Here is a 114,184-nt window from a genome sequence, read left to right on the forward strand (position 1 = left end):
TACCCGACGTTCGTCTCGCTGTTCACGGCGGTGTTGCTCATCTCCAACATCTGCGCCACGAAGGGCGTCGCGTTCTTCCCCGACCTCGACGTCAGCGTCGGCCCGCTGCAGATCCTGCCGATCATCACCGACGGCGGGTTCTTCCTGTTCCCGCTCGCGTACGTCCTCGGTGACGTCCTCAGCGAGGTGTACGGCTTCAAGGCAACCCGCCGTGCGATCTACCTGGGCTTCGGTGCACTGATCCTGGCCGCGGGCTGCTTCTGGGTCCTGCTGGAGCTGCCGTCTGCGGAGTTCTACGAGAACCAGGAGGCGCTGCACGCGGTCGTCGGGGTGTACCCGCGACTGCTGCTGGCAGGGCTCGCCGGCTACCTCGTCGGGCAGATGCTGAACTCCCTGGTCATGGTGACGATCAAGGAGCGCACCAAGGAGAAGTACCTGTGGGCGCGCCTGATCGGCTCGACCGTCGTCGGCGAGTTCGCGGACACCCTGATCTTCTGCGCGATCGCCGCCGGAGCCATCGGCATCAGCACCTGGGACGACTTCTTCAACTACCTGATCGTCGGGTTCCTGTGGAAGACCCTCGTCGAGGTACTGGTCATGCCGATCACCTACCGCGTCATCGCGTACGTCAAGAAGCACGAGCCGACGTACGTCGTCGCCTCCTGACACCACCCACTCCGCACGCCAACCACCCACGGCTGAACGTGGCGTTCACTCGATCCAACGAGATGAACGCCACCTTCAGCCAGGCAGCCGGTCGCACGCGCACCCACAGCCGGTCGCACTCCCTACCCACGGCTGAAAGTGGCATCCACCCGATCTGACGAGATGAACGCCACCTTCAGCCAGACGCGCGGGATCACCCCGGACGTCGGGGCCGTCGGGGTGTCGGTCAGGCGCGGGCGGTGGCGTAGAAGCTGCTGAGCGTCTGGGCGCGCAGGTCGTCGAAGTATCCGCCGTCGATGCTGTCCCGGATCCGGTCGACCAACCGGATCGTGAACCGCTCGTTGTGGATCGTCGCGAGCGTCGAAGCGAGCATCTCCTTCGCCTTGAACAGGTGGTGGATGTACGCGCGCGAGTAGTTCCGGCAGGTGTAGCAGTCGCAGTTCTCGTCGATCGGGTCGAAGTCACGCCTGAACCGGCTGGTGTTGATGTTGAACCGGCCGTTCTCCGTGTAGATCGCCGCATTGCGCGCCACCCGGGACGGGTTCACGCAGTCGAAGGTGTCGGCACCGTTCTCGATCGCGGTGAACAGGTCGTCCGGTTCGCTGATCCCGAGCAGATGCCGCGGCTTGTGCTCCGGCAGTTCCTCGTTGCACCAGCGGACGATGGTGCCCAGGTTCGCCTTCTCCAGCGCACCACCGATGCCGTAGCCGTCGAAGCCGCGGCCGGTCTCCCCGACGATCGACTCCAGTCCGCGGCACGCCTGACGCCGCAGGTCCTCGTACTGCGCGCCCTGCACGACGCCGAACAGCGCCTGGTACGGACGATGACGGCGCTCTGCTGTCAGGCGCTCGTGCTCGGCGATGCACCGCACCGCCCACGCCTGCGTCCGCTCCACCGACTGCTCCTGGTAGGCGCGCGTGTTGAACAACGTGGTGAGCTCGTCGAACGCGAAGATGATGTCGGCGCCGAGCTGGTGCTGGATGCCCATCGACACCTCCGGCGTGAACCGGTGGCGGGACCCGTCACGGTGCGACTTGAACGTCACCCCGTCGTCGTCGACGTGCGCGAGCCGTTCCTTGCCCTGCGCGATGACGTCGTCGGACTGCACACCGACGGCCTCCATCGCGAGCACCTTCTTGAAGCCGACGCCCAGCGACATCACCTGGAACCCGCCGCTGTCCGTGAACGTGGGGCCGGACCAGTTCATGAACCGGCCCAGCCCGCCCGCCTCGTCGACGACGTCCGGTCCCGGCTGCAGGTACAGGTGGTAGGCGTTGGCGAGGACGGCCTGCGCCCCCGCCTCCCGGATCGTCTCCGGAAGCACCGCCTTCACGGTCGCGTTGGTGCCGACCGCGATGAAGGCGGGCGTCGCGATGTCACCGTGCGGGGTGTGGATGGTGCCGGTGCGTCCGAGCTGCCCGGGAATCCCGGTCCCGACCGTGAAGAAGGGGTCGTTCGGCGAAGGCACCGGTGCGTCGTCGTTGCTGCTCACGCCGTCCATCCAAGCAGGCTCGGTCACGTCTGCACCTGCGCCGGTCCGGCGAACTGGCTGTGGTACAGCTCCGCGTAGGCGCCGTCCATCTCCAGCAGCCTGCTGTGCGAACCCTGCTCGACGATCGACCCGTCCTTCATCACCAGGATCACGTCGGCGTCCCGGACGGTGGAGAGTCGGTGCGCGATGACGAAGCTGGTCCGGTCGCTGCGCAGCGCCGCCGTCGCGTGCTGGACGAGCACCTCGGTGCGGGTGTCGACGGAGCTGGTCGCCTCGTCGAGGATGAGGATCGACGGATCGGACAGGAACGCACGCGCGATGGTGATGAGCTGCTTCTCACCGGCGCTGATGTTGTTGCCCTCCTCGTCGATGACGGTGTCGTAGCCCTTGGGGAGGGTGCGCACGAATCGGTCGACGTGGCTGACCCGCGCGGCGGCGACGATCTCGTCCTCGGTGGCGCCGGGGCGGCCGTAGGCGATGTTGTCGCGGATGGTGCCGCCGAACAGCCAGGTGTCCTGCAGCACCATGCCCATCCGGGAGCGCAGGTCGTCGCGGGTCATCTTCGAGATGTCGACGCCGTCGAGGAGGATGCGGCCTGCGTCCACCTCGTAGAACCGCATGATCAGGTTCACCAGTGTGGTCTTGCCCGCGCCCGTGGGGCCGACGATGGCGATCATCTGGCCCGGCCGCACGATGAGGTTCATGTCGTCGATCAGCGGCGTGTCCTCCTTGTACCGGAAGGACACGTCCTGGAACTCGACCAGACCGCGGTTCGTCATCGGCGTCGCCGCGGGCTCCGGATCGGGGGCCTGCTCGTCCTCGTCGAGGAGTTCGAAGACTCGCTCGGCGGACGCGACACCCGACTGCATCAGGTTCATCATCGAGCTGACCTGCGTGATCGGCTGCGTGAACTGGCGCGAGTACTGGATGAACGCCTGCACGTCGCCGAGGCTCATCGTTCCGGACGCGACCCGCATGCCGCCGACGACCGCGATGGCCACGTAGTTCAGGTTGCCGAGGAACATGACGGCCGGCTGGATGAGACCCGAGATGAACTGCGCCTTGAAGCCCGAGTCGTAGAGGCGGCCGTTGCGCTCGTCGAACGTGGCCCGCACGGCGTCCTGCCTGCCGAACGCCTGCACGATGTCGTGACCGGTGTAGCTCTCCTCGATGTGTGCGTTGAGCAGGCCCGTCGACTGCCACTGCGCGACGAAGTGCTTCTGGGAACGCTTCGCGACGAACGTCGTCACCGCGATCGACGCGGGCACCGTCAGGATCGCGATGAGCGAGAGCAGCGGCGAGATCCACAGCATCATGCCGAGGATGCCGATCACCGTCAGCACGGCGGTGAGCAGCTGGTTCACCGTCTGACTGACGGTTTGCGAGACGTTGTCGATGTCGTTGGTGACCCGCGACAGCACCTCGCCGCGCTGGGTGGTGTCGAAGTAGCGCAGCGGCAGTCGGTGCAGCTTCGCCTCCACGTCGGCGCGGAGCTGTCGGACGGTGCCCTGCACGATGTTGTTCAGCAGGTACGCCTGCAGCCACGCGAATCCCGATGCGAGCAGGAACAACACGAGCACGAGGACGAGGACCTGCCCGAGTGCCGTCCAGTCGATGCCGCTACCGGGCACGACGTTCATGCCGGACACCATGTCCGCGAACGTGTTCTGCCCCTCGGCCCGCAGCGCCTCGACGGCCTGGTCCTTGGTCAGGCCCTCCGGCAGCTGCCGGCCGATCATGCCGTCGAAGATGATGTTCGTCGCGTGGCCCATGATCTTCGGGCTGGCGACGCTGAACACGACGCTGAGCGTCGCGAGCAGCATGACGACGCCCACCTGGAACCGGTGCGGCCGAAGACGCCTCAACAGTCGGCGCAGCGACGGAAGGAAGTTGATGGCCTTCTTGCCCGGGATTGCGGTTGCACCGCCCGGCGTGGTCACGACGCCTCCTCGACGGTGAACTGGGATGCGACGATCTCGGAATAGGTCGGGCAGGTCTCGAGCAACCGGTCGTGCGTACCGACACCGACGAGCCGGCCGTCCTCGAGGACGAGGATCTGATCGGCGTCCATGATGCTCGACACCCGCTGCGCGACGACGATGACACAGGCGTCACGGGTGACGGGCCGCAGCGCGGCACGCAGCCGGGCGTCGGTGCCGAGGTCGAGCGCGGAGAACGAGTCGTCGAACAGGTAGATCTCCGCGTTGCGGACGAGGGCGCGAGCGATCGCGATGCGCTGACGCTGGCCGCCCGACAGGTTCGCACCACCCTGCGCGACGGGTGTGTCGAGTCCGGCGGGGGCCGACTTGACGAAGTCGGCGGCCTGCGCGACCTCCAGCGCCCGCCACAGCTGCGCATCGGTGGCCTCGGGATTGCCGTACCGGAGGTTCGTGGCGATGGTGCCGGAGAACAGGAACGCCTTCTGCGGGACGAGACCGATGGAGTTGCGCAGTCGGGTCGAGTCGACGTACCGGACGTCGGCGGCGCCGACCTGCACCTGACCTTCGGTGGCGTCGATCAGCCGCGGGATCAGATTGAGCAGCGTGGACTTTCCGGAGCCGGTTCCGCCGATGATCGCGGTCGTCATGCCGGGCTCGGCGAGGAAGCTGATGTCGCGCAGCACCGGTTCGTCGGCGCCGGGGAAGGAGAAGGACACGTCGCGCATCTCGACGATGCCGCGCGCGCGCCACGACTCGAGGTCCCGGGCCGGTTCGGACACCGACGGCTCGGTGTCGAGGACCTCGGTGAGCCGCTCCGCGCAGACCGACGCGCGCGGCAGCAGCACCGTCATCACCGTGACCATCATCACCGACATCAGGATCTGCATGATGTAGGTCAGGACCGCGGTGAGCGCGCCGATCTCCATCGTTCCCTGGTCGATGAGATGGGCACCGAGCCACAGCACGGAGATGCTGGTCAGGTTGGCGATCATCAGGACGGCGGGACTCATGACCGCCATCAGCCTGCCGACACGCAGCGCAACGGACACCAGCTGGTCGTTCGTGTCGGCGAACCGCGCCACCTCGTCGCGTTCGCGGACGAACGCGCGGACCACGCGGATGCCGGTGATCTGCTCGCGCAGAACCCGGTTGATCGCGTCGATCCGTACCTGCATGGACCGGAACTGGGGAACCATCTTCCGGACGATCAGGAACATGGTCAGTGCCAGCACCGGAACGGCGATGGCCAGCACCCATGCCAGTCCGTGCGACTGCTGGATGGACATGACGACGCCGCCGATGCACATGATGGGCGCAGCGACGAGGATCGTGCAGGAGATGACGACGACCATCTGGATCTGCTGGACGTCGTTGGTGTTCCGGGTGATCAGCGACGGGGCGCCGAAGAGCCCGACCTCCCGGGACGAGAAGTCGCCGACTCGGTACATCACGGCGGCGCGCAGGTCGCGGCCGAGACCCATTGCCGCGCGGGCGCCGAAGTACACGGCACCGATGCTGCAGGCGATCTGCAGGCCGGTGATGAGCAGCATGACGCCGCCGGTGGACAGGACGACACTCGTGTCACCCTTGGTGACACCGTCGTCGATGATCCTGGCGTTGAGGGTCGGCAGATACAGCGACGCCATCGTGGAAATCAACTGCAGTGCGATCACACCAGTGATGTCAGCCCGATACGGCCGCAGGTATGTCCGCAGCAGTGAGTACAGCATAGTGACCGAGGCTACCAACCAGCCTGTTTGCCGACCTGTTGCCGGTAGTGACTTCGGCTCACGACCTCGCGGCGGATGGCGTCAGCGTCGTTGCCAGGCCTCCGGGTCGGCGGTGAGCCGGCCGACGAAATCGGGCAGCGCGCCCGACGCGATGTCGGCGACCGTCACCTCTTCGAGCACCGCGCGCAGGTTCACGCGCACGGCGATCCACACGTCCCGCAGCGGCTTCGCGGGTCCGTCGTACTCGACCTCCTCCGGGCGCTCCCCGCGCACCGAGGCGAGCGGACCCTCCACCGAGCGGATGACGTCGGCGACGGCGATCTCCGCCGCGGGCCGGGCGAGCCAGTAGCCGCCGTCCGGCCCGCGGCGGCTCTGCACCAGACCGGCACGCCGCAGGTCTCCGAGGACGGCTTCGAGGAACTTGTGCGGAATCGTCTGGGCGGTGGCGAGGTACTCGGCCTTGACGGGCGTGCTCTCCGCTCCCGCGATCTCGACGAGGGTGCGCACGGCGTAGTCGACCTTCGCGCTGATGTGCACCGATCACTCCCTCGCCGGGCCCCGGGCGGGCCTCCGCGCCAATTCCTATCACGGTGGTATGGAATCGCCAAGGTTTACGTGCCGACCGGATTGACAGCGTCCGCCCGGCACTGACAACCTGAACGCATGTCCGGTCTGCCCACGCTCACGGTTCGACGCCACGTCGACCTCCTGCGTGTGGCCGGTGCGCTCTGTCGGTAGCGGCCCACCCCGCCTCCCTTCCGCATCCGCGGCACACCGCACCCTCATTCCGGAGACCCCATGAGCGTCGATCTGCACTGGTTCCTGCCCACAGCCGGCGACGGCCGCGGCATCGTGGACAACTCGAACTCCTCGAACGCCGACCCGCGCACCGCCGGCGAACGCGCCCCCACCCTCGACTACCTGACGCAGGTCGCGCGGGCCGCCGAAGCCGCCGGGTTCACCGGTGTGCTCACCCCGACCGGCACCCACTGCGAGGACGCCTGGCTGACCACCGCTGCCCTGATTCCGCTGACGACACGGCTCAAGTTCCTGGTCGCGTTCCGGCCCGGCGCCATCTCCCCGACCCTGGCGGCGCAGATGGCGTCGAGCTTCCAGCGCCTGTCGGGCGGGCGCCTCCTGCTCAACGTCGTCACCGGCGGCGACTCGATCGAGCAGCAGCAGTTCGGCGACTGGCTGAACAAGGACCAGCGCTACGCGCGGACCGCCGAGTTCATGCAGGCGCTGCGCGGAACGTGGGCCGACGAACCGTTCGACTTCACCGGCGAGCACTACACACTCGCGGGCGCCACCACCTCAGCGCCGCCGAATCCCGTGCCGCCGTTGTACTTCGGCGGATCGTCGGCGGCCGCGCTCCCCGTCGCGGGCGCGCACGCGGACGTCTACCTCACCTGGGGTGAACCGCCCGCCGCCGTCGCCGCGAAGATCGCCGCGGTGCGCGAACACGCCGAGCGCGCCGGCCGCACCGTCCGCTTCGGCATCCGCCTGCACGTCATCACCCGCGACACGTCCGCGGAAGCATGGGCGGTGACCGAGAAGATGCTCGCCGGCCTCGATCCCGACGCCGTCGCCGCCACCGCCGCCCGATTCGCGAACGCGGAGTCCGAGGGGCAGCGCCGGATGACCGCACTGCACGCGGGCAGCACCGCGAACCTGGAGATCGCCCCGAACCTGTGGGCCGGTGTCGGCCTGGTCCGGGGCGGCGCCGGGACCGCGCTCGTCGGCAGCCACACCGAGGTTGCGGACCGCATCGCGGAGTACCACGCCGCCGGTATCGACGAGTTCGTTCTGTCCGGGTATCCGCACGTCGAGGAGGCGTACTGGTTCGGTGAGGGCGTTCGCCCGATCCTCACCCGCCGCGGACTGCTGTCCGACAGCCCCGCCCTGGTTTCCGCCTAGTATTCCCCGGATCCCCGGATCGGCGGCGGCAGTCGGGTCCACACTGCATACATGCCCGCTCTGCCCGACCTGTGGAACTCCCTGCCGCCGCCGCTGCGCGACCCCGTAGCCCTCGCGATCCCGTTCTTCGTCCTGTTCCTCGTGATCGAGTGGGTCGCCGCGCGGCACCTCGGCGGCCCGGAGATCGACGGCGACGGGCGCGCGCACCCGCCCGAGGGCGGCTACGAGCAGCGGGACGCGCGGGCGAGCATCTCGATGGGTCTGGTGTCCGCCGCGACCAGCGCCGCGTGGAAGGCTCTCGCGCTGGTCGCGTACGCGGCGATCTACGCATATCTCGCGCCGTGGCACCTGCCGGCGGACGCCTGGTACACGTGGGTGATCCTGATCGTCGGCGTCGACTTCCTCTTCTACTGGTATCACCGGATCGCGCACCGGGTGCGGGTCGTGTGGGCCACCCACCAGGCCCACCACTCCAGCGAGTACTTCAACTTCGCGACGGCGCTCCGACAGAAGTGGAACAACAGCGGCGAGATCGTCATGTGGATTCCGTTGCCGCTGATCGGCATTCCGCCGTGGATGGTGTTCGTCGGGTTCTCCATGAACCTCGTCTACCAGTTCTTCGTGCACACCGAGCACGTCGACAAGCTGCCCCGGCCGATCGAGTTCGTCTTCAACACACCGTCACACCACCGGGTGCACCACGGCTGCGACCCCGAGTACCTCGACCGGAACTACGCGGGGATCTTCGTCGTCTGGGACCGGATGTTCGGCACCTACCAGGAGGAGACGCACCGACCCACCTACGGGCTGACGAAACCGGTCGGTACCTACGACATCCTCACCCTGCAGAGCCACGAGTACGCCGCCATCGGCCGCGACGTCGCCGCGGCCGACACCTGGCGGGACAAGTTCGGGTACGTGTTCGGCCCACCGGGTTGGACGCCACAGCGGGGTGACTAGCTCTTCTGGAGGCTCACGAGGAAGTCGACGGTGCCGGTGGGATCGACGGTGACGAAGCCCAGCGACGGCGGCGTCACGCCATAGTCCGTCCAGGTGACGGGGATGGCGCCGGAGGCGATGAGGTCGCTGCCGGAACGCAGTACCTCGACGTCCACGGTGACCGGCTGCGACGCGCCCTTCAGCGTGAGGGTGCCGGTCGCCGTGACGGTGCCCGTGGTGCCGTCGGTCGGCACCGCGGACAGGTCCACCGGGGTGTCGATGGTGAACGTCGCGGTCGGGAACTCGGCGGTGTTCATCACGTTGCCGGTGAACTGGCCGTCCCGTCGCCCGTTGTCCGTCTTGATCGTCGCGACCTGCACGGTGACCTCACCCGCGGTGAGCTTGCCGTCCTGCACGGTGGCCGCGCCGTCGACGTCGCCCGTCGTGCCGACGACGGTCACGCTGGCGCCGTTGAGGATCTCGTGCACCGTGTAGCCGGCGGCGGTGGCGTTGGGGGCGGTCCCCGGCGCCACCGACCACTGGCCGTCGATGTCACCCTCGGCGGCCTGCGCGCCCTCCGTGGAGACGGTCGCGGCGGGCGCGTCGTCCTCGGCGATCCAGTTCCCGTACACCCACGGCCCGGCGACGACCGCCAGCACCACGAGCGCGACGATTCCCCCGACGATCCACCATCGCTTGGTCATGACCGCCACGATAGTTGACAGTTCAAGGTCGTGTGCGGCTCAGCATCCGCGGCGAACGGATCAGCAGTTGTCGAACTTCCATTCGCCGTCGACGTAGCGCCACGTCATCGGCGCCTTGTTGCCCTTGCCGTCGAAGGACGTCGCGACGACCGTGGCGGAGTCGCCGTCCAGGGTGATGGCGAGTTCCTGCGGACCGGAGAAGTCCCGGCCCGCATACGCCAGGGACGCGGCGTCCGCGTAGTCGTCGCGGCTGAACATGTCCTGGCACCGCTGCGAGAGAGTGTCGTAGTCCTCCGCGAACTCCGACTTCTGCAACCGCCCGTACTGGGCGTCCAGAGTGGCGCGCAGACTCTCCTCGGTCGGCGGCGCCGACGAGTCGTCCGAAGAGCACCCGGCCAATGCCAACACCGCCGCGCCGGCGAGCGAAATCACGATCGAAGCCTTCATCACCGGCACATGGTTACCAGATCGGCGCGTTCCCCGTCCCCGGACCGGAGAAATCGGTCCGAACGACGGACACACAGAAAAAAGCTCCCCACCTGCGTACACAGGTGGGGAGCTTCTGGCGGTGGCGGAGGGATTTGAACCCTCGGACGGGGGTTACCCGTCACACGCTTTCGAGGCGTGCTCCTTAGGCCGCTCGGACACGCCACCGCTGGTGACTTTACCCGACCCGCCCGCACGACACTAAATCCGCTGGTCAATCCGCCGAACTTACAGCGCTCCGGACCGCGGCTCACGGCTGAAGGTGGCTTTCATCTCGATCAGCCGCACGAAGGGGCCGTTCAGCCGAGACGGTGGGTGCGGAAGAAGTCGTCGAGCAGGGCCGCGCAGTCCGCTTCGAGGACGCCGCCGCGGACCTGCGGGCGGTGCGTGAGCCGCCGGTCCCGGACCACGTCCCACAGCGAGCCCACCGCCCCGGTCTTCGGCTCCCACGCCCCGAACACCACCCGGGACACCCGCGCCAGCACCAGGGCACCCGCGCACATCGTGCACGGCTCCAGGGTCACCGCCAGCGTCGCGCCCTCCAGCCGCCAGCCGTCGCCGTGCACGGCGGCCGCCTGCCGCAGCGCCAGCACCTCGGCGTGTGCGGTGGGATCCCCGGACGCCTCGCGCGCGTTCGCGGCGCGTGCCAGCTCCCGCCCCTCGGCGTCGAAGACGACCGCGCCGACGGGAACGTCGGCCGGGTCGGCGGCGCGCGCCGCGTCGAGGGCGGCACGCACCATCGCCTCGTCGCGGGCGAGCGGTGGGGTCACCGCAACGGAGCGTCGAGCACTGCCGACAGCTCGGAACCGAACCCGAGACGCTGCGCAATCATGGTCAACTGCTCGTCGGGGTACAGATCGGTCTCCGCGAGGATCACGCCGAGCACCGGCTCGGGCAGCCCGAGATCCGACAGCACCGAGAGGTCACCCTCTTCCCAGGGCTCGATGTCGTCGAGCTCGTCCGCGTCGATGTCAGGCGTCTCGATGTTCAGCGCCTCCAGGACGTCGGCGGCGATGTCGTACTCCAGCGCCATCGTCGCGTCCGACAGCAGCAGCCGCGTCCCCGCCGGGGCGGGACGCAGGATGACGAAGAACTCCTCGTCGATGTCGAGGAGGCCGAACACGGCACCCGATGCCCGCATCTCGCGAAGTTCCTTCTCGGCCTGTTCGAGGCTGGTCAGAGCCTCCGCGCTCAGCGCGGTGCACTTCCATTTCCCGTCGTCGAGAACCACTGCAACACCTACGCCGTCGAGGGCGTCGATCTGGTCGGACGAGGCATTGTTCCCCGCGCGTTGAGCAGCCATGCGGCAACCGTAGTCCGCGGGTGCCCCCGACATGAAGTTCAGCGGCGCAAATGTGCCAACCTATCGGGGTGTCGGCTGAATCGAGTGCTCCTCCGGTATGCGTCCTCGGGCTCGGCCTGATCGGCGGTTCCCTCCTGCGAGCCGCGGCCGCATCCGGCCGCCAGGTGTGGGGCTGGAACCGCTCACCGGAGTCCGCCGACCAGGCGCGTGGCGACGGGTACGACGCGGGCACCGACCTGCGCGCTGCACTCGAACGGGCCCGCGAACAGAACGCGATCGTGGTGATCGCCGTTCCCGAACCCGCCCTCGACCCGGTCCTGGCACAGATCGGCGAGCACGCCCCCGACTGCACTCTCACCGACGTGGTCAGCGTCAAGGGCTCGGTCCTCGCCGCGGTCCGCAGGCACGGGCTGGCCGGCCGGTTCGTCGGCGGTCACCCGATGGCGGGCACCGCGGAGTCGGGCTGGCCCGCAGGCGACGTCGACCTGTTCCGCGGGGCGGTGTGGGTGGTCGCCGCGGAGGACGACACCGCCCCGGACGACTGGACGCGAGTCGCGCGTCTCGCCCTCGACTGCGGCTCCGTCGTGGTCCCCGCCGGAGCCGACGAGCACGACTCCGCGGTCGCCCGGATCTCGCACCTGCCGCACCTGCTGGCCGAGGCGCTGGCGGTGACCGCGGCGGCGGGCGGTGACCTCTCGCTCGCGTTGGCTGCCGGCTCCTACCGCGACGGCACCCGAGTAGCCGGTACGGCGCCGGCGCTGGTCCGGGCTATGTGCGAGGCGAACGCGCAGGCGTTGACCACGGCCCTGGACGAGGCTCTGGCCCTGCTCACCGAGGCGCGCCGCGTCCTGTCCGAGACGGGCAGCACCGAGGCGCTCGTCGACGCGGGGCACACCGCGCGCGGCCGCTACGACGACCTCGACCGCTGGGAAGTCACCGACCCCGCGATCGGTACCGAGGGCTGGCAGCAGGCGTTGCGGGACGCGGGTCGTCGCGGCGGTGTGATCCGCGCGCTCTGAGCCGCCGGGGCGTCAGATCCGTTCGGCGAGACCGGGATAGTCGAGGAGGAATCCCTGACCGTCGACGGAGATCGTCGAACTCGACACCGGGGACAGCACGTGGATGCCGTCGGGTCCGGAGCTGTAGGTCAGTTCCGCCGGCCGGACGCTGAGGTCGGGCAGGTACACGTACACGACCGGCACCTGGTGGTTCTCGGCGTTGTGCTGCAACCCGAGCCGACGGATCGGCAGGGTGTTGAAGAACGGGCTGAGCACGACGTCGACGTCGAGCGCCCCACCGAACCCGGACCGGTGGTGGTTCGTGCCGTCCTCGACCATCCAGTAGCCCTCGAGGTCCCGGCTGATCGAGACGTGCCGCTCGCCGGAGGCGAGGCTCGTCCGCAACGACAGTCGGCGCGTCACGCCTGCCTCGTCGGTGACGAGATCGTAGGACGCGCTGAAGGCGGGATGATCGGCGCAGTCGCCGCCGATGATGCGCCCGGCCGCTCTGATCCGGTTGCCCACCAATTGCACTCGCACGGACTCCATTCGGGGGGCGTTGTGCGCCCGCCACGTGAGAACCGCCGGCCACACGGTGTCGTCGCGCTGTGCTGGATTGGTCACCTGTCTACGGTAAGCGACGCCGCCCCGATCAGCAGCCGAGGTGCCGTGCCACGCCGGACGCGTCGCCCGCGCACCGCCGCATTCTGAACCATCGCCGCCGTCTTCGGCCGGGAATGACGAAACCACTCCATGGGATAACGCCTTGGTCACAGAATGGCACTGATCGGATGACAGCACCAGGAGGAATTCGATGGCCGACAATCAGGAGATCTGGTCAGCCGAAGCCCGCCGAGTCCTGATCGAGGTGGCAGGCACCTATCAGCGCACCGTCACCTATCAGGAACTCGCGGACGAGATCCAGGAACGTTCCGGTGTCCGTACCCGAAACCTCCTGCAGAACTGGATCGGCAAGACGCTCAGCCGCGTCGGCGCGGAATGCGCGTCCCGAGGCGAGCCGCTGCTGTCGTCGCTGTGCATCAGCGTGAACGGCACCGTCGGCGAGGGCTACGCGAAGTCGGTCGCCGCGACCTACGGCTTCGCCCCCGACGACCTCGAACAACACGCCGCAGAGGAACGTCTGAGCTGCTATCGGCACTTCGGCGCCGTCGACCTCCCCGCCGACGGCGGCATCGCGACGCTCGCGCCGAGCGTGGTGCTCGCGCGGGCGAAGGCGCAGAAACGTGACCGCAGCAGGCGGCGCGAACTCGTCACCACCTGCGGCGACTGCTTCCAGGTGCAATCGCTGACCGGGACGTGCGGCTGCAGCTGGTGACCGCAGCAGGCCCGCTCGCGTTGTAGTCGCCATCGGCGCGGGATAGCGTCCGAGGCGTACCCAGCAGCGGCCTCGCAACCCCCGGCCGACCTCCGGCCCGGCGCGACCGCGGGAAGGTGCGTCGCATGAAGGCCATCCAGTACACCACCATCGGCGCCGAGCCCGAGGTGACGGAGATCGAGAAGCCGTCACCGGGTCCCGGCGAGGTCCTCCTGAAGGTCACCGCCGCGGGCGTCTGCCACTCCGACGACTTCATCATGAATCTGCCCGAGGATCAGTATGTCTACGGGCTGCCACTGACCCTGGGCCACGAGGGTGCGGGCACCGTCGTAGAGGTCGGTGCCGGGGTGTCCGGCATCGACATCGGCACCAATGTCGTGGTGTACGGGCCATGGGGATGCGGCACCTGCTGGCACTGCTCGCGCGGTGAGGAGAACTACTGCTCCCGCGCCTCGGAGCTCGGCATCACCCCTCCGGGCCTGGGTTCGCCTGGTGCGCTCGCCGAGTACATGATCGTCGACTCGCCGCGTCACCTCGTGCCCATCGGTGACCTCGACCCGGTCGCGACGGTGCCGCTCACGGACGCCGGACTCACGCCCTACCACGCGATCAAGCGGTCCCTGCACAAGCTGCGGGGCGGCTCCACCGCGGTCGTGATCGGCACGGGAGGTCTCGGTCACGTCGCCATCCAGCTCCTGCGTCACCTGTCCCCGGCCCGCGTCGTCGCGCTCGACGTCAACGACGAGAAGCTGCAGTTCGCCCGCGAGGTCGGCGCACACGAGGCCGTACTGTCCGACAAGTCCGCGGTCGAGAACGTCCGCGCGATCACCGGGTCGGAGGGCGCGGCGCTGGTCCTCGACTTCGTCGGATACCAGCCGACCATCGACATCGCGATGGGCGTCGCGGGCGTCGCGTCGGACGTGACCATCGTCGGGATCGGCGACTTCATCGCACACGCGAAGGTCGGATTCGGGCAGAGCCCCTACGAGGCCGCCGTCACGTCGCCGTACTGGGGGTCGCGGAGTGAACTGATCGAGCTGATCGATCTCGCACACCAGGGCGTATTCGACATCGCGGTCGAGCGGTTCACCCTCGACGACGGCGTCGAGGCGTATCGCCGACTCGCCGCGGGTACCCTGCGCGGCCGGGCGGTGATCGTGCCCTGAGTCCGCCACGGTCGCCCGCATTCGCGCAGGTGACCGCGGGCTTGTAGTCTTCGCGGCGTGAAATCTCGGGGCCCGGCCTTCGCGCGGATGCGCGGCGGCTTCGTCGGCTCCCTGTCCGGCGCCGTGACGGTCGCCGCGCACGCCGCGGGCGGCGGCATGGCTCCGTCGCAGAGTTCCGTCGTGCTGCTCGTGCTGGCGTGCTCCGCCGTCGGTGCGCTGGTCTCCTCGATCCGCGTGCGCCGCCACGACCTGGTGTTCCTGGTCGGGGCCCTGACCGTAGGCCAGGCACTCGGGCACGCGACGCTGTCGGTCGGTGCCGGCGCGCACCACGGTCTACAGCTGGGCCCGGCGATGCTGACCGCGCACGCCGTCGCCGCCGTCGCCGCCGCGGTCCTCATCCGCGCGGGCGGACGCGGCTGCGAGATCGCCGTCGCTTCCCTGCGCTCGATCCTTCCGGCGCCGTTCACCCCGGTCCCGGCACCTGCTCTTCCCACTCGGCCCCTTCCGGTCCTTCACCGGCAACTCCGACGCTGGCACCTCGTCGGGGCACGTCTCGGCACCCGCGGTCCTCCGGTTCTCGCCTGACGCACCCACACCCACCACCACCGGCGTGATCCGTGGTGGTGACGTCGGTGTGCGCATTCCACCTCACCCCGGCGGCTTCGCCACCCGTGCGCACTTCTGGTAGCCGGAGCTACCAAAAACGCGCACAGGTGCGGAGCGCCTTCCTCGCCGCAGCGCGACACTCCCCGACCCCGGTTGCTGATGTCGCTGCGCGCGCCCGCACTTCGAGAATCGAGAACAGACATGTCCGCACCCGACATCGAACGGGCGACCGGCCCGTCACCCGACCCCGCACCGCCAGGTAGGCGGCGCACCGTCCGCCCGCTGATGATGCGTCTGCACTTCTATGCAGGGATCCTCGTCGCTCCCTTCATCCTGATCGCAGTCGTCACCGGCGGCCTGTACGCCGTCGCCCCGGCGCTCGAGGGGCTCGTCTACCGCGACCAGTTGCACGTCGAGTACACCGGCCCCACGCAGCCGGTGGCCGACCAGATCCGCGCCGCCCAGGCGGTGCGACCCGACCTGACCGTCTCCGCGGTCCGGCCCGCGCCGAACGAAGGCGACACCACCCGCGTCCTGTTCACCGACCCGAGCCTCGGCGAATCGGAGCGGCTCGCGGTGTTCGTCGACCCGTCCACCGCGCAGCCCGTCGGTGAACTCGTCGTCTACGGCAGCAGCAGCGCGCTGCCGATGCGCACCTGGATCTCCCAGCTGCACCGGCACCTGCACCTGGGCGAACCCGGCCGCATCTACAGCGAACTCGCCGCGAGCTGGCTGTGGGTGGTCGCCCTTGGCGGCGTCTACCTGTGGTGGGACCGCTACCGGAAGGCACGCGCCCGTGACAACGGCAAGGCGCGACTGCTCACCGTCGACCGCACCTCGAAGGGCCGGAACCGCACCCTGAACTGGCACGGCGTCGTCGGCATCTGGATCGCGGTCGGGCTGGTGTTCCTGTCCGCGACCGGATTGACCTGGTCGAAGTACGCCGGCGAGAACGTCTCCGACCTGCGCACCGCCCTGTCGTGGACCACCCCGGCACTGGACAAGACGATCGGGGACACCGCGCCGGCGTCCGGCGGTGGTCACGACGGACACGGCGGCGGTCACGAAGGCCACACCGACACGACCGTCGTCGACACCAACATCGACGAGATCGACGACGTGCTCGCGATCGCCGCCGAGAACGGCGCGAGCGAGGCCGTCGAGGCGTCGATCCCCGCGGACACGGCAACGGCGTTCACCGTGGCCGAGACCCGGCAGCCGTGGGCGCTCGAGCAGGACTCCGTGTCCGTGGACGGCGCCACCGGCCGGGTCGTCGACGTGCTCGACTTCTCGACGTTCCCACTGATCGCGAAGCTGACGACATGGGGCATCGCACTGCACATGGGTCTGCTGTTCGGGCTGCTGAACCAGCTGGCGCTGCTCGCGCTGTCCATCGCGCTGGTCACGGTGATCGTGCGCGGCTACGTCATGTGGTGGCGCCGCCGCCCGACCCGCGGATCCGACTGGGCGGTGGGCCGTCCGCCGCTGCGCGGTGCGCTGCGGCAGGTGCATCCGGTCGCGGCGGTCGCAATCGTGGCCGCCGCGGTCGCGGTCGGCTGGTTCGTACCGCTGCTGGGGTGGACGCTGCTCGGGTTCCTCGTGATCGACCTCGCGGTCGGCGCCGCCAAGCGCGCCCGCACCTGACGATCCCGGGGGTGCTTCTCGTCACAGGAGGCACCCCCGGCTCGTCCGTCCGAGACGCCGACCGCCGAATGCACGAGATCCCCGCCACCTTGCGGTGACGGGGATCTCGGTGGTGCGCCCGAAGGGATTCGAACCCCTAACCTCTTGATCCGTAGTCAAGTGCTCTATCCGTTGAGCTACGGGCGCATGTTCTTCAATTGTGCCGGACAACCGGCTGTGCCGGAAATCCGGCACTGTCAGCAAGCTGACATGGCGGAAGCGAGAGGATTTGAACCTCCGGTCCCCTTTGAGGAGGACAACTCATTAGCAGTGAGTCCCATTCGGCCGCTCTGGCACGCTTCCTAGGCTCAGGTCCTTTCGAACCGCCGGGACGAAAGATTACACATGGACCGCCATGATCTGCAAAACGCCTGGTCATCCACCCGTTTACGCAGGTCGACCGTCGAGGCGACACCGCGGGGCTACTGTGACCTGGTGACCGCACGCATCCGCCCCGATCTCGACACCTTCCCCTCCTACGTTCCGGGCAGGAGCTTCCCCGGCGCCCACAAGCTGGCGAGCAACGAGACGACGGCCGGGCCGCTGCCCTCGGTGGCGTCGGCGATCGCGACTGCCGCGGCGGGCGTCAACCGCTACCCCGACAACACGAACACCGCGCTGCGCGAGTCGCTGGCCGAGCGGCTCCGGGTCGGTGTCGAGCGGATCGCGATCGGTTGCGGTTCGGTGAGCCTGTGCCAGGAGCTGGTACAGATCGCCGCGGGCCCCGGCGACGAGGTGATCTTCCCGTGGCGTTCCTTCGAGGCGTACCCGGTGGTGACGCAGGTGGCGGGGGCGACGCCGGTGCCGGTGCCGCTCACGGCCGATCACGCGCACGACCTGGACGCGATGGCCGCGGCGGTGACCGACCGGACGCGCCTGGTCTTCGTCTGCAACCCGAACAACCCGACCGGCCGGACGCTGTCGGCCGCCGAGATCACGTCCTTCCTCGACGCCGTGCCGTCACACGTCCTCGTCGCGCTCGACGAGGCGTACTTCGAGTACGTCCGACCGGGCACCGATGCAGGCGACACGATCCCGGACGGCGTGGTGCTCGCCGAGGGCCGCCCGAACGTCGTTGTGCTGCGCACCTTCTCGAAGGCATACGGACTGGCGGGCCTGAGGGTCGGCTATGCCGTCGCGGCCCCGGAGATCGTCGTGGCACTGAGCAAGGTGCACACCCCCTTCGCGGTGAACTCGGTCGCCCAGTCCGCAGCGATCGCATCGGTCGCGGCCGCCGACGAACTCCTCGCGCGCACCGATCAGGTGGCGGCCGAGCGGACGCGGATGCGGGACGCACTGGTCACCGCCGGCTACGAGGTCCCCGAGTCCGGCGGCAACTTCGTGTGGCTGCCGCTGGGTGGAAAGTCGCAGGCGTACGGCGACGCCAGCGCGGAGGCAGGAGTCGTGGTGCGGGCATACGGGACCGACGGTGTGCGGATCACGATCGGCGATCCGCACGAGAACGACGCGTTCCTCGCGTTCGCCACTAGCACCGGCCTCGAACTGTTGAAGTCCTGACGCCGGGTCAGACCCGCAGGGCACGGGCCAGTGTCGGCCATGCGTCGTGCAGGTCCTGCTCCCAGTACGGCCAGGAGTGGGTGCCGGTGTCCCGGTAGCGGAACATCGCCGGGATGCCGAGCTCACGCAGTCGCGCTTCGAACAGTCGGGTGCACGTGAGCGCGGCCGACTCGAGAGCCGCGCCCAGCGTCATCGCACTGAGTCCGTCCACGGTGGTCGGATCGTCGAGCGCACCCGCGACACCGTTTCCGGTCGACACGTAGATCTGTTTGCCGCGCAACGCTTCGGCGTTCCGCATCGGATCGTTCGCTGCCCACGTCGGGTCGCCGTCCGGGCCCCACATGTTGTCGGCGTCGCCGCCCTTCCACGCCACGGTGGCCCGCACCGACAGCCGCGAGTCCGCCTGGCTGTTGTCCGCGCAGCCGCTGAACGCCGCCACACCGGCGTACATGTCGGGATGCCGTGCGGTGAGGTTCAGTGCGGCGTGGGCGCCCATCGACAGGCCCGCGATGGCGTCGATCCCGTTGCCGTCGAACCGGGCGTCGACGATCGGCGGCAGTTCCTCCGTCAGGAACGTCTCCCACTCGTCGACGCCGAGCCTCGGGTCGGGCCGCAGCCAGTCGGTGTAGTAGCTGCCGGTGCCGCCGACCGGCAGCACCACGTTGACGGGCTTGTCGGAGAAGAATCGGACGGCGTCGGTGCGCTGCGTCCAGGTGCTCTCCCGATAGTTCGACTCCTCGCCGCCGCCCGCACCGTCGAGAAGGTAGAGGGTCGCCCGGGGACCGGTACCCGGGGGCGGCAGCAGCACCTGGACCTGCACGATCTCCCGCATGGACGGCGAATGAACGAACAGCGCGACCCGACGGTCGCCGAGCACGGTGACGTGGTCGACGGTCGCGGTCTGCCGACCGGACGGAATCCGGGCCCCGGCGGGGGTGGCCATCAGGCCGCAGAGGACCACGGACAGAGCCAACGTCACGAGTAGCTTCACGGGCCCACCTCGTGCGGCACACCGCCGGGTTGCGGACGAGCCGCCGGAGGTAACGCTATCGGATCACCGGACCAGCCGCAGAGCGAGCCGAATCTCGTTGCCATTCCTCACGGTTGCCCGTCCTGCTACACACTCATCGCGTGCGACAGGCTCGGCCAGGAGGAGCGCAGTGCGTCCTGCCAGTACGGCCAGGTGTGGGTGCCGCCGCGTGTGTAGTCGAAGGTGGCGGGGATGCCCAGGTCCTCGAGTCGCTGTTCGAACCCGAGCGTGCAGTGGTAGGCCGCGGCTTCCAGCGAACCGCCGAGCAGCATGATCACCGGCAGGTCGGGGTCGTCGAAGCGCTCGTGCTCACCCATCGCTCCGCTGCCGACGGAGGAGTAGACGACCTTGCCGCGCAACGCTTCCGCGTTCGCCATCGGGTCGTGTGCCGTCCAGTCCGGGTCGTCGTCGGTGCCCCACATGTTGTCGGCGTCGCCGTCGACGTATCCGACGGATCGGCGCACCATGAAGCGCGCTTCGGGGCTCGTGGTGTCAGCGCATCCGCTGTACGAGGCGACGCCGGTGTACAGCTCGGGCTTGCGGGTGATGAGGTTGAGCGCGGCCGCGCCGCCCATCGACAATCCCGCAACCGCGTTGACGCCGTTGCCGTCGAACTCGTCGTCGATCAACGGAGGCAGTTCCTCGGTGAGGAAGGTCTCCCACTGGTTGACGCCCAGGACGGGGTCGGTCTTCTGCCAGTCGGTGTAGTAGCTGCCGGTGCCGCCGACCGGGAGCACGACGTTGACCGGCTTGTCCGCGAAGAAGTCCACGACGTCCGTCTGCGTGGTCCAGTCGCTCTCCTGGCCGTCCGACTCCGTGCCGCCACCGACACCGTCGAGGAGGTACAGCGTCGGGCGGGAGGCGTCGACGTCGGCGGGCAACAGCACCTGAACCTGCACGATGCGGCCCATCGCAGGTGAGTCCACGAACACCGCCGCCCGGCGGTCGGTCAGCATCGTGACGTGGTCGACGGTCGCCGTCTCCGTGTGGGTACCGCCCGCGACCGCGTGCGGCGCGGCGAGTGCCGTCGTCGCCACCGCCAGGGCCGTTGCCATCAGGATCTTCATCTGTCCGCCTTCGAAATGCAGCGCGGGCCCCCACCCCGGGCGTGATGGTCGTTCGGCACACTCTGGCAGCCGACAACCATGATCAGCAAAAGTTGCGCGAACCGATCACTGCTACTGTGATGCCAATCACACCATCGGACGAGGTGAATCATGCGCATTCACTACCGGGTTCGGGTCACCGCCGCGGCACTCGCCGTCACTGGTTGTGCCGCGCTGGTCGCCGGGTGCGTCGAGCCGTCGGAGGCGGCTCCGGCCGACCACGTCCTCACGGGTCCGAGCGTCCCGATCGGTGAGGGCAGCGGACACACGTACGTCACCGTCGCCGACGACGGAACTCCCGCCGCCGTCGGCATCCGGCTGGCCGCGGCGGCACTCGACGGCCTCGGCACGGACATGCACTCTCCGATGGAGGTTTTCGACCTCGACCTGCCGCCGGACGCCCCGCCGACGGTGTTCGAGTCGGTGACCGTCGACTGGAACCCGCACGGGCACGAACCCGCGGGCGTCTTCACCGCGCCGCACTTCGACATGCACTTCTATCTGCTGAACCGGGACGAGGTCGACGCCATCGAGCCGACGACGTTCGACTTCGTCCGGCAGGCGTCGACGCTCCCGCCGGGCCGGTACATGCCCGTCGACTACGTCCCGCCGCCGGGACCGCCGCTCCTGCACACCGTCAGCAGGATGGGCCTGCACTGGACCGACGCGGCGGATGGCGTCGGCGCGCCCGGATACGTCTTCGACCAGGTGCTGCAGGCCGGATCGTGGGACGGCGCGTTCACCTTCCTGGAGCCGATGATGACCCGCGACTGGATGCTCACCAGGCAGAGCGTCGCGGAATCGGTCAACCAGCCCGAGGCGTACGCGGAGGCCGGCTACTACCCGACCACCTACACCGTGAACTACGACGACGACACCTCCGAGTACGTGATCGAACTCGGCGGGATGACGCTACGCGAGGCGTCGTGAACGGACCGCCGGCGGCGAACAGGTAACGGTGTCGCCGTTCGGAACCGGCCGCCCGGCACCGCGCCTACAGTCGGTCCGGGTCGTACTTCGTCCGCAAGGAGAGGACCACGATGAAACCGATCGCCACACTCGCGGCATCCGCGCTCGTCGCCGCCGCCGTGTTCACCGGCACCGGGACCGCACTCGCCGATCCGGCCCCTCCCCCGCCGCCCCCGACGAAGCAGCAGGCCCTCGACACCATGCTCGCCGAACTCGGCGTCGCCTGGGCTCAGGGCGGCGCCGCCGGAACCGCGATAGGAGCGGTCGTCGGCCTCGGCATCGGCTGCGTGTCGATGTTCCCGGGAAGCCTCGCCGGATGCATCATCGGCGCTCCGACGGGCGCCACGATCGGCGGCCTGATCGGCATGGGCAACGGGAACCCGAAGGTGCAGCAGTCGATCGAGACGTACCTGAACACTCCGTAGGACTCAGCCCGCGAGGTCGTCCGGTTCGATCGGGTCGCGGGCCCAGTCCTGGGCCGTCACGGCCGAACCTGCCCGGATCCACCGGATCGCCAGTGCGCCCGCGAGCGCGACCGCTGCCGCCACGAGAATCCTCATGGCGTACAGCATCACACGCGGCATCCGCCTCACCGGGTGAGTCGGCCGGCGACTGTGTCGGGATTCAGACGCGGCCGCGTGCGGCGAGGGTGTTGAGCACCGCCGCGGCCTGGTCGGCCCCGTCGACCGTGACGGTGAATCGCGACCCGTCGCCTCGGGTGACCTCCAGCGCGGGGCCCGGCCGGGCGATCAGCCCGACACCCCGGGGACCGACCCTGTAGCCGTAGCCGCCGAACCCGTTGAGCACCTTGACCGTGACCGCGCGCGCCTCGGCGACCTCGTCGAGCGGGATGTGGACGGGCCGGACCGGCACGACTCCGCGCGCGGACAGCCCGCGCCGATCGACGAGGACCCGGACCGGGGCGAGGACGAGTGCCGTGACGGCGCCCGAGATCGCGGCGACCACGAGCAGCAGGATCGCCGAGCCCGCCCCGACCGCCGTCAGTGCGACGACGACCGCGATCGGGAGGACACCCAGGAGAACGCCGAACCACCGCGGCATCGCCGCCGATCCCGACCATGCGACCCGCTCCCCGTCCGCGAGGGGGATGCGTGGGGCGTCCACGCCGGGTGCGGCGCCGGCCCGGGCCGATCCGGGCGAGGGCATGCTCAGGTGTGCGAGCACGGCCGCAACGGCCGCGATGGCCGCGCCGACGACGATCCACCAGCCGGGCACGGTGACGGACGATGCGTCGGCGACGCCTCGCTGCGGGATCGCCAGCAGGACCGGTAGCACCGCCAGGAACGAGCCGATGCCGGAGGCGAGGGTGACGCCCATCCCGGCGGTCCGCAGATCACGTCGCGTGATCAGCACCAGGACGATCACCAGCAGCGCGGCGGTCGCGGGGCCGAGAAGCACGGTCGCGCGCGCCGCGGCCTGCGACGCGAAGCCGTCGGCGCTGCCGCCGAGCGTGAAGTGCACCGCCATCGGATCGGGCAGGTCGGCGGCCCACGCGGCGAACAGCACCAGCGCGATCGCGGCGAGCGCCACCGGCGCCGCCAGCGCCGTGACCAGCGCACGCACCCACGGCACCTGCGGCCACACGATCGGTTCGGTCATGTCATCTCCTTCTTGACGAGGGTCACCAGTTCCGACGCACTCAGTCCGAGGCGACGCGCCTCCGCGACGACGTCGAGGACCGCTTCCTGGAGCCGGCTGCGTCCGCCCGCGTCGGCCGCGACCACCGCGCCGCGCCCGCGTCGTAGTTCGATCAGCCCCTCGTCGCGTAACTGCTGATAGCCACGCAGCACGGTGTGGACGTTCAGGTCGAGGGATTCGGCCAGCTCGCGGGCGACGGGCAGTCGGTCCCCGGAGCCGACACTGCCGTCTGCGATAGCGCGCCGAACGCTCGCCGCGACCTGCTCGAAGAGCGGCGTCGGCGATGCGGGGTCGATTCGGATGAGCACGAACATATTCTATTGTTCTAGTTACATTAGAACAACTTCACCGCGTGGACACCCGCTCCGGGAGAGTTCGAACGGTGCGCGACGCCGGGATCCCGCGTCCAGGTTCCGAATGTCGCGACCCGACCCGGGACTCGAGATTCGTGCTCCGAACTGCGATCGACAGGTCGAGGGGACTCGGCATGAAAAATGGCCCCTCACCTGCGATCGCAAGTGAGGGGCCAGTGGCGGAAGCGGAGGGATTTGAACCCCCGTTGGTGTTACCCAAGCTCGCTTTCAAGGCGAGTGCATTCGGCCGCTCTGCCACGCTTCCGTGGCGAATCCTAGCCGCCCGGGGTGAGACCGGCCCAATTCGGCGTGCGCGTCAGATGGTCGGGCGGGCGTCGAGCGCGGCGTCGACCTTCTCGAACACCGACGCGACGGCGGCGAGCTCGTTGTCGTCGAGCTGGTCGATCAGATAGCTGCGCACCCCGCGGACGTGCGTCGGTGCCGCCTCCGCGAGCTTCTGCCTGCCGAAGGGCGTGATGAACGCGAGAACGCCGCGGCCGTCCTCCACGCAGGTGCTGCGGGAGACCAGGTCCTCGGACTCCATGCGCCGCACCTGGTGGGTCAGCCGGCTGCGGGACGAGAGGATGCCGTCGGCGAGTTCACTCATTCGCACCGACCCGTCGGGCGACTCGGACAGCATGACGAGGATGCGGTAGTCGGCGAGCGAGATGCCGTGCAGGGACTGCAACTCCCGGTTCAGCACCTCCATCAGGCGCTGACTGCCCTCGATGAATCCGCGCCAGGCCCGCATCTCCGCGTCGTCGAGCCACCGCGGAGCCGTTCCCGTCACCTGTGCGATCTCTGATTCCACGCCGTCAGTCTAGAGACCCGGGCCTGCCAGAGTGCTCCTCAGAACCCGGCGGTCGAGTTCGGCGACCGAGGCGAAACCGGCGAGGCCGAGGGTTACGTCGAGATCCGCGAGCAGCATTCGCAGTGCGTGCCGGACACCGTCGGCGCCCGCCAGTCCCAGTCCGTACACCCACGGACGCCCGTACAGCACCGCGTCGGCACCGAGCGCGAGGGCCTTCACCACGTCGGCGCCGCTGCGGATCCCGGAGTCGAGGAGGACCGTGGCCCGGTCCCCGACCGCCGCCGCGACGTCGGGCAGCGCGTCCAGCGCCGCGACGGCACCGTCCACCTGACGGCCACCGTGGTTGCTGACCACGACGCCCGCCGCGCCCGCGTCGACGACGGCGCGCGCGTCGTCGGAGTGCACGATCCCCTTGACCACGATCGGCAGATCCGTCCACCGGGCCAGGCGCGCAACGTCACCCAGCCGAATCGCATGGTTGCCGAACATCGACACCCACGTGAGTACAGCCATCTGCATGGCTTCGGTGCTCTCCTCCGGCGGGTTCGCGAGCCGGGACCGGAACACCGGATCGGACAGGTAGTTCGCGATTCCCTTCGCCTGCAGGAACGGCAGGTGCCCGAGTTCGAGGTCGCGGGGTCGCCACCCCATTCCGGGCGTGTCCGCGGTGAGGACGATCGCCTTCGCGCCCGCGGCCGTCGCGCGCTTCACCAGTGACTCGGCGACCTCGTCGTCCGACGGCCAGTACAGCTGGTACCACCAGTTCTCGCCGGACACCGCCGCCACGTCCTCGATCGCGCTGGACGCCGCCGTCGAGAGAACCGATCCGACACCGAGTTCCGCGGCGACAGCGCCCACGGCCCGTTCGGCATCCGGGTGCACGAGTTCGAGGACTCCGATCGGCGCCGTCAACACCGGCGCTGCGAGCCGCGTGCCGAGCACGTCCACGCTGAGGTCACGGGCGTCGGCGGCCGCGGTGCCGCGCAACATCCTCGGCACGATCGCGTACCGGTCGAACGCGGCCAGGTTCGCCGCCGCGGTCCGCTCGGTGGACGCGCTTCCGGCGATGTACCCGAACGCCTCCGGCGACAACCGTTCCCGCGCGAGCACCTCCAGTCCCGCCGCGGTCATCGGCAGGTCCGGCACGGTTCCACCGAGGCCGGCGAAGTAGATCTCGTTCTGCATGCTCCCGAAATTGGTCACGCCGTGACCGTAGCCGCTGCGCGCGCCGGACACGGGTGGATCCCGAGCCGCGCCGGAACCCGATAGCGTCGACCCCATGCATGCGATCACCGTGACGGCGCCCGGCGGACCCGAAGTCCTCACCTGGAGCGAGGTTCCCGACCCCGAGCCCGGACCCGGTCAGGTCCTGATCGACGTCGCGGCCACCGCCGTCAATCGCGCCGACGTCCTGCAGCGCCGGGGCCTCTACCCACCACCGCCCGGCGCCAGCGACATCCTCGGCCTCGAGTGCTCCGGCACGATCGCGGCGGTCGGGGACGGGGTGCGGGACCGGCAGGTCGGCGACCGGGTCTGCGCGCTCCTCGCCGGCGGCGGCTACGCGGAGAAGGTCGTCGTCACCGCCAACCAGCTGCTGCCGATCCCCGACGGACTCGACCTGGTCGCCGCGGCGGCGCTTCCCGAGGTCGCCTGCACGGTGTGGTCGAACCTGGTGATGATCGGCGGCATGCGCAGCGGGCAGCTGGTGCTGGTGCACGGCGGTGGTGGCGGCATCGGCACCCACGCCATCCAGGTCGCCGTCGCGCTCGGCGCCACCGTCGCGGTGACCGCCGGCTCCGAGCACAAGCTCGCCGCCTGCCGCGACCTCGGCGCAAGCATCACCGTCAACTACCACGAGGACGACTTCGTCACCGCGGTCCGCGACGCGGGCGGCGCCGATCTGATCCTCGACAACATGGGCGCGAAGTACCTGGGCCGGAACGTCGACGCCCTCGCCCCCGACGGACAGCTGTGCGTGATCGGCATGCAGGGCGGCGCGGTCGGCGAGCTCAACCTCGGGAAGCTGATCGCCAAGCGGGGCCGGGTGTTCGCCACGGGCCTGCGCGGACGTCCCGAGGCCGGGCGCTCCAGCAAGGCGGAGATCGTGTCGGAGGTGACGCGGCGCCTGTGGCCGCTGGTGGCGGACGGCACCGTCCGGCCCGTGGTGCACACAGAGCTCCCGATCACTGAGGCGGCGCGGGGCCACGAGCTGCTCGACTCGGCGGACACCGTCGGCAAGGTGGTCCTCACCGTCGCCTGACCGGCTGAACGGCCCCTTCATGCGGCTGGTCGAGATGAACGTGACTTTCAGCCGATCCGTCCCGGTCACCCCCATTCATGGCTGAACGTGGCGTTCAGGCGTGTGATCGAGATGAACGCCACGTTCAGCCAACGACGGGGACAGCGGCCGGGGGCCGTGCGGCGATGGGCGGGTGCGGCCGGGGGCGGTGCGGCGGGGTCAGCCGAGGGCTGCGACCGCGCGGACGAGCTGGTCGATCTCGTTGCGTGTCGTGTACGGCGCGAGGCCGACGGTGATCGCGCCGCCCTCCTCGTTGACGCCGAGCGAGTCGAGCAGTCGACTGCCCCGCCCGCCGACGACGGTGCCGATGCGGCGCTCCGCGAAGTGCTCGGCCGCCTTCTCCGCGCTGACGCCGGAGACGGTGAAGCTGATCGCGGGGACGCGGCTGTGCGACGTGCCGATCAGCGTCACCTGCGGCAACCGTCGCAGCGACGCGAGGAGCCGCTCGAACAGGCGGTCGTGGTAGTCCTGCAGCGAACTGATCGACGTCTCCAGCCGCTCCCGGCGGGACCCGGTCGCGGATTCGTCGAGGTTGGCGAGGTAGTCGATGGACGCAGTCAGGCCGGCGAGCAGGGCGTACTGGTGACCGCCCATCTCGAGCCGTTCGGGGCCGTGTGCGTGCGGGTTCAGCGAGATCGACGGGATCCGGTCGATCAGACCCGGGTCGCGGAACACCAGCGCCCCGATCTGGGGGCCACCCCAGCTGGGGCCGCTGACGGCGAGGACGTCGGCGCCGAGCTCGTGGATGTCGACGTGCGCGTACGGGGCGGCGGCAATGGCGTCGCACACCATCAGCCCGCCCATCTCGTGGATCCGGTCGGACGCGACGCGGACGTCGGGTGCGGACCCGACGATCGGGGACGCGGCAGTGAGGGCGACCAGGCGGGTCGTCGGGCCGATCAGTTCCGCGAACTGCCAGCTCGGCAGGTCACAGGTGTCGATCTCGACCTCGGCCCAGCGCACCTGCGCGCCGTAGCGGTTCGCGACGCGCAACCAGGGAGCGACGTTGGCCTCCTCGTCGAGCCGCGACAGCACGACGCCGGTGCCGAGCCCGAGACGGGAACTGAGCGCCTCGGCGAGCCACGCGAGCAGCGTTGCGCGGTCCGGTCCGAGCACGACGCCCGCCGGGTCGCCTCCGACGAGATCGGCGACCGCCTCACGGGCGGCGTCCAGGGTCGCGGCGGCGCGCCGCGCGCTGATGTGCCTGCCAACGTGCGAGGATCCGGATCCGCGGAACCCCTTCGACACCGCGGTCGACACGGAATCCGGGTGCAGCATTCCGGCCTGGGGGTCGAGATGGATCCATCCGTCTCCCAGGGTCGGGATCAGTCCCCGTACCCGGGCGACGTCGTAAGCCATGACCGACAGCCTAAGACCTGTTTTCGAGGCGATGCGATCGGGATGGCGGATTCCGCACCACGACAGTGGATCTGAGCAGGCGCGACGCCGAACCCCGATCGGCCCTTTAGCGATTCACGGCCGATACCGACAAGATGGAGGCATGACGCATCCGGAGAATGAGCACGTCGTCGTGATCGGACCCGACGGTCAGCCCGTGGCGTCGGGGTCGCCCGACTCCGCTCAGGACACGTCCGCGCAGCCGTCGGGCAACGGTGCCGGCGCCCCCGAGGACGCGGGTGAGCCCGCCGAGGAGCGGGAGGAGACCCTCGCGGACATGGTCGAACAGCCCGCGAAGGTGATGCGGATCGGCACCATGATCAAGCAGCTCCTCGAGGAGGTGCGGGCGGCGCCGCTCGACGACGCGAGCCGGACCCGGCTCAAGGAGATCCACAAGTCGTCGATCAAGGAACTCGAACAGGGCCTCGCTCCCGAGCTGCGGGACGAGCTCGAACGCCTCGCGTTGCCGTTCACCGACGACAGCGTCCCGTCGGACGCGGAACTACGGATCGCGCAGGCGCAGCTCGTCGGCTGGCTGGAGGGTCTGTTCCACGGCATCCAGACGGCGTTGTTCGCACAGCAGATGGCGGCCCGCGCCCAGTTGGAGCAGATGCGGCAGGGCGCGTTGCCGCCCGGGCTCGGCGCGGCGGTCCACCAGCAGGGCCAGCAGCCACCCGGAACCGGTCAGTACCTGTAGAGGCCCCTGTGCGCGCTTCTGGTGGCCTGGACCACCAGAAGCGCGCACAGGGCGCGCAGGTGCCACGGGTAGGGTGGACCACCGTGCCAGCCGCCGTCAGCTCGATGAAGGCCGGCTGACGTCGCTTGAAAGGCGCCCATGACTGACCACGTGAGCATCGAGACCACCAACGCATACGTCGACTTCCCGATCTTCGACGCGAAGACGCGTTCGTTGAAGAAGGCGTTCCTCGGCAAGGCCGGCGGCGCGATCGGCCGGAACGATTCCGACGTCGTGGTCGTCGAGGCGCTCAAGGACATCACCCTGTCCCTCAAGCAGGGTGACCGGGTCGGCCTCGTCGGTCACAACGGTGCCGGCAAGTCCACCCTGCTTCGCCTGCTGTCGGGGATCTACGAGCCGACGCGGGGCAGCGCCCGTGTCCGGGGCCGCGTCGCGCCCGTTTTCGACCTGGGCGTCGGCATGGACCCGGAGATCTCCGGCTACGAGAACATCATCATCCGCGGCATGTTCATGGGCATGACCCGCAAGCAGATGCTGGCGAAGGTCGACGAGATCGCCGACTTCACCGAGCTGGGCGAGTACCTGAACATGCCGTTGCGCACCTACTCGACCGGTATGCGGGTTCGCGTCGCGCTCGGCGTCGTGACCAGCATCGACCCCGAGATCCTGCTGCTCGACGAGGGCATCGGCGCGGTCGACGCGGATTTCATGAAGAAGGCCCGCACCCGACTGCAGGCGTTGGTCGAGCGGTCCGGCATCCTCGTGTTCGCGTCCCATTCCAACGAGTTCCTCGCGCAGCTGTGCGACCGGGCCATGTGGATCGACCACGGCCAGATCCGCATGAGCGGCGGCATCGAGGATGTCGTGCGCGCCTACGAGGGTGACGAGGCAGGTGACCACGTCGCGCACGTCATCCAGGAGCTCGAGCGCGAGAAGTCCGCGGCGTCCGCGAACGGCACCGCGTGACCACGATCGTCGGCGTCGTCGTCACCCATCGGCGACGCGAACTGCTCGCCGAGTCACTGAAGGTCCTCACCGCCCAGACCCGACCGCTGGACCACCTGATCGTCGTCGACAACGCCGACGAGAGCGCGGTGCACGAGCTGGTCGAGTCCGCGGACATCCCGACCACCTACATCGGTTCGAAGCACAATCTGGGCGGCGCTGGCGGTTTCGCGCTCGGGATGCTGCACGCACTGGCGCTGGGCGCCGACTGGTTGTGGCTCGCCGACGACGACGGCCGGCCCGAGGGCCCCGACGTGCTGGCGACGCTCCTGGCATGCGCCGAACGCAACGCTCTGGCCGAGGTGTCCCCGGTCGTGTGCAACATCGACGAACCCGAGAAGCTGGCGTTTCCGCTGCGCCGCGGCCTGGAGTGGCGCCGGAGCCGGTCCGAGCTGGGCGACGGCGACCTGCTGCCCGGCATCGCGTCACTGTTCAACGGTGCCCTGTTCTCCGCGGCGGCCGTCGACGCGGTCGGGGTGCCGGACCTGCGACTGTTCGTGCGCGGTGACGAGGTGGAGGTGCACCGCCGGCTGGTCCGGTCCGGGCTGCCGTTCGGTACCTGTCTGACTACCGCCTATCTGCATCCGTGCGGCACCGACGAGTTCAAGCCGATCCTCGGTGGCCGCATGCACACGCAGTACCCGGACAACGACACGAAGCGGTTCTTCACCTACCGCAACCGCGGCTACCTGCTCTCGCAGCCGGGCATGCGGCGGCTGCTGCCGCAGGAGTGGCTGCGCTTCGGCTGGTACTTCCTGATCACCCGCCGCGACCTCGCCGGCCTGCGGGAATGGGTACGTCTTCGCAAACTCGGCCGAGAGGAACGCTTTGAGCGGCAGTGACGTCACCGTCGACGACGGTCCGGCGACCACGGAAAACGGGCGGGTAGTGTCGTCCCCTGTGTCTGCGCCACCCACCGAACCCTCGACGACGTCGGCTCCCGACTCCCGGACCTTCCGACGAGCGTTCCAGGACCTGCGGGAAGGGTTCGGTCACCGCGAGCTGTGGCTGCACCTGGGCTGGCAGGACATCAAGCAGCGGTACAAGCGGTCCGTCCTCGGCCCCTTCTGGATCACCATCGCCACCGGCGTCTCCGCGGTCGCGATGGGGCTCCTCTACGGCACGTTGTTCGACATGGACATCGCCTCGTTCCTGCCGTACGTCACCCTCGGCTTCATCATCTGGAACCTGATCAGCGGGTCCATCCTCGAGGGTGCGGACGTGTTCATGTCCAACGAGGGCCTGATCAAACAGCTGCCGACGCCGCTGAGTGTGCACGTTTACCGCCTGGTCTGGCGGCAGATGATCCTGTTCGCGCACAACATCGTCATCTACGTCGTCATCTTCGCGATCTTCCCGCAGCCGATCAGCTGGACGGCGATCGCCGCGATCCCGGCGTTGTTCCTCATCGCGATCAACGCGGTCTGGGTGTCGCTGCTGTTCGGCATCCTCTCCACCCGGTACCGCGACATCGCGCCGCTCCTCGGCAGCATCGTGCAGTTGTTGTTCTTCATGACGCCGATCATCTGGACCGAGAAGACGCTCGAGGGCACCGGCAACGCCGACCGCGCCAAGATCGCCGAGATCAACCCGCTGTACCACTTCCTCGACATCATGCGGGCGCCGCTGCTCGGCGAGGACCAGCAGCTATACCACTGGGTGATCGTCCTTGCGGTGACCGTGGTCGGCTGGGCCGTTGCCCTGGTCGCGATGCGCAACTACCGCTCCCGCGTCTCCTACTGGGTCTGAGTCACGACGGCGGTACCGTCACCTCGCGGTCTGTTGCAGCCGGACGAGCTGGCTGTGGTTGGCGGGCATGCGGTCGCTGACGACGAACCCGTCCGCGGCGAGGGCCCGGTACAGGTCCGAGTCGACGAAGTGGAACGGTGCGAACTGCCACCGCACGTTGGCCGGGTGCAGATACTCGCTCGCGTCGTCGCGCTCACCGTCCGTGACCACCCACACGACGTCGCAGTCTCGGGCGCGCGCGGCCACCTGGTCGGGCGTCGCGTCGGAATCCCAGAGGCTGACGAGATCGACCGCGGATTCGCCGAATCCGATGTCGACGAGGTCGGCGAATGCATCGGGACGGGCCTGCTCCACCGAGCGCAGTGACGTCGGCTGCCACGACACCGACGGCTGGAACGTGACACAGTCGCCGGGCGCGGCGCGTGCGGCCACGTCGTCGGCGACGGTGCTGTAGTCCATGCCGCCCGGTTTCCCCCACGGCTGCCGCTGCGCGACGTAGGCGGGCAGCGCCGCCGCAGCGAGCGCGAGCACTGCGACGACGACCGCGACGCGGGAGCGCAGCAGCAGCACGACGGCGAGCGCGACGAGCAACGCCACGGCCGGGGTGGTGAAGATCAGGTACCGACCGATGTAGATGTTGCTCGCGAACGCCGAGTAGCCGAGGAACGCAGCGATCGGCACCAGCAGCCACGGCACCGCGACGGCCGACACCGCGACCGTGGTGGCGTCACCACGCCACGCCGACGCGATCGCACCCGCGACGACGAGCACCAGACAACACAGCGCGAACGGCACGGCCCCGGGGAACCACTGCTCGACGAGAATCGTCCGTACGACCGTCGAGTCCAGCGGCGGCACCCATCCGACCTGACGGGACTGCGAGACGGCGAGGACGGCGAACGGCGCGGCGAGGAGCCCGGCACCGGCTGCGGCGACCAGGAACCACCAGCGTCGCCGTGCGGGGGTGACGGCGACGGTCACCGCGTGCGCGGCGACGAGGACCGCGCTGTAGAGGAACAGGACCGTCGAGAGCGCCATCAGCAGCGCGTACAGCAGCCACCAGAGGCGCCGCGTGGATCGGAGCGCGACGACGAGCACCAGGCCGGTGACGGCGGCGGCCGCAGCGACCATCGCGTACGAGCGGGCCTCCGTGCCCGCCCAGGTGGTCCGCGGCAGGATCATGAACACCGCACCGGCGACCAGCGCGAAGCGGGTGCCGGCAAGGATGCGTGCCAGTTGGACGAGGGCGGCCGCGGCGACTCCGATCGCGACAGCGCTGGGCAGCCGCGCGGTCAGTTCGCTGATGCCGACGAGGTCGAACCAGTAGTGCATCAGCGCGTAATAGGCGCCGTGAACGGCGTCGATCTTCCCGAGCAGCTCACCCAGCTCCGGGAGTGTGCGGTCGGCTGCGCTGATCGTCGCCGCCTCGTCCCACCAGAACGACGGGATCCAGGCCCCCGCGAGCGCGATCAGGGTCGCGAGAACACCCGCGCCGAGCGGCAACACCGTCCGGGCCGCCCGCGACGGGTGCCGTCTCGGCGGCACCGTCGCGGTGTCAACGGTCCGGTGCACCCAGTCAGGCCCCGGTGCCGTAGAGGCGCGTCCAGTTCTCCCGGCTGGTGATCCGAGGCAAGGCCTCGGTGTAGGTGGCCTTCATCTGTGGGGCCTCCTTGCGGAGCCGCCAGCACACCTTCGCCGCCTGTCGGGTCAGGTCGAGTGCGGTCTGCTTGTCGCGCCGGCGCACCCGGACCGCGTTCTGGGATGCGTCGGTGACCGTGGCCTGGGAGAACAGCGACACGTGCCACCAGCTCGCGTAGTGCGCAGGGATGGTGACGGGGCGTCCGTCGACCTTGCCCAGGAACTGCTGGACTGCGCGCTTGGCGAGCACCAGGCCCTCGCGGCTCTCGTCGGGCTCGAACTTCCACACGTCCATCTGGGTGTGCGGGTCGGCCTCTGCGCCGACCTCGACGGCGGGCCGCGCGACGGTCTCGGGGTAGCGGGCCCGCAGCTCGCGGATCTCGCCGAGCACCGACTGGCCGCCGTCGTCGAGGAAGTCCGGCCCGGCGAGGAAGTCCTCGGCGGCCTTGATGAACGTCGCGGCCAGCCCGTACTGCATGGACACGATCAGCTCGCTGATCTTGCGGAACAGGTACTTGGCGATGGTCGTGCCGTCGAAGCGGCCATAGATCGAGGACACGATCAGACCATTGCGAATGCTGAAGTAGCGGGCCCAGTCGTCGTAGTCCTTGAGATGGAAGTCCGCGTGCCACACCCCGGCGTTGGGCAGGGTGACGGTCGGGTGCCCGGCGAATCGCGCGCGGATGCCGTACTCGATGTCGTCCCACTGGAAGAACAGCGGCAGCGGCAGCCCACAATCGGCGATGACCTCGGCGGGGAGCAGACAGGTCCACCAGCCGTTCCAGCCGGCGTCGAAGCGTCGTTCCTGGTTCTTCTTGCCCAGGTCGACACCCATCATCGCGCCGGGGGTGAGGGCGCCCGCCTTGATCTCGTCGAGCACCTCTCGCTCCGCGCTGACGTGCAGGATCTGCGGGTTGCTGAGGGACAGCATCTGCGCGCCGACGATGGCCGGCTTGAGCGTCATGTTCGCGAACGCGTTCATCCGGAGCACCGTTTCCGGCTCGCAGAGGATGTCGTCGTCCATGAGGATGACGTTCGCGTGCGCGGACCCGGGCGCCGAGGTGATCTCGTGCATGCCGCGGGAGAAGCCGCCTGCGCCACCGAGATTCGGCTGGGTCAGGTAGATCAGCTTGCCGCCGAGCGATTCCTCGATGTCCGCGAACGCGGGCCGTGACTTCACCTGGTCGGTGCCCTGGTCGACGATGCACACCGCGTCGATGTCTGCCATCGCGCCTGCGTCCGCGGCGAGCGTGCCGACGGTGACCGCACAGTCGTCGGCACGGTTGAACGTGCAGATGACGACGGCGGCAGGACGCAGGTGGTCGGGGGCGTCGACGGTCCAGCGCACGTCGGTGACAGTGACGTCACCTGCGGTCGCGTCGATGTCGAACCACATGGCGCCGCCGTCGACGAACCGGTCGAGCTTGCCGTCGAGGACCAGCGTGCCCGAGCCGGTGACCTCCTGGCGGACGACGAGCCGCTTGCGGCCCTTCGCGTCGGAGGCTCGCAGCGCGAACGCCGCGGAGCCGGCGGTGGCGTAGGTCAGTTCGAGGCGGACCGCCGTGACCGCGGTCCAGCGCTGCCAGAAGCTGGCGGCGAACCGGCCGAAGTAGGTGTTGGTGCTCGCGTGGGCGCCCTGACGCAGGACGAGTTCGTCACGGGAAGCGACCGCACCGCCCTTGGTCTCGACGTACATCTTCTGGGGCACCCGCGGCGACGGTGCCGCGAACAGTCCGCGCTGAGCGACCAACCGGTCGCGGGGAGCAGGCTCGGAAAGCCCGTCCTTCAGAGCGTCGAGATCGTGTGCCACTGTCGCATCTCCCACCGTAGATGCCTGTTCCATCGAGTACGCCCCAACCGTGTGTTCTGGCCACTTGTGCCTGGCCGTTCGCGGTGAACAGTACCAACTGGACGACGCCGGGCGCGTTCTCCGTGGCCCCGGCGTCGCCCCCGTCGTCGGTGGAAGGCGGCCTTCCCATCGCTCGTCCGCACGAAGGCCACGTTCAGCCCCACAGCCGAGGACGGTCGCGGCGACGGCGCCCGCTCGCTGCCTGCGCGGTGCACGGCACGGGCGCCGATTCGGGCCGGTGCCCCGCCGATTCCTCGCATCGGCGACAATGGCACCCGCGACTGCAAAGCCGAGAGCCGCGACGGGCTCCCCGCGCGCGCGAATTCGAGGGATGAACCTGTGGGCAAGCGAGGGTGGGCACACGTCCGACGGCGTATCGAGCTGGGCGCGGTGGTGGCTGCGGCGGTATTCGCCGTCGGCTGCAGCTCCACGGTCGACGGCACGGCGACCGCTGCGAGCGATCCCGTGACGAGCGCGGCGACCACGGCAGCCGGTCAGGTCGGTTCCGACGGTGGCGGCGAGGTGGACATCGACGTCGAGATCGGTGAGTGCGTCCGGCTCGGCGGCACGATGGACGCCGCGACGATCTCCGAGGCGTCCTGCGGCAGTGCCGATTCCAACTACCGGGTGATCGCCAAGGCCGAGACGAACGCACAGTGCCCGTCGGACGTCGACCAGGTCTACTACGAGGAGAGCGCGCTGGGCACGGAACTCGGTGCCCTGTGCCTCGACATCGACTGGGTGATCGGCGGGTGCATGAGCGTGCCTGACGGTGGTGACGACGAACCCCAGCGGGTGGACTGCGCCGACACCCATGTCCCCGGCGTGCAGCGTGCCGTCGAACTGATCGACGGCGCCACCGACGTCGAGCGGTGCTCGGAGGGTGGGTTCGTCTACAGGGAGCGCGAATTCGTCGTGTGCACGGAAGAGGTGCGTCCGCTGTAGCGGGCGACGGTCACCTCCACCCGCGCCTTGGGCTGAACGGCCCGTTCATCTCCTTCAACCGCATGAACGCCACGTTCAGCCATCGACGGCAGGCGCGATCGGGTGAGCCGAGGAGTCAACACCTCCACCCGCGCCTTGGCTGAACGGCCCGTTCATCTCCTTCAACCGCATGAACGCCACGTTCAGCCATCGACGGCGGTGGGCGCCGAGGTGCCGCGGGCGGGTCAGTTCCAGTTGATGCCGAGCGAGCCGACGGCGACGGAACCGAAACCGGTGAGCACGGACCCCTCGACGAGGGATCCGAAGTTGCCGAAGCCGGTGTTGGACGAGCCGGTGTTGGCGGAGCCGACGTTGGTGGAGCCGGTGTTCGCGGACCCCACGTTCCCGGACCCGGTGTTGGCGGAGCCGACATTGCCGGACCCCGTGTTCGCGGACCCCACGTTCCCGGACCCGGTGTTCGAGGAACCGATGTTGTGAGATCCGGTGTTTTCGGGTCCGACGTTGTAGGAGCCGGTGTTGTTCTCGCCGACGTTGTTGGATCCGACGGCGCTGGCGGTGGTGGACGAGCCGCCCGGACCGGAACCACCCGACGACCCGGTCGCGGTGAGATCCGATGATCCGATCCCGAGGGCCGACGCGATCTGCCGGCACGGCAGCACCGTTCCCGGAGCGGCGACCTGCGCGAAGACCGCGACGTCGGAGAGTCCGACGGGAGCGCAGGCGTGGACGGCGGCGGCGGGTCGCAGCGAGCCCGTGTCGCCGGATCCGGTGTCGGCCTGGGCGAGCCCGGCACCCGAGACGACGAGCGCGGCGAGCGTCGCCCCGACTGCGGCCGTCCGGCCGGTGATCCGCGTGAACGTCTTCATGGAGTGCTCCCTCTCGAGCGAACTCTCAGTGAAATCCGGTCCTGCGGACGTGACGGTACCGCCACGGGTGTGGGTGCGCGCGGCGAATCGCCGTCGGGCCGACGAAAGATGCGCCGTCGAGGTGCGTGGTTACTCGGCGAGTTGCTGCTTGGCGATGTCGGGGAGCTCCTCGGACGCTCCGCCGTCGTTCGAGCCGTACCCGAGGTCGAGGGAGCCGAAGTTTCCGACGCCGGTCTCGGAGGAGCCGACGTTGAACCAGCCGGTGTTGCCGTAGCCGATGTTGAACCAGCCGCTGTTCGACCCGCCCAGGTTCAGACCGCCGGTGTTGGAGGAACCGCCGTTCGCGGAACCCGTGTTGGCCCAGCCGAGGTTGCTGTCACCGGTGTTGGCGAACCCGCCGTTCGCCGAGCCGGTGTTGGCCCAGCCCACGTTGCCGGTGCCGGTGTTCACGGACCCGGAGTTCGCGGAACCGGTGTTGCCCCAGCCGTCGTTGAACCAGCCGGTGTTCCCGACGCCGCTGTTGGAGGAACCGGTGTTGGCGATGCCGTCGTTGCCGAAGCCGGCGTTCGCGGAACCCGAGTTGGAGGAGCCGTTGTTTCCCCAGCCGTCGTTGAACCAGCCCGCGTTCCCGACACCCGAGTTCGCGGAGCCCGTGTTGCCCCAGCCGTCGTTGTACGAGCCGGTGTTGTACGACCCCGTGTTGGAGGAGCCGAGGTTCGAGGAACCGACGTTCGTCGAGCCGAGGGCTCCCGCGTTGAGGGCGTCGCCGACGCTGCCGAGGCCGACGTAACCGCGGTAGGAATCGGCGGCCGTCGCGGCGCTCTCGGTGGCCGTCGACGCGGCGCCGGAGCCCGATGCCGAGGAGGTGCCATCGTCGCTGATGTCGCAGGGAGCGAGGACCGTCTCCCCGTCGAACTCCGAGCAGATCGCGTCGTCGGCCGGGGTTGCGTGTGCCATGGCGGAGGAGCCGACGGTGCCGAGGGTCGCCGCGACGGCGACGGTGTGGAGTGCGGCACCGCGACGAGCGGTCGTCCAGCGTGTGGGCGCGCGATGGGACCCGGCCATGGTGACATCCTTCCCAGGGCCCAGCGGCCACCGGTCGATGCGGTAAGCGGAACACCGTGTCGACGTTGAACACTGTGCCACAGGGACGATTACGTCACCCGCGGGTGCAGCGTAGCGGACGGTGAGACGGCGTGCACCGTCCCGGGACCGAACGATCGGCGGAGGTCAGCCGGATTGTTCGGTGCGGGCGTATGCCGCCTCCGTCGCCGCCTTGCGCGGGCGCCACCACGCCTCGTTGGCGCGGTACCACTCGACGGTCGCCTCGAGGCCGGCGCGGAAGTCCCGGTAGCGGGGTTGCCAGCCGAGTTCGGTGCGCAACAGTGTCGAGTCGATGGCGTAGCGCAGGTCGTGACCGGGACGGTCGGGGACGTGGTCGAACTCGTCGGGTGCGCGCCCGAAGATGTCCAGCAGTGCCGCGATCACCGAGCGGTTGTCCTGTTCGCCGTCGGCACCGATCAGGTACGTCTGCCCGATCCGGCCCCGCTCGAGGACGTCCCACACGGCGCGATTGTGGTCGTCGACGTGGATCCAGTCGCGGACGTTGCGGCCCTCGCCGTACAGCTTGGGCCTGCCGCCGTCGAGGAGGTTGGTGATCTGCCGTGGGATGAACTTCTCCACGTGCTGGTAGGGGCCGTAGTTGTTGGAGCAGTTGGAGATCGTGGCGCGGACCCCGAACGACCGCACCCAGGCCCGCACGAGCAGGTCGCTGGACGCCTTCGTGGAGGAGTACGGGCTGGACGGGTTGTACGCGGTGTCCTCGGTGAACCGGGCCGGGTCGTCGAGTTCGAGGTCGCCGTACACCTCGTCGGTGGAGATGTGGTGGTATCGGACGTCGTGTCTGCGGACCGCGTCGAGCAGCGTGTAGGTGCCGACGACGTTGGTGTGCACGAACGGCCACGGGTCGTCGAGCGAGTTGTCGTTGTGGGATTCGGCGGCGAAGTGCACGACGGCGTCGGTATCGCGGACGAGGCCGTCGACGAGGTCCGGGTCGGTGATGTTGCCGTGGACGAACCGGATCCGGTCCAGGGCGGCGGCGAGCGACGCACGATTGCCCGCGTAGGTGAGGGCGTCGAGGACGGTCACCTGCACGTCGGGTCGTTCCGCGACGGTCCGGTGGACGAAGTTGGCGCCGATGAACCCGGCACCGCCCGTGACAAGCAGCCTCATGAAGTCGAACAGTACCGACCTCTGCTCCGATACCTTGGACACACTGCGTCATCACTCCACGGAGCGGAGGGCTGCATGTCTGACAACAGTGGCACCGTGCGTCCCGAGTCGACATCCGAGCCCGATCCCCGGTCAGCCGGCGGTTCTCCGCGGCGGTGGGTGTCGCTCGCGGCGATCTGCGGGGCGGCGGGACTGGTGTGGCTGGCCTTCGCGGACCTGGGCGTCGCCGTCCCGACGATCGCGGACGACTTCCACGCCGACCTCTCGGCGCTCGCCTGGGCGAACAATGCGTTCAGCCTGGTCGCGGGGTCGCTGGTGATCGCGGCGGGCAAGTTCGGGGACGTGTTCGGCCGACGCCGCATGCTGCTGCTGGGCGTCGCGCTGTTCTCGGGGTTCTCCGTCCTCGCCGCACTCGCGGGCAACGTCGAGATGCTGATCCTCGGGCGTGCGCTGATGGGAATCGGTGCCGCGCTGATCCTTCCGGCGACGCTCGCGCTGATCCCTCCGCAGTTCTCCGGCAGGGCGCTGCTGACGGCCTTCGGCGTGTGGCAGGCCGTCGCGTGGGGCGGGCAGGCGGTGGCTCCGGCGATCGGCGGCGTCATCACCGACACGGTCGGCTGGCCCTGGCTGTTCTGGATCAACATTCCGCTGGGACTCGGCGTGTACACCGTCATCCAAGCGCTGACGCCGGAGTCGTCCGATGCTGCCGCGTCGCGGAAGGTGGACTGGCTCGGGCTCGCAACCATCGGCCTCGCGGTGTTCGCCCTGCTGTTCGCACTGACCGAGGGCCCGGACGCCGGTTGGTCGTCACCGCTGGTGATCGTCCCGCTCGGCGCGGCGGTGGTGCTCGCCGCCGCCTGGGTGTGGATCGAGCGCGCGGTGTCCGATCCCCTGGTCGACCTCTCCCTGTTCCGTCTGCGCCCCTACGACGGTGCGCTGACGGCAAACCTGGTGATGAACCTCGCCTACGCGGGCCTGACCTACCTGCTGGTGCTGTGGCTGCAGAACGCCCGCGGATACAGCGCCGTCGAGGCAGGCATGTTGATGCTGCCGGCGACCATCGGCATCTTCGCGTTCATCCCGATCGGTGGGCGTCTCGACGCCGCCCGCGGCGGCCGGGTACCGGTGCTGCTGGGCCTGATCGTCCTCGGACTCGGTCTGTTCGCCTTCGCGCCGATGCGGGCCGGTTCGGGGCTGTGGCTGCTCGCGCTCGGGCTGGTCGTGGTCGGCGTGGGGTTGGGCATGCTCTCGACCCCGGTGTCGAACACCGCGGTCGGCGACGTTCCGGAGCAGCTCGCGGGGACCGCTGCGGGAGTGTTCAAGATGTCGAGCATGGTCGGCGGGGCCCTCGGTATCGCCGTGCTGACGGCGCTCGCGAGGGGATTCACCACCCACGACAGCGGGCATGCGGCGACGCAGGCGGGCCTCTCCCCCGACGACGTCGCCACGGTGCAACAGTCGCTGGTGAACTCGGCGTCCTACACCGATGCGGTCTCGTCGCTGCCGGAGCCGTTACGGGACGAGGTGACGGCGGCGACCGTCGACGCCTTCTCGTACGGGGTCGCGCAGGCGGCGCTGGTCACGGGCGTCGTGTCGATCGTCGCCGCCGCGACGGTCGCGTTCGTCTGGCCTCGCAGGAGCAGCGACATCGGGTGACTATCGGGCCGCGACCTTCTTCACCGTGTACCAGCCGGCCAGCCCCACCAGGACACCGATCACGACGTACTGCAGGACGCCCGCGTAGTTCTCCACCACGGACCAGTTCTCGCCGAGGAAATACCCGGCCAGGATGAAGATCGAGTTCCAGATCAGGCTGCCGAGCGTGGTGTAGAGCACGAACACCCAGATCGGCATGCGGGCGACGCCCGCCGGTACCGAGATCGCGCTGCGGACGAGGGGCACCATGCGGCCCAGGAACACGGCCTTGGTGCCGTGGCGCTGGAACCACTGCTCACCTTTCTGCAGGTCCTCCACGCTGACGATCGGCATGCGGTCGACGATCCGGGACAGCCGGTCCATGCCGATCGCGCGGCTGATGCCGTAGAGGACGAGTGCACCGACCAGTGAGCCGAGCGTCGTCCACACGACGGCCTCGACCAGGGACATCGAGCCGCGGGCGGCGGCGAATCCGGCGAGCGGGAGGATCACCTCGCTGGGGATCGGCGGGAACAGGTTCTCGATCCCGATCGCGATTCCGGCACCCGGTCCGCCGATGGCGTCCATCAGGTCCACTGCCCAGTCGGCGACGGTGTCGAAGAGCCCACCGGAGGTCGTGTCGGCTGCGAGTGAGGAGGTCACCGCAGCCATCGTACCGGGACTTTCCGACCAATCGGACATTCAGGACAGGACCGAGTGGGTGAGCGGGTCGTGGAACACTGCACCCCATGCGCGGAATCATTCTGGCCGGCGGCACGGGGTCGCGGCTGCACCCGATCACCATCGGGGTGAGCAAGCAACTCGTCCCCGTCTATGACAAACCGATGATCTACTACCCGCTGTCCACCCTGATCCTCGCCGGGATCCGCGACATCCTCGTCGTCACCACACCCGAGGACGCCGGACAGTTCACCCGGCTGCTCGGTGACGGTTCCCGGTTCGGCGTCTCCATCACCTACGCGACACAGGAGAAGCCGGACGGCCTCGCCCAGGCGTTCGTGATCGGCGCCGACCACATCGGCGGGGACACCGTCGCACTCGTGCTGGGCGACAACATCTTCTACGGACCCGGGATCGGCAGCCGGCTGAGCCGCTTCGAATCCATCGACGGCGGAGCAGTGTTCGCGTACCAGGTGTCCGACCCGTCGGCGTACGGCGTCATCGAGTTCGACAACGACGGGCGCGCGGTGTCCTTGGAGGAGAAGCCGGCGAACCCGAAGTCGCAGTTCGCCGTTCCGGGCCTGTACTTCTACGACAACGACGTCGTCGCCATCGCCCGCGACCTGCGACCGTCGGCGCGCGGCGAGTACGAGATCACCGACGTCAACCTCGCGTACCTGGAGGCCGGGCGCCTGCAGGTGGAGGTACTCCCCCGCGGCACCGCCTGGCTCGACACCGGCACCTTCGACTCCCTGCTGGACGCGTCGAACTACGTGCGCACCATCGAGCAGCGGCAGGGACTGAAGATCGGGGTGCCCGAGGAGGTTGCGTGGCGGCGCGGATTCATCGACGACGACGCCCTGCGGCTGCGGGCGGAGGGCCTGGTGAAGTCCGGTTACGGCGACTACCTGCTGGGCCTGCTCGACCGCGGAAAGGACTGGTGACGTGGAGTTCCGCGAGCTGAGGATCGCCGGCGCCTGGGAGATCACGCCCCGCACGTTCGGCGACGACCGCGGCGTGTTCCTGGAGTGGTTCAAGGATTCCGCGTTCCGCGCGGCGGTCGGGGCGCCGCTGGAGTTGAAGCAGGCCAACTGTTCGGTGTCGGCGGCGGGGGTGCTGCGCGGCGTCCACTTCACCGACAACCCGCCAGGGCAGGCGAAGTACGTCACCTGCGTGCGCGGCGCGTTCCTGGACGTCATCGTGGACCTGCGGGTCGGGTCACCGACCTTCGGACAGTGGGACTCCGTGCTCATCGACGACGTCGACCGGCGCGCCGTCTACCTGGCGGAAGGTCTGGGGCACGCGATCCTGTCGCTGGAGGACTCCTCGACGGTCATGTACCTGTGCTCGATCGAGTACACCCCCACCCTGGACCGGGATCTGCACCCCCTCGACCCGGACCTCGCCATCGACTGGCCGACCGTCGGCCGGGACGGGACCCCGCTGACGTACCAGCTGTCCGAGAAGGACACGGCGGCACCGTCGCTGGCGCAGTTGGTCGAGGCCGGGGTCCTGCCGAGGTACTGAACCCGGGCCGGGCTCGGACCCGCGACACGACATACCGCCGACAACAGGCGATCTCACGTCCGGTGGCGGACAATGAGCAGGTCGGGCATCTGCCCGCACGCAGGATCGATTCGCCTTGTCGGAGGGACGGTCATGTCAGCACCATCATCAACCAAGCAGTCCTGGGCACAGGGAACCGCAATGGGCGCCGCGATCATCATGGTCACGGTCGGCATCGTGCAGTTTCTCCAGGGAATCGCGGCGGTCGCCGAGGACGAGGTGTTCGTCGTCGGAATCGAGTACGTCTACCAGTTCGACCTGACCACGTGGGGATGGATTCACATCGTGATCGGCGTGATCGTCACGGCGGTCGGTTTCGTGCTGATCACCGGCGCCGCCTGGGCGCGGATGGCCGCGATCGTGGTCGCGGCGATCTCGATGATCGCGAACTTCCTGTGGATTCCGTACTACCCGTGGTGGTCGCTCCTGATCATCGCTCTCGACGTCGTGGTGATCTGGGCGGTGTCGACCTGGAAGCCCGCCGCGGCATGATCCGGTAACCGCCTGCGGCCCGCCCGAAGTCGGGCGGGCCGCAGCGCGTCGGAAGAGCGTCGAATCAGGGCTTCGGGCTCGGGACGGGCGGGCCGCCTGCGGCGAGCAGGCCGCTCGGCAGCGTCTTCCCGAGGAGCCCCGAGATCAGGCGGGCGGCGCCCAGGGCGCGATCGATGTCGATCCCCGTGTCGATACCGCCGTCCTCGAACATGTAGACCAGTTCCTCGGTGGCAATGTTGCCGCTGGCACCGGGCGCGAACGGGCAGCCGCCGAGCCCGCCGACGGACGAGTCGAACTGGCGGATGCCGAGCGTGTACGCCGCCCACGCGTTGGCGAGGCCCTGGCCGCGGGTGTTGTGCAGGTGCAGCCCGACGTCGACGCCGGGCGCGACGGCGAGAACCCGCTGCAGGACATCGGTGACGCGGACCGGGGTGGCGGTGCCGATGGTGTCGGCGACGGCCAACGCGTCCGCGCCGGATTCGACCGCACGACGGGCGATCTCCGCGACCCGCTCCGGCGGGGTCGGTCCGTCGAAGGGGCAGTCGAAGGCGATCGCGACGATCACCTCGAGGTGCCCACCCGCCTCGTGGACGAGTTCCGCGATCGGTGCGATCAGGGCGATCGAGTCCTCCACGCCGCGACCGACATTCGCCTGGCTGTGGCCCTCCGCCGCGGAGACGACGTACTCCAGCCGGGTGACACCGGCAGCGAGCGCACGCTTGACCCCACCCATCCCGGCGACGAGCGCGGAGAACTCGACGTCCGGCCACCGCTTCAGCTCCGCCGCAACGGCTTCCGCGTCGGCGAGGGACGGCACCGCACGCGGCGACACGAACGAGGTCACCTCGATACGCTTCACCCCCGTCGCAACGAGCGCGTCGATGAACTCCAGCTTCGCGTCGGTGCCGATCGGCTCCTCGATCTGCAACCCGTCCCGCGGACCGACCTCCCGGATGTCGACGGCACGGCTGGCGACATCACGGTTCACGGGGGCGCTCATGCGATCGTCCCCGCATCGCGCAGTCGAGCCAGGGTGTCGGCGTCGTAACCGAGCACCTCCGCGAGCACCTCGTCCGTGTGCGTGCCCGGCCGGCTGGCGCCGCCGAAACGGATGCCGCCCGCGGTGTCACTGAGCTTCGGGATCACCCCGACACCCTTCACCGGCTCCGGGTCGTAGCCATCGTCACCCGGCGCCAGCGACGGATCGATGTGGTCGACGAACATCTCCCGCGCGTTGAACTGCGGGTCCACCATCACCTCGGCGACCGTGTTCACCGGCCCGGTCACGACATCGAACTTGTCGAGAATCGCCACCAGATCCTCGGCGCTGTACCGGGCGGCCCACTCGCCGATCATCTCGTCGAGTTCGTCCTGCCGGTCACCGCGGGCCGTGTGATCGGCATAACGCGGGTCGGTACCGAGCTCCGGGCGTCCCATCGCAGCGGCCAGACGCATCCACAGGGTGTCCTGGTTGGCGGCGATGATCACCCACAGACCGTCGCTGGACTTGTAGATGTTCGACGGCGCGATCCGCTCCAACCGGGTCCCCGACGGCTGCCGCACATGCCCGACCTTGTGATAGTCGGGAATCGTCGACTCCTGGATCGCGAGCGATGCCTCACTCAGTGCGGCATCGACGACCTGCCCGCGGCCGGTGCGCTCGCGGGCATAGAGAGCAGCGAGAACACCCTGGAACGCGAACATCCCGCCGAGGCTGTCACCGAGCGAGAGCGCGATGCGCGGCGGCGCCTGCCCCGGAAACCCGTTGAGGTGCCGCAGCCCACTGATACCCTCCGCGACCGATGCATAACCGGGACGCTCGGAGTAGGGGCCGGTCTGGCCGTACCCGGACACCCGCGCCAGGATCAGCCGCGGATTCAGCTCGCTCAGCACGTCGTAGCCGATACCCCACCTCTCCAACGTGCCGGGCCGGAAGCTCTCCACGACGACGTCGGCGGTCCGGGCCAGGTCGAGGAAGATCTCCTTGCCCGCGTCGGTGCGCAGGTCCAGGCTGATGCAGCGCTTGTTGCGGGCATGTACCCGCCAGAACAGCTTCTGCCCGCCCTGTCCCCAGTCCCGCAGCGGATCGGGACGGTCGGGAGCCTCGACCTTCACGACATCCGCGCCCATGTCCCCGAGGAGCCGACCGCAGTACGGCCCCGCGATCAGGGTGCCGAGCTCGAGGACCCGGACACCGTCCAGCGCTCCACGCGGAGCGGCGCCCCGGTCCGACTCGATCTGGGGATTCGTCGTCATGTGTGCTCGCCTTCGGATACGAGGAGATTGCCGTCGCACCCGAATACATTCGGATGCATTGCTCGGTAGTGCCGATCAAACCGAAAACTGACATGCATGTCAAGTATGCGGATCGGGGCGACCCACACTGTAGGACCCGAACCGGATGTGATGCAGACAACCGACGTTCGGCACGAATCGCCGGGAACAACCCGGCGCCTGTCGCCGTTGAACACCCTGACGGCGTCCGGCTCATACCCCGGGTACCACATTGAATTCGTCGCTTCGAGCGACCACTTGCCGAGAGGCGTTATGGCGGGCGTCGTCACCCCGAAGCCGCCGGTGCATCGCATCGGCGGCTTCACTTCTACTTCGGTGTGACGCCGAGCAGCAGCGCCATCTGCGTCGCGACCGGGTTCAGGTTCAGCGCATCCGGCGCCACCTTCGGGTCGTCGTCCCACGACTGCGGCGTGGCCGGATCGGCGTAGGCGATGCGGTTGGCGGACCGGACACCGGTGACGCTGCCGAACGGGGACGTGCAGTTCGCCGCGAAGTTGGTCGGGAACTCGTCACGGAACTCGTCGAAGTCGGGGTTCTCCCGCTTCATCCGGTCGACGATCGCGCGGGTGCCCTCGTAGCCCTGGGTGCACGGCGGCGGGTTGTCGGTTTCCAGCAGCAGGCCGAGGTGCAGGGTGCCGTCACCCGGCGCGGCCGAGCCTGCTCCCGCGGCGAGCGCGGGCAGGAACGTCAGCAGGTAGTTCAGCGCCATCGCCTTCGGCGCGATCGCGGACGTGACCTGCGACAGGTTTCCGAGCCCCGCGCTCAGGTGCGGTCCCGCGGTGTCGAGCAGCGACCCGGTCTCCCGGCTCGCCTGCGCCCCCGTCTCGATCAGCCGGCGGATGTCGGCGTCGCTTCCCTTCAACTGTGCACTCAGCCGGTTCACGTCCTCGCTGAACCGGCGGATCGCCGACCCCTGCTCGGCCTGCGTCTGCAGCACCGTCCGGCTGTCGCGGATGAGCGCGGTCGCCTGCGGCAGCGCCTCGAGCCCGGCGGCGGACAGGTCGACGGTCGAGTCCACGAGGGTTTGCAGGTCGTCGCCGCGGCCGTCGAACGCCCGGCCCAGTTCGCGCACGGTGGTGGTGAGCGAGTCGACCGGGACCGTCCGCACCAGGTCGTTCGCGGACGCGAGAACCTGTTCGACCGGTACGGGGATCTCGGTGTGCTCGCGCGCGATCACCGTGCCGTCGGCCAGGTACGGTCCGGAGTCCGTGTCCGGCTGCAGATCCACGTACTGCTCGCCGATCGCGGACCGGTTCGCGACGACCGCGCGGGCGGAAGCCGGAATGTCCGGCCCGCCGGCATCGAGCATGAGGTCGACGCGGACGCCGTCCGAGGTCAGGTGCAGGTTCCCGACGGTGCCGACCGGCACGCCACGGTAGGTCACCTCGGCGTTGGAGAAGATGCCGCCGGAGTCGGCGAGGTCGGCGACCACGCGGTACTGACCGAAGCCGAGGAGGTTGTCGATGCGGACGTAGCGTCCGCCGACGAAGAGCAGTCCGACCAGCCCGACGAGAACGAGCGCACCCAACTGCAGTCGCGCCATGCGTCCAAGAGCGGGCACGTCTCACCTCCGTCGATCGACCGGGTCACCACGGTCGACGTGACGCCACCGCACCTTTCGCAGCGGAAACTACCCAGTACGCAGAGTTATATGCAACACAGAGTTACGTACATCTCATTCGCTTTGCTGATCATCCGACGCATGCCGCCGCGACGCGTTACCTTCGAGGGACAACTCGGCATGAAGCGGGATGCGGGGTATGAACAGCGCGACACCGGTCCGGAGCACACCGAACGGTCAACGGGTGCTGCACGCTCTCCTCGTCCTGGTCGCCCTCGCCGCGGTCCTCCTCGCCGGCCACGAGTTGCCGCTCCAGCCGACGCCGTCGCAGGTCCCCGCGACCATCGCCGCTCCCCCGCCGCCGCCACCCGCGCCGCCGACACCCCTCGACGCGGCCGAGCTGTCCGCCCGGATCGTCCCGACCATCGTCACGCTCACCGCTACCTCGGGCGCCCTGACCACCGCCGGCACCGGCATCGTCCTCAGCTCCGACGGCCTCGTCCTCACCAACCATCACGTCGTCGACGGCGCCGCCGACGTCGACGCGATCGCGATGGTGGACGGCGCACTGTACGACGCCGACGTCCTGGGTTACGACCGGTTCCGCGACGTCGCGGTTCTGCGCCTGCACGGCGCCGACGGGTTGCCCGTGGCTCCCCTTGGCCGGTCCGCCGAGCTGCGGTTGAACGACGCCGTCACCGCGATCGGCAACGCCGAGGGCCGCGGCGTCGCCGTGTCGGCACCCGGATTCGTCACCGGCACGGACGAATCCGTCGTCGCCCGGAACTCCAACGACGGCAGCCGCAACCGGCTCACCGGCATGATCGAGGTGGATGCCGACATCCGTCCCGGCGACTCCGGCGGCCCGCTCGTCGACGCCTTCGGGAACGTGGTCGGCATCAGCACCGCAGGCAACACCGGCATGCGACCGGACCCGACCGACGCGTCCGCCGACGTCTCCGTCCCGATCGAGTCGTATGCGCTGCCCATCGACGATGCGATCGCCATCGCCGATCAGGTTCGCAGCGGTGTCGGCACGGGAACCGTCCACGTCGGACCGACGGCCCTTCTCGGAGTGGCCGTCACCGACGCCGGGCGCACCCAGGACGGCGCCAAGGTGGTCGCGGTCGGGATCTCCTCCCCCGCGGAGCAGGCCGAGGTGGTCCGCGGTGACGTCATCGTGAGCTGGGACGGCCGCCCGATCCGCTCCCAGTCCGACCTCACCGTCGAGATGACCAACCGTCGCCCCGGCGACCGCGTCGAGATCGGCTGGATCGACGCGGACGGGCAGCGCAGGACGGCCGTCGTGGTCCTGGCCGAGGGGACGCCGTAGCGCCGAACGGGCCGTAAGAGGACCTGTGCCGCCCATCTCTGCTCGATGGAGCGCGCGGCGGCCATCCGGACCGCCCCTGACCTCCCCGGACATGAGGTGCGCCACACCCCGGGTATCCGGTCCGAGGGCACACCGACGCCCGCATGACCGAAAGACGCAGGTCAATCGGTCACAGGCCGATCCGGCACCCCTCGAACCCGCGCACGATCGGGCCGTCCTGCCGAGTGATCCGAGTCGTCGAGACTGTCGCCCACCACGTCCGCGTGGCATTGTCCTGACACCGACCAAATATTTGCTGGAGCGTAACCGGCGAGTCGGTGGTCGATCGACCACTCGGAGCGCGAAAGGGACCCATGACCCAGGACGCGATGATCGTGCTCCGGATCGGCCTCGCCCGCACCGTCGGCATCGTGTCGATTCCCGTCGGCGCGTCCGGGATCCACTCGGCAGAACGTCGATTCGGCGCGGCCCGCAGCGCACTTCGGGCCACCGGCGCCCAGGTGATTCCGCTCGGCACCGGACCCCGCGTCGCGTGCCTTGTCGTCGGCGGGGACGACGAGACCCGGCCGGAACCCGTGAACACTCTCGCCTGCGTCATCGCCGAGACGTGGGGTGCCGGGCGCGCCACCGGACTCCGGGGCACTGCACTGGTCGCGGCCGGGCCGGTGGATGCACTCGGCGGACTTCCCGACGGTGCGGCGAACGATCTCGCCGCGATGATCTGCCTCCGCGTGAACATGACACGTCGCGGCGAGTGCCCGACGAGATCACCCCGATCCATGCGCCGATGGGCGGAGGTGACCCACGACGCCGACGGACGGGCATAGCAGCGGCAACGATCACCCGATCAACGAATCAGTCTGCACCACAGATCGATTCGAGCTCCCGACCGTGCGCCGAACGACAGCGGCCCGTGGACGGCCGACGGCCCGCGCGGCTCCGTCGAGGGAGCCACGCGGGCCGTCGCATGTGTTCGGATCGAGGCGGTCAGCGCCCGATCTTCAGCATCCGCCCGAAGGTGGCCTGCCACAGCGATCCGTCCGGCGCGATCGTCCCGGTCAGCTGGGTGGGCTCGTCGATCGGGCCGTCGCCGACCTTGGTGTGGGCGCGCCGCTCACCTGTCTCGAAGTCGACCGCCGTGTAATAGACGGGGCCGACCTGCTGGAGACCCGAATCGGCGCTGCCGGAGCTGCCGGATCCCGACTCCCCGTAGGCGAGCGCGTGGATCATGCCGTCGCCCTTCGACAGCTTCGGCAGGGTGGCCATCCGGTCGTTGCTCTCCCAGACCCGATTGCAGCCGTCCTCGCCGACGTCGATGCGCGTCATGCCGCCGATGAAGTCGGCCTGCGCGGGCTCGCTCGGGCCCGGCACCGACAGCTCCGGGTAGGCGAAACCGTAGGTGCTGGGGATGACCAGGGAGTTCCCCCACGCCATCGGCGAGTTCTCCGTGCCCTGACCGGACGTCTCGAACGCCGGCATCTGGCACACCACGGACCCGTCGTCGGAGCGGTAGACGATCAGCTCCGGCGTGATCGCATCGTCGACGATCGCGACCCAGTCGTCGCCACCGGGGCCGAAGTAGGTGGGCGTGGTGCCCGAGCCGGGTCCGAGGTTGCCCGGCTTGCGCACCGTCCCCGCCGTGTACGGCGCCCGCCAGACCACGCTCAGGGCGCCACCGTCACCGGCACGCATCTCGTAGAGGGCCTTGGTGGTCAGCACCGAGACACCCCCGGGGCGAACGGACAGCCCGTTGGTCAGCTTCTCGCCTGCCGGCAGCTGATGGGTCGTGACCTGACCGTCCGCGGCGGCGAGCCCCACGAGACCGTTGGTCGTGACGAACCACATTCCGCCCTCGTAGTCGGGGGCCAGGCTGGTGATCGCGTCGCCGTCGGGGATGTGGGCGCTCAGGTCGACCCGCTCGTCGACGACCATCTCCCAGGCTCCACCCGCGGCGCGTCGGTGCGCCACCTTGTTGACGACGCCGGCGCCGTCCGCAACGACCACCCGGTCGCTGCCGTCGAGGTAGCCGTAGACGCCACCGAGGAGTCCGCCCTTGGTCAGCTGGATCGACGCGATCGGGGCGGCGGTGACCGGATCGAACAGCTTGACCGTGGGCACGGCGAAGGCGAGCGGCGACACACCGACGTACTGGGTGCACAGCGACACCGGCATGCCGTCGGAGCCGACGAACGTGGCCGCGCAGACACCACCCGGCACCGACGACGCGACGAGCCGTCCGTTCGGCCCCGGCCCCGCGTTCGGCGTGGAGTCCGTGGACGCCAGGTCACCGTGCATCAGCGAGGTTCCGGCGGGGCCGACGTCGGGTCCGTCCTGGGCGGAGGCGGTGCCTGCGACCGCAGGCACGACGAGGGCGGCGGCGAGCACGGGGCCGGCCCACCGGACGGCACGGCGCGGGGTTGAGCGCATGCGGGGTTACTCCCATTCTCGAAGGTCGACGGGCGTTCGATCGACCGGGACAGCTCGAATCGTCGAGGTCGGCCCGGCGACGTCGTGGACCACCTCCCGCAGGATGAAACACCAGATTCCCGCTCGAGAACGGCAGAAGCCACCGAATCTCAACGAATTCTGAAGATCACCGCGCGCTGGACGACGAAGTTGATGACGGTCGCGGTGCCCTGCGCGATGCAGAACGCCAGCGGCACCTTCCACCAGTAGTCGGGGAATGCGTGGAACATGATCTGATTCAGCCCGACCTGGACCGCGAAGGTGATGCCGTACAGGATGACCACCGCGACGAACCGGGCGCGGCTCGGCTCGGCCTGGAACGTCCAGCGACGGTTGATGAGGTACGCCGTGGTGGTGCCTGCGACGAAGCTGATCGACTTCGCGACAACCACCGGCAGCCCGATCCACAGCCCGATCACGTAGAGGCCGAAGTCCACGATCGCGGACAGCCCACCGGTGACGGCGAACCGGACGATCTGCGTCACCAGGCCGACCTGCGGGTCACCGGTCTCGTCCCTCACTGGGAGGTCGACGGCCGTCGGCAGATGCGGTTCGGGGTTCTCGGGCACCCGTCGAGGTTAGGTGACGTCTCCCACGCGCGGTCGCCGAGCGTGCCGTTTCCGCGGCAAACGCCGAGGAACAGCCCCGGCAACCTCCCACTCGGCGACCGGACAGGGGCACCGTCCGCGGTGACGCACGGGTAACCTCTCTGTCGATGTCCACGACAGCCGACGAGGCCCCCGCTGTCCCCGCGACACCCCGGCCTCTGACCACCCAGACCCGAACCCTCACCGGATGGGGGCGCACCGCGCCGACCACCGCGGAGGTGCTCTCCACCCCCGACGTCGAGGTGATCGCAGCCGCGGTCGCCCAGGTGGCGGAGAAGAACGAGGGCAAGCCATCGCATCTGCGCCGTGGCGTCATCGCCCGCGGCCTCGGCCGTTCCTACGGCGACCCGGCCCAGAACGCGGGCGGCCTGGTCATCGACATGAATGCCCTGAACAAGATCCATCGGATCGACCGGGAGTCAGGGCTCGTCGAGGTCGACGCCGGTGTGAACCTGGACCAGTTGATGCGCGCGGCGCTGCCCTTCGGGCTGTGGGTGCCGGTGCTCCCCGGCACCCGGCAGGTCACCATCGGTGGCGCGATCGGGTCCGACATCCACGGCAAGAACCACCACAGCGCCGGCAGCTTCGGCAACCACGTGGTCTCGCTCGACCTCCTCACCGCCGACGGCAAGGTCCGGACGCTGACCCCGAAGGGCAGCCGCCAGGATCCGAAGGCTGCGCTGTTCTGGGCGACAGTCGGCGGCATGGGCCTGACCGGCATCGTCCTCAAGGCCACGATCAAGATGACGCCGACCGAGACGGCGTACTTCATCGCGGACAGCGTGCGCACCGAAAGCCTCGACGAGACCATCGCGCTGCACAGCGACGGCTCCGAGGACAACTACGACTACTCGTCCGCGTGGTTCGACGCGATCTCCGCGCCGCCGAAGCTGGGCCGCGCCGCCGTCTCGCGCGGCTCGCTCGCGACGCTGGACCAGCTGCCGGCGAAGCTGCAGAAGGATCCGCTGCGGTTCGACGCCAAGCCGCTGCTCACGTTCCCGGACATCTTCCCGAACGGACTCGCCAACAAGTTCGACTTCACCGTCGTCGGCGAGCTGTACTACCGGAAGACGAAGAACGCGACCGGTCAGGTGCAGTCGCTGACGGCGTTCTACCACCCGCTCGACCTGTTCGGTGAGTGGAACCGGGCCTACGGCTCGAAGGGCTTCCTGCAGTACCAGTTCGTGGTGCCGCCGGAGGCGGTCGACGAGTTCAAGAAGATCATCGTCGACATCCAGCGCTCCGGGCACTACTCGTTCCTCAACGTGTTCAAGCTGTTCGGCGAGGGCAACCAGGCCCCGCTGAGCTTCCCGATGCGCGGCTGGAACATCTGCGTCGACTTCCCGATCAAGGCCGGCCTGAACGAGTTCGTCACCGAACTCGACAAGCGCGTCCTCGAATTCGGTGGCCGGCTGTACACGGCGAAGGACTCCCGCACCAACGCAGAAACCTTCCACGCCATGTACCCGCGGATCGACGAGTGGCTCGCGACCCGCCGGAAGTACGACCCCACAGGCGTTTTCGCCTCCGACATGTCTCGACGACTGGAACTGAACTGATGATCAACGCTGTGGGCAACCCCCAGACCCTGCTCCTGCTCGGCGGCACCTCCGAGATCGGCCTCGCCATCTGCGAGGAGTACCTCCGCAAGGCTCCGATGCGCGTCGTCCTGGCCGCGCTGCCGGGCGACCCGCTGCGCGAGGACGCCGTCGCCCAGATGAAGGCGGCCGGTGCCACCGAGGTCGAGCTCGTCGACTTCGACGCCCTCGCCACCGAAACGCACCCCAAGGTCATCGACCAGGCGTGGGCCAAGGGTGACGTGGACGTCGCGATCGTCGCGTTCGCGCTCGACGGTGACGCCGAGGAACTGTGGCAGAACCAGCGCAAGGCCGTTCTCGTCGCGAACGTCAACTACACCGCCTCCGTGTCCGTCGGCGTCCTGATCGGCGAGAAGATGAAGGCCCAGGGCTTCGGCCGGATCATCGCGATGTCGTCGGTGGCCGGTGAGCGCGTCAAGCGGGCCAACTTCGTCTACGGCTCCACCAAGGCCGGCCTCGACGGCTTCTACCTGGGTCTCGGCGAGGCGCTCGCCGAGTTCGGCCCGAAGGTGACCGTGGTCCGTCCCGGCATGGTCCGCACCCAGTTCAGCGCGCACGTCAAGGAGGCGCCGCTGACGGTGAACAAGGACGTCGTCGCCCGCATGGCCGTGTCGGCGTCCGACGCGGGCAAGGAGATCGTCTGGACGCCCGGCCCGTGGAGGTTCGTGATGATGGGCCTGCGCCACGTCCCCCGCGCGATCTTCCGCAAGCTCCCGATCTGACACTGGTCCCGGCGATCACGCAGGTCCGTTCGCGGGTCTGCGTGATCGCGACCGTCATGCCGGAGTGCGCGAGTGCCCCTCCCGCCTCCTGCGAACGACGCGCCAGGCGACAATCACGGCGATCACTGCGGGACCGCAGTGCACGAGCAGAACGCCCGCGAGACTCGGGCCTCCCCAGTCGTCCCGGTAGCTCTCCGGGTCGCCGACGTCGATGGTGACGATCTCGGCGACGCCGCGTGCGACGGCGTAGGCGCCGACAAGCCCGCCGAGCGTGTACCCGAGTGGCCTGAGAATTCGAGGCCGCAGACGCGGGTTGACGGCGGCCACCACGAGCAGGACCACCAGCACGACCATCGCTGCGAGCGTGGCGATGCCGATGAGCGGGGACGGATCGGACTCGGCAGCCGCGGTTGTCATGGATTCGAGTTCACCAAACTTCGGGACCCGACCGCATCGGGAAGAACCCTGGTATCGACCCCGAACCGGGGATCGTCAGGGCTCTTCCCTCTCGATGCACGTCAATGGCCGATGAACTCGTCCGCGAACCTGCGGACGGCGTCGAGCCGGGCCGTCCGGCTCGTGAAGTCGGCGCCGTACAGGTACCACGGCGAGACCCGGATCTCGGTCACCCCGATGTCCGCGAGCGCCTGGAATCCGTCGCGGTCCCGCACCCCTGTCGGGGACACGTTGATCTCGAAAGGCTCGTCGGCCCGGCCGTGTTCGAGACGCAGCTCGCGCAGGCGCCCGATCGCGGACGCGAGTTCGTCGGCGGGGACGTTGACGGAGATCCAGCCGTCCGCGAGTCGGGCGGCCCGGCGCAGCCCGGCCTCGCTGTGCCCGCCGACGTAGATCGGCACCGGACGGTCCGGGGCGGGGCTGATCATCAGGCGGTCGAAGTCGTGATGTTTCCCGTGGAACTCGACCCACTCCGGTCCCCGACCCGCGCAGACGGCCTTGACGATCTCGATGGCCTCGTCGGTGCGTGTGCCACGCGTCCGCATGTCGGTGCCGGTGAACGCGAACTCCTCGGGGATCCACGACAACCCGACCCCGATCGCGATCCGGTTGTCCGACATCACCGCCATCGTCGCGATCTGCTTCGCCGTCAGCAGCGGATCGCGCAGCGGCAGCTTCAGCACATTGGTGTAGAAGCGGAGACGCTCCGTGACGGCCGCCATCGCCGTCATCGCGATGAACGGGTCCGGCATCGGCGTCTCGGGCGCCCACATCCGTTTGCCGTCGGGCGAATACGGGTAGTCGGCCGACACCGTCTCCGGATAGAACACCGAGTCCGGCATCGCGATCGAGTCGAACCCGACCTCCTCCGCGACCCGCGCGAGCTCGCACAGGTCGCGGGCGCCGATCATCGCCGCCGCCAGGGACCACTTCATCGCGGCGACCTCACAGCTTCACGACCTTCGACGTCGGGATCGGGTGCGAGTCCGCCTTGATCCAGCGCATCGCCCAGGTCCCCTCGGCGTGGCCGTCGGTGCTGATCCAGTTGCCGTAGCCGGGATCCTTGGCGGACACCACGATGGTCAGCGTCCCGTCCTCGTTGAGCTTGGCGGTGTGGTTGTTGAGGTAGATGTTCGCCCGGTTGTAGTCGAGCGACTCCACCCAGAAGTTCTGCAGCACGAAGTTGTAGTACTCGCAGTTCGGGACCTCGGTCTCGATGACCCACGCCTCGTCCTCGGCGAGCTTCCAGTAGCCGTGGAAGTAGAAGATCGTCGGGTCGCCGCCGGCCTTCTGGAACTGCTCCTGTCCACGGTCGAAGATCTCGTTGGGCTGCGGCATGAAGTCGCGCGACCACTCGAGGAACGTGGCCGCCGAGCCCTTGAGCATGCCGATCGCGCGGTCCAGCCGCTGACCCAGTTCGTCCTCGGTGAGCGGAACGAATTCGCCGTCGGGGTCGAGGCATTCGATGGACAGCTCGCCGGGCACCTCGTTGCGGCGGTCCGCGTAGGTCTGCCGCACGGAGATGAGGTTGCTCTCCGGATCCATCGGCAGCCACGCGGAACCGTCCGCGGGCTTCTCCGCACTCGCGATGAACTCGAAACGGCCGTGCTGGTCGATCTCGAGGTCGTGGATGTGCAGGTCACCGGTCTGCAGCATGGTGCCGTCGATGTGATAGCGGTTGACCCGCGAGCCGAAGGTGATCAGCGGAATCGTGCCCCGGGTGCCGGTGATCCGGTAGGTGTACTTCCCGGAGATGTTGGCGCGCATGTAGATGTTGTCCGGATTGTCGGCGCCGATCTTCGTCATCATGTTCGGGTTCGGCGCGGACGTGAACTGCGGCCACCGCGGATCGGTGTACTCGACGCAGTTGATCGTCGCGTAGCGCAGCAGTCGCGAGAGGTAGCGCACGCCCTCGGCCTGCGTCAGGTCGTCCTGCGGGACTATCGGGTCCGACAGGATGCTTCCGACATCCCGCAGGTCGGTGCAGAACTTGTCCCAGGTGGCGTTCATGGTGGATTCCTCTCCAGGCGAGTGGGGTTCAGGCAGTGGCGAACTTGGCGTCGACCTCGGCCGCGGTGATGCCGAAGTCTTCGAGCGAGTAGGTGTGCGACGGACGACGGTGGTCGGCGAGACTGGCCTCGTGGGCGGCGCCGACCGCACGACGCGCCTCGTCGGAGAACTGCAGCGAGAACCGGTCGTAGATCTGCTCGACCGTTCCGATCGGGTCCGCCACGAAGTCCCGGTAGTCGACGTCGACGAACTGGTCCGGGTTGTAGCGTGCGCGGGCCTCCCGGAAGTTCGCGTTCCCCCGCGCCCACAGGTCGAGCTGGGTCCGTCCGATGGCCTTGCGGTCGAATGCCTTCGACATGTCGTGCCCGCCCTGCTCGGCGAGGCTGAACGTCGACGCCATCGAGGTGTGCGGGTCGCGGAAGGTGCGGACGATCAACGCGTCCGGGAAGACGTTCATGATCTCGTCGATCGCGAAGACGTGGCTCGGGCTCTTGAGAACCCACCGGCGATCAGGATCGTTCATGCCGATCAGCTGCAGGTTCTTCTTGTAGCGGGCGTAGGTGTCGGTCCAGTCCTGCTTCGCCAGCCACTCCGTGTACGACGGCACGTACGCGACGGTGTCGAACGAGGTCGAGAGCAGCGTCTGTTGCAGCAGTCGCCAGCATTCCTCGACCTCCTCAGCGCCCATGAAGTGCACCTTCATCAGGTCGGCCTCGTTCGCTTGACGTGCCCGGTAGAAGGCATCCGCACGTTGGAAGTCCTTGTTCTCGGGCCAGGTCTCACGCGCGGGACGGGGCTGCGGCGCCTCGGCCAGCCACATCTCGACACCCTGGTGTGCCGGGTCGGCACTGAGCAGTCGGTGCAGGGCGGTGGTGCCCGTCCGGGTCAGTCCGCACATGAAGATCGGCCGCTCGATCGCGACGTCGACATGCTCGGGGTGGCGTGCGAATGCGGCCTCGCTGATCAAGCGACCCCTGAGCGCCGAAAGGATCATCTTGCGGGCGATCACCCGCCCGTGCGGGGTGAGGTCGGCCTCGCGGGCGAACGAATCCAGCAGTACCCGCAGGCCCTCGAGGTGGTCGTCGCCGCCGAACGCGTCCAAACCGGTCTCGTCACACGCCTGCGCGTGGAGGTCCTCGATGGAGCCGATTCCGTCATAGTCGTGTGTCATCCGTGAATCCTTGTGAGAGTGGATCAGTGGTGGGCGTGGCCGCAGTTGACGTCCAGGCACTGTCCGGTGATCGCGCGGGCGAGGTCGGAGGCCAGGAAGATCACCGCGTTCGCGATGTCGTCGGGTTCCGGCAGCCGACGCAGGTCGGTGCCTGCCGCGATCTCGGCGTAGACCTCGGCCGGGTCGACGCCGCGCTGCGCCGCCTGCCTCCGGACCATGGTCTTGACCCGGTGCCCCCAGATGTAGCCGGGAGCAACGGAGTTCACCCGAACACCCATCGGGCCCAGCTCCACTGAGAGACTGCGGGCGAGGGCGAGCAGCCCTGCCTTCTGCACCCGGTAGGCACCGAAGTTCGGCAACTGGTTGCGCAGCACCATCGAGTTGACGACCACGATCGACCCCTGGGACTTCTCCAGTGCGGGAGCGAGTTTGCGGGTCAGGTCGAGCGCCGCGAGCAGGTTGATGTCCAGACCCTGTCGGACCGATTCGAACGTGGCGTCGAGCAGCCTTTCGTGCGGCGGCTGCACGAACGCGTTGTGCACCACCGTGTCGACAGCTCCGAACTCGGCGAGGGCGGTGTCGACGAGGCTCGTCACCGATTCGTCGTCGGTGAGGTCCGTCGGCACGCACAGCGCGGTTCCGCCGAGTTCCCTGATCTCGTCGGCGACCGTCGTGAGCCGGGACTCGGTCCGGGCAGCCAGGACCACCCGGGCACCGGCGAGGGCACTGCGCACGGCAACCGACCGCCCCAGCCCCTCACCGACGCCGGAGACGATCACGACCTTGCCGTCGAGCATCGTCGGCATCACCGGTCGCAGTGCCGCCGTCATACCTGCGCCCGGGGGTCCAGGACGACGCTGAGCGAGACGATCTTGCCGTCGTCGCCGAACTCGAAGAGGTCGCTGGCGAGGAAGTCGGGCATGCCCTCGCGCTGCACGCGCAGCTGCGTCGCGGCGTAGCGACCGGACACGACGATCGGCGAGTGCCGGCTCACGGTGAACGCGACCTTCGCGTTCTCGATGTCGAAGGCGCGGATCTCGTCGAGACCGGTGTAGGTTCGCACGCCCAGCGGCTCGTGCTGGACGGCGTCGTCCGCGAACAGCGACATCAGTCCGTCCACGTCGTGACTACCGAGAAATGTGACGTACGAGTCGATCAGCGAACAGATTTCGTCGCGGGTGGGCACAGGAGATGCTCCTCGGGTGTGGTGGGGTGAATCGGGTCAGGCGATGACGCCGCGACTGCGCAGCTTCTCGACGATCTGCGCTGCGGCCTCCGCGGATGCGGTCACGGTCGTGTCGATGCGCAGCTCGGGGCTTTCCGGCGACTCGTACGGCGAGTCGATGCCGGTGAAGTTGGCGAGTTCCCCACGTCTGGCCTTCCGGTAGAGACCCTTGGGATCCCGTTGTTCCGCAACCTCGATCGGGGTGTCCACGAACACCTCGCAGAACCGGTCCTCGCCGATCAACTCCCGCGCCGCATCTCGCTCCGCCCGGAACGGAGAAATGAACGACGCCAACACGATCAGCCCGGCATCCGCCATCAGTCGGGCCACCTCCGTCACCCGCCGAATGTTCTCCACGCGGTCCGCCTCGGTGAAGCCGAGATCGCGACCCAGACCGTGCCGGACGTTGTCGCCGTCGAGGAGGTAGGTGTGACATCCCAGGGCGTAGAGCCGTCGTTCCAGTTCGTTGGCGATGGTCGACTTCCCCGACCCCGACAGCCCGGTGAACCAGACGATCTGCGGCCGGTGGCCCTTGAGCAGCGAGCGGGCCTCGTCGTCGACGTCGACGGCCTGCCAGTGGATGTTGTCGGAGCGGCGCAGCGAGTGGGCGATCATGCCGGCACCGACGGTGGTGTTGGTCAGCCGGTCGACGAGGATGAAACCGCCCGTGTCACGGTTCTCGGTGTAGGCGTCGAACGGCACCGGCCGATCGAAGCTGATATTGCACACACCGATCTCGTTGAGGGCCAACGTGTTGGCGGCAGTCTGCTCGAGTGTGTTGACGTTGACCTTGTACTTCGGCTTGGTGATGCGGGCCTGAACGGTCATGGTGCCGATCTGGCAGACGTACGGGCGTTCGGGCAGCATCTCCGCCTCGCCCATCCACACGATCTGCGCCTCGAACTGGTCGGCGATACCCGGCAGCGCGTCCGCCGACACGAGCACGTCGCCGCGGCTGACGTCGATCTCGTCGGCGAGAGTGATCGTGACCGACCGGCCGGCGGTGGCCTCCTCGAGGTCACCGTCCATCGTCACGATCCGGGCAACCGTGGATTCCTTGCCGCTGGGCAGCACCCGAACCCGGTCGCCCGGACGCACCACGCCGCCGACGACCTGCCCGGCGAACCCGCGGAAGTCGAGGTCCGGCCGGTTCACCCACTGCACGGGCATCCGGAACGGCCCGGTGCGCAGGTCGTCGCCGATGTCGACGGTCTCGAGGTGCTCGATCAGCGACGGACCCTGGTACCAGGGTGTGTTCGGGCTTCGCTCGGTGAGGTTGTCACCGCAGTACGCCGACATCGGGATCGGCACGACGCGGTCGAGGCCGATCTCCGCGGCGAAGCCGGCGTACTCGCCGACGATCCGCTCGAACACCTCCTGCGAGTAGCCGACGAGGTCGAGCTTGTTCACCGCGAGCACGACGTGCCGGATACCGAGCAGCGACACCAGGTAGGAGTGCCTGCGAGTCTGCGTCAGCACGCCCTTGCGGGCGTCGATCAGGATCACCGCCAGATCCGCGGTCGACGCACCGGTAACCATGTTGCGGGTGTACTGCTCGTGCCCCGGGGTGTCGGCGACGACGAACTTGCGCCGCTCGGTGGTGAAGTACCGGTAGGCGACGTCGATGGTGATGCCCTGCTCACGCTCGGCGGCGAGTCCGTCGACCAGCAATGCGAAGTCGAGGCCCTCGCCCTGGGTTCCGACCTTCTTCGAGTCGGATTCGAGGGCGCTGAGCTGGTCCTCGAAGACCAGCTTCGACTCGTACAGCAACCGCCCGATCAGGGTGGACTTCCCGTCGTCGACGCTGCCGCACGTGATGAACCGCAGCATGGACTTGGTCGCGTGCTGTTCGAGGTACTGCTCGATGTCCTCGGCGATCAGGGTGGACGAGTGGGTCATCAGAAGTACCCCTCCTGCTTCTTCTTCTCCATCGAGGCGCTGCTGTCGTGGTCGATGACCCGTCCCTGACGCTCCGACGTGGTGGTGAGCAACATTTCCTGGATGACATCGGTGAGGGTCGCGGCCGTGGACTCGACCGCGCCGGTCAGCGGATAGCAGCCGAGGGTACGGAAGCGGACACTCCGCATCTCGGGAACCTCGCCGGGCCGCAACGGCATCCGGTCGTCGTCGACCATGATGAGGGTGCCGTCTCGCTCGACGACGGGACGCTGCGCGGCGAAGTACAGCGGGACGATCGGGATGTTCTCCTGCCGGATGTACTCCCACACGTCCAGTTCGGTCCAGTTCGACAGCGGGAAGACGCGCAGCGTCTCGCCGGGCGAGCGGCGGACGTTGTACATCCGCCACAGTTCGGGTCGCTGCCGCTTGGGATCCCAGCGGTGTTCCGCCGAGCGGACCGAGAAGACCCGTTCCTTCGCGCGGGACTTCTCCTCGTCGCGGCGGGCGCCACCGAACGCGGTGTCGAACCCGTGCAGGTCGAGTGCCTGCTTGAGGCCCTCGGTCTTCCACATGTCGGTGTGCGTCGAGGAGCCGTGGGTGAACGGGTTGATCCCCTTCTCCACGCACTCCGGATTCTGGTGGACGAGGAGGTCGAAATCGCCTGCGGCGGCGGACTCGTCGCGGAGCTTGTACATCTCCCGGAACTTCCACGTCGTGTCGACGTGCAGCAGCGGGAACGGCAGCCGGGACGGGTAGAACGCCTTCCGGGCCAGGTGCAGCATCACCGCGCTGTCCTTGCCGACCGAGTACAGCATCACGGGGTTCTCGCTCCCCGCGACGGCCTCGCGCATGATGTGGATGCTCTCGGCCTCGAGTCTCTCGAGGTGGGTCAGAGCCCTGGTTGTCGTGGGACTGCTCAACGCGCAAGCACCTCCAGTGCTGTGCCTGCCCACTCGGGGCGGCAGATCAGTAGGTCGGGCAACCAGGGGTTCTCCTGGTTGTAGACGAGTTCGGACCCGTCGATTCGTGAAACATGAAGTCCGGCAGCGCGGGCCACGGCGACGGGGGCCGCCGAATCCCACTCGTACTGACCACCGGCGTGGGCGTAGATCTCCACCTCGCCGCGGACCACCGCCATCGCCTTCGCGCCGGCCGACCCCATCTCCACCAGCTCGGCGCCCAGGGCCGCGGCCATCGCCATGACGGGCTCGGGACGCCGGGTCCGGCTGACCACCGCCCTCGGCACCCGGCGCCGGGGGGCCGGCGCCGTCGGGGCGTCGCCTGTCGAGTGGGTGACGCCGAGCGCGGGCAGGGCCACGGCGCCCGCCGTCAGCCGACCACGGTCGAGGAGCGCGACGTGCACGGCCCAGTCGGTGCGGCCCTGCTCCCCGAACTCCCGGGTGCCGTCGAGCGGATCGACGATCCAGACGCGGTCGGCGGTGAGGCGCGTGCGGTCGTCGGCGCCCTCCTCGGAGAGCACCGAATCGTGCGGGAACCGGTCCGCGAGTGCGGCGACGATGAACTCGTGGCTCAGTCGGTCGCCTGCGGCCTTGATCTGTGCGGGGTCGGCGCCCGGATCCCCCAGTGCCGCTCGGTGGGCGAGCAGCCGTCGTCCCGCCTCCGTTGCGATGTCGACGGCGGCGAGGACGTCCTCGACCTGCGCCGATGATGAGTCGGGTGCGGTCGGAGTGATGGCTCGATCGGTCATGCGAGTGACTCTAACCACAGAATGAACAATGTTCAATCCTAGATCGAACATTGTTCATTCTTGTGCGGTCGTTGGGTTCCCTCCCCTGGGACAGGGTCGGTACGGTGATTCGGTGAGCGAATCGAGCGCAGGGTCGATCTACGGCGACGCGGATGCCCGGCGACGCCGAACGCTCGACGCCGCGGCGGCGCTCCTGGCGGAGGGCGGCTACTCGGCGCTGACGATCCGTTCCGTCGCCAAACGCGCAGGCACGAGCACCGGGCTCATCTACCAGTACTTCGCGGACAAGCAGGACATCTTCATGGCCCTGCTCAACGAGGCCATCGTCGAGTCGATGGACCGCATCGCCGCGATGCCACGGGACGGCGGCGTCGCGGCCCTGCTCGCCGCGATCATCGACGATTCGGCCCGACGATGGAATCAGGTCGGGCGCATGTCGGCGATCTGGCGTGACGCCGAGGGCAACGCCGACTCCGATCGCGAGTCGCTACGCGAGGTCCACAGAGTCGCCGTCCTCTACGACCAGCAGGTCATGCGTGCGGTGACGAAGGCCGCGGAGCTGGAAGGACGGGCCCTGCTCGACGACGAGGGCGTCCTGCCGTTCCTGCTGTCCGGATTGCAGGGCCTGGCCACGACCGTCGCCAACAACTGGGCGTCGCATCTCGATCCCTCTGAACTCGTCTCGTTCTCGGCGGAGGCCCTCACCCGCGCGATCACCCGCAAGTAGGCGCTGCGCGCCTGTGCGCACTTCTGGTAGCTCCCACTACCAAAAACGCGCACATGCGCGTAGCGCCTAGACTCCGGAACCGTGACCTCCACAGCCACAGCCACCGTCTCCCCCGATCCCGTCCAACCTGCTCGCCGGGCAGCCGGGACCGTGGTCGAAACGGTGGCAGCGGTCGTCGTGGCGACCGTCGTCGCCGCGGTCGGGCTGGTCGCGTTCTCCGTCGTCGACTGGCCCGCCTTCAACTCGTCCAACGTCACCCGCGCGCTCACCACCGTCGGGCAGGTCGCCGCGCTGGCGTTGCTCGGGCTGTCGGTGTGGCTGATCCGGGCCCGCAAGGCGCCGCGGATCGCGAAGCTCTCGTCCTGGGCGGGGTTGTCCGGCTTCGTGACCGTCACCCTCGGCATGCCGCTCGCCGCGACGAAGCTGTACCTGCACGGCGTCTCCGTCGACCAGGAATTCCGCACCGAGTTCCTCACCCGGATGACGGACACCGCCCGGCTCCACGACATGACGTACATCGACCTGCCGTCGTTCTACCCGGCCGGGTGGTTCTGGATCGGCGGACGTGTCGCGAACCTGCTCGGCATGGACGGCTGGGAAGCGTTCAAGCCGTACGCGATCGCCTCCATCGCCGTCGCCGCTGTCGTTGCACTCGTGTTGTGGTCCAACCTCGTTCGCGCAGACCTCGCCGTCCTCGCCGCCGCCGCGACGACCGCGATCGCCGTCGCGTACGCGAGCCCGGAGGCGTACAGCGCCGTCCTCGTGGTCCTGCTCCCGCCTGCGCTCCTCCTCGCGTGGGGAGCGCTGCACCGGGCACCGGGCGTCGGCGGCTGGGGCGCCGCCGTCGGGACCGGACTGTTCCTCGGCCTCGCCGCGACCTTCTACACCCTCTACCTCGGGTACGCCGCGTTCGCGGTGACACTGATGGCCGTGATCGCCTCGGTGATCGCCTTCCGGGCCGGCGGTCTGCGCGCGGTCCGCGACCCGCTGCTCAAGCTGGTCGCGATCGCCGCCATCGCCGGACTGCTCGCGCTCGTGGTGTGGGCGCCGTTCCTGCTGGGGCTGCGCACCCACCCCCTCGCGGGGTCCGGCACCGCCACCCACTACCTCCCGGAGTCCGGTGCGACGCTGCCGCTGCCGATGTTCGACGCCTCGCTCGTCGGACTGCTGTGCCTGCTCGGAACCGTCTGGCTCGTCGCACGCGCGGCGTCGTCGCGGAGGGCGCAGGCCCTTGGCATCGGTGTCGTCGCCGTCTACCTGTGGGCGCTGCTGTCGATGGCGTTCACCGCCGTCGGCACCACCCTGCTCTCGTTCCGCCTCGAACCCGTCCTGCTCGTACTGCTCGGTGCGGCAGGAGTGTTCGGGTTCGTCGAGTTCACCCACTGGCTGATCCTCGCGACCAGTGAGAACCCGCGGATCAGGATCGGCGCGGTCGTGCTCGGGGCATTGGGTGCGGTCGCGTTCGCACAGTCGATCCCGCATCATCTCGCTCCGGAGATCACCACCGCTTACACCGACACCGACGGCGACGGCGTGCGCGCCGACCAGCGCCCACCGGGCGCCGCGTCGTACTACGGCGACGTCGACGCGGAGATCCTCGCGCAGCGGCCCGGGCCGCGCTCGGACACCGTCGTCCTCACCGCGGACACGAGCTTCCTGGCGTTCTACCCGTACTTCGGGTTCCAGGGGCTCACGTCGCACTACGCGAATCCGATGGCGCAGTTCGACGAGCGGGCCGCGGCGATCGAGGCGTGGACGGAGACGACCACACCCGACGAGCTGATCGCTGCGATGGACGAATCACCCTGGCGGGCACCGGATGTGTTCGTGTTCCGCTCCACCGACGACTCGTACACCCTGCGCCTCGCCGCCGACGTCTACCCGAACGACCCGAACGTCAAGCGCTACACCGTCGAATTCGACAAGGCACTGTTCGACGACCCGCGCTTCACGATCACCGAGGTCGGGCCGTTCACCGTCGTCACCCGGAAGTAGTGCGCTCCGCACCTGTGCGCACTTGTGGTAGTGGGGGCTACCACAAGTGCGCACAGGTGCGGCGTCAGACGGACGCGACGACGGCCTCGACGAGCTCCCCGACGGCGCGCGCGCAGTCGTTGCGGTCGTAGCCGAGCAGGCGCGTCTCCTCGGGGTCGGGTTCGTACGCGAGAGTGTTGCCGCGACCCTGGACGATCGCCGCGTCCGACAGCAGCGGGTGCTGTTCGTCCCGCGCGACGATCTCGCGGTCGCCGCCGGCCGCGTCGACCATCAGCTGGAAGAACTGCTGGTACTCCAGGTTCTCGTCCCCGATCAGGTACGCCTTGCCGGATTCACCGCCGTGCACGGCCCCGCGGATGGCCTGCGCCAGCGACCGGGCAGACATGTAGTTCGTCCCCCCGACCGGGGCGAAGTCGGGGATACCGGGCTCATTGCCCGCGGCCCACCCGACCATCCGCCGGTAGCGGCGGGTCGAGGCGCCCGGCACGACACCGATGATCGACGGCGGGTTCAGCGTGCACACGGAGAAGGATCCGTCGGCCAACGCACGAGCGCCCTCGTCCGCGGACTTCCGCGCCGCCACATAGGGATTCGCCGTCGCGATGTCGGGTCGAAGCTGGTGGTAGTAACTGCCCACCTGCACGAACCGGCCCACCCCGGACTGCTTGACGAGTTCGGCGAAACGCGGGACGCCGACGCTCTGCGTCGCCGCCCAGAACGCCGCGTCGTCGCTGTCGGCAGCGGTGCGGTGACGCGGGTCCTGACCAGCGGCGAAGACGACGGCGTCGAACCCGGACAGCTGCTCGCGCGTGAACGACGGGACGGTGTAGTCGCCCTCCAGCAGGGGAAAATCGGCGACCGGCGATTCGTCGGGGACGGGACCGCGGCCGGCGACGGTGACGTCGTCGCCGTGTTCGCGCAGCAGGAGTGCGGTGTGCGCACCGATCATGCCGGTGCCGCCGATGACGAGAATCTTCACGAGGTGTCCTTCGGTCGGTGGATCAGGGATTGCGAGGGCGGTTGGTCCAGCCGCCGGAGCGGCGGGGTACCCAGCCACCGGACGAATGGGTGCCGCCGTCGACGTGGATGGTGCCGCCGGTGACGAACCGCGACAGATCGGAGGCGAGGAACAGAGCGACACCGGCGACGTCCTCGGGTCGACCCGGGCCGCCGAGCGGCGACCACGTCGGCCACAGCTCCCGGTCCTCCTCGGGGACCAGCGACGCGTAGGGCACCTGAACGGTTTCGACGAGGTCGGGCGCGATCGCGTTGACCCGGATGCCGGACGGTCCCACCTCCGCGGCCAGCGAACTCGTGAACTGCGTCAGCGCGGCCTTGTACGCGGAGTAGACGCTGTGCCCGGGGATCGCCCGGTGCGCCTCAACGGTCGTGAGGTTGACGATCGAGCCGCCGCCACGTTCGGTCATGCCCGGCAGCAGCGCCTGCGTCAGCCGCAGGACGTGCGCGAAGTTGATCTCGTGCAGTTCGTCCCACAACGACGGCTCGTTCGTCGCGAAGGTGTGCGGCGGTCGCAGGTAGTGCCCGACGTTGTTGACGAGCACGTCCGGGCGATGGTCGACGAGTTCGGGCGGGCACGGTGACGCGCTCACGTCCCATTCGAGCCCGGTGACGGAGCCCCCCGCGGTGGGGTCGAAGTCGAGTTCGCCGAGCGGTTCGATGTCCGCGACCAGCACGTCGGCCCCGTGCGCGGCGAAGGACCGCGCGATTGCGGCGCCGATACCCTGGGCACCGCCCGTGACCACGGCACGGCGACCGGTCAGCATCGCGCCCGGGGTGTAGGCCATGAGGTTGCTCATGACCGTCAGTACAGCGCGCGCCCCGTCACCGCCGACAGGCCGGTTCCCGGTGTCCGGAAAGATTGCCCCAGGACGCGCGCAGATCGGAGACAGTGGAGCCTGTACCGACGATGCGCGACGAGGAGAAGCGGATGCCACAGCACCCTGCCGGCGGGGACACGACCGGGTCGCTGCCGCGCGCGGCCCTCATCCTCGGGGCGTTCACCGGTGATCGGCGGCTGAACCTGACGCAGATCGTCGCGGCCACCGGATTGCCGCGGTCGTCGGTCCACCGCGCCCTCGAACAGCTCGTCGCGCTGCGCTGGGTGCATCGGGAAGGCATGGACTACCAGCTGGGCATGCGCATGATCGAGTTCGGCGCGGTCGCGGCACAGCAGAACACCCTGCGCAGGGCGGCGCTGCCGAGCCTGCACTGGCTGCACCGACAGACGGGGTGCGTCGTCCACCTGGGCGTGCTCGACGGGCCGGAGGTGGTCTACCTCGAGAAGGTCGGCGGGGAACTGCTGCCCACCGTCCGGTCGCATGTCGGAGGGCGACTGCCCGCACGATCGTCGACCATCGGCACGGCACTGCTCGCGGTCGCCGAGGACACTCCCGACCTCGACCGGGTGCGCGAGCGGCGCGTCTCGTACGGACGGGAGAAGTGCATCCCCGGTTTCAGCTGTGTCGCAGTCCCGATCGGTCCGGTCGACCGGACCGAATCCGCCGCCGCCATCTCGGTTTTCGGCCCGGCGGCGACCATCGACGACACCCAGGTCGTGCTGTCCGCGCAGACCGCGGCGGCCCGCATCTGGCGGCGGATCTCCGGAGCGGAGTCGCGGCACACCGCGTGAGCCGACCCTGCCGGAGCGAGTGACTCAGGCGGGCAACAGCATCCACAGGGCAAGATAGACCAGGATTGCCGTGCCGCCGGTGACGAATGCGGCGAGCACCGCACCGGCGCGCACCAGGTTGGCGTCGACGCCGAAGTACTCGGAGATACCTCCGCAGACACCACCGACCATGCGCTGCGAGGAGGAGCGGGCGAACGGCTTGGGGGCGTTGCTGTCGAATGTCATGCCTCCACCCTGCGCGACCGGGTGCGGTCCGCGCATCGGGTGACGCCCTGATTCCGACCCTGAGATTTCCGTCCGGGACTGGCTGAACGCCACCTTCAGCTCGTCAGATCGCATGAACGCCACCTTCAGCCGAACAGGGGGGGTGGCGGCCGATACGGCTGAACGCCACGTTTATGCGGAACAAGCGCATGAACGTGGCGTTCAGCCGGGTGGATCAGCGGCGGGTGAGGGGCATGACCTCGCGAACCTTGGCGTCGCGCAGGTACAGGCCGCCCCAGACGAAGATGCCGACGTAGATCGGGAACAGGATCGTGCTCACCAGCGGCTGCTCGGTGAGGATGTTGCAGGCGACGGCGCCGCCCAGGTAACCCGTCAACAGCACCGCGCCGAGGATCGCCGTGACCGGGACCAGGTACAGCGCCAGGCAGACCAGCATGACGACGCCCATCACGTACGGGGCGTAGTCCGGAAACCCGTACTCGGCCATGGAGTCCCGGACGGTCTCGATGTTCGCGAGGTGGATGACGGCATCGAACAGCAGGAATGCCACCACCAGGCCGGTGACGACGAGCCCGGCGCGGCGGGCGCGTGACGACACCTCCGCGGTGCCGGCGGACGGGGCGACGATCTGATGTGCGGTCATGGCTGGCTCCTCGGGTCGGGCGCTCCACGCGGTGTGAAGTCGTTGCTCAGGTAGACCACCCGGCGCCGGAGAACTCATCGCTCAGCCGCCGGACCATGCCTGCGCGTCCCACCGGAAGCCTCGCGCGTCGGACGGGTCCGGTTGCCGGGCACCGTAGCCGAGTGATTCGGCCTGATCGACAGTCTCGCGCGCCGCCCGGTTCGTGACGTCGATCCGACGTCCGATCTCGCCGGCTCTCATTCCCGCGACGCCCGAGGCCTGAAGCGCGGTCACCGGCTCCCGTCACGGCCGAGCAGGGCGAGCAGCCGTTCCCCCGGCCCTGCCCACGGCGGCACCGGAATCGGTGGACCGAACCGCTCGGGCCGGTCGGCCTCGGACACGAACAGCGCCGCGCAGATCTCCAACTCGGTGGCGAGCTCGACGGGAAGGGGATGCGCCAGACCCAGCGCCCGACCGACGTCCCAGCCGTGCACGGCGACGTCGAGAGCACCCGCTGCGGCCGCGATCTCGGCGGGCAGCATCGCATCACCCACCCGGACCCCTCCCGGTGCGGCGTCCCGCTCCCAACTGCGCATCATCCGGCAGGCTCGATCTCTCAGTGCCGCAACAGGATCAGATGTGATGCCACCCCGAGAGACGGGCCGCAGCAGTACGCTCCGATCGAGCACCGCCTCCTCGAGAACGGCGAGCGACTCGTCCATGTGCGCGAGCAACTGCGCCAGGTTCCACTCCGAGCACGGCGTCGGCCGCAGGAGGTCGTCCGGGCGCACCGCCCGCAGGCTCGCGTCCGTGTACCGGACGGCCGCCCCGAGCAGGGCGAGCGGATCGGTGACGGGCAGAACGCCGAGCGTCATGGCAGCGACAGTGCGGTCGAGGCGTCGAGAACCGCGGGCAGGCCGAATTTCTCGAACAGTGTGAGGTCGAAGAAGACCGTCACGTGACCGACTCCCGACGGACCGAGGGACACCACGTGCATCTGGAACGGCCGATGCACGCCGTTCTCGTCGCGCATGTACAGCCCGAACGCCGGCTGCCCGTTCGAGACGGTCGGCACCATCCGCATGTCGCCGGGACCCTGTGCGGGACAGTTCGTCTCGATGAGCGTGCGGATTGCCGCGGGACCCTGGTACCAGCCGACGAACGGCGGCATCTCCCAGACCGCGTCCTGGGTGAGCAGTTCGGTGAGCGAGCCGAAGTCGTAGTTCTCGAACGCCGCCATGTACCTGTCGAGGACGGCGCGCTGCTCCGGCCCGACCGGTTCGAGCACTGCATCCTCGCTCGGGGCGGCCTGCGCGATCTGCGCCCGCGCCCGCTGCAACGCGCTGTTCACCGCGGCGGTGCTGGTGTCGAGGAGTGCCGCGACGTCGGCCGCCGGCCAGGCCAGTACCTCCCGCAGGATCAGCACGGCCCGTTGCTTCGGAGGCAGGAACTGCAGCGCCGCGATCAGCGCCAGCCGCAAGCTGTCGCGGGACGTCGCGACGACCGCGGGATCGTCGGCGGCGGTGCCGAGCATCTCGTCGGGAATCGGCTCCAGCCAGGGCACCTCCTCGCGGGTCACGAGGTCGGCGGACGGGTCGGAGCTCGGGGCGCCGAGTCCGGTGGGCAGCGGGCGGCGGCCCTTGTTCTCCAACGCGGTCAGGCACGTCGTCGTCGCGATCCGATAGAGCCAGGTGCGCAGCGAGGACCGGCCCTCGAACTTGTCGTAGGCCCGCCACGCCTTGAGGTAGGTCTCCTGCACCAGGTCCTCCGCCTCGTGCACCGACCCCGACATCCGGTAACAGTGCGCGAGCAGTTCGCGTCGGTACTGCTCCGCCTGCGGAGTGAACTCGTCTCGAACTGCGCCGTCGGTCATGTCCCCACCCGTCTCCGTGATCAACGCGGTCATCGTCCACTCTCCCTTGTCCGGTGCTTCACGTACAGACACGGCAAGCGGCCAGAACTCATCGGCGGAGTGTGCACGAGTGCGGCGACCGGTCTCCCTGATCGAGACCCCCCTTGCCCGACCCGTGGGGACCGGCCGCCCGTCCGCGCCGACCGTGAGTGGCGGGGAATCGGCCGGGGCGAACACGTCGCCCCGAAGCCGTGGCACACTATATGGCAAATAACATGCCAAAAACAATCCAAACAATCACGAAGAGGTGGCGGGTGACGGCGGTGGACGCGCCTCCGCAGGCGCCGTACTCGGAGGTTTCAGCGGTCCTGAACACCCCTCCGACCACTAGGGTCGGATCGGTGGAAGGGATCGAGAGCCTCGCTCGGGCCGTCGTGGAACGACGCAGGCGACTCAATCTCACCCTCGATCAGGTCAAGGCGGCAGGCGGCCCGTCCGACGTGACGACAGGGAAGATCGAGAAGGCACAGATCCCCGAACCGAGTGCCCGCACGCTTCGCCGCCTCGACGTCGCGTTGCGCTGGGTCGACGGCTCGGCCGCGCGGGTGCTGACCGGAAGCGCGCCCGTCCCCGTCGAGGACCTGTCCTCGCCCGGTGGCGTCGACGCGGACGCCGACTCCGTGACCCTCTCACTCGCGCTCGTGGGCGACCTGTCGGACCTCGCCAAGCGCTACGAGCAGCTCGCCTCCGACCACCGCGGCGAACCGTTCGCCGTCGAACTGGGACGCGTGAACGAACGGTTCGACCTGCTCGTCGACCGGATCATGCGTGCCTGGCTGACGGTGCAGCTCGAACGCCGGACGAAGTCGCCCGGGGCCGGCCACGCGGCGGGACACGCGATCGGAGACCCGGTGGTGGAGATGCTGCTCGGCGACTATCTCGACCGAAGCTCGCAGCCGCCCACCGCGGAGGACGCCGACGACCTGCGCTACCTACGATGGCTGACCGGGCGCGCCGACGACGTCGACACTCCGACCCAGCAGCGGTACCTGGCACGGTGGCGCGCCCGACAGGAGACGGCCGGATGACGTACCACTCCCCCGACCTGCGACAGAAGCTCGACCGCCTGTTCGCGTACTTCCATCGCCGCAACGACCCCGAGCTGACGACCGTCGAGGTCGCCACGATGGCAACCGAACACTGCGGAACAACCGTGTCGCCCACACTCCTCGACGCCGCGCGCTCCGGTGCGATCGACGCGCTGCCCCCCACCGTCGCGGACGCGCTCTGCGACGTGTTCGGCGTGGACCGCGACTACCTGCGGCTGACCGGCGGCCGGGACATCGACATCGATCAGAGGCTGCGGTTGTGGACGGCGATCCGGGATCGCGGCCTGCAGCACTTCGCGGCCCGCGCCGCCGACCTGTCCCGCGACGACCTCGAACACCTCATCGACGAGGTGAACCGGTTCCCCGTCGACGAACCGCACTGACCACGGTCAGACCAATCCGACCGTGACCGGTCGTCGCGACCATGCGTCGGCGATCCGCAACAGCTCGTCCTCGTCGGCCAGCCACGTCGGCGTCGTCGCCGGACGGGCAGGCTCGTCCCCGGCCAGCCGGTGTTCGAGGGCACGGGTGACGGCGCCGCAGCGGACGACCGGATCCATGTTCTCCGCACGGTCCTCGGGAGGCATGTGGGCGAGCAGCGCGTACAGGGCGTCCTCGCACTCGATACGCATCCGGTGCTCCCGCTCGACGCTGCTCGGCAGTGCACTGGTCGCGGACTGCAACGACACCGCGGGCAACGCCGCCGAGAGGTCCTTCCACAGCGGGGTGAGCCGGACGACGACCGCCGCCGACGGGTCGCCCGACAGCCGCGCCCGCAACGCGACCGCAACGGGCACGCAGACAGTGAGCGCCGCGAGCGTCGCCGCGGGCAGGAACAGGACGTCGTTCGATTCGCTGCGCCAGTCGGTGAAGACGTTGGACCGGTCCAGCCCGAGCAGGACGCCGTAGACCATCCGGGTCAGGTGGTCGAACGCCGACACCAGCCCGGCAACGAGGACGAGTGCCGCCCAGAACCTGGTGCTGCGCAACTGGTCTCCGCGATAGAACACGTGAATGCAGGTGACCGCGGCGAACGCGATCGCGACGGGCATGTGCGCCGAATACACGACCAGGTAAACGGCGGTCCGCCAGTCGTGCAGTTCTTCGACGGCGACACCCGCCTCTCGGGCAGGCAGACTCAGCCACGCCATCGCGGCGACCTCGACGACGATCAGCGCGTACACCGCGGCCACGGCCCCACTCCGCAGTCGCCGGACACTGCCGAGCGCGCGGACCACGAGGAACAGCGCACCGGCGCCGAGCATCGCGGCGGCATGAGTGAGCAAGCGCAGATCCGAGAGGGTCAGCGGTGTCGCATCGACGACACGTGACTGCAGCCATCCCTCGCGCAGCAGCGCGGCACACAGCCACCAGAACAGCAGCCACGTCGTCTGGCGATCGACCTGACGTTCCCGCACGACGGCGACGCGGCCGACGATCACCGCGGTCAGGATCGTCAGCATCGGCGCGGTCAGCCACACCGGGAGCGACGACGTCGCGACGGTGCCCAGCATCGGACTCGTCACCGGAGGCTGTCGAAGGTCGACGCGATCCGGTGCAGTTCGCCGTGCGCGTCGAGTTCGATCGGACCGCGGCTGAGCACGGCGAGGTGGGTCCCCACCAGTTCGGCTTCCGCTTCGGTCGGCGAGTCGAAGGTGGTGCGCCGCATCATGTATTCGATGCCTGCGAGGCTGAGGCCCTCGGTGAGCGCCCCGTCCGTCGGCCGGAACGCCTCACCCGGATGCCGACACAGGATGTGCCCGACCTCGTGGAAGATCTGTTGCCGCTGGTGCCGGACGGACCGGGCTGCGTCGTAGCGGATCACATATCGGCGCGGTCCACCCAACAGCAGACCGCACCGGCTGCCCGGGTCGGTGAACGCACCGGTCCACGGGCTCAGTTCGATGTCCCGGCCGGCGTCCTCGGCAAGCCAGTCCAGGAACTCCGGAACCGTCCACGGCGGCTGTAGCGGTACCCGGCGCAAAACCTCGGCGAGGCGTTCACGGCTCCGACGACCGGCCATGGCGACAACTCCCCCCTCACGTCCACCGAACCGGGTGGAACGCCGGAGGAAGCATAGCGTCGTGGCCTGCGACGACGGGAGGCTCCGGTCAGCGACCGTTCGGGAACAGAGTCTGCTCGGCGGTGAACGCGCCGTCGGGGTCGTCGACGAACTCGCCCTCGCAGCGACCGTCGAGCGCGGCCGACACCTGCGCCCACACGTGCAGGTTGACCGGTTCGAAGAAGTGGTCCGTACCGCCGTCGACCGCAGTGGGTGTCGGCGTCATCCGGCACTGACCGCCGTCGAGCCGGCCGTCCGCCCATTCGCGGGCGCTGCGGATGCCGTAGTAGGCGGTGTCGCCCGGAGTGTCGTCGCCTGCGTTGAGCGCGGTCATGAAGTCGGTGCCGGGGCACACCTCCGCGCCGACCTGTTGGCCACACGCACCCGGCGAGCCGTACTGCGCGGTCCCGAAGGCGACATAGGTGTCCACCTTGTCCGCGCCGCCGAGGTTCTTGAGGTAGTGGCGGGTGCTGGTGCCACCGATGCTGTGCGAGACGAGGGAGATCTCAGCGTCCGGGTGAGCGGCGTCCGCGGCGGCAACGGCGGCGCCGATTGCCCGCGCATCCGCGTCGATGTCGAACCCGGGCAGGTCCAGCGCCGTGGCCTGATACCCCTGCAACGTCAGGTAGGAGACGAGCGGCTGGTACGGCACCGCGCCGAGGTACTGCCCAGGGACGACGAACACGATCCGCTCCCGGACCTCGGGGGCGGGCGCGGCGTTCGAAGCGGGCGCGGCGACGGCCAGCGCGAGCCCGGCACCGCAGGCGACGGCGAGAAGTCGGGTCAGGGTCATGCACCGGACGATAAGGCAAGCCTGCACTGACTTGTCGAGCCACGCCGACGCGTGTGACACACCCCTCGTGACCTGCCACCGACAGGCGGCCCGCGTCATCCCGGTCGCGCCCCGACGGACGCTCACCACGCAGACTGCCGGGATCGGTCGGTACCGTTGCCCGAAGCCCGTGTCCGTCGGATGGCGGACCGGCCGGGTGGAAGGGTGGATGTCGGCAGTGGAGACAGCGACGGCGGCGGACACGGCGACAGCAGCCGCGACCGCGACGACCAGGCCGGCAACCAGGGCCGCCACGCGCCTCCGGCGAATCCGCGTCCAGCGCTCCGACGCGTTCGCCGCGCTCGGATTCACGGTCCTCGCCGTGTACGTCATGGGCAACCAGTGGCGACAGCCCGCTACGGGCTACCTGACCGGCAGCGGTCAGGACCAGCGCATGTGGGAGTGGTTCTTCGCCCTCGCCGCGCACTCGATCACCCACCTCGACAATCCGCTCGGCACCCTGCTGCAGAACTATCCGCAGGGCGTGAACCTGATGGCGAACACGTCGATGTTCGGGGTGTCCGTCCCGCTCGCCCCGGTGACGTTGCTGTTCGGCCCGACGGTGACGTGGACGCTGGTGCTCACGTTCGGGCTCGCCTCCACCGCGTACGCCTGGTACTGGTTCCTCGGCCGGTACGCCGTGCAGTCCCGGGCCGCGGCGGCGGTCGGCGGCCTGTTCTGCGGATTCGCGCCCGCGCTCATCTCGCACGCCAACGGCCACCCCAACTTCGTGGTGCTGCCACTGCTGCCGCTGATCCTCGCGTGCGTCATCCGGCTCGCCCACGGCGCAGGCACCCGCACCGCGCTCGTCCTCGGCCTGCTCGTCGCCATGCAGATCGCGCTCGGCGAGGAACCACTGCTCATCACCGCCGTCACGTTCGCGGTGTTCGCCCTGGCGTACTTCGCGTCCCGACCGCGGTTCGCGGTGACCGCGGTCCGCAACGCCACCAAGCCCCTGCTGATCGCCGCCGCCATCGCCCTGGTGCTCACCGCGGGACCGCTGTGGTGGCAGTTCTTCGGACCGCAGAGCTACCGCTTCATCGACCACGGTCCGATGGGCAACGACCTGAAGGCACTGCTGCAGTTCCCACGCCAGTCCGTCGGAGGCAACGTCAGCCCGGGCCAGAACGTGGCGATCAACGGCACCGAGGAGAACGCCTACTTCGGGTGGCCACTGCTGGCCCTCGCGCTGGCGTCCGCGATCTGGCTGCGCCGCCTCGCCCTCGCCCGCGCCGCGGCCGTCACCGTCGTCGTCATGTGCGTGGTCTCGCTCGGCGCGGAACTGACCATCGGTCGCAACGGAACCGGCGTCACCCTGCCGTGGTCCTGGCTGGAGCGGCTGCCGCTGTTCGAGTCGGTCCTCGAAACCCGTTTCGCGATGGGCGCGATCCCCGCGATCGCGTTGCTCCTGGCACTGACCGTCGACCGCGCGATCCGGGAGAAGGCCACCCGGGTGCCCTGGGCCGTCGCCTTCGCACTCGCGTTGGTCCCGCTGATTCCGCTGCCGTTGACCACGGTGCAGCGTGCCCCCGCACCGGACTTCTTTGCCGACGGCACCTGGCGGTCGTACGTCGACGACGGCTCCGTCGTCACCGTTCCCCTCCCCCGACCCGAGGACGCCCGCGCGCTCACCTGGCAGGTCGAGGCCGACTTCGGGTTCCCGCTCGCCGGCGGCTACTTCGTCGGACCGGTCGGACCGGAGAAGAAGGCCAAGTACGGACCCGAGGACCGGCCGACCGCACTGTTGCTCGGCTCCGTCCAGAAGTCCGGGACCGTCCCCGAAGTGACCGAGCAGATGCGCGCGCAAGCGCACGCCGACCTCATGTACTGGCGAGCCGACGTCGTCGTGCTGCCGAACGGCGAGAACCAGCGCGCCCTGCGTCGCACGGTGCAGGCACTGCTCGGTTCCGAACCACAGCGCGTCGACGACGTCTGGGTGTGGGACGTACGGCCCGCCGCGCGGTGACACGCAGATCAGTCGCGCGGTGACGCACAGATCAGGGGTGGTGCCCCGGGGCCGAACCCGGGGCAACGAAATCCCCTCATGTCCCCCGCATCGTCCCCTATATTCGGGCGCACACCTTTCCGGAGCCCCTCACCGGAGGGTGTAATTCCCCTCGGCACACGAGCCGTGCCGATTCTCGCCCGCCGGCGGTGCAGCCCTCGCGCACCGTCGGCGGGTGCTCACACCTGCACGACCGTCGCGTCACCGCCCCTCGGCGCCGTATCCCATACGATCGACGCTTGTGTCTGCCGAGTCCGATGTGCCCGCCGAGTCCGACGCCCACTCCCAGCCGGCCCCCGACCGTTCGGCGCCGCGGACCGCGCAACTGATCGCGGTCGTCACCGGCCTCGTCGGGTTCCTGCTGGCGATCGTGACGCCCCTGCTGCCGGTGTCGCAGCAGTCCGCGAGCGTGTCCTGGCCGCAGAACGGCGAACTGGCCGGCGTCGAGGCGCCGCTCGTGACGTACGAGCCGCTCACCCTCGACATCCACATCCCGTGCCCGGTGTTCACCGACCTCGCCGGGGACGGGGACCGGACCGTCGTCTCGACCGTCCCGAGGAACGCTCCCGGCGCCGGCGAGGACGGCCTCGCGGTCACGGTCGCGGGTGACGCCGAGCGCACCGTCGCCGTCGACCTGCGCGGCGGGCGCCTCGTCTCGGCACCCCTGGCCGATCTCGACGGGTGCAGCGCACTCGTCGTCCACTCGGACGCCGACCACACGACCGCGTCGTTCGCCGGACTCGACGACGGCGACGGCACCACGACGGCGCGCACGACAGCCGAACTCACCGGCGATCACCGGCCGCAGATGGTCGGCATCTTCACCGACCTGAACGGACCCGCGCCCGCCGGTTTCGAGGTGCGTGCCGAACCCGACTCACGGTTCTCGTCCAGCCCCACCACGTTCAAGGTGCTGGCGATGGTCATCGGCGTCCTCGCGACCCTGGCCTCTCTCTTCGCGCTGCACCGACTCGACCTCACCGACGGCCGCCGCGCCCGCCGCTTCCTGCCGCGTCACTGGCTGCGCTTCGGACCCGTCGACGCGGTCGTCATCGGCACCCTGGTGCTGTGGCACTTCATCGGTGCCAACACCTCCGACGACGGCTACCTGCTCACCATGGCCCGCGCGTCCGAGCACTCCGGCTACATGGCCAACTACTACCGCTGGTTCGGCGTCTCGGAAGCACCCTTCGGCTGGTACTACGACGTCCTCGCCGCGATGGCGAAGGTCGGCACCGCCAGTACCTGGATGCGACTGCCCGCTCTGATCGCCGGCATCCTCTGCTGGCTGGTCATCAGCCGCGAGGTGATCCCCCGCCTCGGACGTGCGGTGCGCCGCAACCGGATCGCCGTGTGGACCGCCGGCCTGGTGTTCCTCTCCTTCTGGCTGCCCTACGACAACGGCCTGCGTCCCGAACCGATCATCGCGCTCGGCGCGCTGCTGACGTGGTGCTCCATCGAGAGGGCCATCGCCACCGGACGACTGCTGCCCGCCGCGGTCGGTGTTCTGATCGCCGCGTTCTCCTTGGCCGCCGGACCCACCGGCGTCATCGCGGTCGCCGCCCTGATCGTCAGCCTCCGCCCGCTGGTGAACCTCGTCGTCGCCCGCGCGCGCGTCGTCGGGGTGCTGCCACTGCTCGCACCCGTGCTCGCCGCGGGCACCGTCGTGCTGGTGGTGATCTTCGCCGACCAGACGATCGCGACCGTGATGGAGGCGACGCGGGTCCGCACCGAGATCGGCCCCAACGTCTCCTGGTTCGGGGAGTACCAGCGCTACGAGGCGTTGCTCAACATCTCCCCCGACGGTTCCCTCGCCCGCCGGTTCGGTGTGTTCGCGATGGTGCTCTGCCTGATCGTGTGCGCGATGCTGCTGCTCCGCGGGCGCGGGCGGATCCCCGGCACGGCCGCCGGCCCGTCGCGTCGCATCCTCGGGATCGTCTTCGTGTCGCTGCTGCTGATGATGGCCACCCCGACGAAGTGGACGCACCACTTCGGCGTGTACGCCGGTCTCGCCGGATCCATCGCCGCGGTCACCGCCGTCGGACTCGCCGCCGCGACCGCCCACTCGAGCCGCAACCGCGCACTGTTCGCGTCCGGGGTCCTGTTCCTGCTGGCGTTGGCGTTCACCGGCTCGAACGGCTGGTGGTACGTCTCCAGCTACGGCATCCCGTGGTGGGACAAGCCGCCGTCCATCAGCGGAAAGCCGTTCTCCACCGCGTTCCTCGTGCTCGCCGTCCTCGTCCTGCTGTACGCGGGCTGGCAGCACCTGCGCGAGCCGTACCGCGAGCCCGAAAAGGCCGTCCGGCCCGGACTGCGCACGCTGGTCGCGTCACCGCTGACGCTGGCGGCGGCGTTCATCGTGCTGGTGGAGGTGCTCTCGCTCGCCAAGGCCGCGGTCGGCCAGTACCCCGCGTACTCCGTCGCGCGGTCCAACTTCGACACCCTCACCGGCGACACCTGTGCCCTCGCGAACGACGTGTTGATCGAGCCCGACGCGAACGCCGGGATGCTCGCCCCACTCGAGCCCGGCCCCGATCCGCTCGGCGCAGGCGAGAACGTCGGATTCACCCCGAACGGTGTGCCGCTCGACCTGACGGCCGACGAGGAGAACGCGGCCCCCGGCGGCGCGAACAGCATCGAGCCCACCGACCAGACCGGGACGACGACGAGCACATCCGCCGGCACGGGCGGCGGCACCGGCGCCACCGGCGTCAACGGCAGCTCCGTCGCGCTGCCCTTCGGGCTGGACCCGGCCACGACCCCGGTTCTCGGCAGCTGGGGCTCGGACGGCCCCGCCGCCCTGACGACCGGCTGGTTCGCTCTGCCGGAACGGTCCGACGACACCCCGCTGCTCGTCGTCACCGCTGCGGGCCGCATCCGGTACGTCGACCCCGACGGAATCGTCACCGCCGGTCAGGAACTGCGCGTCGAGTACGGCACCCGCCGATCCGGCGATGACGTCGAGGTCAGGGGCGCGGTCGCCCCGATCGACATCGGACCGTCCCCGTCCTGGCGGAACCTGCGCATCCCGATGGAGCAGATTCCCGCCGACGCCGACGCTGTGCGACTGGTCGCGGTCGACGACGACCTCACACCCAAGCAGTGGCTGGCAGTGACGCCGCCGCGTCTGCCCGAGATGCGGACGCTGCAGGAGGTCGTCGGGTCGGAGGCGCCGGTGCTCCTCGACTGGTCCGTGGGCCTGTCCTTCCCGTGCCAGCGGCCGTTCGACCACCGCTACGGCATCGCGGAGGTGCCGGAGTTCCGCATCCTGCCCGACCGCGTCGGCGCGGACTCCACCAACGCCTGGCAGGACGCCTTCGGCGGTGGCCCGCTCGGCTGGATCGACCTGCTGCTGGTCGCGCAGACGATGCCGAGCTACCTGAACGACGACTGGGCTCGGGACTGGGGCTCGCTGGAGCGGTACGAGCCGGTCGACCCGTCCACGACGACGGCGGACGTCGACATCGAGACGGTGACGCGGTCGGGCCTGTGGTCGCCCGCCCCGATCGCGGCAAGGTGACGCCCGTCGGCCTCGCGCAGGCATAACGCGAGGCCACGGGCGCTCCGGGCACCGCATTCCCGATGTGGTGCCGACCTCTCAGGTCGCTCGCCTACCATCGACACTCGTGCCCGACGCCCTGACAGACACCGCGCCCGCTCCCGCACCGGACCTGCGCGCGCAATACCGAACCGTTCGAATGATGGCGATCATCACAGGACTGCTCGGATTCGTTCTCGCCTTGGCGACCCCGTTCCTGCCGGTCAAGCAGACGGCGTCCGCCCTCAACTGGCCGCAGGGCGGCACCGTCGCCAGCGTCGACGCACCGCTGATGGCGCAGGTCCCGATCGACCTGACCGCCTCCATTCCGTGCCGGCTCGTCCAGGACCTGCCTGCGAGCGGCGGACTCCTCCTCGGGACGGCGCCGCCGCAGGGCAGCGGCGCACCGCTCAACGCGCTGCTCGTCCGTGTCACCGAGTCGAACGTCGACGTCCTCGACCGCAACGTCGTCGTCGCCGGCGCGCCGCGCGCCGACGTCGAGTCCGGCCGGTGCTCGGCGATCACCGTCACCTCCGACATCAACAGCACCACCGCGACCTTCGAAGGTCTGAGCGTCGACGGCAACCCCGTCACCGGCACCCTCACCGGCGATCTCCGGCCCCAGGTGGTCGGTGTCTACACCGACCTCCCCGACAGCGTGTCGGCCGCCGATCTGTCACTCAACGCGAACATCGACTCCCGCTTCTCGTCGTCACCCACCGTCTTCAAGCTCCTCGCGATGGTCTTCGCGATCCTGCTGACCATCGCCTCGCTCGTCGCGCTGCACCGCCTCGACGGCACCGACGGCCGCACCCACCGCCGGTTCTTCCCGAGCCACTGGTGGCGCCTGCGGCCCCTCGACGGCGTCATCGTTGGCGTCCTCGCGATCTGGCATTTCGTCGGCGCCAACACCTCCGACGACGGCTACCTGCTGACGATGGCCCGGGTCTCCGAGCACTCCGGCTACATGGCCAACTACTTCCGCTGGTTCGGCGTCCCCGAGGCACCGTTCGGCTGGTACTACGACGTCCTCGCCGCGATGGCGAAGATCTCCACCGCCAGCCCGTGGATGCGGCTGCCCGCCCTCATCGCAGGCATCCTGTGCTGGTTCGTCATCAGCCGTGAGGTGATCCCCCGCCTCGGTCGCGCCGTCCGGCTCAACCAGGCCGCAGTGTGGACCGGTGGCCTCGTGTTCCTCGCATTCTGGCTGCCCTACAACAACGGTCTGCGCCCCGAACCGATCGTGGCCCTCGGCGCGCTGCTGACGTGGTGCTCCGTCGAGCGGGCCATCGCCACCGGACGCCTGTTGCCCGCCGCGATCGCGGTCGTCATCGCCGCCTTCTCCCTGGGCGCGGCACCCACCGGCCTGATGTGTGTGGCCGCCCTGCTCGCCGGCGCGCGGCCGATGGTCCGGATCCTGGTCCGCAGGCACCGCAGCGTCGGCACGTGGCCCCTCGTCGCGCCGCTGCTCGCGTCCGGCGCCGTCGTCCTGGTCGCCGTGTTCGCCGACCAGACGTTCGCCGGTGTCCGCGAGGCCACCCGCGTGCGCACGCTCATCGGCCCCAACATGAGCTGGTACCAGGAGTTCCTGCGCTACTACTACCTGTTCGTGCAGACCGTGGACGGCTCCGTGGCCCGTCGCTTCGCGTTCCTGGTGATGATCCTGTGCCTGTTCACGACGCTGTTCGTGCTGCTGCGCCGCAAGCGGGTACCGGGCGCGGCCGTCGGCCCGTCGTGGCGACTGCTCGGCGTCGTGTTCGGAACGATCTTCTTCATGATGTTCAACCCCACCAAGTGGACCCACCACTTCGGTGCGTACGCGGGCATCGCCGGTTCCCTCGCCGCGCTCACCGCGGTCGCGGTGTCGGCGACGGCGCTGCGGTCACGGCGCAACCGCACGATGTTCGCCGCCGGACTGCTTCTGGTGCTGGCCTTCTCGTTCTCCGGCATCAACGGTTGGTGGTACGTCTCCAGCTACGGCATCCCATGGTTCGACAAGACGATCTCCCTCGCGGGCATCCAGGTGAACACCGTCATGCTCGTGTTCTTCCTGGCGGCGATCGTCCTCGTCGGCTGGCAGTACTTCCGTGAGGACTTCATCGGCAAGGAGGTGAAGGCGTCCGGCAAGCGGGGACGCCGGATCAAGGCGCTCGCCGCGATCCCGCTGACCGTCGTCGCGGCGCTGATGGTGATCTTCGAAGTGCTGTCGCTGGTGAAGGGCGCGGTCTCGCAGTACCCGGCGTACTCGCTGACCCGCTCGAACATCGACGCCGTCACCGGATCCCCGTGCGGCCTCGCCGACTACGTCCTCACCGAGGCCGACGCCAACACCGGCCGGCTGCAGCCCCTCCCCGGCTCCGCCGCGGACCCGCTCGGCGGCGACGACCCCGTCGGATTCAGCCCCAACGGTGTGCCGTCCGACCTGTCCGCCGACTACACCGAAGTCAAACCCGGACAGGCCAACACGGACGGTCAGTCCGTCGGCCCGAACTTCGTCGACGGCGCCAGCGCCGGAACCGAGGGCGGCACCGGAGCCCGCGGCGTCAACGGGTCCACGGTGAAGCTGCCGTTCGGCCTCGACCCGGCCACCACACCGGTGCTCGGCAGCTACCAGTCCGGCATGCAGGAACCCGCGTACCTGACATCCAGCTGGTACCAGCTGCCGCCGCGCAGCGACGCGTCCCCGCTCGTCGTCGTGTCCGCCGCCGGCCGCATCTGGTCCGAGAGCAAGGACGGCGAGGTCACCTACGGTCAGTCGCTGCGTCTCGAATACGGTCGCCGGGAAGCCGACGGCACCGTCACCGCCCTCGGCACCTACCTGCCCAAGGACACCGGACCTGCGCCGTCGTGGCGGAACCTGCGCATCCCGCTGGACGAACTGCCCGCCGACACCGACACCGTCCGCGTCGTCGCCAACGATCCGAACCTCACCGGCGACCAGTGGCTCGCGTTCACCCCGCCGCGGGTTCCGCAGCTGCAGACGCTGAACGACTACATCGGTTCCGAGCAGCCGGTGTTGCTGGACTGGGCTGTGGGACTGCAGTTCCCGTGCCAGCGTCCGTTCGACCACCTCTACGGTGTCGCCGAGGTCCCGGGCTTCCGCATCCTCCCGGACCGCCCGCTGGCCGTCAGCTCCACCGACACGTGGCAGGCAGGCGAAAACGGTGGCCCCCTCGGCTGGACCGAGATGATCGCCGAGCCGTCCACCGTCCCGACATACCTGCGTGACGACTGGGGCCGCGACTGGGGAGCCCTGGAGCGCTACACCCGCCACTTCCCCGACGCCACCGCGGCCACCATCGACACCGAAGAGGTGACGCGCTCCGGCTTCTGGAACCCCGGCATGATGCGCGTGTATCCGTAACACCTGTTGGGTTTCCCGAATGGCCCATTCGGTCGGTTGAACCGACCGAATGGGCCATTCGGGTAGGTGGGTGCAGAGCCGACCACAGTTCGTCCACAGGCCGACGTTCATCCACAGGCTGGGGAATTCCGGTCACCGAGCGGAGTACGGTGCGCGACCGACGCGGCATGCTCGCCACATGCAACGAGGAATCTGGGCAGACGATCTCGCTGTCCTCCAGGCCCATGCCGTGAACGGTGTGATCCGGTCCCACAAGCTCAAGGAGCTCGGGGTGGCACCCTCCACGATTTCTGCCCGGTGCCTAGAGGGCGGCACGTGGCAGCGAATTCTCCCCGGATTCGTGCTCCTTCACAACGGATTCCCGACGCAACTCGAACGCTCCACCGCCGCCCTGATGTACGGCGGCCCCGGCAGCATGCTGACCGGCCATGCCGCACTAGCGGCGCACGGACATCGCCGATCGGCATCGATGTCCGACGTGCATCTGCTGATACCCGCGGACACCAAGCGGACCTCGGCAGCCTTCGTCACCACGGAACGAACGTGGCGACCACCCGAACCCGTTGTCCGAGGCACACTTCGGTGCGCCCCGGTCACCAGGGCACTACTCGACGCGGCCAGGCGGACTCGTCGACGGGACGAGTGCCGCGCCCTCCTGAGCGGTGTCGTCCAGCGACGCGAAACATCAATGGAGGAACTGGCCATCGAACTGGCCGAGGGATCGAGCCATGGTTCGGCACTACCCCGGTCGGTACTCCGCGAACTCACCGGGGGCGCTCACTCCGTCGAAGAGGTGAAGGCGCAGAGGCTCTACCAGCAGAGCGGGCTTCCAGCGATGGTGCACAACGGAGTGCTCGAAACTCACGACGGGAAGTTCATCGCGGTTGCCGACGGCTGGATCGACGACGTCGCCATGGCCTGGGAGATCGACTCGCTGAGTCACCACTTCACAGTCCCGGATCACGAGGCAACCCTGGTTCGACGCGAGCACATGCAGGGTCACGGGATCATCGTCGTCACGCACCTGCCGCGCACGATCCGAGAGGAGCCGAAGCGGGTCCTACATCAGCTTCGTCAGAGCTACCGGCTCGCCCGATCACGCCCTCGGCCGGCGGTGCGGCTGCGCTCACCCGCATGACCCCACCCCACCAATACCGAATGGCCCATTTGGTCGGTTGAACCGACCAAATGGGCCATTCGGGAACACCAGCGATGCAGGGTCAGAGGGGCATCAGGTGATGCTTGCGGGGGTTCTTGTAGACCGTCTTGTCGCGGAGCAGGGTCAGCGCCTTGCGGATCTCGAGGCGGGTGGCGGACGGGTCGATGACGGCGTCCACGTAGCCGCGCTCGGCCGCGATGTACGGCGTCGCGACGTGCTCGTTGTAGAAGTTGATCAGCTGCGCGCGGACGGCGGCGGCGTTCTCGCCGGCGGCCTCGATCTGCCTGCGGCCGATGACGTTCACGGCACCCTCGGCGCCCATCACCGCGATGCGGGCGGTCGGCCACGCCAGGTTCACGTCGGCGCCGAGCTGCTTCGAGCCCATCACCGCGTACCCGCCGCCGTACGACTTGCGCACCACGACGGTCACCTTCGGGACGGTCGCCTCGACGTACGAGAACAGGAACCGGCCGCCGCGCTTGATGACGCCGACCTTCTCCTGGTCCACGCCGACGAGGAAGCCGGGTGTGTCGACGACGAACACCAGCGGAATGTTGTAGGCGTTGCAGACGCGGACGAAGTGCGCGGCCTTGTCGGACGCCTGGGCGTCGAGTGCGCCGGACAGGTGCAGCGGCTGGTTGGCGACGACACCGACCGGGCGACCGTCGACGCGGGCGAACCCGGTGATGACGTTCTGCGCTGTCTGGCTGCGGATCTCGAGGAAGTCGCCGTCGTCGAAGATCTTGAGCAGGACGTCGTGCATGTCGTAGCCGGCGTTGTCGGCGTCGGGCATGAACGTGTCCAGCGACCGGTCGTCCTCGGTGATCTCCGGTTCGAGACCCGGGTTGATGACCGGAGGTGTCTCGGTGCAGCTGGAGGGCATGTAGCTCAGGTACTGGCGCACCCACTCGAACGCGGCCTTCTCGTCGGCCGCGACGTGGTGAATGTTGCCGTACTCCACCTGGTTCCGGGCGCCGCCGAGCTCGTCGAGGCTGACGTCCTCACCGGTGACGGACTTGATGACGTCCGGGCCGGTGACGAACATGTACGACTCTTCGGTGGCGACGACGACGTCGGTGTTGATCGGCGCGTACACGGCACCGCCGGCGTTCTTGCCGAGCAGAACGGAGATCTGCGGGCACATGCCCGACAGCGGCTCCTGGCGACGGCCCATCTCCGCGTACCAGGCGAGCGAGGTGACGGCGTCCTGGATGCGGGCGCCGGCCGACTCGTTGATACCGACGACGGGGCAACCGATCTTGATGGCGAGGTCACCGATCGCCGCGACCTTGCGGCCGAAGATCTCACCGGCCGCGCCGCCGAACACGGTCTGGTCGTGGGCGAACACGCAGACCGGACGGCCGTCGACCAGTCCGTGACCGGTGACGACACCGTCGCCGTACGGGTTCGACGCGTCACCGGGCTGGCGGGCCAGCTGTCCGGTCTCGACGAAGGTGCCGGGATCGAGCAGCATGTCGATGCGCTCGCGCGGTGTCGGGAGACCCTTCTCCTTGCGTCGCGCGATGGCCTTCGGGTTGCCGGGAGCCTTGGAGGCCTCCAGCTTGACCTTCAGGTCGGACAGCTTGTCCGCGGTGGTGCTGCTCACTCAGTTGCTCCGGTTCTCGGCCTCGATGGCGGCCAGCTTCTTGGTCAGGTCGGCCCCCACCTTGGCGATGTACGGCTCATCCACGATCTGGATGTGGTCGCCACCGACGTGAATGATCTCGAGATTCTCGACGGCCTGCCCCCAGCCGCCGTCGGGGTTCCGGGTCCGGAACGCGGGCTCGAGGATCATCGCATCCTCGTGGTAGCTGTCCGCCATGTACAGGACCACGTCACCGTCGTAGGTGTCGATCTTCGCGGTCTGGATCGCCCGGTTGTCGAGCCACGACGTGCGCTGGTGCTCGATGATGCCGCCGGGAATGCTTGCGCCACTGGCCTTGAGCAGGTTCATCAGGATCGAGATCTGCTCTTCGTCGCTCGACGCGGCGGCCAGCTTGTCGTACGGCAGCGGCGCGTCGACGTTGTACGTTTTCTTCGCGAACGCCGCGTAACGCTGCCAGCGCTTCTTGATCTCCTCCGGGGTGTCCGGGACGTCCTCGCCCGCCATCACGGTGTCGATCAGCCCGACGATCCGGACGTCCTTGCCCTCCTCACGGAGCAGCTTCGCGACCGCGTAGGACAGGACGCCACCCAGGGACCAGCCGTACAGGACGTACGGTCCGTCGCCCTGGATCTCCTTGATGAGCGGGAGGTACTCCGCCGCCCGGACCTCGATCGGACCCTCGGTCCGCTCGAAGCCGTACATCGGAGTGCCCTCGGGAAGACGCTTGAGCAGCGGCTCGTACGCGACGGTGGATCCACCGGCCGGGTGGAACACGAAAACCGGCACGGCAGTGGAACCTTCGGGGCGTGCCCGCAGCGTGCGGACGAGCCCGTCGATCTTGCCTGCGTCCTCGAGGTGCGGGCGCACCTTCTCGGCGAGCTGCTCGATGGTCTCGCAGTCGAGGATGTCGTCGAAGCTCACCTCGCCGCCTGCTCGTTCGGTCAACCGGGCGGCCAGCTTCTCGGCGGTGACGTCGTCCAGGACGGGCAGGATGTTGAAGATGCCCTTCGCGGACTTGCCGGTCACGACCGCCCACGTCGCGAACGTCAGGCGTTCGGCGGCGTCACGCGGCGGGACGTTGACCTCCTCGTCGGACGCGTCGCCGACGGTCGGTGCGGCGTCGGCGACGATCTGCTCGGCCTCGGCGACCGGACTCGTGGTCTCGTCGTCGAGCACGGAATCGAGTGCGGAGGCGTCCTTCTCGGCCTGCTGCTGCGCCGCGAGCGCCTCGACCTCTTCGCGGTTTTCGACTGCGTAGCGCAGGTACTTCTCGACCTCGCGCAGGTTCGCGTCCTTGACGGCCTGCAGCTGCAGCTGCGGGATGTCGAACTCGTACTCGACGCGGTTCTTGATCCGCACCGCCATCAGCGAGTCCAGACCCAGCTCGATGAGCGGGATCTCGGCGGGCAGGTCCTCGACGGCGTAGCCCATCGACTCCGCGACGATCAGCGCGAGCCGATCCTCGAGCGTCTGGCTTCCGTTGGGATCCCATTTGTCGCCGAAGGATTCGACGACCTCGGGCAGCTCCTCCATCGGCGAGCTCGACCGCGCGACCGGAGCCGCGAGCACCAGCTCGGGCAGTGCCTCACCGGAGGTGACGACCGCGTCCAGCAGGAGCGTGAACTGCTGCCCCTTCTTGGAGTGCACCTGCAGCGAGCCACCACCGGGGTGGGGGCTCAGCGTGGTGGTCAACGTCCCCGATGTGGTCGGCTCGCCGTGCGGGACGGATGCGGTCAGCGTCACATCCGAAAGAACCTGGGCGGCAGCGGAAGTCACGAGCTCGTTCAGATCCGTGACGCCTGCTGCGGCAACCTCCCAGACATGCCTGCCGTCGGGGAGCGACACGTGCGAGCCGGGAGCACGACCGGCGCCCGATGCGCTGACCTGGATGTCGAGCCAGTACTCCTTGCGCTGGAAGGCCGTTCGCGGCGGGTTTGCGTATCCACCGGCGGGCAGCAGCGAAGCCAGGTTCACGGGTTGTCCGTGCACGTACAGCTGAGCGAGGGCGGTGAGGACGCCGACCTCCTCGTCCTCCTTGCGCTTGAGCGTGGGGATGAGCTGCGCGTCGTGCAGTCCGGCGTCGAATGCGGTGGCCGCCACCGACATCAGCGTCGCCGGGTTCGGGGCGAGCTCGACGAAGGTGGTGTGACCGGCCGTGACGGCCATGCGGACCGCGTTCGTGAAGTACACGCTGTGCCGCATGCCCTTGGTCCAGTACTCGACCGGGTGGATCGGGGCGTGGCCGGCGCGGTAGAACGTCTCCTTGTCGACGGACGAGTACAGCCCGACCGTCAGGGGATGCGGTTCGATGCCCGCGAGTTCCGCGGCGAGCTCGCCGAGGATCGGGTCGACCTGCGAGGTGTGGCTGGCGCCCTTCGTCTGAAGGATCCGGCCGAGCTTCTCCTCGGCCTCGGCGCGGGCGACGATCGCCTCGACCTCGGGCTGCGGGCCGCCGATGACGGTGTGTGTCGGTGCCGCGTACACACAGACCTCGAGGTGCGGGAAGTCGCCGAGTACGGCCTCGATCTCCGCCGCACTGTATTCGACGAGCGCCATCAGCCTGATGTCGTCGCCGACGAGCGCGGACTCGCCCTCGCCCATCAGCCGCGAGCGGGCGGTGATGACGCGGACGGCGTCCTCCAGCGACAGCCCACCGGTGACGTACGAGGCGGCGGCCTCGCCCATCGAGTGCCCGACGGCGGCCTCAGGTTCGGCGCCGTGGTGGCGCAGCAGTTCCGCGAGACCGATCTGGATGGCGAAGATGCCGACCTGCGAGGTCTCCACGTCGTAGTCGACGGCGTCGTCGAGGAACTTCTCGGCCATCTTGTAGCCGGCCTCGAACTCGATCAGCTCGTCGACCTTGTCGATCGCGGCGCGGAAGACGGCATTGTTCGTGTACAACTGCTTCGCCATCTTGCGGTGCTGCGACCCGAAGCCGGAGAACACCCAGACCGGGCCCTTGCCCGCGGGCGCGTCGGCCGAGAAGACACCCTGCGCGGGCTTGCCCGCGGCGACGGCACGCAGGCCGGTGATGGCCTCGGCGTGGGTGCGGGCGAGCACGACGGCGCGGGAACGGCCGTGGTTGCGCTTGGCCAGCGTGCGGGCGAGATCCTCCAGCGGCGTGGTGCTGCCGGCCTCGGTCTCGAGCCAGTCGGCGAGATCGGACGCGGCGCGCCGCCGACGCGACGGCATCGACGCGGACACCGGCAGCAGCACGGGCAGCGGCTCGTCGCGCTCCGGCTCGACCACTGCCGGGGCGTCGACGCCCATCGACTCGGCCGCCTCCGCCAGCACGCCCGCGGCCTCGGTCTCGACGTCGAGGTCCTCGGACTGTGCGTGATTCTCACCCTCGGTGAGGTGAAGATCACGCACAGGCGCGTACTCGCGCACGACGACGTGCGCGTTGGTGCCGCCGAAGCCGAAACCGGAGACGCCTGCGACGGCGCGGCCGGTGTAGCGCGGCCAGTCGGTGGCCTCCGGGATCACCTGCAGGTGAGTGCCGTCGAAGTCGATGTACGGGTTCGGTCCCGCGTAGTTCAGCGACGGCGGAAGCTTGTCCTCCTGCATCGCGAGGACGACCTTGATCAGGCCCGCGGCACCGGCGGCCGACTCGAGGTGACCGAAGTTCGTCTTCGCGGAGCCCAGCAGGGCCGGCTTGTCGGCGTCACGGCCACGGCCGACGACGCGACCCAGCGCGTCCGCCTCGATCGGGTCGCCGAGGATGGTTCCGGTGCCGTGCGCCTCGATGTAGTCCACGCCGGACGGGACGATGCCCGCGTCCCGGTAGGCGGCGCGCAGCACGTCGGCCTGCGCGTCCGGGTTCGGCGCAAGCATGCCGTTGGAGCGGCCGTCCTGGTTGACCGCGGAACCGGCGATCACGGCGAGAACCGTGTCACCGTCGCGCTCGGCGTCCTCGAGCCGCTTGAGCGCGACGAGTCCGCCGCCCTCGGCGCGCACGATGCCGTTCGCGTCCGACGAGAAGGCCTTGATCCTGCCGTCCTCGGTGAGCACACCCGTCTCGTCGAAACCGAGGGTCGCAGCGGGCGCGACGAGCATGTTGACGCCGCCGGCCAGCGCGAGATCGGACTCGCCGGACCGCAGCGAGCGGACCGCCTGGTGCACGGCGACCAGCGACGACGAGCACGCGGTGTCCAGGGAGATGGACGGGCCGCGGAAGTCGTAGAAGTACGAGACACGGTTCGCGACGATCGACGTCGACGTGCCGGTGAGCGCGTACGGGTGCGCCTCGACGGGGTCGCTGACCGCGAGCAGCTGGTAGTCGTTCGCGGAGCTGCCGATGAAGACGCCGACCTGCTCACCCTTGAGCTCGTTGGCCGGGATGTGGGCGTGCTCGAGCGCCTCCCACGCCAGCTCCAGCGCGAGACGCTGCTGCGGGTCGACGTTGCGGACCTCCAACGGCGACATCGCGAAGAACTCGGCGTCGAAACCCTTGACGTCGTCGAGGTAGCCGCCCTTGGTGTTGGCCTTCTCGATCGCCGCGGCGATCTGCGGGTCGGCGGCGAACTCGGACCAGCGGCCGTCGGGCAGGTTCGTGACGGCGTCGCGGCCCTCGATCAGCAGGCGCCACATCTCGTCGGGGGTGTGGCCGGCCCCCGGGAAACGGGAGGACATGCCGACGATGGCGATGTCGTGGGACTGCGAGGTGTCCTTGACCGTGTAGTACGCGTCGTCGGTCCCCGCGGGCAGCTCCGGCTCGCCCTCGATGATCCGGGTCGCGAGCGAGGCGATCGTCGGATGCTGGTAGGCGATCGTCGCGTTCAGCGTGACGCCGAGCAGGTCCTCGACCTCGCCGGACAGTGCCACGGCGTCACGGGACGACAGGCCGAACTCTTCCATGGGGCGATCGTCGGAGATCTGCTCCACCGGCTGCCCGGTAACCCCGGCAACCCAGTTGCGAAGCCATTCGCGCAGCTGCGCGACAGTCATCTCAGTTTCAGCCATCAGTGCACCACGCTACTCGTCGTCGGAGGTCTCGTCGGGGACGTAGTCGATCTCAGACGGTGTCCGGGAACGCTGTCTGCTGGTAGCCGCCACGGAGGGTGCCCTCGATGTACGCCGCCTTGCAGGCGCGGCGCGCGATCTTGCCGCTGGAGGTACGCGGGATCGACCCGGCGGGCACCAGCAGCACGTCGCGGGCGGTGACGCCGTGGCGTGCGGAGATCGCGGCGCGGACCGCGTCGGCGATCGGAGCCGGATCGGCCTTGCCCGCACCGGGCGCACGCTCGGCGACGACGACGAGCTGCTCGGAGCCGTCCTCGGGATCGAAGGTCAGGCCCGACCCGAACTCGAAGACCTCCTTGGGCAGCTGGTTCGCGGGCACCGCGAACGCAGCCACGAATCCCGGGCGCAGGGCCGTGCTGGCCTCCTGCGCGGAGAACTCGAGATCCTGCGGGTAGTGGTTGCGGCCGTCGACGATCACCAGGTCCTTGACCCGGCCGGTGATGTACAGCTCGCTGTCGACGTAGACGCCGTAGTCGCCGGTGCGCATCCAGTTCGCGTCGTCGGGCGCGCCGGCGGTCTTGCTGCCGTCGGCCTGCCGCGACGTGATCCGGTTGTGGAACGTCTGCGCGGTCTCGTCGTCGCGGCCCCAGTAGCCCTGGCCCATGTTGTTGCCGTGCAGCCAGATCTCGCCGACGTGGTCGTCGGGCATCTCGGCGCCGGTCTCGGGATCGACGATCGCGGCCCACTGGCTGCGAGCGACGTGGCCGCAGGACACCTGCGCGATGGCGTTCGGGGCGTCCTGGGCGACCTTGACCATCCGGCCCTGGTTGAGCTGGTCGCGGTCGACGTAGATGACGCGGGCCTCGTCGGCCTGGTCGGTGGTGGAGACGAACAGCGTCGCCTCGGCCATGCCGTAGGACGGCTTGATCGCGGTCTTCGGCAGTCCGTACGGCGCGAACGCCTCGTTGAACTTGCGCATCGAGGTGGTGGTGACCGGCTCGGACCCGTTGATGAGGCCGATGACGTTGGACAGGTCCAGCGTCTCGCCGTTCTTCGGCACGCCGCGGGCGGCGGCGTGCTCGAACGCGAAGTTCGGGGCCGCGGCGAAGGTGCCCGCGCCGTCGGAGACCGCGGCCAGCTCCTTGATCCAGCGGTACGGGCGGGCGACGAACGCCCGCGGGCTCATGATGGTGATGTACTTGCCGCCCAGCGCAGGCAGAATCACCGTCAGCAGGCCCATGTCGTGGAAGAGCGGCAGCCAGGTCACACCGCGGGACTCGGTGCTCAGACCGATCGCGTCGGCCATCTGCACCGCGTTGGTGCCGACGGCGAGGTGAGTGATCTCCACGCCTGCCGGGGTGCGGGTCGAGCCGGAGGTGTACTGCAGGTACGCGATGTCCTCGAGCTTCGGCTCCGGGTGGACCCAGGTCTCGCCGACGGTGTCCGGGATGGCGTCGACCGCGATGATGCGGGGACGCTGCGCGGCGGGCAGCGAACGGAACAGCTGACGGACACCGGCCGCGGAATCCGTGGCGGTGAGGATGGCGGTGGGCTCGCAGTCGCCGAGGACGGCATGCAGCCGGTCGGTGTGACCGGGCTCGTCCGGATCGAACAGCGGCACCGCGATGGTGCCCGCGTGGATGGCGGCGAAGAACGAGATGACGTAGTCGAGGCCCTGGGGCGCGAGCACGGCGACACGGTCGCCGGGCTTGGTCACCTGCTGCAGCCGGGCCGCCACGGCACGCAGCCGGACACCGAACTGGTTCCAGGTGAGCTCGTGCGCCTCACCGTCCCGTGCGGAGGAGTAGTCGATGTAGCGGTATGCCAGATCGTCGGCATTCTCCCGGGAATGCTGCTCGACATAGTCGACGAGGGTGTTCCCGGGCTGCAACTGGATGTGCCCGCTCTCGTCGATGTAGTCATCGAAGTTCTTCATACCTTCTCCTCCAAGGCAAGCCCTCGACGCCTGTTCCTGCACCGGCGGGCCCCAACTCCTGCTCCCGCGGGAATCATGCAAACAATGTCTAGTGGCAACATGCAGATCTCGTATCGGTAACGAACTGCTTCGCATCCCAAACCAACAGGATGTTACAGAAACCTTGCCCGTCATTCACCCTTGAGCAGGGCGATCACGGGGGCGAAGGCCTCCATCTGGGTCGGGAAGATGCCCACGTACGACATCGACGTCCGGTCCCGAACTTTCCTTATCTGATCGGCGATTTCGTCGTACGTCCCGATCGCCAGGTAAGGCGAGTCGAGGATGTCCTGAACCGTCAGCGTGACGTCCGCCTCAATGTTCGGCGGATACCCGTTGGAGATCGCCCCGAGCGCCATCTCGGCCATCGCCTCACGATCGTCGGTCGGCATGACGGCGGTGATCGTCCAGTTCAGCTCGATGTCGCCGAACCGGTCACCGGCGGCCTCCCGGATGCCGTCGACGCGTGCCGCCGTGGCCTCCATCGTGATCCCGGAGAGCAGCATCTTGCCTTCCTTCGTCGAGGGCGGCGCGACGGACACGATGTCGGCGTACTTCGCCGCCAGCGCCAGCATCTTCGGTCCCCCGCCACCGACGGCGATCGGCGGGCGCGGCCCCTGACGGGGACGCGGGCTGCCCTTGAGCCCCGAGATCTTGTAGTACTCGCCGTCGAAGTTGCATTCCTGACCACGCAGCAGCGTGTCGAGGATCTGCAGCGACTCCTCGAGCTTGGCGATCCGGGCGCCGGGACGTTCGTAGTCGATGCCCGCCTGGTCGAACTCGTCCTTCATCCACCCCGCACCGATACCGAGCTCCAGCCGTCCACCGGAGAGCACGTCGATGGTGGTGGCGTCCTTCGCGAGGATCGCAGGATGCCGAAAACCGTTGGCCAGCACCGCAGTTCCGATGCGGATCTTGTCCGTTGCCACGGCGAGCGCGCCCAGCGCGGCAATCGGTCCGACCTGGTTCCCGACGTGGTCGGGAATCATGAAGCTGTCGTATCCGAGTTCCTCGGCCTTCTGGGCCAGCTTGACGAAGCGCCGGGCCCCGCCTTCCTCGGCGTTGCCCTCGCCACCGGCTGCGAACCGGAACTTGCGCGGCGCGGGCGCGTCGGCGGAACTCATCTATCACTTCTCCTGGTGGCGGGCAGCGTTGAATCGGCAGGTAGCCGGTTGTCCACTCTATCGGTTGGACGCGGCCTCCCATATTCCTGCTCAGAGTCTCGGCTACTCATGGGCAGGGGTGGGCGCAGACCGAACCTTGTCGGCCGCCCAGTTTGTCATCCACTGAGTGGCGGTGGTGCCGTTTCCATCAACACTGAAGCTGTTGTACATGGCATGCACAGGATTGTTGACGTACTCCAGGAGACGAGACGCGCTCCCCAGCAGATTGCCAGGCTTGAAGGCACCCGCCGGGGCGTCACAGATGCCGTCCGTGGGCGCGCAGATCTGCACGACGCGGTCCGCGACGTCTCCGAATCCACCCGGCCTTGCACCGGTCATGGTGATGCCCGGCAGCTTGACACCGGCCAACGCGACCTCGGCACCGACACCGGCGACGGGCGGACCAACGTCCTCGGCTGCCGCTGGATCCCGTCGACCGTCCGCGATGAGCCCAGCCCCCAACAGAAGGTCGGCAGGGACGGGCCCGTTGCCCGCTCCGATGCTCGCCGCTAGGTCGCCGGCGATGACGGCGCCCTGCGAGAACCCGGTGAGCACGTAGCTCGTCAACGGGCACTCGGCGTGCATACCCGCCATCACCTCGGTCGCCTTCGCGGTGCCCTCACCGCGACTGACGTTGTACGACGCCTGACCGTCCGGCGGCAGCGCCACCGGATTCGAGAACTGGGCCACGTACGGCACCGTGTACACCTGGGCCCGGTCCGACCCGAACTGGGCCTGCAGCGGCCTCGTGACGTTGAGCATCAGCGACGCCGGGTTCGCCGTCGGATCGAACGGGTCGTCTGTGGCGCTCGACTCCCAGGTGCCCGGGATGGCGACCACCTGGACGTCCGGGCAGCTCGCCGGCTGGGCCGACGGGCGCTCCGGCGACGGCGGCGTCACCGGTGGCTTCGGCACCCGGCCGGCCAGCAGGAACCACGCCACCAGCGCGACGAGCGCGACAAGCAGCAGGACGATCAGCACCAGCAACGTCCGCAGCAGGCGCCGTCCCCGACTCTTCCGTGCAGCCATCGGTTACGAGCAGTAGTTCGCGGTCGCGGCGTCGATGTACACCTGTGCCATCCGGGCCGCGTCCGCCTCGGACGGCGATCCGCCCGACAGCCCGGCCTCGACCCCGGCCATGCCGGTCACGTACGCGAGGATCTCCTCGTTCGCGACGCCACTCGCCTTGGCCGAGCAGATGTAGTTCGCGGTGGAGATCGCGATGTCACCCGTGCCTGCGGGCGTGACGCCACCCTTCGCCAGCGCGTCCAGGTAGGCCTGCCCACGTGCGTCGATCGGGGGCGCCTCGGTCGGGCCGGGGAAGCCGCTCGGGACGGCCTGCGGGGTCTCCGGCGGGGCGGTCGCCGCCACCGACGGAGTCGTGTACTCGGGCACCTCGATGCCCGTCGCCAGCGGGGGCGCGGTCGGCGAACCGGAGCCCGCGGCCGTCGTCAGGGTCGGCGTGTTCGACGCCGTGGAGTCGTCACTGCCGCATCCGGCGAGGACGCCTGCCGACACCAGCGCGAGTGCGCCTACGGCGAGCACTCGGGTGAGCGGGGAACGAGAAGAAACGAGCATGTGTGTCACAGTCCTCTTCGGTCATCGGCGGAACGTCCCGCCGCGACTGGGTCCACGTCCGCGGACGAGCCGTCCGCGGTGATCGGTGTCGAGGGTACCGACGCGAGTCGGGCCGGGTTCGCGGCGCGAACCCGGCCCGCCACGTCGCACGACTACGCGACCTGGATGTTTCCACCCTTCACGGTGATGGTGCCGAACTGGAAGTTCTGCCGGACACCACCCTCGAAGGCGTATTCGTCACTGATCGGGTAGCCCAGGCGGCCACCCTCGTAGCCCTGACGTCCCCACTCCTCGAAGATCGCCCCGTGCTTGATCGACCAGGCGCCGCTGGCCGGGCTCCAGTAGATGTTGCCGCCCTCGAACTCGTTGAAGCGACCGTTGTCACGGATCGGCCCACGCTCGCTGGACCGCGGGAAGCCGAGCCAGCTGTTCTCGTAGCCCATCTCGCCGTACTTGCCCATGATCAGGCCCTGCACGCCGTTGGCGCCCGTGGTGGGACTCCAGTAGATGGCTCCGATCTCGAAGCCCTGCACGGCGCCGTCCTTCGACGGGGTGTTGATCTCGTCACCGACGGGGTAGCCGAGCGGACCCGTCTCCCAGCCCTGCGACGACCACAGGTCCCGGATCGCGCCGCGCACCGAATGCGCACCGGTCTGCGGGGTCCAGTAGATCGACCCGGACTGGAAGTGGTTGCCGCGACCGCGGCCGTCGGGGGTGCCGAACTCGCTGGTGGTCGGCAGGCCGAGCGGACCGGACGGGCCGCCCATCGCCTGGTACTCGCCGCCGATCATGCCGGTCACGACCTGGGCACCGGTGCCACCGGACCAGAAGATCCGCCCGTTGCGGAAGTCCTGGGCCAGGCCGCCCGCGACGGCGTACTCGCCGGTGACACAGCCCCCGAGCCACGGGTTCGCGTTCGCCATCGCACCGATGTCACCGCCCAGCCCGCACGCGGGTGCAGACACGGCGACACCGAGTGCGTTGGCGACCTGCGGCCACGCCTGGTGCATCTCGAACTGCCAGTACGGCCACGAGTGCGTGCCGGACGGCCGGTAGTTGACCTGCGCCGGGATGCCGAGCTTGTTCAGCTTGGTCGCGAACGACTGCGAGGTCAGCCGGGACAGGATCTCCAGACCCATGCCCGCGTAGTTGGTGGAGACGCCGGGGATGCCGGACGGCTGGTCGTACGGGCCGGTCATGCCGCTGCCACTGGAGATGTAGAGGCTGGTGCCCTTGAGGTTCTCCGCCTGGATGTACGGGTCGTGCGCGGCCCACAGCGCGTTGCTCGGCTGACCCCACATCTTCGTGACGTTGTAGCCGCCCGCGTCCTGCATCGCGTACTGCAGTGCCTGCGGCATGCCGAGGGACGTGGTGCTCAGGTAACCGGAGAACGAACCGGCGAACTGGAAGAAGCCGGGGTTGCGAGCCGCGAGGAACATCGCGGAGGTGCCACCCATCGACAGGCCGATCACGCCTCGGGTGCTGGTGGTGCGCATGCTGTTCTCGAGAACCGGCGGCAGTTCCTTCGTGAGGAACGTCTCCAGTTGGTAGAACTTGCCGTTGTCGGCCTCGAGCCAGTCGGAGTAGAAGCTGGACTGACCGCCGACCGGGAGGATCACGTTGACGTTCTTGTCGGCGTAGAAGCTCGCCGCGTCCGTCTCGATGGTCCAGCCGCTCTCGTCGTCACGTGCCCGCAGACCGTCGAGCATGTAGAGCGCCGGGAAGGTCGCGCCGGGGTTGGAGTTCCAGTCCCGGGCCAGCAGGACCTGCACCTGGAAGGGCGCACCCATCGCAGCGGAGTCGACCCACAGCGCCACGCGCCGGTCACTGATCCACTGCACCTTCGAGACGCCGGGGATCGACCGGCTCGGTGCTGCGGCGGACCGGGCCGAGATGACGGGGGCGGGTGCCGGCGCGGCGGACGTGGTCGTCGGCGCGACGGTCGTGGTCGGCGCGACGGTGGTGGTCGCGGCGACGGTCGTCTTGGGTACCGCCGAGGGCGTGGTCGACGCGCACGTCGTGGTGGTCGCGGCCGCGGTCGACGTGGACGTCGCCGAGGGCGTCGTCGACGCGCAGGCGGGGTCGGTCGTCGTGGCCTTCGGCGCGACCGTCTCCTGGATGTCGCCGGGGGACTGCCGGCCGGCCGGGTTGGGAGTCGCCGTCGCCGAGACCGCCGTGCTGGTCGCCGGCTGAGCGGCGGCGAAGCCCGCCGTGCCGAGACCCGCGGCGGTCGGCAGCACGAGCGCGGCGGCCAGCAGCGCAATCGCACGGCCCTTGCGGTCGTGCGCCCGGACACTGCTCTGGAACCGGCTGCGGCCGATTCGGCGGACACCCGATCTTCTCGATGCTGGTCGCATGTGAGGTGACTCCTGTTTCTTTCTGTCGGCCGGTCTGCCACCCGGCTCCCGTCGGATGACCCGACCCGCGCGCCCCAGTGCTGTCTGCAACTGACGGCTGTCACCAACTGATCGCTGCTACAACTGTCTGCTGTTACGCCTGATGCTGTAACGCCTCGCTGTTACGCCTGGACACTCGCGTGTCTCTTTGTACACGGCGGACAGGAGTGACGCCTGTGACGCACGGAAGCTTCAAGGTTTTGTTATCTGACGTGCTCGAAAACGGCAGATGCCGCCCTGCATCTCCCCCGGGAGGGAACGCAGGGCGGCATCGTGACGGTCATGGACGTTCGCCTGTCACCAGGCGTTCAGGGCGTCCAGGATCTGGGGGCGAGCCTTGAACAGCTCGTTCGACCAGTACGGCCACGAGTGGGTGCCGGTGGACGGGAAGCTGTAGGTCGCGTCGACACCCAGGGTCTTCATCCGAACCTGGAAGGCCCGGCTGTTGACCAGCGAGAGCGCCTCGAGGGCCATCGCATTGCTGGTGTTGTAGTAGTCGATGAACTTGCTCGGGTGATCGAACTGTCCCGGCAGACCGCTGGAGGCCGCGACGTACAGCGACAGACCCTCGAGCTTCGGCGCGAAGACGAACGGGTCGTTGCGCAGCCAGCCCTTGCTCCACGGCGGGCCCCACATCGCGTCGATGTTGAAGCGGCCGGCGTCGAGCATCGCGATGCGGAGCGCCTCACGCATGCCGGGGGCCGAGATGTTCAGGTAGCCCGACAGCGAGCCGGCGAACTTGAACTGGTCGCGGTGGTACGCCGCCAGGGTCAGCGCGGCAGAGCCGCCCATCGACAGACCGATGACACCGTTGTTGGTGCGCGAGACACCGCGGGTCGCGAGGTAGTCGGGGAGCTCCTCGGTGAGGAAGGTCTCCCACTTGTAGGTGATGTCCTGGCCGTTGAAGTTCGACGACGCGATCCAGTCGCTGTAGAAGGACGACTCGCCGCCCACCGGCATGACCAGGGTGACGTTGTCGTTCGCGTACTGCTCGAATGCGTTGGTCTCGAACGACCAGCCGTTCTTGTCGTCACGGGCACGCATGCCGTCGAGCAGGTAGAGCGCAGCACCGCCGCCGCGCTTCGCCCACTGGATCTGAACCTTGATCGGGCCCATGGAGGACGGCACCGAGACCTCTTCGTAACCACCAGAGGGGGCACGATGAGCGGCAGGCGCGGCACCGGCGACAGCGGTCCCTGCGATACCGGCAGCAACGGGCAGCACGAGCGCTGCGGCCGAGAGGCCGAGGAGGCGTCGCTTGAGGTTCTCGAACCTCGGTCTGCCAATACGCATGAATACTGCTCTCTTTCTCTCCTGCGGGTTTCCGTCGAAACGGACCCGAAAGTCTGGCACTCGTGCCACGGCTCTGCCGGGCCGCGCACATGCGCGTCCGGCAGTGGAACGGATCAAGGTCACACTGCGCTCGCAGGAGCGTATGCGAACCGGTAACGCGTTACAACCGCTGTCTCTCCCCCCGGAAAACGCACAAATCGTGCGAACTCCAGGAACTTCATGTATCTGTACATCGCATTCCGGTCACGAGCGTTACGCAAACGTGACTTTCATGACAGTTTTCGTGATCTTCTACTTCGGTAGCTCCGGCGGCATCTCCAGCCCGCAGCGCTCGATCTCGTACGCGGGCACCCGGTCGATGCGATACCCCGCGTAGTGGAACGCGCGCTTGAGGTTCCGAATGAACAGCGGCCGGTTCAGCTCGCCCCGCGACGACGCCAGCAACTCCTGAGTGTCCGGACAGGTCAGCGCGACCTGCGCCTGCGCCACCCAGTCCTCGTCGAGATACCAGGGCAGCCACGGATGCACCGCGACCATGCCCGTGTCCGCGACCACCCAGTCCGGATACAGGTTCTTGTCGTGGCCGATCCGGCCGTCGCCGAGCCGCTCGGTGTGCGCCGCGAGCGGGTACGCGAGCCCCATCTGGTCGATGACCTTCACGTCCAGACCGACGTTCATGCTCGTCATGCCCAAATTGAGGAAGAACACCGTGTGACCTGCACCGCCCTCCGGAATCGGCAGCGGCGGAGGCACCAGGTCCCAGTACGTGAAGTAGGCGGCAGGCAGCAGCAGGCCGCCGTCGGGATTGTTGTTGATCGTCTCGACCATCGCCCGCATGCGCGGGTAGTCGAGGTAGTCCTCGGCACGGATCGGGTGCTGGTGACCGGTTCCGAGCGCGTAGAAGTTCCGCTCGTCGACGATGCCCGACTTCCCGACCACGGTGCCGTTCGGCATGCCCTGCGCGGTCGAGGCGACGATGGCCCACACCACCGTCACAGCCCAGGCCAGCGATCCCGCCGCGAACAGCGCGGTCGCCCCGGTCGCGCCCCACTGGTCGCGGCGCGGAACCCGGACCGGCAGCACCGCGATCGGCAGGATCAGGCAGAACAGCACCGGCAGCAGCACGCGGCCGTGCATGAAGTCGCCGCCCACGCGGACGGAGTAGACGCCCAGCAGGATGCCGGTCGCGACGAACAGCAACACCACGGCGGAGGGGGTGTGCAGCCGCGCGAACCCGGTCACGCCGGCACGGTCACCGGGACGGCCGAGGCCGAATCGCCGATACGCGACCCATCCCAGGTACCCGGCGAGGACCGCGAGCGGCAGCCACAGCCAGTAGGGGCCGACGAGATTCCACAGGTAGGTGAGACCCTGTGACCACTTGGCGCCGCCCGCGTCCTTGGACACGGCGGTATTCGGGTAGGGCAGTCCGTAGTAGCCCATGCGCCAGATCTGGTATCCGACCGGCACCGCACCCGCGACCAGGACCATCGCCGCGCGACGGCCCCACGATCCGGGTGTGAGAAAGATCATGATCAACACGAGGGCCGCCAGCATCGCCATCTCGGGCCGTACCAACGGGCCGAGCCCCGCGATGAACGCCAGGATCAGCACGCGCGTCGTGGACGGCTGCTCGCGCTGCGCCCACTGGATCATCAGCAGCCACAGCAGTGCGATCCAGAAGATGACGAGGCAGCTCTCCAGCCCGGACGTCGCGAAGTCGCGGGCGGGCGGCACGGCGATGTAGGCGAGCGCGCCGGCAGGGAGCAGCAACAGTCCCGCGCCGCCCGACCGGCTGCGTGTATGGGCGGCACCACCGCCGCGCCACAGGGTGCCGGTGCCGATCATCGCCAGCACGATGGCCGCGACGGACAGGACCAGCGCGAGCGTGAGGACGACGTACTCCAGGCGGACCTGCGTGATCCAGCCGAAGGCGTACACGAGGTAGGTCCACAGGGTGCTGGTGTTCGCCTCGACCCGCTCCCCCGCGTTGAAGACCGGGCCGTTGCCCGCCAGCAGGTTGCGGACCGTGCGCAGCACGATCAGGCCGTCGTCGGCGATCCAGCGGCGCTGCCAGGCGCCCCACAGGAACAGGGCGCCGGTGACCACGATCCCCGCGACGTACACCAGCCGCGTCACGGGGGCCGACACGGACTCCGACGCGCCGCGGCCCACGGGCGCTGCGTCGTCGGTGCGCGTCGCGTCAGGCGATGTAGACAGCGACACCGACCACTCCGATCCACGCGACCGCGAGGACCTGGAGCACGCGGTCCCGGAATGCGATCTCTTCGGGCTCCCCCGCCTCGCCTCCGTCGACGTCTACCGCGTAACGCAGGATGGCGATGGTGAACGGCACCATCGAGATCGCGTACCAGATGGAGTTCTCCGCCTGGTCACGCTCGAAGGCCCACAGCCCGTAGCAGATCACCACCGCCGTCGCGGACAACGTCCACACGAACCGCAGGTAGGTGGCGGTGTAGTACTCGAGCGACTTGCGGATCTTGGCGCCGGTTGCCTCCGCCAGCTGCAGTTCCGCGTACCGCTTGCCCGCGGCCATGAACAGCGAGCCGAACGCCATGATCAGCAGGAACCACTGCGACAGCGGGATGTCGGCGGCGACGCCACCGGCGATGGCGCGGATGAGGAACCCGGAGGAGACGATGCAGATGTCGATGACGGCCTGGTGCTTGAGGCCGAAGCAGTACGCGAGCTGGATCGCGATGTAGATCGCCATCACGACTGCGAGCTCCCAGTTCGCGATGAAGGACAGTCCGATCGCGCCGCCGAGCAGCACGACCGCCATCACGTAGGCGATGTTGACCGGGAGCACGCCCGCGGCGATAGGCCGGAACCGCTTCGTCGGGTGCGCCCGGTCCGCCTCGACGTCCATCGCGTCGTTGACGAGGTAGATACCCGACGCCGCCATGCAGAACACGACGAAGGCCAGCGCGACCGGAAGCAGAACGTCGAGCTGGTCGACGGTGCCTGCGGCGAGCGGCGCGGCGAGAACGAGGACGTTCTTCACCCACTGCCGCGGGCGCATCGCCTTGACGGCACCGCCCAGCAGGGTCTTCGGCGGGCCGGCGACCTCGGTCGGCTCCTCGCTCATTTCTCTCCAAACTTCTGTTCGGCCCGCAACAGGACTGCGGCCGAGGCCGCGCCAAGGGCGGAGCCGGCGAGCACATCGGTCGGGTAGTGGACACCCAACACCAGCCGCGAGAGCAGCATCGGGGGCACCAGCACCGCGGGCAAGGGTAGCCCGGTGAGCCTGCCGAGCAGCACTGCGGCGGCGGTGGTGGAGGTCGCGTGCGACGACGGGAAGCTCAGTTTGCTCGGCGTCGACACGTTGACCTGCACCGACGGATCGTTCGGGCGGGGACGGCGAACGACCCGCTTGATGACGATGGACGCGGCGTGCGCACCCACGGCTCCGACGGCCACACCTGCCCACTGGCGGCGACGCGGCTTGTCGAGCGCGGCACCGATCCCACCGATGGCGATCCAGCCGAGAGCGTGCTCACCGAAGTGCGAGAGACCGCGGGCGGCGCTGACGACCTCGGGACGCGCACCGATCGTCGACTGCACCCGGTTCAGGATCCTGACCTCAGATGCCGAAGACACGCTCCCACCTCTCCTTGCTGGTCAGCGACGGCACCGCGGCCGCGTACTCGTCCTTGAGCTCGGGGAAGCGCCGGGCCAGTTCGCGGCGCAGGCGCATCGCCTCCTTGAGCAGTCCCCACGCCTGACGCGGGTCGCGCTTGCGGTACACGACGCCTCGACCGTCGGCGGTGGTGACGGTGACGCCGTCGACCTGCGAGAGCAGGAACCAGCGGGCGTCGATCGTCGGCACGTTCAGCTGCGGGCGTTCGTGGTGGTCGGCGTTCGCGGGCTTGGCGTTGTGGACCAGGCCCTTCCCGAGCCGGACCAGCTTGGCCAGCGGATTGCCCGGGTCGCCGACGGCGCCGACCCCGGCGCCCGATGGCAGCGGCAGTTCCGTCGACGACGGCAGCACGACCGCGTCCGGGTACTCCTTGCGCATCGCGTGGACCTGGCCGAGCGCGGTCGGGAGCAGGTCGAAGATGTGCTCCGGGCCGCCGAGGAAGTCGCGGATCGCCTGGTTCTGGATCGCGACCGTGGAGTACTCCAGGCACAGCAGGTGCTTGAGCGTCGCCTTCACCGTGTTGACCACCAGCCCGCGACCGTTGCCCGGCATGTGCAGCGACGCGACGACGAGCCGGTTGCGCAGGTGGAAGTACGCCTGCCAGTCGATGGCGTCGTCCTTGTCGGACCAGGCCATGTGCCAGATCGCGGCACCGGGCATGGTCACCGTCGGGTAGCCGGCCGCGCGGGCCCGCAGGCCGTACTCGGCGTCGTCCCACTTGATGAACAGCGGCAGCGGCTGCCCGATCTCCTCCGCGACGACGCGCGGGATCATGCACATCCACCAGCCGTTGAAGTCGACGTCGATGCGGCGGTGCAGCAGTTTCGAGTTCTCGCGGTCGCCGAGCGGGTACCTGGAGAAGTCGTGGTCGTACTCGACGTTCGGGGCGGCCGACCACATGAAGATCCCGCGGTTCACCACCTCACCCATGGTGTGCAGGTGGCTGCGTTCCTGCAGGTTCAGCATCTGGCCGCCGACGAGCATCGGCGACTTCGCGAACCGGGAGAGAGCGAGCGCACGCAGGATCGAGTCGGGCTCGATCTCGATGTCGTCGTCCATGAACAGGATGTGCTCGGCCGAGGTGGTCTTCAGCGCCTCGTACATGACGCGGCTGTAGCCACCGGACCCGCCGAGGTTGGCCTGGTCGTGGATCGCGAGACGGTCGCCGAGGACGGCGGCGGCCTCGGCGAACCCGGGCTCGTCCCGGACCTTACGGGTGCCCTGGTCCGGGATGATCACCGCGTCGACGACATCGAGGACCAGCGGGTCGGAGCCGAGCGCGGTGAGAGCCTTGACGCAGTCGGTGGGCCGGTTGAACGTCGGGATGCCGAGCGCCACGCGTCCCGAGCCGGGCGCCTCGATCGGCGCGTACCAGCCGGCGGCGACCAGTTCGACGTCCGTGTCGGTGGTGATGTCGAACCAGATCCAGCCGCCGTCCTCGAACGGTGCCAGCTCGACCTCGAACTCGACGGTGACGGCTGCGGCGTCGCCGCGGAACTCCTTGCCCTGCACGTGGATACGCGACGAGTCGGCCTTGGAGCGGTACACGTCGACGCGGCCGTGTCCGGCCAGCTCCAGCCGCAGCACCACCGTCTTCAGGATGCTCCACCGTCGCCAGTAGCTGGCCGGGAAGGCGTTGAAGTAGCTCGCCATCGACACCTCGGACTCGGCGCCGATCGACAGCGACGTCCGCGACAGCGCGTGCGCGCGGCGCGCGTTCGTCGGCGACTCCTCCAGGTACAGGGTGCGCACGTCGAGCGGCTCACCCGGTCGCGGCAGCAGGACGCGCTGCAACAACGACTTGCCGAGCAGGTCCTGGGAGTCGAACAGCGTGTCCTGTTCCATCAGGTGCTTCGGGCTCATGCCTCGACCCCGCCGCCGAGCGGGGCGCCGGACTCCAGATGCGGACGCAGCTGGTTGTCGAACATGCTCAGCGCACTCGCGATCGCCATGTGCATGTCCAGGTACTGGTAGGTGCCGAGGCGGCCACCGAAGAGGACCTTCGCGTTCTCGGTCTCCGCCTTCGCCCGCGCCCGGTACGCCTCGAGCTTCGTCCGGTCGTCGGGGGTGTTGATCGGGTAGTACGGCTCGTCGGTGGACTCCGCGAACCGGGAGAACTCCCGCATGATGACCGTCTTGTCGGACGGGTAGGTGCGCTCGGGGTGGAAGTGCCGGAACTCGTGGATGCGGGTGAACGGGACGTCCGCGTCGTTGTAGTTCATCACCGGGGTGCCCTGGAAGTCTCCGGTCGGCAGCACCTCGGTCTCGAAGTCGAGCGTGCGCCAGCCGAGCTCGCCGTCGGCGTAGTCGAAGTAGCGGTCCAGCGGGCCGGTGTACACGACGGGCGCGTCCGGGCTCGCGGCGCGCAGCTCGTCACGGACGTCGAACCAGTCCGTGTTCAGCCGGACCTCGATCCGATCGTCCTTCGCCATGTTCTCCAGCCACGCGGTGTAGCCGTCGACGGGCAGGCCCTCGTACGCGTCGTTGAAGTAGCGGTTGTCGAACGTGTACCGCACCGGCAGCCGGGTGATGTTGCCCGCAGGCAGGTTCTTCGGATCGGTCTGCCACTGCTTGGCGGTGTAGTCACGGACGAACGCCTCGTAGAGGGGGCGACCGATCAGCGAGATCGCCTTCTCCTCCAGGTTGGTGGCGTCCTTGGTGTCGATCTCAGCGGACTGCTCGGCGATCAGCGCGCGTGCCTCGTCGGGGCTGAAGTACTTCCCGAAGAACTGCGCGACCAGACCCAGCCCCATGGGGAACTGGTACGCCTGGCCCTTGTGCATCGCGAAGACGCGGTGCTGGTAGCCGGTGAACTCGGTGAACTGGTTGACGTACTCCCAGACCCGCTTGTTCGAGGTGTGGAACAGGTGCGCACCGTACTTGTGGACCTCGATGCCCGTCTCGGGTTCCGCCTCGGAGTAGGCGTTGCCACCGATGTGGTGCCTGCGGTCGAGGACGAGGACCCGTTTTCCGAGCTGCGTCGCGGCGCGCTCGGCGATCGTCAGTCCGAAGAATCCTGACCCGACGATGATGAGGTCGTACTGGCCGGAGGTCGCGGAGTCTGGGGATACAGAGGTCACGGGCAACCAGGGTATCGGACCGCGGCGGTGCCGCTCGTGCGTGCTGTCGACTGCGCCGCTCGTGCGCGGTTTCCGGGTCCGAAGCCCCCTCGACCGCGCACGAGTGCGAAGCGCCTACCGCAGGTATGCGTGCAGGGCGTCTCGGACGAACTCGGCGCCTGCGCGTCCGCCGTAGTTGGCGGCGAACCGCTCGTCCACGACGTACATGTCGGCGAGACCGAGCACGTACTCCGGCACGGGGTCCCCGGCACTTCCTGGTGTGCCCGGCACCGAGGACAGCCAGGCGACGTGCCTGCGGGCCAGTTCCTGAGCCCGCGGACCGTCGGGAGCGACCCCCGACTCGGCAGCCGCGATCCAGTCCTGCGAGAGCCGCGCGACGTCGGCCTTCCAGTCGCGTCTCTCGACCTCCGTCAGCGACGTCCACCAGCGGTCGCCGTCGGCGTAGGCCTTCGCGCCCCAGCGCTGCTCGACCTCCTCCTTGTAGTGGGTGTGGTCGAAGCCGTCGAACATCTCGTCCGCCATGAGCGGTTCTCCTCTCCTTGTCCGGTGCAGGGTGGCGCGGACGGCTGCGATCTGCCGTCCGAGCCGCTCGCGTTCACGTTCGAGCAGGTCCAGGTGGGTTTCGAGGGCCACGGTCGCGTCCTGTCGGCCGTCGAGCGCGGCGGCGATCGCGGCCAGCCCGAGCCCGAGTTCGCGCAACAGCAGAATCCGTTGCAACCGCAGCAGCGCGTCCTCGTCGTAGTAGCGGTATCCGTTGGATCCGATCCGGCTCGGCGTGAGCAGTCCCCGGGCGCCGTAGTGCCGCAGCGTGCGACTTGTGACCCCGGCCGCCTTGGCCAGGTCCTGTATCGACCATTCCTGCATGACAACCAGCGTGCATCTTGACGCAGCGTCAATGTCAAGAGCCCGCGGCCTGTGCGCCTTTTTGGTAGTGGGAGCTACCGGGAAGGCGCACAGGCGGCGGAGCCGCCTAGCGTGGGTGGGGTGAGCTTCGACCTCGACGCGTACCTGACCCGGATCGGTTTCGACGGCGAGCGGGTACCGACCCGCGCCACCCTCGACGCGATCGCCGCCCACCACACCGCGACGATCCCGTTCGAGAACCTCGATCCGTTCCGCGGGGTGGTCAACCGGCTCGACCTGGAATCGCTGCAGGCGAAACTGGTGCACGGCGGACGCGGCGGCTACTGCTTCGAGCACGGACTGCTGCTGCAGGCAGCGCTGCGGGACCTCGGGTTCACCGTCACCGGACTCGCGGCGCGGGTGCTGTGGGGCTCCCCCGACCTCGATGCGATCCCCGCCCGCACCCACATGCTGCTGGTCGTCGACCTGGACGATGAGCGGCGTGTGATCGACACCGGGTTCGGCGGGATGACGCTGACGGGCACGCTGCGCCTCGAACGCGACACGACGCAGGAGACCCCGCTGGAGCCGTTCCGGCTGGTGGACCTGCACGGCGACTGGGCGATGCAGGCGCGGGTGGGCGACGAGTGGCGGACCACCTACCGCTTCGACCTGCACCCGCAGCACCCGATCGACTACGAGCCGACGAACTGGTACCTGTGCACCTGGCCGGAGTCGAAGTTCGTCACGACGCTGATGGCGGCACGTGCGACCGCCGACCGCCGGTTCGCGCTCGCCGGCAGGCGCCTGACAGTCCATCGTCTCGGCGGCGCGACCGAGAAGCGCACGATCGCTGACGCCGACGAGTTCCGCACCGTGCTGACGCGGGACTTCCTGATCGACGCGGATCGGATCGCGGGCCTGGACGAGGCGTTCGACAGACTGCCCTGATCCGGGCCGACGCCCCCTGTGCGCGAACAGGTTCGGGCAGCCTTGCTTTGCTGGAACGGACGCGGCGTCGCGGCTACGGTCGGGGCATGGAATCGGTTGAGCGCCAACGCGAGGACGAGACGCCGCGCGACCGCCGACAGCAAGGTCCCGGCCTCAACGCGAAACTGAACTGGCTGCGGGCCGGGGTGCTGGGCGCGAACGACGGCATCGTCTCGACGGCCGGGCTCGTCGTCGGCGTGGCGGCGGCGACGACGGACCGCGGCCCGATTCTCACGGCCGGGCTCGCGGGTCTGGCGGCGGGTGCGGTGTCGATGGCATTGGGCGAGTACGTGTCCGTGAGCACCCAGCGGGACACCGAGCGCGCACTGCTCGCGCAGGAACGGCGTGAACTGCGTGAGCTCCCCGAGGAGGAACTCGACGAACTCACCGACCTGTACGAGGACAAAGGCCTGTCCCCCGCGACCGCCCGCACCGTTGCCGAGGAGCTCACGGAGCACGACGCGTTCGCCGCGCATGCGGACGCGGAACTCGGCATCGACCCCGACGACCTCACCAACCCGTGGCAGGCCGCTGCCTCGTCGGCGGTCTCGTTCACGATCGGAGCGCTGTTGCCGCTGATCGCGATCCTGACGACGCCGCCGCACCTGCGGATCCCGGTCACGTTCGTCGCGGTGCTGGCGGCGCTCGCGCTGACGGGCAGCATCAGCGCCCGGCTCGGCGGCGCGAACCCGGTCCGCGCCGTGACGCGCGTGGTGCTGGGCGGGGCGCTCGCGATGACGGTCACCTATGCGATCGGTCAGGCCTTCGGCACGGTGGTCTGATACCCGACGAGCGCGGGAACCACGAACTGTTCGACCATCGCGCGCTCGTCGTCGGCGTCCGCGCCGGGGACGGTGAGCAGCGAGACGATCACCCGCACCACCCAGCGCGCCTGCCGGGGAAGGTCTTTCGCCTCGACGTCGCCGGACCCGGCGAGGAACGCGACACCGAGCACCTCGATCACCTCGGACGTACTCGCCAGCTCCGACGCGATGCCGGCGTCTCCGACCGCGAACCACGCTGCGAGGGTGGGTGTTTCACGCACCCGACGGACGGCGGAGAGGATCGCCGCGGAGATCCGGTCGGCGGGGTCCGCGACGCCGGCGACCTCGGCCGCCACCAGGTCGCCGACCTTCCGTGCCTCGCGGTGCACGAACGCGCGGTGCAGCGCCTGCCTGCCGTCGAAGTAGCGGTACAGGGTGGCGCGGGAGCAGCCGGCGGCCTTGGCGATGTCGCTCATTCCGGTGGTTGCGACACCCCGGGCGACGAACAGGTCCGCGGCCGCGTCGAGGATCTTCTCGGCGGCGGCCTCGGAGCGCTCGTCGCGCAGCCAGGTCACGGCCGCACCCGGAACGGGACGTGCAGTGGTCGACGCACGTAATTCCCTGGTGCGTAGACGATTCCGTCGACGTCGACCTCGAAGTCGGGACAGCGGGCGAGCAGTTCCTCCAGTGCGACGCGGGCCTGCATACGGGCGGCGGCGGCACCGAGGCAGTGGTGGCTGCCGTGACTGAAGGTCATGATCTGCCGGGGCGCCCGGAGGACGTTCGGATCGCCGGCGTCGTCGCCGTACATCCGTTCGTCACGGTTCGCGGAACCGTAGACCAGCAACGTCTTCCGGCCCGCGGGGATGGTGACACCGTGCAGTTCCACGTCCCGGGTGGTGGTGCGGGCAAGTCCCTGCACGGGCGAGGTGAGGCGGAGCAGTTCCTCGACCGCGTCGGGGATCCGCGACGGCTCCTCCAGCAGCAGGGCACGCTGATCGCGGTGGGTGGTGAGCAGCGCCGACGACCCGCCGAGCATGCCGGTGGTGGTGTCGTTGCCGCCGGTGACCATCGTGAACGCGAAACCGAGGATCGACAGCAGCCCGGACATGTCGCCGTCGGCACCCATTCCCGCCGCCACCAGGTGCGAGATGGTGTCGTCACCGAGCTCACCGGTGGCGGACTCGCGGTGCCTGCGGGCGATCAGTTCACCGAAGTAGGCCATCAGGTCACCGACGGCGTTCGCGGCATCGAGCGGGTCGCCGGTGGCATTCGCCGCGACGATCGCCTCGGTCCAGCCGTCGAACCGGCCCCGGTCCTCCTCCGGGACGCCGAGGTAGTGCGCGACGACCATGCTCGGCAACGGCTTGAACAATTCGACGGCGATGTCGCCCTCGCCCTTCGAACGCAACCCCTCGATGCGTTCGACGACGAAGGCGCGCACCGCCGGTTCGACGGCCTCGACCTGCCGCGGCGTGAACCCGCGGGCGACAAGCTTGCGGAAGTCGGTGTGCTGCGGCGGGTCCTGCATGACGAGCGGCGGGTTGTCCCGCAGTCCGATCTTGTCGAGTTCGCCGTAGCTGGTGGTCAGCCCGTCGGCCGAGGAGAACGTTCCGTGGTCGCGGGCCGCGGCGAACACGTCGGCGTGCCGGGTGAGCACCCAGTAGTCGTCGCCGGGCGAGTTCTCCGGAATCACGTGGTGCACCGGGTCGTGATCGCGCAGGGCCGCGTACATGGCCCACGGTTCCCGCCACGTCTCCCCCGACGGTGGCACGTAGGCGACCCGCCCTGACATAGTCGTGGTCATGTTTCGAGATTGAGACAGATCAAACGATCTGTCAACCCCGTTGTGCGACGCCCGTCACATGGGTACAGTTCGTCGGCGATATGTGAGACGAGCTGGTCTCACTTTGAACACCGGGGGTGGACGTGATGAGAACACGCTGGGCCGGCCGCATCGCCGCGACCGTCGCGACAACGGCGCTCGCCGTACTGGCCGGCGTCGGGGTGGTCCCCGCCGCCGCCGATCCCGCCCTCCCGGCGCCGTTCGCCGGGTTGCCCCTGCCTCCCGAACTCGACTCGGCCTTCTACGCCCCGCCCCTCGCCACCTACGAACATCTCGCTCCGGGCGACGTCATCGCGTCACGACCGGTCACCGTCGCCAACCTCGGCGTGGTTCCCGTGAACGTGGACGCCTGGCAGCTGTCCTACCGGTCGACGAACACCCGCGGTGAGCCCGTCGCCGCCGTCACGACCGTGCTGAAGCCACGCGGGTCCGGCAGCGACGAGCTGGTCTCGTTCCAGATGGCCGAGGACTCGACGGCCCAGTACTGCGCGCCGTCCTACGCCCTGCGACAGGGATCGATCCCGGCGCTCGCCACCGGGTCCGCGGTGATCCCCGCGGAATTCCTCGCCGTCCAGGCGGGTCTCGCGCAGGGCTGGACGGTCTCCGTCCCCGACTACCAGGGTCCGAACTCCGCGTACGCCGCCGGACCGCTCGGCGGCCGCCTGGCCCTCGACGGCGTCCGGGCCGCCCAGCGTTTCACTCCCCTCGACCTTCCGGGCGACCGGACCCGCGTGGGACTGTGGGGCTACTCGGGCGGCGCGATCGCCACCGGTCATGCAGCCGAGCTGCACCCGTCGTACGCGCCGGAGCTCAACGTGGTCGGCGTCGTCGAAGGTGGTGTGCCCGCGGATCTCTCGGCGCTGTTGAACAATGCGAACAACGCCGCACCCGCGGGTCTGATCCTCGGAGCCGTGCTCGGTCTGGGCCGCGAGTACCCCGAGTTCCAGCAGTTCCTCGACGAGCGCATGAATCCGCTCGGCCGGGCGTTGGCGACGGTGAAGTCGCCGCTGTGCGTCGCCTATCACGCGGCACTGATCCCGTTCGCGAACAACAAAGGGCTGCTCGACGTTCCAGGCGACCCACTCGACGAGCCCGTGGTTCGATCGGTGATCGACCGCACCCGGATGGGCGGCGTCGTTCCGACGGCACCACTGTTCGTCTACCAGTCCAACCCCGACTGGATCGTGCCGGTCGGACAGGTGAACACTCTCGTCGACACCTACTGCCAGGATCCGTCCGCCCGCGTGCAGTACACGCGCGACCACTTCAGCGAACACCTGACGCTCGAGGTGACGGCCGCCCCGACTGCACTGCTGTGGATGCGGGACCGTCTCGACGGCATTCCCGTCCAACCGGGTTGCCGTACAACCGATGTCGGCTCGATGGCCCTTGACCGGTCCGCCTGGCCCGCATTCGCCGACACGGTCGGCGAGGTGGTCGCCGGACTGTTCGGGGCGCCCCTCGGATCACCCGTCGGCACAGGGGGCTGACGGGATCAGCCGTCCTGGTGGCCCGGCGTCACCAACGCCACCAGGACGGTACTGAGGACCTCCACGAGATCTGTTACCGGAGTGCGTGGTTCGGTGATGCTCCACTGGTGGACGAGCCCGTTGACCGCGCCGATGAACGCCGTGGCCGCCATCTCGTAGCCGCCCGCGGGCCGGACGTCGGGCCCGACCAGCCCGGCGACCAGCGACTCGAACATCTCCCCCCACGCCCGACGCTGCGCGAGCCGATGCCGTTCCACCTCGTCGCTGACGCCGACGACCTCGACGAAGGCGATCTTGGCTCGCCTGGCGTCGGTACCGATCGCCGTCACGTACGCCGTCATGACCGTCGCGGCGGCGCGCCACAGGTCGGGTTCCGCCGCGTCGTAGGCACCCGCGATCGCAGCGCCCGCCTCCTGCTGGATCTGGTCGTAGAGCGCGACCAGCACCTCTTCGCGTCCGCCGAACTCCTCGTAGAACTGACGGCGCGACAGACCCGCCTCGGCGCAGATCGCGCTGATCGTGCTGCGGACGTACGACTGGTCCGCGAACACCGTCAGTGCCGCGTCGAGAAACCTGGCGCGCCGTTCCGCCCGCCGCTCGGCGACGGAGCGGCCGCCGTAGCTTCGACTCGACTTCGCGGCTGACACCCCGCGAGCCTAGAGGGTCGTGGGGTGTCGCGAGCGACGGCGTCGAGGTCAGAAGTACTGGGCTCCACCGTCGACCGACAGGTGCTCGGCCGTGATGAAACTCGACTCGTCGGACGCCAGGAACGCGACGGCGTCGGCGATCTTGTCGACCGAGGCCGCATACTCGTTGAGGAAGGGCGTTCCCATCACGGCCAGGCGAGGGTTCGACTCGGCCGTCGCCGCGATCCGCGCCTGCATGTCGCCCGATCCCATCGGACTGTCGACGGCGCCCGGATGCACACTGTTGACACGAATGTCGTGCGCGCCGAGCTCGGCGGCGAAGGCACGAGTCATCCCGGTGACCGCGTGCTTGCTGGTGGTGTAGTGGACCATGAACGGCTGCATCTTCTTCCCTGCGTAGGAACTGATGAGCACGATCGAGCCGCCGCCCCGCGTGATCAGGTGGGGTGCGGTCGCCATGACGGTGTTCCACACCCCCGTCACGTTGATGTCCATGTGGTCTCGGAACATCTCGGGTGTCGACTCGTCCCAGGTCGCGGGGATGCAGATGCCGGCGTTGGCGACGACCACGTCGAGTCCACCGAGTTCGGCGACTGCGCCGGCGATCACCGACTTCATGCCGTCGAGATCGCGCACGTCCCCCTTGTGCAGGAGTGCGCGACGCCCTTCGGCCTCCACGAGGGACGCCGTCTCCTCCAGATCGGCGGCCGTGGGCGATTCGTACGGGACGCCGGGCAGTGGGCCCGCGAGGTCGATGCCGACGATGTCGGCGCCCTCCCGAGCCAACCGAATGGCGTGTGCACGACCCTGACCTCGAGCGACTCCCGTGATGAATGCGACCTTGCCGTCCAGCCTTGCCATTGTGGTCCTTCCGCCGCGTCCGCGGTTCGACCCATACCGATTCGGGCTCGGGTGGGCACCAGGGAACCGCGCCTCCGGCACAGTCAATACCGTTTTCTACTCAAACGAAAGAGGTGGCACGGATCCCGCGCGCCGCGACTCTCGCCACGGCCGTCGCGGCTCAGCCGTCACTCCCGGTCGGCAGTTCGGAGATCACCACGCTCGCGTCCACGACCTGCACACCCAGGGTCTCGGTCCAGACGATGGCGCCACCCTCGAACATCCGGAACCGCCCCGCTTCGTCCGGCATCGACATCTCGGGACCGACCGGCTTGCCGAGTGGACCGTCGGGGCCGCCGATCTCGGCGTACTTCTTCTCGATCTCGGTCGGCGC

At 69.0% G+C, this 114,184-nt stretch carries 104 protein-coding genes and 4 tRNA genes (1 of these 108 cut by a window edge); 38 read left to right on the top strand and 70 right to left on the bottom strand.

Annotation, left to right across the window (positions count from 1 at the left end):
* A partial coding sequence (locus tag ACFSJG_RS07185; protein ID WP_378484524.1) for a queuosine precursor transporter occupies positions 1–666 on the top strand: 666 nt, incomplete at its 5' end.
* A gap of 226 nt (positions 667–892) precedes the next feature.
* Here the strand turns inward: ACFSJG_RS07185 and tgt are convergent.
* From tgt to ACFSJG_RS07205, 4 genes are all read right to left on the bottom strand, one after another.
* On the bottom strand, positions 893–2,167 hold the full coding sequence (tgt, locus tag ACFSJG_RS07190) for a tRNA guanosine(34) transglycosylase Tgt (RefSeq protein ID WP_378485242.1): 1,275 nt from the start codon (positions 2,165–2,167) through the stop codon (positions 893–895).
* Positions 2,168–2,181: 14 nt separating this feature from the next.
* On the bottom strand, positions 2,182–4,098 hold the full coding sequence (locus tag ACFSJG_RS07195) for an ABC transporter ATP-binding protein (protein WP_378484525.1): 1,917 nt from the start codon (positions 4,096–4,098) through the stop codon (positions 2,182–2,184).
* Positions 4,095–5,828: an ABC transporter ATP-binding protein gene (locus ACFSJG_RS07200; protein WP_378484526.1), complete on the bottom strand. Its 1,734-nt coding sequence runs from the start codon at positions 5,826–5,828 to the stop codon at positions 4,095–4,097. The genes ACFSJG_RS07195 and ACFSJG_RS07200 overlap by 4 nt, the downstream gene beginning before the upstream one ends.
* Positions 5,829–5,909: 81 nt before the next feature.
* Positions 5,910–6,365 carry an RrF2 family transcriptional regulator gene (locus ACFSJG_RS07205; protein WP_378484527.1) on the bottom strand — a complete coding sequence of 152 codons (456 nt, stop codon included), beginning with the start codon at positions 6,363–6,365 and terminating at the stop codon, positions 5,910–5,912.
* Positions 6,366–6,491: 126 nt separating this feature from the next.
* Here ACFSJG_RS07205 and ACFSJG_RS07210 point away from each other — a divergent pair, with 126 nt between their 5' ends.
* The 3 genes from ACFSJG_RS07210 to ACFSJG_RS07220 are packed head-to-tail and all read left to right on the top strand — an operon-like array spanning position 6,492 to position 8,705.
* Entirely contained in the window at positions 6,492–6,566 is a 75-nt protein-coding gene (locus ACFSJG_RS07210) for a putative leader peptide (RefSeq protein ID WP_378485243.1), read from the top strand.
* A gap of 60 nt (positions 6,567–6,626) precedes the next feature.
* The gene (locus tag ACFSJG_RS07215) at positions 6,627–7,745 is read left to right on the top strand and encodes an LLM class flavin-dependent oxidoreductase (protein ID WP_378484528.1); all 1,119 of its coding nucleotides are present in this window, start codon (positions 6,627–6,629) and stop codon (positions 7,743–7,745) included.
* Between the two features lie 51 nt (positions 7,746–7,796).
* Positions 7,797–8,705, top strand: coding sequence for a sterol desaturase family protein (locus tag ACFSJG_RS07220; protein WP_378484529.1), 909 nt, complete (start codon positions 7,797–7,799; stop codon positions 8,703–8,705).
* Here the strand turns inward: ACFSJG_RS07220 and ACFSJG_RS07225 are convergent.
* From ACFSJG_RS07225 to ACFSJG_RS07245, 5 genes are all read right to left on the bottom strand, one after another.
* Complete coding sequence (locus ACFSJG_RS07225; RefSeq protein ID WP_378484530.1) at positions 8,702–9,388, bottom strand: YceI family protein; 687 nt, start codon at positions 9,386–9,388, stop codon at positions 8,702–8,704. The genes ACFSJG_RS07220 and ACFSJG_RS07225 overlap by 4 nt on opposite strands.
* Positions 9,389–9,448: 60 nt before the next feature.
* Complete coding sequence (locus ACFSJG_RS07230) at positions 9,449–9,820, bottom strand: hypothetical protein (RefSeq protein WP_378484531.1); 372 nt, start codon at positions 9,818–9,820, stop codon at positions 9,449–9,451.
* A gap of 131 nt (positions 9,821–9,951) precedes the next feature.
* Positions 9,952–10,042 (bottom strand) — tRNA-Ser (locus ACFSJG_RS07235).
* A gap of 131 nt (positions 10,043–10,173) precedes the next feature.
* A complete protein-coding gene (locus ACFSJG_RS07240; RefSeq protein ID WP_378485244.1) occupies positions 10,174–10,614 on the bottom strand; it encodes a nucleoside deaminase in 441 nt (146 codons plus the stop codon).
* A 26-nt stretch (positions 10,615–10,640) separates the two neighbouring features.
* Entirely contained in the window at positions 10,641–11,177 is a 537-nt protein-coding gene (locus tag ACFSJG_RS07245) for a tRNA adenosine deaminase-associated protein (protein ID WP_378484532.1), read from the bottom strand.
* Positions 11,178–11,227: 50 nt separating this feature from the next.
* Here ACFSJG_RS07245 and ACFSJG_RS07250 point away from each other — a divergent pair, with 50 nt between their 5' ends.
* A complete protein-coding gene (locus ACFSJG_RS07250; RefSeq protein WP_378484533.1) occupies positions 11,228–12,196 on the top strand; it encodes a prephenate dehydrogenase in 969 nt (322 codons plus the stop codon).
* Between the two features lie 12 nt (positions 12,197–12,208).
* Here the strand turns inward: ACFSJG_RS07250 and ACFSJG_RS07255 are convergent, their stop codons facing one another.
* Positions 12,209–12,799: a putative glycolipid-binding domain-containing protein gene (locus tag ACFSJG_RS07255; RefSeq protein ID WP_378484534.1), complete on the bottom strand. Its 591-nt coding sequence runs from the start codon at positions 12,797–12,799 to the stop codon at positions 12,209–12,211.
* 190 nt (positions 12,800–12,989) lie between these two features.
* Between ACFSJG_RS07255 and ACFSJG_RS07260 the strand changes: the two genes are divergently transcribed.
* From ACFSJG_RS07260 to ACFSJG_RS07275, 4 genes are all read left to right on the top strand, one after another.
* Positions 12,990–13,511 (top strand): hypothetical protein, encoded by a 522-nt coding sequence (locus ACFSJG_RS07260; protein WP_378484535.1) that lies wholly within the window; start codon positions 12,990–12,992, stop codon positions 13,509–13,511.
* A gap of 125 nt (positions 13,512–13,636) precedes the next feature.
* Positions 13,637–14,677, top strand: coding sequence for an NAD(P)-dependent alcohol dehydrogenase (locus ACFSJG_RS07265; RefSeq protein WP_378484536.1), 1,041 nt, complete (start codon positions 13,637–13,639; stop codon positions 14,675–14,677).
* A gap of 57 nt (positions 14,678–14,734) precedes the next feature.
* Positions 14,735–15,262 (top strand): hypothetical protein, encoded by a 528-nt coding sequence (locus ACFSJG_RS07270; RefSeq protein WP_378484537.1) that lies wholly within the window; start codon positions 14,735–14,737, stop codon positions 15,260–15,262.
* Positions 15,263–15,484: 222 nt separating this feature from the next.
* A complete protein-coding gene (locus ACFSJG_RS07275) occupies positions 15,485–16,927 on the top strand; it encodes a PepSY-associated TM helix domain-containing protein (protein ID WP_378484538.1) in 1,443 nt (480 codons plus the stop codon).
* A gap of 110 nt (positions 16,928–17,037) precedes the next feature.
* On the opposite strand, the gene ACFSJG_RS07280 is transcribed toward ACFSJG_RS07275, so the two are convergent.
* Positions 17,038–17,113: transfer RNA gene (locus tag ACFSJG_RS07280), tRNA-Arg, on the bottom strand.
* A 64-nt stretch (positions 17,114–17,177) separates the two neighbouring features.
* Positions 17,178–17,269 (bottom strand) — tRNA-Ser (locus ACFSJG_RS07285).
* 132 nt (positions 17,270–17,401) lie between these two features.
* On the opposite strand from ACFSJG_RS07285, the gene hisC reads away from it, so the two are divergent.
* Entirely contained in the window at positions 17,402–18,484 is a 1,083-nt protein-coding gene (gene hisC, locus ACFSJG_RS07290; RefSeq protein ID WP_378484539.1) for a histidinol-phosphate transaminase, read from the top strand.
* A 7-nt stretch (positions 18,485–18,491) separates the two neighbouring features.
* Here hisC and ACFSJG_RS07295 read toward each other — a convergent pair whose 3' ends face one another.
* Both ACFSJG_RS07295 and ACFSJG_RS07300 read right to left on the bottom strand, forming a co-directional pair.
* Positions 18,492–19,427, bottom strand: a complete 936-nt coding sequence (locus ACFSJG_RS07295; RefSeq protein WP_378485245.1) for an alpha/beta hydrolase — start codon at positions 19,425–19,427, stop codon at positions 18,492–18,494.
* Between the two features lie 173 nt (positions 19,428–19,600).
* Positions 19,601–20,581 carry an alpha/beta hydrolase gene (locus ACFSJG_RS07300; protein WP_378484540.1) on the bottom strand — a complete coding sequence of 327 codons (981 nt, stop codon included), beginning with the start codon at positions 20,579–20,581 and terminating at the stop codon, positions 19,601–19,603.
* Between the two features lie 150 nt (positions 20,582–20,731).
* On the opposite strand from ACFSJG_RS07300, the gene ACFSJG_RS07305 reads away from it, so the two are divergent.
* Together ACFSJG_RS07305 and ACFSJG_RS07310 are read left to right on the top strand one after the other, a co-directional pair.
* Complete coding sequence (locus ACFSJG_RS07305; protein ID WP_378484541.1) at positions 20,732–21,550, top strand: DUF5602 domain-containing protein; 819 nt, start codon at positions 20,732–20,734, stop codon at positions 21,548–21,550.
* A 110-nt stretch (positions 21,551–21,660) separates the two neighbouring features.
* Positions 21,661–22,014 carry a hypothetical protein gene (locus ACFSJG_RS07310; protein ID WP_378484542.1) on the top strand — a complete coding sequence of 118 codons (354 nt, stop codon included), beginning with the start codon at positions 21,661–21,663 and terminating at the stop codon, positions 22,012–22,014.
* A gap of 3 nt (positions 22,015–22,017) precedes the next feature.
* Here the strand turns inward: ACFSJG_RS07310 and ACFSJG_RS07315 are convergent, their stop codons facing one another.
* The 6 genes from ACFSJG_RS07315 to ACFSJG_RS07340 form a co-directional block, all read right to left on the bottom strand.
* Positions 22,018–22,149, bottom strand: coding sequence for a hypothetical protein (locus tag ACFSJG_RS07315; RefSeq protein ID WP_378484543.1), 132 nt, complete (start codon positions 22,147–22,149; stop codon positions 22,018–22,020).
* Positions 22,150–22,213: 64 nt separating this feature from the next.
* Positions 22,214–23,209 (bottom strand): DUF1648 domain-containing protein, encoded by a 996-nt coding sequence (locus tag ACFSJG_RS07320; RefSeq protein WP_378484544.1) that lies wholly within the window; start codon positions 23,207–23,209, stop codon positions 22,214–22,216.
* Complete coding sequence (locus ACFSJG_RS07325) at positions 23,206–23,556, bottom strand: GntR family transcriptional regulator (protein WP_378484545.1); 351 nt, start codon at positions 23,554–23,556, stop codon at positions 23,206–23,208. The genes ACFSJG_RS07320 and ACFSJG_RS07325 overlap by 4 nt, the downstream gene beginning before the upstream one ends.
* Positions 23,557–23,778: 222 nt before the next feature.
* A tRNA-Ser gene (locus tag ACFSJG_RS07330) sits at positions 23,779–23,866 on the bottom strand.
* Between the two features lie 51 nt (positions 23,867–23,917).
* A complete protein-coding gene (locus ACFSJG_RS07335) occupies positions 23,918–24,352 on the bottom strand; it encodes a MarR family winged helix-turn-helix transcriptional regulator (protein WP_378485246.1) in 435 nt (144 codons plus the stop codon).
* Between the two features lie 69 nt (positions 24,353–24,421).
* Positions 24,422–25,597, bottom strand: coding sequence for an alpha-hydroxy-acid oxidizing protein (locus ACFSJG_RS07340; protein WP_378485247.1), 1,176 nt, complete (start codon positions 25,595–25,597; stop codon positions 24,422–24,424).
* A 94-nt stretch (positions 25,598–25,691) separates the two neighbouring features.
* Here ACFSJG_RS07340 and ACFSJG_RS07345 point away from each other — a divergent pair, with 94 nt between their 5' ends.
* The gene (locus tag ACFSJG_RS07345) at positions 25,692–26,672 is read left to right on the top strand and encodes an NAD(P)H-quinone oxidoreductase (RefSeq protein ID WP_378484546.1); all 981 of its coding nucleotides are present in this window, start codon (positions 25,692–25,694) and stop codon (positions 26,670–26,672) included.
* A 198-nt stretch (positions 26,673–26,870) separates the two neighbouring features.
* On the opposite strand, the gene ACFSJG_RS07350 is transcribed toward ACFSJG_RS07345, so the two are convergent.
* On the bottom strand, positions 26,871–28,070 hold the full coding sequence (locus ACFSJG_RS07350) for a cysteine desulfurase-like protein (protein ID WP_378484547.1): 1,200 nt from the start codon (positions 28,068–28,070) through the stop codon (positions 26,871–26,873).
* Positions 28,071–28,212: 142 nt separating this feature from the next.
* On the opposite strand from ACFSJG_RS07350, the gene ACFSJG_RS07355 reads away from it, so the two are divergent.
* From ACFSJG_RS07355 to wzm, 4 genes are all read left to right on the top strand, one after another.
* Entirely contained in the window at positions 28,213–28,806 is a 594-nt protein-coding gene (locus ACFSJG_RS07355; RefSeq protein ID WP_378484548.1) for a bacterial proteasome activator family protein, read from the top strand.
* Positions 28,807–28,944: 138 nt separating this feature from the next.
* Positions 28,945–29,772 (top strand): galactan export ABC transporter ATP-binding subunit Wzt/RfbE, encoded by an 828-nt coding sequence (gene wzt / locus ACFSJG_RS07360; RefSeq protein WP_378484549.1) that lies wholly within the window; start codon positions 28,945–28,947, stop codon positions 29,770–29,772.
* The gene (gene glfT1, locus ACFSJG_RS07365; protein ID WP_378484550.1) at positions 29,769–30,653 is read left to right on the top strand and encodes a galactofuranosyltransferase GlfT1; all 885 of its coding nucleotides are present in this window, start codon (positions 29,769–29,771) and stop codon (positions 30,651–30,653) included. The genes wzt and glfT1 overlap by 4 nt, the downstream gene beginning before the upstream one ends.
* Before the next feature lie 58 nt (positions 30,654–30,711).
* Complete coding sequence (gene wzm, locus ACFSJG_RS07370) at positions 30,712–31,560, top strand: galactan export ABC transporter permease subunit Wzm/RfbD (RefSeq protein WP_378484551.1); 849 nt, start codon at positions 30,712–30,714, stop codon at positions 31,558–31,560.
* Between the two features lie 18 nt (positions 31,561–31,578).
* Here wzm and ACFSJG_RS07375 read toward each other — a convergent pair whose 3' ends face one another.
* Both ACFSJG_RS07375 and ACFSJG_RS07380 read right to left on the bottom strand, forming a co-directional pair.
* Complete coding sequence (locus ACFSJG_RS07375; protein ID WP_378484552.1) at positions 31,579–33,132, bottom strand: glycosyltransferase family 39 protein; 1,554 nt, start codon at positions 33,130–33,132, stop codon at positions 31,579–31,581.
* A 4-nt stretch (positions 33,133–33,136) separates the two neighbouring features.
* Positions 33,137–35,041 (bottom strand): glycosyltransferase, encoded by a 1,905-nt coding sequence (locus ACFSJG_RS07380; RefSeq protein ID WP_378484553.1) that lies wholly within the window; start codon positions 35,039–35,041, stop codon positions 33,137–33,139.
* Between the two features lie 345 nt (positions 35,042–35,386).
* On the opposite strand from ACFSJG_RS07380, the gene lppU reads away from it, so the two are divergent.
* The gene (gene lppU, locus ACFSJG_RS07385; protein ID WP_378484554.1) at positions 35,387–35,992 is read left to right on the top strand and encodes an LppU family putative lipoprotein; all 606 of its coding nucleotides are present in this window, start codon (positions 35,387–35,389) and stop codon (positions 35,990–35,992) included.
* Positions 35,993–36,216: 224 nt separating this feature from the next.
* On the opposite strand, the gene ACFSJG_RS07390 is transcribed toward lppU, so the two are convergent.
* The 3 genes from ACFSJG_RS07390 to rfbB all read right to left on the bottom strand — a co-directional run bounded on the left by ACFSJG_RS07390 (position 36,217) and on the right by rfbB (position 39,090).
* Complete coding sequence (locus ACFSJG_RS07390; protein WP_378484555.1) at positions 36,217–36,858, bottom strand: hypothetical protein; 642 nt, start codon at positions 36,856–36,858, stop codon at positions 36,217–36,219.
* Positions 36,859–36,987: 129 nt separating this feature from the next.
* Entirely contained in the window at positions 36,988–37,923 is a 936-nt protein-coding gene (locus tag ACFSJG_RS07395; RefSeq protein ID WP_378484556.1) for a pentapeptide repeat-containing protein, read from the bottom strand.
* Between the two features lie 165 nt (positions 37,924–38,088).
* Complete coding sequence (gene rfbB, locus ACFSJG_RS07400; protein WP_378484557.1) at positions 38,089–39,090, bottom strand: dTDP-glucose 4,6-dehydratase; 1,002 nt, start codon at positions 39,088–39,090, stop codon at positions 38,089–38,091.
* A 75-nt stretch (positions 39,091–39,165) separates the two neighbouring features.
* On the opposite strand from rfbB, the gene ACFSJG_RS07405 reads away from it, so the two are divergent.
* The gene (locus tag ACFSJG_RS07405) at positions 39,166–40,746 is read left to right on the top strand and encodes an MFS transporter (RefSeq protein ID WP_378484558.1); all 1,581 of its coding nucleotides are present in this window, start codon (positions 39,166–39,168) and stop codon (positions 40,744–40,746) included.
* Here ACFSJG_RS07405 and ACFSJG_RS07410 read toward each other — a convergent pair whose 3' ends face one another.
* Positions 40,747–41,397 carry a DedA family protein gene (locus tag ACFSJG_RS07410; protein WP_378484559.1) on the bottom strand — a complete coding sequence of 217 codons (651 nt, stop codon included), beginning with the start codon at positions 41,395–41,397 and terminating at the stop codon, positions 40,747–40,749. It abuts the gene before it with no gap.
* Positions 41,398–41,474: 77 nt separating this feature from the next.
* On the opposite strand from ACFSJG_RS07410, the gene rfbA reads away from it, so the two are divergent.
* The 3 genes from rfbA (at position 41,475) to ACFSJG_RS07425 (ending at position 43,464) form a co-directional block, all read left to right on the top strand.
* On the top strand, positions 41,475–42,350 hold the full coding sequence (rfbA, locus tag ACFSJG_RS07415) for a glucose-1-phosphate thymidylyltransferase RfbA (RefSeq protein ID WP_378484560.1): 876 nt from the start codon (positions 41,475–41,477) through the stop codon (positions 42,348–42,350).
* A gap of 1 nt (position 42,351) precedes the next feature.
* A complete protein-coding gene (locus ACFSJG_RS07420; RefSeq protein WP_378484561.1) occupies positions 42,352–42,933 on the top strand; it encodes a dTDP-4-dehydrorhamnose 3,5-epimerase family protein in 582 nt (193 codons plus the stop codon).
* 132 nt (positions 42,934–43,065) lie between these two features.
* Complete coding sequence (locus ACFSJG_RS07425; RefSeq protein WP_378484562.1) at positions 43,066–43,464, top strand: DUF7144 family membrane protein; 399 nt, start codon at positions 43,066–43,068, stop codon at positions 43,462–43,464.
* A 64-nt stretch (positions 43,465–43,528) separates the two neighbouring features.
* Here ACFSJG_RS07425 and ACFSJG_RS07430 read toward each other — a convergent pair whose 3' ends face one another.
* The 3 genes from ACFSJG_RS07430 to ACFSJG_RS07440 all read right to left on the bottom strand — a co-directional run bounded on the left by ACFSJG_RS07430 (position 43,529) and on the right by ACFSJG_RS07440 (position 47,302).
* The gene (locus tag ACFSJG_RS07430; protein ID WP_378484563.1) at positions 43,529–44,464 is read right to left on the bottom strand and encodes a hydroxymethylglutaryl-CoA lyase; all 936 of its coding nucleotides are present in this window, start codon (positions 44,462–44,464) and stop codon (positions 43,529–43,531) included.
* Positions 44,461–45,720 (bottom strand): CaiB/BaiF CoA transferase family protein, encoded by a 1,260-nt coding sequence (locus tag ACFSJG_RS07435; RefSeq protein WP_378484564.1) that lies wholly within the window; start codon positions 45,718–45,720, stop codon positions 44,461–44,463. The genes ACFSJG_RS07430 and ACFSJG_RS07435 overlap by 4 nt, the downstream gene beginning before the upstream one ends.
* Before the next feature lie 346 nt (positions 45,721–46,066).
* Positions 46,067–47,302, bottom strand: coding sequence for an MCE family protein (locus ACFSJG_RS07440; protein ID WP_378485248.1), 1,236 nt, complete (start codon positions 47,300–47,302; stop codon positions 46,067–46,069).
* 217 nt (positions 47,303–47,519) lie between these two features.
* Between ACFSJG_RS07440 and ACFSJG_RS07445 the strand changes: the two genes are divergently transcribed.
* Both ACFSJG_RS07445 and ACFSJG_RS07450 read left to right on the top strand, forming a co-directional pair.
* Complete coding sequence (locus tag ACFSJG_RS07445; protein ID WP_378484565.1) at positions 47,520–48,653, top strand: S1C family serine protease; 1,134 nt, start codon at positions 47,520–47,522, stop codon at positions 48,651–48,653.
* A gap of 353 nt (positions 48,654–49,006) precedes the next feature.
* A complete protein-coding gene (locus ACFSJG_RS07450; RefSeq protein ID WP_378484566.1) occupies positions 49,007–49,480 on the top strand; it encodes a hypothetical protein in 474 nt (157 codons plus the stop codon).
* 160 nt (positions 49,481–49,640) lie between these two features.
* On the opposite strand, the gene ACFSJG_RS07455 is transcribed toward ACFSJG_RS07450, so the two are convergent.
* Both ACFSJG_RS07455 and ACFSJG_RS07460 read right to left on the bottom strand, forming a co-directional pair.
* Entirely contained in the window at positions 49,641–51,080 is a 1,440-nt protein-coding gene (locus ACFSJG_RS07455; protein ID WP_378484567.1) for a hypothetical protein, read from the bottom strand.
* 149 nt (positions 51,081–51,229) lie between these two features.
* Positions 51,230–51,664, bottom strand: a complete 435-nt coding sequence (locus tag ACFSJG_RS07460; RefSeq protein WP_378485249.1) for a GtrA family protein — start codon at positions 51,662–51,664, stop codon at positions 51,230–51,232.
* A 170-nt stretch (positions 51,665–51,834) separates the two neighbouring features.
* Here ACFSJG_RS07460 and ACFSJG_RS07465 point away from each other — a divergent pair, with 170 nt between their 5' ends.
* Both ACFSJG_RS07465 and ACFSJG_RS07470 read left to right on the top strand, forming a co-directional pair.
* Entirely contained in the window at positions 51,835–53,286 is a 1,452-nt protein-coding gene (locus tag ACFSJG_RS07465; protein WP_378484568.1) for an FAD-binding protein, read from the top strand.
* Entirely contained in the window at positions 53,286–54,047 is a 762-nt protein-coding gene (locus tag ACFSJG_RS07470; protein ID WP_378484569.1) for a decaprenylphospho-beta-D-erythro-pentofuranosid-2-ulose 2-reductase, read from the top strand. Before ACFSJG_RS07465 ends, ACFSJG_RS07470 begins: the two co-directional genes overlap by 1 nt.
* Positions 54,048–54,101: 54 nt before the next feature.
* Here ACFSJG_RS07470 and ACFSJG_RS07475 read toward each other — a convergent pair whose 3' ends face one another.
* From ACFSJG_RS07475 to ACFSJG_RS07515, 9 genes are all read right to left on the bottom strand, one after another.
* Positions 54,102–54,464 carry a hypothetical protein gene (locus tag ACFSJG_RS07475; RefSeq protein WP_378484570.1) on the bottom strand — a complete coding sequence of 121 codons (363 nt, stop codon included), beginning with the start codon at positions 54,462–54,464 and terminating at the stop codon, positions 54,102–54,104.
* 101 nt (positions 54,465–54,565) lie between these two features.
* On the bottom strand, positions 54,566–55,438 hold the full coding sequence (locus tag ACFSJG_RS07480; RefSeq protein ID WP_378484571.1) for a TIGR03619 family F420-dependent LLM class oxidoreductase: 873 nt from the start codon (positions 55,436–55,438) through the stop codon (positions 54,566–54,568).
* A gap of 10 nt (positions 55,439–55,448) precedes the next feature.
* On the bottom strand, positions 55,449–56,513 hold the full coding sequence (locus tag ACFSJG_RS07485) for a DUF1214 domain-containing protein (RefSeq protein ID WP_378484572.1): 1,065 nt from the start codon (positions 56,511–56,513) through the stop codon (positions 55,449–55,451).
* Positions 56,514–56,541: 28 nt separating this feature from the next.
* Entirely contained in the window at positions 56,542–57,684 is a 1,143-nt protein-coding gene (locus ACFSJG_RS07490) for a sulfotransferase family protein (protein ID WP_378484573.1), read from the bottom strand.
* Between the two features lie 23 nt (positions 57,685–57,707).
* A complete protein-coding gene (locus ACFSJG_RS07495) occupies positions 57,708–58,514 on the bottom strand; it encodes an SDR family oxidoreductase (protein WP_378484574.1) in 807 nt (268 codons plus the stop codon).
* Complete coding sequence (locus ACFSJG_RS07500; protein ID WP_378484575.1) at positions 58,511–58,870, bottom strand: nuclear transport factor 2 family protein; 360 nt, start codon at positions 58,868–58,870, stop codon at positions 58,511–58,513. Before ACFSJG_RS07500 ends, ACFSJG_RS07495 begins: the two co-directional genes overlap by 4 nt.
* Positions 58,871–58,906: 36 nt before the next feature.
* The gene (gene cysN / locus ACFSJG_RS07505; RefSeq protein ID WP_378484576.1) at positions 58,907–60,808 is read right to left on the bottom strand and encodes a sulfate adenylyltransferase subunit CysN; all 1,902 of its coding nucleotides are present in this window, start codon (positions 60,806–60,808) and stop codon (positions 58,907–58,909) included.
* On the bottom strand, positions 60,808–61,659 hold the full coding sequence (gene cysD, locus ACFSJG_RS07510; protein ID WP_378485250.1) for a sulfate adenylyltransferase subunit CysD: 852 nt from the start codon (positions 61,657–61,659) through the stop codon (positions 60,808–60,810). The genes cysN and cysD overlap by 1 nt, the downstream gene beginning before the upstream one ends.
* Positions 61,660–61,724: 65 nt before the next feature.
* A complete protein-coding gene (locus ACFSJG_RS07515) occupies positions 61,725–62,516 on the bottom strand; it encodes a 3'(2'),5'-bisphosphate nucleotidase CysQ (RefSeq protein ID WP_378484577.1) in 792 nt (263 codons plus the stop codon).
* 112 nt (positions 62,517–62,628) lie between these two features.
* Here ACFSJG_RS07515 and ACFSJG_RS07520 point away from each other — a divergent pair, with 112 nt between their 5' ends.
* Together ACFSJG_RS07520 and ACFSJG_RS07525 are read left to right on the top strand one after the other, a co-directional pair.
* Positions 62,629–63,243 carry a TetR/AcrR family transcriptional regulator gene (locus tag ACFSJG_RS07520; RefSeq protein ID WP_378484578.1) on the top strand — a complete coding sequence of 205 codons (615 nt, stop codon included), beginning with the start codon at positions 62,629–62,631 and terminating at the stop codon, positions 63,241–63,243.
* An 81-nt stretch (positions 63,244–63,324) separates the two neighbouring features.
* Complete coding sequence (locus tag ACFSJG_RS07525; protein ID WP_378484579.1) at positions 63,325–65,238, top strand: arabinofuranosyltransferase; 1,914 nt, start codon at positions 63,325–63,327, stop codon at positions 65,236–65,238.
* Positions 65,239–65,302: 64 nt separating this feature from the next.
* Here the strand turns inward: ACFSJG_RS07525 and ACFSJG_RS07530 are convergent, their stop codons facing one another.
* Both ACFSJG_RS07530 and ACFSJG_RS07535 read right to left on the bottom strand, forming a co-directional pair.
* Positions 65,303–66,217, bottom strand: a complete 915-nt coding sequence (locus ACFSJG_RS07530; RefSeq protein WP_378484580.1) for an NAD-dependent epimerase/dehydratase family protein — start codon at positions 66,215–66,217, stop codon at positions 65,303–65,305.
* A 22-nt stretch (positions 66,218–66,239) separates the two neighbouring features.
* Positions 66,240–67,055 (bottom strand): SDR family NAD(P)-dependent oxidoreductase, encoded by an 816-nt coding sequence (locus tag ACFSJG_RS07535; RefSeq protein ID WP_378484581.1) that lies wholly within the window; start codon positions 67,053–67,055, stop codon positions 66,240–66,242.
* Between the two features lie 131 nt (positions 67,056–67,186).
* On the opposite strand from ACFSJG_RS07535, the gene ACFSJG_RS07540 reads away from it, so the two are divergent.
* Positions 67,187–67,888, top strand: coding sequence for an IclR family transcriptional regulator (locus ACFSJG_RS07540; RefSeq protein ID WP_378484582.1), 702 nt, complete (start codon positions 67,187–67,189; stop codon positions 67,886–67,888).
* A 24-nt stretch (positions 67,889–67,912) separates the two neighbouring features.
* Here the strand turns inward: ACFSJG_RS07540 and ACFSJG_RS07545 are convergent, their stop codons facing one another.
* From ACFSJG_RS07545 to ACFSJG_RS07565, 5 genes are all read right to left on the bottom strand, one after another.
* Positions 67,913–68,113 carry a PspC domain-containing protein gene (locus ACFSJG_RS07545; RefSeq protein ID WP_378484583.1) on the bottom strand — a complete coding sequence of 67 codons (201 nt, stop codon included), beginning with the start codon at positions 68,111–68,113 and terminating at the stop codon, positions 67,913–67,915.
* Between the two features lie 214 nt (positions 68,114–68,327).
* Entirely contained in the window at positions 68,328–68,756 is a 429-nt protein-coding gene (locus ACFSJG_RS07550) for a DoxX family protein (RefSeq protein WP_378484584.1), read from the bottom strand.
* Positions 68,757–68,837: 81 nt separating this feature from the next.
* The gene (locus ACFSJG_RS07555) at positions 68,838–69,029 is read right to left on the bottom strand and encodes a hypothetical protein (protein WP_378484585.1); all 192 of its coding nucleotides are present in this window, start codon (positions 69,027–69,029) and stop codon (positions 68,838–68,840) included.
* On the bottom strand, positions 69,026–69,610 hold the full coding sequence (locus ACFSJG_RS07560) for a TIGR03086 family metal-binding protein (protein WP_378484586.1): 585 nt from the start codon (positions 69,608–69,610) through the stop codon (positions 69,026–69,028). Before ACFSJG_RS07560 ends, ACFSJG_RS07555 begins: the two co-directional genes overlap by 4 nt.
* Positions 69,607–70,608, bottom strand: a complete 1,002-nt coding sequence (locus ACFSJG_RS07565; protein WP_378485251.1) for a sigma-70 family RNA polymerase sigma factor — start codon at positions 70,606–70,608, stop codon at positions 69,607–69,609. The genes ACFSJG_RS07560 and ACFSJG_RS07565 overlap by 4 nt, the downstream gene beginning before the upstream one ends.
* Positions 70,609–70,988: 380 nt before the next feature.
* On the opposite strand from ACFSJG_RS07565, the gene ACFSJG_RS07570 reads away from it, so the two are divergent.
* Together ACFSJG_RS07570 and ACFSJG_RS07575 are read left to right on the top strand one after the other, a co-directional pair.
* Positions 70,989–71,675, top strand: a complete 687-nt coding sequence (locus ACFSJG_RS07570) for an XRE family transcriptional regulator (protein WP_378484587.1) — start codon at positions 70,989–70,991, stop codon at positions 71,673–71,675.
* On the top strand, positions 71,672–72,079 hold the full coding sequence (locus ACFSJG_RS07575) for a hypothetical protein (RefSeq protein ID WP_378484588.1): 408 nt from the start codon (positions 71,672–71,674) through the stop codon (positions 72,077–72,079). Before ACFSJG_RS07570 ends, ACFSJG_RS07575 begins: the two co-directional genes overlap by 4 nt.
* Before the next feature lie 6 nt (positions 72,080–72,085).
* Here ACFSJG_RS07575 and ACFSJG_RS07580 read toward each other — a convergent pair whose 3' ends face one another.
* The 3 genes from ACFSJG_RS07580 to ACFSJG_RS07590 form a co-directional block, all read right to left on the bottom strand.
* The gene (locus tag ACFSJG_RS07580; RefSeq protein WP_378484589.1) at positions 72,086–73,222 is read right to left on the bottom strand and encodes a DUF6545 domain-containing protein; all 1,137 of its coding nucleotides are present in this window, start codon (positions 73,220–73,222) and stop codon (positions 72,086–72,088) included.
* On the bottom strand, positions 73,219–73,719 hold the full coding sequence (locus tag ACFSJG_RS07585) for an ImmA/IrrE family metallo-endopeptidase (protein WP_378484590.1): 501 nt from the start codon (positions 73,717–73,719) through the stop codon (positions 73,219–73,221). The genes ACFSJG_RS07580 and ACFSJG_RS07585 overlap by 4 nt, the downstream gene beginning before the upstream one ends.
* An 88-nt stretch (positions 73,720–73,807) precedes the next feature.
* Positions 73,808–74,551 (bottom strand): esterase/lipase family protein, encoded by a 744-nt coding sequence (locus ACFSJG_RS07590; RefSeq protein WP_378484591.1) that lies wholly within the window; start codon positions 74,549–74,551, stop codon positions 73,808–73,810.
* A gap of 208 nt (positions 74,552–74,759) precedes the next feature.
* Between ACFSJG_RS07590 and ACFSJG_RS07595 the strand changes: the two genes are divergently transcribed.
* From ACFSJG_RS07595 to ACFSJG_RS07610, 4 genes are all read left to right on the top strand, one after another.
* Positions 74,760–76,556, top strand: a complete 1,797-nt coding sequence (locus tag ACFSJG_RS07595) for a glycosyl transferase (protein ID WP_378484592.1) — start codon at positions 74,760–74,762, stop codon at positions 76,554–76,556.
* A 280-nt stretch (positions 76,557–76,836) separates the two neighbouring features.
* A complete protein-coding gene (locus tag ACFSJG_RS07600) occupies positions 76,837–80,115 on the top strand; it encodes an arabinosyltransferase domain-containing protein (protein ID WP_378484593.1) in 3,279 nt (1,092 codons plus the stop codon).
* Between the two features lie 106 nt (positions 80,116–80,221).
* The gene (locus tag ACFSJG_RS07605; RefSeq protein WP_378484594.1) at positions 80,222–83,497 is read left to right on the top strand and encodes an arabinosyltransferase domain-containing protein; all 3,276 of its coding nucleotides are present in this window, start codon (positions 80,222–80,224) and stop codon (positions 83,495–83,497) included.
* Between the two features lie 178 nt (positions 83,498–83,675).
* Positions 83,676–84,635: a hypothetical protein gene (locus tag ACFSJG_RS07610; RefSeq protein WP_378484595.1), complete on the top strand. Its 960-nt coding sequence runs from the start codon at positions 83,676–83,678 to the stop codon at positions 84,633–84,635.
* Between the two features lie 82 nt (positions 84,636–84,717).
* Here the strand turns inward: ACFSJG_RS07610 and ACFSJG_RS07615 are convergent, their stop codons facing one another.
* From ACFSJG_RS07615 to ACFSJG_RS07680, 14 genes are all read right to left on the bottom strand, one after another.
* Positions 84,718–86,262, bottom strand: a complete 1,545-nt coding sequence (locus ACFSJG_RS07615; protein ID WP_378484596.1) for an acyl-CoA carboxylase subunit beta — start codon at positions 86,260–86,262, stop codon at positions 84,718–84,720.
* Positions 86,263–91,209, bottom strand: coding sequence for a polyketide synthase Pks13 (gene pks13, locus ACFSJG_RS07620; protein ID WP_378485252.1), 4,947 nt, complete (start codon positions 91,207–91,209; stop codon positions 86,263–86,265).
* Between the two features lie 67 nt (positions 91,210–91,276).
* Positions 91,277–93,160, bottom strand: coding sequence for a long-chain-fatty-acid--AMP ligase FadD32 (gene fadD32, locus ACFSJG_RS07625; protein WP_378484597.1), 1,884 nt, complete (start codon positions 93,158–93,160; stop codon positions 91,277–91,279).
* 170 nt (positions 93,161–93,330) lie between these two features.
* Positions 93,331–94,323 (bottom strand): LLM class F420-dependent oxidoreductase, encoded by a 993-nt coding sequence (locus ACFSJG_RS07630; RefSeq protein ID WP_378484598.1) that lies wholly within the window; start codon positions 94,321–94,323, stop codon positions 93,331–93,333.
* Between the two features lie 102 nt (positions 94,324–94,425).
* Positions 94,426–95,391 (bottom strand): cutinase family protein, encoded by a 966-nt coding sequence (locus ACFSJG_RS07635; RefSeq protein ID WP_378484599.1) that lies wholly within the window; start codon positions 95,389–95,391, stop codon positions 94,426–94,428.
* Positions 95,392–95,394: 3 nt separating this feature from the next.
* On the bottom strand, positions 95,395–95,940 hold the full coding sequence (locus ACFSJG_RS07640; protein WP_378484600.1) for a DUF732 domain-containing protein: 546 nt from the start codon (positions 95,938–95,940) through the stop codon (positions 95,395–95,397).
* A 152-nt stretch (positions 95,941–96,092) separates the two neighbouring features.
* Positions 96,093–98,297, bottom strand: a complete 2,205-nt coding sequence (locus ACFSJG_RS07645; RefSeq protein ID WP_378484601.1) for an alpha/beta hydrolase-fold protein — start codon at positions 98,295–98,297, stop codon at positions 96,093–96,095.
* Positions 98,298–98,633: 336 nt separating this feature from the next.
* Positions 98,634–99,629 (bottom strand): alpha/beta hydrolase, encoded by a 996-nt coding sequence (locus tag ACFSJG_RS07650; protein ID WP_378484602.1) that lies wholly within the window; start codon positions 99,627–99,629, stop codon positions 98,634–98,636.
* 291 nt (positions 99,630–99,920) lie between these two features.
* Positions 99,921–101,855 (bottom strand): arabinofuranosyltransferase AftB family protein, encoded by a 1,935-nt coding sequence (locus ACFSJG_RS07655; protein ID WP_378484603.1) that lies wholly within the window; start codon positions 101,853–101,855, stop codon positions 99,921–99,923.
* Positions 101,833–102,738 (bottom strand): decaprenyl-phosphate phosphoribosyltransferase, encoded by a 906-nt coding sequence (locus tag ACFSJG_RS07660; RefSeq protein WP_378484604.1) that lies wholly within the window; start codon positions 102,736–102,738, stop codon positions 101,833–101,835. Before ACFSJG_RS07660 ends, ACFSJG_RS07655 begins: the two co-directional genes overlap by 23 nt.
* The gene (locus ACFSJG_RS07665; protein ID WP_378484605.1) at positions 102,735–103,250 is read right to left on the bottom strand and encodes a phosphatase PAP2 family protein; all 516 of its coding nucleotides are present in this window, start codon (positions 103,248–103,250) and stop codon (positions 102,735–102,737) included. Before ACFSJG_RS07665 ends, ACFSJG_RS07660 begins: the two co-directional genes overlap by 4 nt.
* Positions 103,234–105,153, bottom strand: a complete 1,920-nt coding sequence (locus ACFSJG_RS07670) for a glycosyltransferase (RefSeq protein WP_378484606.1) — start codon at positions 105,151–105,153, stop codon at positions 103,234–103,236. Before ACFSJG_RS07670 ends, ACFSJG_RS07665 begins: the two co-directional genes overlap by 17 nt.
* Complete coding sequence (gene glf, locus ACFSJG_RS07675; RefSeq protein WP_378484607.1) at positions 105,150–106,370, bottom strand: UDP-galactopyranose mutase; 1,221 nt, start codon at positions 106,368–106,370, stop codon at positions 105,150–105,152. The genes ACFSJG_RS07670 and glf overlap by 4 nt, the downstream gene beginning before the upstream one ends.
* Before the next feature lie 114 nt (positions 106,371–106,484).
* Positions 106,485–107,234 carry a MerR family transcriptional regulator gene (locus tag ACFSJG_RS07680; protein ID WP_378484608.1) on the bottom strand — a complete coding sequence of 250 codons (750 nt, stop codon included), beginning with the start codon at positions 107,232–107,234 and terminating at the stop codon, positions 106,485–106,487.
* A 120-nt stretch (positions 107,235–107,354) separates the two neighbouring features.
* Here ACFSJG_RS07680 and ACFSJG_RS07685 point away from each other — a divergent pair, with 120 nt between their 5' ends.
* On the top strand, positions 107,355–108,164 hold the full coding sequence (locus ACFSJG_RS07685) for an arylamine N-acetyltransferase family protein (protein WP_378484609.1): 810 nt from the start codon (positions 107,355–107,357) through the stop codon (positions 108,162–108,164).
* Between the two features lie 86 nt (positions 108,165–108,250).
* Positions 108,251–108,985: a VIT1/CCC1 transporter family protein gene (locus tag ACFSJG_RS07690; RefSeq protein WP_378484610.1), complete on the top strand. Its 735-nt coding sequence runs from the start codon at positions 108,251–108,253 to the stop codon at positions 108,983–108,985.
* On the opposite strand, the gene ACFSJG_RS07695 is transcribed toward ACFSJG_RS07690, so the two are convergent.
* Both ACFSJG_RS07695 and ACFSJG_RS07700 read right to left on the bottom strand, forming a co-directional pair.
* Entirely contained in the window at positions 108,961–109,542 is a 582-nt protein-coding gene (locus tag ACFSJG_RS07695; protein ID WP_378484611.1) for a TetR/AcrR family transcriptional regulator, read from the bottom strand. The two genes, ACFSJG_RS07690 and ACFSJG_RS07695, sit on opposite strands and share 25 nt — an antisense overlap.
* Positions 109,539–110,774 carry a cytochrome P450 gene (locus ACFSJG_RS07700; RefSeq protein WP_378484612.1) on the bottom strand — a complete coding sequence of 412 codons (1,236 nt, stop codon included), beginning with the start codon at positions 110,772–110,774 and terminating at the stop codon, positions 109,539–109,541. The genes ACFSJG_RS07695 and ACFSJG_RS07700 overlap by 4 nt, the downstream gene beginning before the upstream one ends.
* A gap of 125 nt (positions 110,775–110,899) precedes the next feature.
* On the opposite strand from ACFSJG_RS07700, the gene ACFSJG_RS07705 reads away from it, so the two are divergent.
* The gene (locus ACFSJG_RS07705) at positions 110,900–112,303 is read left to right on the top strand and encodes a lipase family protein (protein ID WP_378484613.1); all 1,404 of its coding nucleotides are present in this window, start codon (positions 110,900–110,902) and stop codon (positions 112,301–112,303) included.
* A gap of 5 nt (positions 112,304–112,308) precedes the next feature.
* On the opposite strand, the gene ACFSJG_RS07710 is transcribed toward ACFSJG_RS07705, so the two are convergent.
* The 3 genes from ACFSJG_RS07710 to ACFSJG_RS07720 form a co-directional block, all read right to left on the bottom strand.
* The gene (locus tag ACFSJG_RS07710) at positions 112,309–112,950 is read right to left on the bottom strand and encodes a TetR/AcrR family transcriptional regulator (protein WP_378484614.1); all 642 of its coding nucleotides are present in this window, start codon (positions 112,948–112,950) and stop codon (positions 112,309–112,311) included.
* Between the two features lie 48 nt (positions 112,951–112,998).
* The gene (locus ACFSJG_RS07715; RefSeq protein WP_378484615.1) at positions 112,999–113,811 is read right to left on the bottom strand and encodes a mycofactocin-coupled SDR family oxidoreductase; all 813 of its coding nucleotides are present in this window, start codon (positions 113,809–113,811) and stop codon (positions 112,999–113,001) included.
* 160 nt (positions 113,812–113,971) lie between these two features.
* Positions 113,972–114,184: the final stretch of a SpoIID/LytB domain-containing protein gene (locus ACFSJG_RS07720; RefSeq protein WP_378484616.1), read on the bottom strand. 1,326 nt of this gene lie beyond the right edge of the window; only the last 213 of its 1,539 coding nucleotides appear in the window; its start codon lies beyond the right edge, outside the window — the gene reads right to left on this strand; its stop codon occupies positions 113,972–113,974.

This window comes from Rhodococcus gannanensis (assembly GCF_042681175.1).
GTDB classification, from domain to species: Bacteria; Actinomycetota; Actinomycetes; order Mycobacteriales; family Mycobacteriaceae; genus Rhodococcus_G; species Rhodococcus_G gannanensis.

Coding starts and splice junctions, on each gene's coding strand:
- tgt (WP_378485242.1), bottom strand. CDS start 2,167: ATGGACGGCGTGAGCAGCAACGACGACGCACCGGTGCCTTCGCCGAAC.
- ACFSJG_RS07200 (WP_378484526.1), bottom strand. CDS start 5,828: ATGCTGTACTCACTGCTGCGGACATACCTGCGGCCGTATCGGGCTGAC.
- ACFSJG_RS07215 (WP_378484528.1), top strand. CDS start 6,627: ATGAGCGTCGATCTGCACTGGTTCCTGCCCACAGCCGGCGACGGCCGC.
- ACFSJG_RS07220 (WP_378484529.1), top strand. CDS start 7,797: ATGCCCGCTCTGCCCGACCTGTGGAACTCCCTGCCGCCGCCGCTGCGC.
- ACFSJG_RS07225 (WP_378484530.1), bottom strand. CDS start 9,388: ATGACCAAGCGATGGTGGATCGTCGGGGGAATCGTCGCGCTCGTGGTG.
- ACFSJG_RS07240 (WP_378485244.1), bottom strand. CDS start 10,614: ATGGTGCGTGCCGCCCTCGACGCGGCGCGCGCCGCCGACCCGGCCGAC.
- ACFSJG_RS07245 (WP_378484532.1), bottom strand. CDS start 11,177: ATGGCTGCTCAACGCGCGGGGAACAATGCCTCGTCCGACCAGATCGAC.
- ACFSJG_RS07250 (WP_378484533.1), top strand. CDS start 11,228: ATGTGCCAACCTATCGGGGTGTCGGCTGAATCGAGTGCTCCTCCGGTA.
- ACFSJG_RS07260 (WP_378484535.1), top strand. CDS start 12,990: ATGGCCGACAATCAGGAGATCTGGTCAGCCGAAGCCCGCCGAGTCCTG.
- ACFSJG_RS07265 (WP_378484536.1), top strand. CDS start 13,637: ATGAAGGCCATCCAGTACACCACCATCGGCGCCGAGCCCGAGGTGACG.
- ACFSJG_RS07275 (WP_378484538.1), top strand. CDS start 15,485: ATGTCCGCACCCGACATCGAACGGGCGACCGGCCCGTCACCCGACCCC.
- ACFSJG_RS07295 (WP_378485245.1), bottom strand. CDS start 19,427: ATGGCCACCCCCGCCGGGGCCCGGATTCCGTCCGGTCGGCAGACCGCG.
- ACFSJG_RS07300 (WP_378484540.1), bottom strand. CDS start 20,581: ATGAAGATCCTGATGGCAACGGCCCTGGCGGTGGCGACGACGGCACTC.
- ACFSJG_RS07305 (WP_378484541.1), top strand. CDS start 20,732: ATGCGCATTCACTACCGGGTTCGGGTCACCGCCGCGGCACTCGCCGTC.
- ACFSJG_RS07310 (WP_378484542.1), top strand. CDS start 21,661: ATGAAACCGATCGCCACACTCGCGGCATCCGCGCTCGTCGCCGCCGCC.
- ACFSJG_RS07315 (WP_378484543.1), bottom strand. CDS start 22,149: ATGAGGATTCTCGTGGCGGCAGCGGTCGCGCTCGCGGGCGCACTGGCG.
- ACFSJG_RS07320 (WP_378484544.1), bottom strand. CDS start 23,209: ATGACCGAACCGATCGTGTGGCCGCAGGTGCCGTGGGTGCGTGCGCTG.
- ACFSJG_RS07335 (WP_378485246.1), bottom strand. CDS start 24,352: ATGCGGGCCTGGCGCGGATTCATCGAGGGCAGTCAGCGCCTGATGGAG.
- ACFSJG_RS07340 (WP_378485247.1), bottom strand. CDS start 25,597: ATGCAGAACGAGATCTACTTCGCCGGCCTCGGTGGAACCGTGCCGGAC.
- ACFSJG_RS07345 (WP_378484546.1), top strand. CDS start 25,692: ATGCATGCGATCACCGTGACGGCGCCCGGCGGACCCGAAGTCCTCACC.
- ACFSJG_RS07350 (WP_378484547.1), bottom strand. CDS start 28,070: ATGGCTTACGACGTCGCCCGGGTACGGGGACTGATCCCGACCCTGGGA.
- ACFSJG_RS07355 (WP_378484548.1), top strand. CDS start 28,213: ATGACGCATCCGGAGAATGAGCACGTCGTCGTGATCGGACCCGACGGT.
- wzt (WP_378484549.1), top strand. CDS start 28,945: ATGACTGACCACGTGAGCATCGAGACCACCAACGCATACGTCGACTTC.
- ACFSJG_RS07380 (WP_378484553.1), bottom strand. CDS start 35,041: ATGGAACAGGCATCTACGGTGGGAGATGCGACAGTGGCACACGATCTC.
- ACFSJG_RS07390 (WP_378484555.1), bottom strand. CDS start 36,858: ATGAAGACGTTCACGCGGATCACCGGCCGGACGGCCGCAGTCGGGGCG.
- ACFSJG_RS07395 (WP_378484556.1), bottom strand. CDS start 37,923: ATGGCCGGGTCCCATCGCGCGCCCACACGCTGGACGACCGCTCGTCGC.
- rfbB (WP_378484557.1), bottom strand. CDS start 39,090: ATGAGGCTGCTTGTCACGGGCGGTGCCGGGTTCATCGGCGCCAACTTC.
- ACFSJG_RS07405 (WP_378484558.1), top strand. CDS start 39,166: ATGTCTGACAACAGTGGCACCGTGCGTCCCGAGTCGACATCCGAGCCC.
- ACFSJG_RS07410 (WP_378484559.1), bottom strand. CDS start 41,397: ATGGCTGCGGTGACCTCCTCACTCGCAGCCGACACGACCTCCGGTGGG.
- rfbA (WP_378484560.1), top strand. CDS start 41,475: ATGCGCGGAATCATTCTGGCCGGCGGCACGGGGTCGCGGCTGCACCCG.
- ACFSJG_RS07425 (WP_378484562.1), top strand. CDS start 43,066: ATGTCAGCACCATCATCAACCAAGCAGTCCTGGGCACAGGGAACCGCA.
- ACFSJG_RS07430 (WP_378484563.1), bottom strand. CDS start 44,464: ATGAGCGCCCCCGTGAACCGTGATGTCGCCAGCCGTGCCGTCGACATC.
- ACFSJG_RS07435 (WP_378484564.1), bottom strand. CDS start 45,720: ATGACGACGAATCCCCAGATCGAGTCGGACCGGGGCGCCGCTCCGCGT.
- ACFSJG_RS07440 (WP_378485248.1), bottom strand. CDS start 47,302: ATGGCGCGACTGCAGTTGGGTGCGCTCGTTCTCGTCGGGCTGGTCGGA.
- ACFSJG_RS07445 (WP_378484565.1), top strand. CDS start 47,520: ATGAACAGCGCGACACCGGTCCGGAGCACACCGAACGGTCAACGGGTG.
- ACFSJG_RS07450 (WP_378484566.1), top strand. CDS start 49,007: ATGACCCAGGACGCGATGATCGTGCTCCGGATCGGCCTCGCCCGCACC.
- ACFSJG_RS07455 (WP_378484567.1), bottom strand. CDS start 51,080: ATGCGCTCAACCCCGCGCCGTGCCGTCCGGTGGGCCGGCCCCGTGCTC.
- ACFSJG_RS07465 (WP_378484568.1), top strand. CDS start 51,835: ATGTCCACGACAGCCGACGAGGCCCCCGCTGTCCCCGCGACACCCCGG.
- ACFSJG_RS07470 (WP_378484569.1), top strand. CDS start 53,286: ATGATCAACGCTGTGGGCAACCCCCAGACCCTGCTCCTGCTCGGCGGC.
- ACFSJG_RS07475 (WP_378484570.1), bottom strand. CDS start 54,464: ATGACAACCGCGGCTGCCGAGTCCGATCCGTCCCCGCTCATCGGCATC.
- ACFSJG_RS07480 (WP_378484571.1), bottom strand. CDS start 55,438: ATGAAGTGGTCCCTGGCGGCGGCGATGATCGGCGCCCGCGACCTGTGC.
- ACFSJG_RS07485 (WP_378484572.1), bottom strand. CDS start 56,513: ATGAACGCCACCTGGGACAAGTTCTGCACCGACCTGCGGGATGTCGGA.
- ACFSJG_RS07490 (WP_378484573.1), bottom strand. CDS start 57,684: ATGACACACGACTATGACGGAATCGGCTCCATCGAGGACCTCCACGCG.
- ACFSJG_RS07495 (WP_378484574.1), bottom strand. CDS start 58,514: ATGACGGCGGCACTGCGACCGGTGATGCCGACGATGCTCGACGGCAAG.
- cysN (WP_378484576.1), bottom strand. CDS start 60,808: ATGACCCACTCGTCCACCCTGATCGCCGAGGACATCGAGCAGTACCTC.
- cysD (WP_378485250.1), bottom strand. CDS start 61,659: ATGCGCGAGGCCGTCGCGGGGAGCGAGAACCCCGTGATGCTGTACTCG.
- ACFSJG_RS07515 (WP_378484577.1), bottom strand. CDS start 62,516: ATGACCGATCGAGCCATCACTCCGACCGCACCCGACTCATCATCGGCG.
- ACFSJG_RS07535 (WP_378484581.1), bottom strand. CDS start 67,055: ATGAGCAACCTCATGGCCTACACCCCGGGCGCGATGCTGACCGGTCGC.
- ACFSJG_RS07540 (WP_378484582.1), top strand. CDS start 67,187: ATGCCACAGCACCCTGCCGGCGGGGACACGACCGGGTCGCTGCCGCGC.
- ACFSJG_RS07545 (WP_378484583.1), bottom strand. CDS start 68,113: ATGACATTCGACAGCAACGCCCCCAAGCCGTTCGCCCGCTCCTCCTCG.
- ACFSJG_RS07550 (WP_378484584.1), bottom strand. CDS start 68,756: ATGACCGCACATCAGATCGTCGCCCCGTCCGCCGGCACCGCGGAGGTG.
- ACFSJG_RS07560 (WP_378484586.1), bottom strand. CDS start 69,610: ATGACGCTCGGCGTTCTGCCCGTCACCGATCCGCTCGCCCTGCTCGGG.
- ACFSJG_RS07565 (WP_378485251.1), bottom strand. CDS start 70,608: ATGACCGACGGCGCAGTTCGAGACGAGTTCACTCCGCAGGCGGAGCAG.
- ACFSJG_RS07575 (WP_378484588.1), top strand. CDS start 71,672: ATGACGTACCACTCCCCCGACCTGCGACAGAAGCTCGACCGCCTGTTC.
- ACFSJG_RS07585 (WP_378484590.1), bottom strand. CDS start 73,719: ATGGCCGGTCGTCGGAGCCGTGAACGCCTCGCCGAGGTTTTGCGCCGG.
- ACFSJG_RS07590 (WP_378484591.1), bottom strand. CDS start 74,551: ATGACCCTGACCCGACTTCTCGCCGTCGCCTGCGGTGCCGGGCTCGCG.
- ACFSJG_RS07595 (WP_378484592.1), top strand. CDS start 74,760: ATGTCGGCAGTGGAGACAGCGACGGCGGCGGACACGGCGACAGCAGCC.
- ACFSJG_RS07610 (WP_378484595.1), top strand. CDS start 83,676: ATGCAACGAGGAATCTGGGCAGACGATCTCGCTGTCCTCCAGGCCCAT.
- pks13 (WP_378485252.1), bottom strand. CDS start 91,209: ATGACTGTCGCGCAGCTGCGCGAATGGCTTCGCAACTGGGTTGCCGGG.
- fadD32 (WP_378484597.1), bottom strand. CDS start 93,160: ATGAAGAACTTCGATGACTACATCGACGAGAGCGGGCACATCCAGTTG.
- ACFSJG_RS07630 (WP_378484598.1), bottom strand. CDS start 94,323: ATGAGTTCCGCCGACGCGCCCGCGCCGCGCAAGTTCCGGTTCGCAGCC.
- ACFSJG_RS07635 (WP_378484599.1), bottom strand. CDS start 95,391: ATGGCTGCACGGAAGAGTCGGGGACGGCGCCTGCTGCGGACGTTGCTG.
- ACFSJG_RS07640 (WP_378484600.1), bottom strand. CDS start 95,940: ATGCTCGTTTCTTCTCGTTCCCCGCTCACCCGAGTGCTCGCCGTAGGC.
- ACFSJG_RS07645 (WP_378484601.1), bottom strand. CDS start 98,297: ATGCGACCAGCATCGAGAAGATCGGGTGTCCGCCGAATCGGCCGCAGC.
- ACFSJG_RS07650 (WP_378484602.1), bottom strand. CDS start 99,629: ATGCGTATTGGCAGACCGAGGTTCGAGAACCTCAAGCGACGCCTCCTC.
- ACFSJG_RS07660 (WP_378484604.1), bottom strand. CDS start 102,738: ATGAGCGAGGAGCCGACCGAGGTCGCCGGCCCGCCGAAGACCCTGCTG.
- ACFSJG_RS07670 (WP_378484606.1), bottom strand. CDS start 105,153: ATGAGCCCGAAGCACCTGATGGAACAGGACACGCTGTTCGACTCCCAG.
- ACFSJG_RS07680 (WP_378484608.1), bottom strand. CDS start 107,234: ATGCAGGAATGGTCGATACAGGACCTGGCCAAGGCGGCCGGGGTCACA.
- ACFSJG_RS07690 (WP_378484610.1), top strand. CDS start 108,251: ATGGAATCGGTTGAGCGCCAACGCGAGGACGAGACGCCGCGCGACCGC.
- ACFSJG_RS07700 (WP_378484612.1), bottom strand. CDS start 110,774: ATGACCACGACTATGTCAGGGCGGGTCGCCTACGTGCCACCGTCGGGG.
- ACFSJG_RS07705 (WP_378484613.1), top strand. CDS start 110,900: ATGAGAACACGCTGGGCCGGCCGCATCGCCGCGACCGTCGCGACAACG.
- ACFSJG_RS07715 (WP_378484615.1), bottom strand. CDS start 113,811: ATGGCAAGGCTGGACGGCAAGGTCGCATTCATCACGGGAGTCGCTCGA.